This is a genomic window from Streptomyces sp. WI03-4A (assembly GCF_033792105.1).
In the GTDB taxonomy this organism is placed as follows: domain Bacteria; phylum Actinomycetota; class Actinomycetes; order Streptomycetales; family Streptomycetaceae; genus Streptomyces; species Streptomyces collinus_A.
In genome coordinates, this window is record NZ_JARAUO010000026.1 from 1 (window position 1) to 115,343 (window position 115,343).

General features: G+C 71.2%; 101 protein-coding genes, 2 tRNA genes, 2 pseudogenes and 1 riboswitch (1 of these 106 running past the window's edge). Of the genes and pseudogenes, 56 read left to right on the forward strand and 49 right to left on the reverse strand.

Features of this window, described 5'->3' with window-relative positions; translation table 11 throughout:
- Positions 1-1,330: pseudogene (locus PV343_RS24275) on the forward strand (hypothetical protein); the annotation flags it as partial.
- 89 nt (positions 1,331-1,419) lie between these two features.
- On the opposite strand, the gene PV343_RS24280 reads toward PV343_RS24275, so the two are convergent.
- Complete coding sequence (locus tag PV343_RS24280; protein WP_319149069.1) at positions 1,420-2,013, reverse strand: TetR family transcriptional regulator; 594 nt, start codon at positions 2,011-2,013, stop codon at positions 1,420-1,422.
- Positions 2,014-2,139: 126 nt separating this feature from the next.
- Here PV343_RS24280 and PV343_RS24285 point away from each other — a divergent pair, with 126 nt between their 5' ends.
- Positions 2,140-3,345 (forward strand): MFS transporter, encoded by a 1,206-nt coding sequence (locus PV343_RS24285; RefSeq protein ID WP_319149070.1) that lies wholly within the window; start codon positions 2,140-2,142, stop codon positions 3,343-3,345.
- Between the two features lie 47 nt (positions 3,346-3,392).
- On the opposite strand, the gene PV343_RS24290 is transcribed toward PV343_RS24285, so the two are convergent.
- From PV343_RS24290 to PV343_RS24315, 6 genes and pseudogenes are all read right to left on the reverse strand, one after another.
- On the reverse strand, positions 3,393-5,048 hold the full coding sequence (locus PV343_RS24290) for a long-chain fatty acid--CoA ligase (protein ID WP_319149071.1): 1,656 nt from the start codon (positions 5,046-5,048) through the stop codon (positions 3,393-3,395).
- Positions 5,049-5,194: 146 nt separating this feature from the next.
- Complete coding sequence (locus PV343_RS24295) at positions 5,195-5,779, reverse strand: SigE family RNA polymerase sigma factor (protein WP_319149072.1); 585 nt, start codon at positions 5,777-5,779, stop codon at positions 5,195-5,197.
- Positions 5,780-5,924: 145 nt separating this feature from the next.
- Positions 5,925-7,091, reverse strand: coding sequence for a lipid-transfer protein (locus tag PV343_RS24300; RefSeq protein ID WP_319149073.1), 1,167 nt, complete (start codon positions 7,089-7,091; stop codon positions 5,925-5,927).
- Between the two features lie 164 nt (positions 7,092-7,255).
- A pseudogene (locus PV343_RS24305) lies at positions 7,256-7,663 on the reverse strand (MaoC family dehydratase); the annotation flags it as partial.
- A 1-nt stretch (position 7,664) separates the two neighbouring features.
- Positions 7,665-8,633 (reverse strand): bifunctional MaoC family dehydratase N-terminal/OB-fold nucleic acid binding domain-containing protein, encoded by a 969-nt coding sequence (locus PV343_RS24310; protein WP_319149075.1) that lies wholly within the window; start codon positions 8,631-8,633, stop codon positions 7,665-7,667.
- 192 nt (positions 8,634-8,825) lie between these two features.
- Complete coding sequence (locus tag PV343_RS24315; protein ID WP_020941016.1) at positions 8,826-9,140, reverse strand: hypothetical protein; 315 nt, start codon at positions 9,138-9,140, stop codon at positions 8,826-8,828.
- Positions 9,141-9,511: 371 nt separating this feature from the next.
- Between PV343_RS24315 and PV343_RS24320 the strand changes: the two genes are divergently transcribed.
- Positions 9,512-10,378, forward strand: a complete 867-nt coding sequence (locus PV343_RS24320) for a bifunctional DNA primase/polymerase (RefSeq protein WP_319149076.1) — start codon at positions 9,512-9,514, stop codon at positions 10,376-10,378.
- A 285-nt stretch (positions 10,379-10,663) separates the two neighbouring features.
- Here the strand turns inward: PV343_RS24320 and PV343_RS24325 are convergent.
- Positions 10,664-10,748 (reverse strand) — tRNA-Ser (locus PV343_RS24325).
- A 137-nt stretch (positions 10,749-10,885) separates the two neighbouring features.
- Positions 10,886-12,394: a S1C family serine protease gene (locus tag PV343_RS24330; RefSeq protein WP_319149077.1), complete on the reverse strand. Its 1,509-nt coding sequence runs from the start codon at positions 12,392-12,394 to the stop codon at positions 10,886-10,888.
- A gap of 213 nt (positions 12,395-12,607) precedes the next feature.
- Between PV343_RS24330 and PV343_RS24335 the strand changes: the two genes are divergently transcribed.
- The 3 genes from PV343_RS24335 to PV343_RS24345 all read left to right on the forward strand — a co-directional run bounded on the left by PV343_RS24335 (position 12,608) and on the right by PV343_RS24345 (position 15,388).
- The gene (locus tag PV343_RS24335; RefSeq protein WP_319149078.1) at positions 12,608-13,435 is read left to right on the forward strand and encodes a glycerophosphodiester phosphodiesterase; all 828 of its coding nucleotides are present in this window, start codon (positions 12,608-12,610) and stop codon (positions 13,433-13,435) included.
- Positions 13,436-13,632: 197 nt separating this feature from the next.
- On the forward strand, positions 13,633-14,271 hold the full coding sequence (locus tag PV343_RS24340; protein ID WP_319149079.1) for an ATP-binding protein: 639 nt from the start codon (positions 13,633-13,635) through the stop codon (positions 14,269-14,271).
- Between the two features lie 151 nt (positions 14,272-14,422).
- A complete protein-coding gene (locus tag PV343_RS24345; RefSeq protein ID WP_319149080.1) occupies positions 14,423-15,388 on the forward strand; it encodes a DUF5926 family protein in 966 nt (321 codons plus the stop codon).
- Positions 15,389-15,632: 244 nt separating this feature from the next.
- On the opposite strand, the gene PV343_RS24350 is transcribed toward PV343_RS24345, so the two are convergent.
- Positions 15,633-16,244: a hypothetical protein gene (locus tag PV343_RS24350; protein ID WP_319149081.1), complete on the reverse strand. Its 612-nt coding sequence runs from the start codon at positions 16,242-16,244 to the stop codon at positions 15,633-15,635.
- Positions 16,245-16,299: 55 nt separating this feature from the next.
- The gene (locus PV343_RS24355; protein WP_319149082.1) at positions 16,300-16,965 is read right to left on the reverse strand and encodes a bifunctional DNA primase/polymerase; all 666 of its coding nucleotides are present in this window, start codon (positions 16,963-16,965) and stop codon (positions 16,300-16,302) included.
- 606 nt (positions 16,966-17,571) lie between these two features.
- On the opposite strand from PV343_RS24355, the gene PV343_RS24360 reads away from it, so the two are divergent.
- The 3 genes from PV343_RS24360 (at position 17,572) to PV343_RS24370 (ending at position 22,190) form a co-directional block, all read left to right on the forward strand.
- Positions 17,572-19,029 (forward strand): PP2C family protein-serine/threonine phosphatase, encoded by a 1,458-nt coding sequence (locus PV343_RS24360; protein ID WP_319149083.1) that lies wholly within the window; start codon positions 17,572-17,574, stop codon positions 19,027-19,029.
- 172 nt (positions 19,030-19,201) lie between these two features.
- Positions 19,202-20,707 carry an aminopeptidase P family protein gene (locus tag PV343_RS24365; protein WP_319149084.1) on the forward strand — a complete coding sequence of 502 codons (1,506 nt, stop codon included), beginning with the start codon at positions 19,202-19,204 and terminating at the stop codon, positions 20,705-20,707.
- Between the two features lie 118 nt (positions 20,708-20,825).
- Positions 20,826-22,190 carry a PLP-dependent aminotransferase family protein gene (locus PV343_RS24370; protein ID WP_319149085.1) on the forward strand — a complete coding sequence of 455 codons (1,365 nt, stop codon included), beginning with the start codon at positions 20,826-20,828 and terminating at the stop codon, positions 22,188-22,190.
- Positions 22,191-22,203: 13 nt separating this feature from the next.
- Here PV343_RS24370 and PV343_RS24375 read toward each other — a convergent pair whose 3' ends face one another.
- Together PV343_RS24375 and PV343_RS24380 are read right to left on the reverse strand one after the other, a co-directional pair.
- Positions 22,204-22,776, reverse strand: a complete 573-nt coding sequence (locus PV343_RS24375) for a GNAT family N-acetyltransferase (protein ID WP_319149086.1) — start codon at positions 22,774-22,776, stop codon at positions 22,204-22,206.
- 38 nt (positions 22,777-22,814) lie between these two features.
- Complete coding sequence (locus tag PV343_RS24380) at positions 22,815-23,258, reverse strand: ATP-binding protein (protein ID WP_317444323.1); 444 nt, start codon at positions 23,256-23,258, stop codon at positions 22,815-22,817.
- Positions 23,259-23,496: 238 nt separating this feature from the next.
- Here PV343_RS24380 and PV343_RS24385 point away from each other — a divergent pair, with 238 nt between their 5' ends.
- From PV343_RS24385 to PV343_RS24425, 9 genes are all read left to right on the forward strand, one after another.
- The gene (locus tag PV343_RS24385) at positions 23,497-24,342 is read left to right on the forward strand and encodes a hypothetical protein (RefSeq protein ID WP_319149087.1); all 846 of its coding nucleotides are present in this window, start codon (positions 23,497-23,499) and stop codon (positions 24,340-24,342) included.
- Between the two features lie 210 nt (positions 24,343-24,552).
- Positions 24,553-25,296 (forward strand): YcnI family protein, encoded by a 744-nt coding sequence (locus PV343_RS24390; protein ID WP_319149088.1) that lies wholly within the window; start codon positions 24,553-24,555, stop codon positions 25,294-25,296.
- A gap of 89 nt (positions 25,297-25,385) precedes the next feature.
- The gene (locus PV343_RS24395; protein WP_319149089.1) at positions 25,386-26,039 is read left to right on the forward strand and encodes an SCO family protein; all 654 of its coding nucleotides are present in this window, start codon (positions 25,386-25,388) and stop codon (positions 26,037-26,039) included.
- Positions 26,036-26,503 (forward strand): copper chaperone PCu(A)C, encoded by a 468-nt coding sequence (locus tag PV343_RS24400; protein ID WP_319149090.1) that lies wholly within the window; start codon positions 26,036-26,038, stop codon positions 26,501-26,503. The genes PV343_RS24395 and PV343_RS24400 overlap by 4 nt, the downstream gene beginning before the upstream one ends.
- 13 nt (positions 26,504-26,516) lie before the next feature.
- Positions 26,517-28,451, forward strand: a complete 1,935-nt coding sequence (locus PV343_RS24405; protein WP_319149091.1) for a copper resistance CopC/CopD family protein — start codon at positions 26,517-26,519, stop codon at positions 28,449-28,451.
- Between the two features lie 7 nt (positions 28,452-28,458).
- Positions 28,459-29,745, forward strand: a complete 1,287-nt coding sequence (gene efeB, locus PV343_RS24410; protein ID WP_319149092.1) for an iron uptake transporter deferrochelatase/peroxidase subunit — start codon at positions 28,459-28,461, stop codon at positions 29,743-29,745.
- 81 nt (positions 29,746-29,826) lie between these two features.
- Positions 29,827-30,759, forward strand: coding sequence for a prephenate dehydratase (pheA, locus tag PV343_RS24415; protein ID WP_319149093.1), 933 nt, complete (start codon positions 29,827-29,829; stop codon positions 30,757-30,759).
- A gap of 552 nt (positions 30,760-31,311) precedes the next feature.
- Positions 31,312-32,589, forward strand: a complete 1,278-nt coding sequence (serS, locus tag PV343_RS24420; protein ID WP_319149094.1) for a serine--tRNA ligase — start codon at positions 31,312-31,314, stop codon at positions 32,587-32,589.
- Positions 32,586-33,389, forward strand: a complete 804-nt coding sequence (locus PV343_RS24425; protein WP_319149095.1) for an HAD family hydrolase — start codon at positions 32,586-32,588, stop codon at positions 33,387-33,389. Before serS ends, PV343_RS24425 begins: the two co-directional genes overlap by 4 nt.
- Before the next feature lie 35 nt (positions 33,390-33,424).
- On the opposite strand, the gene PV343_RS24430 is transcribed toward PV343_RS24425, so the two are convergent.
- The 6 genes from PV343_RS24430 to PV343_RS24455 form a co-directional block, all read right to left on the reverse strand.
- Positions 33,425-33,509, reverse strand: a tRNA-Ser gene (locus PV343_RS24430).
- Between the two features lie 319 nt (positions 33,510-33,828).
- Positions 33,829-34,071, reverse strand: a complete 243-nt coding sequence (locus PV343_RS24435; protein ID WP_319149096.1) for a hypothetical protein — start codon at positions 34,069-34,071, stop codon at positions 33,829-33,831.
- A gap of 143 nt (positions 34,072-34,214) precedes the next feature.
- Positions 34,215-34,934: an ABC transporter permease gene (locus PV343_RS24440; RefSeq protein WP_319149097.1), complete on the reverse strand. Its 720-nt coding sequence runs from the start codon at positions 34,932-34,934 to the stop codon at positions 34,215-34,217.
- A gap of 10 nt (positions 34,935-34,944) precedes the next feature.
- Entirely contained in the window at positions 34,945-35,856 is a 912-nt protein-coding gene (locus PV343_RS24445; RefSeq protein WP_319149098.1) for an ABC transporter ATP-binding protein, read from the reverse strand.
- Positions 35,853-36,770 carry an ABC transporter permease gene (locus PV343_RS24450; RefSeq protein ID WP_133922525.1) on the reverse strand — a complete coding sequence of 306 codons (918 nt, stop codon included), beginning with the start codon at positions 36,768-36,770 and terminating at the stop codon, positions 35,853-35,855. Before PV343_RS24450 ends, PV343_RS24445 begins: the two co-directional genes overlap by 4 nt.
- A complete protein-coding gene (locus PV343_RS24455; RefSeq protein WP_319149159.1) occupies positions 36,760-37,722 on the reverse strand; it encodes an ABC transporter ATP-binding protein in 963 nt (320 codons plus the stop codon). Before PV343_RS24455 ends, PV343_RS24450 begins: the two co-directional genes overlap by 11 nt.
- A 230-nt stretch (positions 37,723-37,952) precedes the next feature.
- On the opposite strand from PV343_RS24455, the gene PV343_RS24460 reads away from it, so the two are divergent.
- The 6 genes from PV343_RS24460 (at position 37,953) to PV343_RS24485 (ending at position 44,127) form a co-directional block, all read left to right on the forward strand.
- Positions 37,953-38,795, forward strand: a complete 843-nt coding sequence (locus PV343_RS24460; protein WP_319149099.1) for a M24 family metallopeptidase — start codon at positions 37,953-37,955, stop codon at positions 38,793-38,795.
- A complete protein-coding gene (locus PV343_RS24465) occupies positions 38,792-40,546 on the forward strand; it encodes an SDR family oxidoreductase (protein ID WP_319149100.1) in 1,755 nt (584 codons plus the stop codon). The genes PV343_RS24460 and PV343_RS24465 overlap by 4 nt, the downstream gene beginning before the upstream one ends.
- Complete coding sequence (locus tag PV343_RS24470) at positions 40,543-41,523, forward strand: MerR family transcriptional regulator (RefSeq protein ID WP_319149101.1); 981 nt, start codon at positions 40,543-40,545, stop codon at positions 41,521-41,523. The genes PV343_RS24465 and PV343_RS24470 overlap by 4 nt, the downstream gene beginning before the upstream one ends.
- A gap of 110 nt (positions 41,524-41,633) precedes the next feature.
- A complete protein-coding gene (locus PV343_RS24475) occupies positions 41,634-42,182 on the forward strand; it encodes an RNA 2'-phosphotransferase (protein ID WP_319149102.1) in 549 nt (182 codons plus the stop codon).
- Positions 42,183-42,252: 70 nt separating this feature from the next.
- Positions 42,253-43,155 (forward strand): LLM class flavin-dependent oxidoreductase, encoded by a 903-nt coding sequence (locus tag PV343_RS24480; RefSeq protein WP_319149103.1) that lies wholly within the window; start codon positions 42,253-42,255, stop codon positions 43,153-43,155.
- Between the two features lie 84 nt (positions 43,156-43,239).
- Entirely contained in the window at positions 43,240-44,127 is an 888-nt protein-coding gene (locus PV343_RS24485; RefSeq protein ID WP_319149104.1) for a Cof-type HAD-IIB family hydrolase, read from the forward strand.
- Positions 44,128-44,160: 33 nt separating this feature from the next.
- Here the strand turns inward: PV343_RS24485 and cydD are convergent, their stop codons facing one another.
- Genes cydD through PV343_RS24500 form a run of 3 tightly spaced genes read right to left on the reverse strand, consistent with a single transcriptional unit; the run spans position 44,161 to position 50,360 of the window.
- Positions 44,161-47,757, reverse strand: coding sequence for a thiol reductant ABC exporter subunit CydD (gene cydD / locus PV343_RS24490; protein WP_319149105.1), 3,597 nt, complete (start codon positions 47,755-47,757; stop codon positions 44,161-44,163).
- A 59-nt stretch (positions 47,758-47,816) separates the two neighbouring features.
- Positions 47,817-48,836: a cytochrome d ubiquinol oxidase subunit II gene (gene cydB / locus PV343_RS24495; RefSeq protein WP_319149106.1), complete on the reverse strand. Its 1,020-nt coding sequence runs from the start codon at positions 48,834-48,836 to the stop codon at positions 47,817-47,819.
- 15 nt (positions 48,837-48,851) lie between these two features.
- Positions 48,852-50,360, reverse strand: coding sequence for a cytochrome ubiquinol oxidase subunit I (locus tag PV343_RS24500; RefSeq protein WP_319149107.1), 1,509 nt, complete (start codon positions 50,358-50,360; stop codon positions 48,852-48,854).
- Positions 50,361-50,528: 168 nt separating this feature from the next.
- Here PV343_RS24500 and PV343_RS24505 point away from each other — a divergent pair, with 168 nt between their 5' ends.
- On the forward strand, positions 50,529-50,903 hold the full coding sequence (locus PV343_RS24505) for a cyclophilin-like fold protein (protein ID WP_319149108.1): 375 nt from the start codon (positions 50,529-50,531) through the stop codon (positions 50,901-50,903).
- 69 nt (positions 50,904-50,972) lie between these two features.
- Here PV343_RS24505 and hisC read toward each other — a convergent pair whose 3' ends face one another.
- Positions 50,973-52,052 (reverse strand): histidinol-phosphate transaminase, encoded by a 1,080-nt coding sequence (gene hisC / locus PV343_RS24510; RefSeq protein WP_319149109.1) that lies wholly within the window; start codon positions 52,050-52,052, stop codon positions 50,973-50,975.
- Between the two features lie 428 nt (positions 52,053-52,480).
- On the opposite strand from hisC, the gene PV343_RS24515 reads away from it, so the two are divergent.
- From PV343_RS24515 to PV343_RS24525, 3 genes are all read left to right on the forward strand, one after another.
- Positions 52,481-53,593 (forward strand): LacI family DNA-binding transcriptional regulator, encoded by a 1,113-nt coding sequence (locus tag PV343_RS24515; protein ID WP_319149110.1) that lies wholly within the window; start codon positions 52,481-52,483, stop codon positions 53,591-53,593.
- A 296-nt stretch (positions 53,594-53,889) separates the two neighbouring features.
- Entirely contained in the window at positions 53,890-54,969 is a 1,080-nt protein-coding gene (locus tag PV343_RS24520) for a metallophosphoesterase (protein ID WP_319149111.1), read from the forward strand.
- A gap of 180 nt (positions 54,970-55,149) precedes the next feature.
- A complete protein-coding gene (locus tag PV343_RS24525) occupies positions 55,150-56,013 on the forward strand; it encodes a hypothetical protein (protein WP_319149112.1) in 864 nt (287 codons plus the stop codon).
- Positions 56,014-56,128: 115 nt separating this feature from the next.
- Here PV343_RS24525 and thiC read toward each other — a convergent pair whose 3' ends face one another.
- Positions 56,129-57,913 carry a phosphomethylpyrimidine synthase ThiC gene (thiC, locus tag PV343_RS24530; RefSeq protein ID WP_319149113.1) on the reverse strand — a complete coding sequence of 595 codons (1,785 nt, stop codon included), beginning with the start codon at positions 57,911-57,913 and terminating at the stop codon, positions 56,129-56,131.
- A riboswitch (TPP riboswitch) is annotated at positions 57,906-58,078 on the reverse strand. It overlaps the preceding gene by 8 nt.
- 71 nt (positions 58,079-58,149) lie before the next feature.
- Between thiC and PV343_RS24535 the strand changes: the two genes are divergently transcribed.
- Positions 58,150-59,736 (forward strand): YibE/F family protein, encoded by a 1,587-nt coding sequence (locus PV343_RS24535; RefSeq protein WP_319149114.1) that lies wholly within the window; start codon positions 58,150-58,152, stop codon positions 59,734-59,736.
- 107 nt (positions 59,737-59,843) lie between these two features.
- Here the strand turns inward: PV343_RS24535 and PV343_RS24540 are convergent, their stop codons facing one another.
- From PV343_RS24540 to PV343_RS24555, 4 genes are all read right to left on the reverse strand, one after another.
- Positions 59,844-60,281: an SsgA family sporulation/cell division regulator gene (locus tag PV343_RS24540; RefSeq protein WP_043475980.1), complete on the reverse strand. Its 438-nt coding sequence runs from the start codon at positions 60,279-60,281 to the stop codon at positions 59,844-59,846.
- Between the two features lie 98 nt (positions 60,282-60,379).
- Positions 60,380-61,294 (reverse strand): IclR family transcriptional regulator, encoded by a 915-nt coding sequence (locus PV343_RS24545; RefSeq protein ID WP_319149115.1) that lies wholly within the window; start codon positions 61,292-61,294, stop codon positions 60,380-60,382.
- A 201-nt stretch (positions 61,295-61,495) separates the two neighbouring features.
- The gene (locus PV343_RS24550; protein WP_073887226.1) at positions 61,496-61,708 is read right to left on the reverse strand and encodes a DUF5326 family protein; all 213 of its coding nucleotides are present in this window, start codon (positions 61,706-61,708) and stop codon (positions 61,496-61,498) included.
- Between the two features lie 166 nt (positions 61,709-61,874).
- Positions 61,875-62,192, reverse strand: coding sequence for a cupin domain-containing protein (locus tag PV343_RS24555; RefSeq protein ID WP_319149160.1), 318 nt, complete (start codon positions 62,190-62,192; stop codon positions 61,875-61,877).
- A 58-nt stretch (positions 62,193-62,250) separates the two neighbouring features.
- Between PV343_RS24555 and PV343_RS24560 the strand changes: the two genes are divergently transcribed.
- The 5 genes from PV343_RS24560 to PV343_RS24580 all read left to right on the forward strand — a co-directional run bounded on the left by PV343_RS24560 (position 62,251) and on the right by PV343_RS24580 (position 65,960).
- Positions 62,251-62,628, forward strand: a complete 378-nt coding sequence (locus tag PV343_RS24560) for a phage holin family protein (RefSeq protein ID WP_319149117.1) — start codon at positions 62,251-62,253, stop codon at positions 62,626-62,628.
- 7 nt (positions 62,629-62,635) lie between these two features.
- Entirely contained in the window at positions 62,636-63,127 is a 492-nt protein-coding gene (locus tag PV343_RS24565) for a low molecular weight protein-tyrosine-phosphatase (RefSeq protein WP_319149118.1), read from the forward strand.
- Complete coding sequence (locus PV343_RS24570) at positions 63,124-64,272, forward strand: cystathionine gamma-lyase (protein WP_319149119.1); 1,149 nt, start codon at positions 63,124-63,126, stop codon at positions 64,270-64,272. Before PV343_RS24565 ends, PV343_RS24570 begins: the two co-directional genes overlap by 4 nt.
- 212 nt (positions 64,273-64,484) lie before the next feature.
- Entirely contained in the window at positions 64,485-65,390 is a 906-nt protein-coding gene (locus tag PV343_RS24575) for a LysR family transcriptional regulator (RefSeq protein WP_319149120.1), read from the forward strand.
- 87 nt (positions 65,391-65,477) lie between these two features.
- The gene (locus PV343_RS24580; protein ID WP_133922544.1) at positions 65,478-65,960 is read left to right on the forward strand and encodes an NUDIX domain-containing protein; all 483 of its coding nucleotides are present in this window, start codon (positions 65,478-65,480) and stop codon (positions 65,958-65,960) included.
- An 8-nt stretch (positions 65,961-65,968) separates the two neighbouring features.
- Here PV343_RS24580 and PV343_RS24585 read toward each other — a convergent pair whose 3' ends face one another.
- Positions 65,969-67,195 carry a globin domain-containing protein gene (locus PV343_RS24585; RefSeq protein WP_319149121.1) on the reverse strand — a complete coding sequence of 409 codons (1,227 nt, stop codon included), beginning with the start codon at positions 67,193-67,195 and terminating at the stop codon, positions 65,969-65,971.
- Positions 67,196-67,635: 440 nt separating this feature from the next.
- On the opposite strand from PV343_RS24585, the gene PV343_RS24590 reads away from it, so the two are divergent.
- Positions 67,636-68,502, forward strand: coding sequence for a GNAT family N-acetyltransferase (locus PV343_RS24590; RefSeq protein ID WP_319149122.1), 867 nt, complete (start codon positions 67,636-67,638; stop codon positions 68,500-68,502).
- Positions 68,503-68,570: 68 nt separating this feature from the next.
- Here the strand turns inward: PV343_RS24590 and PV343_RS24595 are convergent, their stop codons facing one another.
- On the reverse strand, positions 68,571-68,990 hold the full coding sequence (locus PV343_RS24595; protein ID WP_319149123.1) for a GlcG/HbpS family heme-binding protein: 420 nt from the start codon (positions 68,988-68,990) through the stop codon (positions 68,571-68,573).
- A gap of 162 nt (positions 68,991-69,152) precedes the next feature.
- Entirely contained in the window at positions 69,153-70,361 is a 1,209-nt protein-coding gene (locus PV343_RS24600; RefSeq protein ID WP_319149124.1) for an MFS transporter, read from the reverse strand.
- A gap of 143 nt (positions 70,362-70,504) precedes the next feature.
- Here PV343_RS24600 and PV343_RS24605 point away from each other — a divergent pair, with 143 nt between their 5' ends.
- Entirely contained in the window at positions 70,505-70,963 is a 459-nt protein-coding gene (locus PV343_RS24605) for a MarR family winged helix-turn-helix transcriptional regulator (RefSeq protein ID WP_319149125.1), read from the forward strand.
- A gap of 9 nt (positions 70,964-70,972) precedes the next feature.
- Positions 70,973-71,425: a GNAT family N-acetyltransferase gene (locus tag PV343_RS24610; protein WP_319149126.1), complete on the forward strand. Its 453-nt coding sequence runs from the start codon at positions 70,973-70,975 to the stop codon at positions 71,423-71,425.
- Positions 71,426-71,549: 124 nt separating this feature from the next.
- Here PV343_RS24610 and PV343_RS24615 read toward each other — a convergent pair whose 3' ends face one another.
- On the reverse strand, positions 71,550-72,938 hold the full coding sequence (locus PV343_RS24615) for a serine hydrolase domain-containing protein (RefSeq protein ID WP_319149127.1): 1,389 nt from the start codon (positions 72,936-72,938) through the stop codon (positions 71,550-71,552).
- A 297-nt stretch (positions 72,939-73,235) separates the two neighbouring features.
- Here PV343_RS24615 and PV343_RS24620 point away from each other — a divergent pair, with 297 nt between their 5' ends.
- A complete protein-coding gene (locus PV343_RS24620; protein WP_415923512.1) occupies positions 73,236-74,537 on the forward strand; it encodes a phosphatase PAP2 family protein in 1,302 nt (433 codons plus the stop codon).
- A gap of 39 nt (positions 74,538-74,576) precedes the next feature.
- Here the strand turns inward: PV343_RS24620 and dnaB are convergent, their stop codons facing one another.
- Entirely contained in the window at positions 74,577-76,055 is a 1,479-nt protein-coding gene (gene dnaB / locus PV343_RS24625) for a replicative DNA helicase (protein WP_020941078.1), read from the reverse strand.
- 459 nt (positions 76,056-76,514) lie between these two features.
- Between dnaB and PV343_RS24630 the strand changes: the two genes are divergently transcribed.
- Positions 76,515-77,852 carry an MATE family efflux transporter gene (locus PV343_RS24630; RefSeq protein WP_319149128.1) on the forward strand — a complete coding sequence of 446 codons (1,338 nt, stop codon included), beginning with the start codon at positions 76,515-76,517 and terminating at the stop codon, positions 77,850-77,852.
- 144 nt (positions 77,853-77,996) lie between these two features.
- Here PV343_RS24630 and rplI read toward each other — a convergent pair whose 3' ends face one another.
- The 4 genes from rplI to rpsF all read right to left on the reverse strand — a co-directional run bounded on the left by rplI (position 77,997) and on the right by rpsF (position 79,703).
- The gene (gene rplI, locus PV343_RS24635; protein ID WP_020941080.1) at positions 77,997-78,443 is read right to left on the reverse strand and encodes a 50S ribosomal protein L9; all 447 of its coding nucleotides are present in this window, start codon (positions 78,441-78,443) and stop codon (positions 77,997-77,999) included.
- 18 nt (positions 78,444-78,461) lie between these two features.
- Positions 78,462-78,698 (reverse strand): 30S ribosomal protein S18, encoded by a 237-nt coding sequence (gene rpsR / locus PV343_RS24640; protein ID WP_003949403.1) that lies wholly within the window; start codon positions 78,696-78,698, stop codon positions 78,462-78,464.
- 42 nt (positions 78,699-78,740) lie between these two features.
- Positions 78,741-79,334: a single-stranded DNA-binding protein gene (locus PV343_RS24645; protein ID WP_319149130.1), complete on the reverse strand. Its 594-nt coding sequence runs from the start codon at positions 79,332-79,334 to the stop codon at positions 78,741-78,743.
- A 78-nt stretch (positions 79,335-79,412) separates the two neighbouring features.
- On the reverse strand, positions 79,413-79,703 hold the full coding sequence (gene rpsF, locus PV343_RS24650; protein WP_004950685.1) for a 30S ribosomal protein S6: 291 nt from the start codon (positions 79,701-79,703) through the stop codon (positions 79,413-79,415).
- A gap of 263 nt (positions 79,704-79,966) precedes the next feature.
- On the opposite strand from rpsF, the gene PV343_RS24655 reads away from it, so the two are divergent.
- The 3 genes from PV343_RS24655 to PV343_RS24665 all read left to right on the forward strand — a co-directional run bounded on the left by PV343_RS24655 (position 79,967) and on the right by PV343_RS24665 (position 82,695).
- Complete coding sequence (locus PV343_RS24655) at positions 79,967-80,284, forward strand: hypothetical protein (RefSeq protein ID WP_319149133.1); 318 nt, start codon at positions 79,967-79,969, stop codon at positions 80,282-80,284.
- 178 nt (positions 80,285-80,462) lie between these two features.
- A complete protein-coding gene (locus PV343_RS24660) occupies positions 80,463-81,581 on the forward strand; it encodes a lipid II:glycine glycyltransferase FemX (RefSeq protein WP_317444367.1) in 1,119 nt (372 codons plus the stop codon).
- A gap of 82 nt (positions 81,582-81,663) precedes the next feature.
- Positions 81,664-82,695, forward strand: a complete 1,032-nt coding sequence (locus tag PV343_RS24665; RefSeq protein WP_020941084.1) for an alanine racemase — start codon at positions 81,664-81,666, stop codon at positions 82,693-82,695.
- A 138-nt stretch (positions 82,696-82,833) separates the two neighbouring features.
- On the opposite strand, the gene PV343_RS24670 is transcribed toward PV343_RS24665, so the two are convergent.
- Together PV343_RS24670 and PV343_RS24675 are read right to left on the reverse strand one after the other, a co-directional pair.
- Positions 82,834-84,366: a glycosyltransferase family 87 protein gene (locus PV343_RS24670; RefSeq protein WP_319149134.1), complete on the reverse strand. Its 1,533-nt coding sequence runs from the start codon at positions 84,364-84,366 to the stop codon at positions 82,834-82,836.
- 129 nt (positions 84,367-84,495) lie between these two features.
- The gene (locus PV343_RS24675; RefSeq protein WP_319149135.1) at positions 84,496-87,171 is read right to left on the reverse strand and encodes a transglycosylase domain-containing protein; all 2,676 of its coding nucleotides are present in this window, start codon (positions 87,169-87,171) and stop codon (positions 84,496-84,498) included.
- Between the two features lie 362 nt (positions 87,172-87,533).
- Here PV343_RS24675 and PV343_RS24680 point away from each other — a divergent pair, with 362 nt between their 5' ends.
- From PV343_RS24680 to PV343_RS24690, 3 genes are all read left to right on the forward strand, one after another.
- Positions 87,534-88,217, forward strand: coding sequence for a PadR family transcriptional regulator (locus PV343_RS24680; RefSeq protein WP_020941087.1), 684 nt, complete (start codon positions 87,534-87,536; stop codon positions 88,215-88,217).
- 43 nt (positions 88,218-88,260) lie between these two features.
- Positions 88,261-89,343, forward strand: coding sequence for an inositol-3-phosphate synthase (locus PV343_RS24685; protein ID WP_319149136.1), 1,083 nt, complete (start codon positions 88,261-88,263; stop codon positions 89,341-89,343).
- An 87-nt stretch (positions 89,344-89,430) separates the two neighbouring features.
- Positions 89,431-90,741: an MFS transporter gene (locus PV343_RS24690; protein ID WP_319149137.1), complete on the forward strand. Its 1,311-nt coding sequence runs from the start codon at positions 89,431-89,433 to the stop codon at positions 90,739-90,741.
- Between the two features lie 44 nt (positions 90,742-90,785).
- On the opposite strand, the gene PV343_RS24695 is transcribed toward PV343_RS24690, so the two are convergent.
- Positions 90,786-92,228 (reverse strand): CCA tRNA nucleotidyltransferase, encoded by a 1,443-nt coding sequence (locus PV343_RS24695; protein WP_319149138.1) that lies wholly within the window; start codon positions 92,226-92,228, stop codon positions 90,786-90,788.
- 257 nt (positions 92,229-92,485) lie between these two features.
- Between PV343_RS24695 and PV343_RS24700 the strand changes: the two genes are divergently transcribed.
- From PV343_RS24700 to trxA, 7 genes are all read left to right on the forward strand, one after another.
- The gene (locus PV343_RS24700) at positions 92,486-94,852 is read left to right on the forward strand and encodes a DUF6049 family protein (protein ID WP_319149139.1); all 2,367 of its coding nucleotides are present in this window, start codon (positions 92,486-92,488) and stop codon (positions 94,850-94,852) included.
- Between the two features lie 46 nt (positions 94,853-94,898).
- Positions 94,899-97,253 (forward strand): murein biosynthesis integral membrane protein MurJ, encoded by a 2,355-nt coding sequence (murJ, locus tag PV343_RS24705; RefSeq protein ID WP_319149140.1) that lies wholly within the window; start codon positions 94,899-94,901, stop codon positions 97,251-97,253.
- 118 nt (positions 97,254-97,371) lie between these two features.
- Complete coding sequence (locus tag PV343_RS24710; RefSeq protein WP_319149141.1) at positions 97,372-99,069, forward strand: protein kinase family protein; 1,698 nt, start codon at positions 97,372-97,374, stop codon at positions 99,067-99,069.
- Positions 99,070-99,091: 22 nt separating this feature from the next.
- Positions 99,092-99,841 (forward strand): RNA polymerase sigma factor SigM, encoded by a 750-nt coding sequence (sigM, locus tag PV343_RS24715; protein WP_319149142.1) that lies wholly within the window; start codon positions 99,092-99,094, stop codon positions 99,839-99,841.
- Positions 99,838-100,764: an anti-sigma factor family protein gene (locus PV343_RS24720; RefSeq protein WP_319149143.1), complete on the forward strand. Its 927-nt coding sequence runs from the start codon at positions 99,838-99,840 to the stop codon at positions 100,762-100,764. The genes sigM and PV343_RS24720 overlap by 4 nt, the downstream gene beginning before the upstream one ends.
- 171 nt (positions 100,765-100,935) lie before the next feature.
- On the forward strand, positions 100,936-101,907 hold the full coding sequence (gene trxB, locus PV343_RS24725; protein ID WP_020941096.1) for a thioredoxin-disulfide reductase: 972 nt from the start codon (positions 100,936-100,938) through the stop codon (positions 101,905-101,907).
- A 49-nt stretch (positions 101,908-101,956) separates the two neighbouring features.
- Complete coding sequence (gene trxA / locus PV343_RS24730; RefSeq protein WP_319149144.1) at positions 101,957-102,286, forward strand: thioredoxin; 330 nt, start codon at positions 101,957-101,959, stop codon at positions 102,284-102,286.
- A gap of 102 nt (positions 102,287-102,388) precedes the next feature.
- Here trxA and PV343_RS24735 read toward each other — a convergent pair whose 3' ends face one another.
- The 9 genes from PV343_RS24735 to rpmH all read right to left on the reverse strand — a co-directional run bounded on the left by PV343_RS24735 (position 102,389) and on the right by rpmH (position 109,306).
- Complete coding sequence (locus PV343_RS24735; RefSeq protein WP_319149145.1) at positions 102,389-103,006, reverse strand: GNAT family N-acetyltransferase; 618 nt, start codon at positions 103,004-103,006, stop codon at positions 102,389-102,391.
- A 316-nt stretch (positions 103,007-103,322) separates the two neighbouring features.
- Positions 103,323-104,420, reverse strand: a complete 1,098-nt coding sequence (locus PV343_RS24740; protein ID WP_319149147.1) for a ParB/RepB/Spo0J family partition protein — start codon at positions 104,418-104,420, stop codon at positions 103,323-103,325.
- Entirely contained in the window at positions 104,417-105,490 is a 1,074-nt protein-coding gene (locus PV343_RS24745) for a ParA family protein (protein ID WP_319149162.1), read from the reverse strand. Before PV343_RS24745 ends, PV343_RS24740 begins: the two co-directional genes overlap by 4 nt.
- Positions 105,491-105,778: 288 nt before the next feature.
- Complete coding sequence (gene rsmG, locus PV343_RS24750; protein WP_319149148.1) at positions 105,779-106,495, reverse strand: 16S rRNA (guanine(527)-N(7))-methyltransferase RsmG; 717 nt, start codon at positions 106,493-106,495, stop codon at positions 105,779-105,781.
- Positions 106,496-106,613: 118 nt separating this feature from the next.
- Positions 106,614-107,126, reverse strand: a complete 513-nt coding sequence (locus tag PV343_RS24755; protein WP_020941102.1) for a protein jag — start codon at positions 107,124-107,126, stop codon at positions 106,614-106,616.
- A gap of 15 nt (positions 107,127-107,141) precedes the next feature.
- Positions 107,142-108,410 carry a membrane protein insertase YidC gene (gene yidC / locus PV343_RS24760; RefSeq protein ID WP_319149150.1) on the reverse strand — a complete coding sequence of 423 codons (1,269 nt, stop codon included), beginning with the start codon at positions 108,408-108,410 and terminating at the stop codon, positions 107,142-107,144.
- A gap of 3 nt (positions 108,411-108,413) precedes the next feature.
- Positions 108,414-108,779 carry a membrane protein insertion efficiency factor YidD gene (gene yidD, locus PV343_RS24765; protein ID WP_133922570.1) on the reverse strand — a complete coding sequence of 122 codons (366 nt, stop codon included), beginning with the start codon at positions 108,777-108,779 and terminating at the stop codon, positions 108,414-108,416.
- Positions 108,776-109,147 carry a ribonuclease P protein component gene (rnpA, locus tag PV343_RS24770; RefSeq protein WP_319149151.1) on the reverse strand — a complete coding sequence of 124 codons (372 nt, stop codon included), beginning with the start codon at positions 109,145-109,147 and terminating at the stop codon, positions 108,776-108,778. Before rnpA ends, yidD begins: the two co-directional genes overlap by 4 nt.
- A 21-nt stretch (positions 109,148-109,168) precedes the next feature.
- Complete coding sequence (gene rpmH, locus PV343_RS24775; protein WP_003975051.1) at positions 109,169-109,306, reverse strand: 50S ribosomal protein L34; 138 nt, start codon at positions 109,304-109,306, stop codon at positions 109,169-109,171.
- A 375-nt stretch (positions 109,307-109,681) separates the two neighbouring features.
- On the opposite strand from rpmH, the gene dnaA reads away from it, so the two are divergent.
- The 4 genes from dnaA to recF form a co-directional block, all read left to right on the forward strand.
- Positions 109,682-111,685: a chromosomal replication initiator protein DnaA gene (dnaA, locus tag PV343_RS24780; protein WP_319149152.1), complete on the forward strand. Its 2,004-nt coding sequence runs from the start codon at positions 109,682-109,684 to the stop codon at positions 111,683-111,685.
- Between the two features lie 1,046 nt (positions 111,686-112,731).
- Entirely contained in the window at positions 112,732-113,862 is a 1,131-nt protein-coding gene (gene dnaN / locus PV343_RS24785; protein WP_319149153.1) for a DNA polymerase III subunit beta, read from the forward strand.
- A 177-nt stretch (positions 113,863-114,039) separates the two neighbouring features.
- A complete protein-coding gene (gene gnd, locus PV343_RS24790; RefSeq protein WP_319149154.1) occupies positions 114,040-114,915 on the forward strand; it encodes a phosphogluconate dehydrogenase (NAD(+)-dependent, decarboxylating) in 876 nt (291 codons plus the stop codon).
- 52 nt (positions 114,916-114,967) lie between these two features.
- Positions 114,968-115,343, forward strand: the 5' portion of a protein-coding gene (recF, locus tag PV343_RS24795) for a DNA replication/repair protein RecF (protein ID WP_319149155.1). It continues 746 nt past the right edge of the window; 376 of the gene's 1,122 nt are visible here — the first part of the coding sequence; its start codon is at positions 114,968-114,970; its stop codon lies beyond the right edge, outside the window.

Consider the following 115,343-nt stretch of genomic DNA (forward strand, 5'->3'; position numbering starts at 1 on the left):
GCCCCAGCAGTGGTCCGGCGGCGACGACACCTCCGGCGTGGGCGTCCCGGCGCCCCAGCCGGGTGCCGCGCCGCAGGCCGCGCAGCCCGGCCCCGCCACCCCCGCGCCCGGCACCCCGCTCCCCCCGGAGCACACCGGTGCGCAGCGGGCGGCCCAGCCGCTGCCCGCCGAGGCGTCCGGACCCGCGGTCGACCCCAACTCCACGCAGGGGCGGGCCATCAGCGTGCGCACGCTGGGCCAGGGCGTGCCGTTCGCCCGGCAGGCGGCCCAGGTGCAGCTGCCGACGGCGACCCCGCCCCCGCACGCCCCGGGCGGTTCCGGCCGCCGGCGCAAGCTGGGCACGCGCCCCGACCCGGCCGCGCAGCAGGAGCAGCAGCCGGAGCAGGCGGCCCGTCCGCACCCGTCGGCCGAACAGCCGCCCGCGCAGCCCTCGCTCGCCGGGCAGTCCCGGCTCGCCCCGGCCACCGAGGGTGCCGGACGGTCGTACGCCATAGGCGCCCCGGACGCGAACGCGGCCGAGGGTCCCGAGCCGCTGGACGGTCCCGGTGGGGCGGTCGAGGTCGCGGACACCCCGCGCCCGCAGCCGCTGGACGACGAGCTCCCGCCGGAGCCGCTGGACAACCCGCGCCGGTTGCTGGTGTGGCCCGCGCCGGACGTGACGACCCAGCAGGCGCTGAGCGACCGCGGCTACCGGCCGGTGATCGTGCACTCGCGCGAGGAGGTCGACGCCCAGATCGCGGCCTTCCCCGCCGCGCTGTTCGTCGACCCGCTGACCGGTCCGATCACCCGTACCGCGCTGCAGTCACTGCGCCAGGCGGCGGTCGCGGCCGAGGTGCCGGTGCTGGTCACGGCCGGGCTCGGGCAGGCGACGCGCGAGGCGGCGTACGGCGCCGACCCCGCCGTGCTCCTGAAGGCGCTGGCGCCGCGGGACAGCGAGCAGCACCCGCCGCGCGTCCTGCTCATCGAGGAGCACGCGGAGATCGCGCTGGCGCTGACCGCGACCCTGGAGCGGCGCGGGATGCAGGTGGCGCGGGCCGCGAGCGACAACGACGCGGTGACGCTGGCGGGGCAGTTCCGGCCCAACCTCGTGGTGATGGACCTGATGCAGGTGCACCGCCGGCAGGCCGGGTTCAGCGGGATCATCGACTGGCTGCGCGCGAACGGGCAGCTCAACCGCACCCCGCTGGTCGTCTACACCGCCGCCGTCGACCAGGCCGACCTGCCGCGGCTGGCCTCGGGCGAGACGGTGCTGTTCCTCGCGGAGCGGTCCACCAGCGCCGAGGTGCAGACGCGGATCGTCGACCTGCTGGCCGGCATCGGCACGAACTAGGCCGTGTCAGCGAAGTCCCGCCTGCCCCACACCGCACTCGGCGGCCAACCACCGATCAGCCGCGTCAACAACGCTTCAGGTCAATACACCTAGGCCGTGCCCCCGGGGGCGACCAGCCGGCGTGCCGCCTCCTTGATCGAGGCGCGCAGCCGCTCGCGGTCGGGGGCGTCGCCGCCGGTGAGGATGCGCCCCATCTGCGGGACGACTGCGGTCCAGTTGGCGACGGCGACCAGGAGGAAGAGCAGGTCGCCCGGGGGGATGGCGTCGGTGATGACCCCGCGGTCCTGACCGTCCTCGATCGCGGCGACCTTGCGGGCGTAGTGGTCCTGGCGCTCGGTCTCGTCGGGCAGTTCGGCGCTGCCGTACTCGATGCCCTCCCAGAAGAGCAGGCGCAGCAGTTCGGGGTGGGCCGCGTGGTAGTCGAGGAGCCGGTCGACCCAGCCCTCGATGTCGTCGGGGTCGACGGGCACGGCCGCGGCCAGGTCGACCATGGACCGGCCCAGGACCTGGGTGAACAGCTCCGCCTTGTTGCCGAAGTAGGCGTAGATGAGCTGCTTGTTGGCCTTGGCCGCGGCGGCTATGCGGTCGATGCGGGCGCCCGCGATGCCGTGCCGGGCGAACTCGGCGACCGCCGCCTCGTAGATGCGGGCCCGGGTGGCCTCGGGGTCCCTGACTGCTCCCATGCGGTCAGCGTACCGCTCAAGTAACCAACCGTTTGGTTGACAGGGCATCGGAAAGAGGTGCAGTCTGCTGATGCAACCAACCAACCAGTTGGTTGTGAGAGTCGACTCCAAGGAGTGCCTCCGCTCATGCCGTCAGCGACCACCACCCACCAAGAACCCCGCACCCGGGGCACCGCTCCCGAGCGGGCCGCCTCCGGCCGGCTCTTCCTCCTGCTGATCGCCGTCTGCACCGCTGTCACGGCCGCCAACATCTACCTCGCGGCCCCGCTGCTGCCGCTCATCGCCCACGACTTCGGCACCGTCCCCTCCGCCGTCACCTGGATCGCCTCGGTCGCCCAGTTCGGCTACGCGGCCGGGCTCCTCTTCTTCGCCCCGCTCGGCGACCGGGTCGACCGGCGCCCCCTGGTCGCCCTGCTCTCCCTGGCCACCGCGGCCGCGCTGTGGCTCGGCGCGGCCGCGCCCGGCGCCGCCGCGCTCGCGGCCGCCGTCTTCGTGGCCGCGGCGGCCACCGTGATCCCGCAGCTACTGGTCCCGCTGGTCGCCGAACGCGCCCCGGCCCACCGCCGGGCCCGCCATGTCGCGGCCGTCATCGCCGGCCTGTTCACCGGGATCGTCGCGGCCCGGGTGGCTGGCGGCCTGGCCGGGCAGGCCTTCGGCTGGCGCTGGGTGTTCGCCGGATCCGGCGTGCTGACCCTCGTCCTGGGCCTGGCCACCGCCCTGGCCCTGCCGCGGGAGCGGCGCCGGCGGACGGGAGCGCTGTTCTCGGGCGTCGCCGAGCTGCCCGGACTGGTCCGCCGCTCCCCCGACCTGTGGCGGGCGTGCGTGCGGCAGGCCGGGATGTTCGGCGCCTGGAGCGCCCTGTGGACCTCGCTCGCCCTGCTGCTGACCGGCCCGGCCTACGGCCTGTCCACCGCGACCGCCGGCCTGTTCGGCCTGTTCGGGCTCACGGCCACCGCGGTGGCCCCGCTCGCGGGCGGCCTCGTCGACCGCTTCGGCGCCGCCAAGGTCGTGCGGTACGCCTATCTGCTGGCGGCCGTCTCCGTGCCGCTGTTCTGGCTCGGCGGTCAGGTCCTGGTCGCGCTGTTCGTGGCCGCCGTCGCCCTGCACGCCGCCCTGGTCGCCTCCCACGTGGCCAACCAGACGCTGGCCCTGACGACCACCTCGGCGCCGGCCACCGCCAACACCGCCTACGTGGTCGCCGGCTTCACCGGCGGCGCCCTCGCCTCCGTCCTGGCCGGTCTCGCCTACGCCCACTGGGGCTGGGACGGGGTCAGCGCGGTGGCGGGGACCTGGCTGGTGCTGGGCTGGGGGAGCACGGCGGCCCGCCGGTGACAGCGGCTCGCCGGTGACGGCGGCCGCGCTCCCCCGCCCGGTGCGGGTCAGAGCCGGGTGACGTCCAGATCGCCCTCGGCGTACCGCCTGCGCAGCACCTTCTTGTCGAACTTGCCGACGCTCGTCTTCGGCACCGCCTCGACGATCGTCCAGCGCTCGGGGAGCTGCCACCGCGCGATGTGGGCCTCCTCGGAGAGGAAGGCGCGCAGGATCTCGAAGTCGGCGGTGGCGCCCTCCCTGAGGACCACCGTGGCCAGCGGGCGCTCGCCCCACTTGTCGTCGGGCACGGCGACCACGGCGGCCTCGGCGACGTCCGGGTGGGACATCAGCGCGTTCTCCAGCTCGACCGAGGAGATCCACTCGCCGCCGGACTTGATGACGTCCTTGGCGCGGTCGGTGAGGGTGAGGAAGCCGTCGGGGGAGATGGTGCCGACGTCCCCGGTCTTCAGCCAGCCGTCCTCGCTGAACTTGTCGGCGGGGCGCAGCGGTTCGGCGTCGGGGCCGTTGTAGTAGGCGCCCGCGATCCAGGGGCCGCGCACCTCCAGCTCGCCCGCCGACTCGCCGTCCCAGGGCAGGCGTTCGCCGCCGGGTCCGGTGAGCCGGGCCTCGACGCCGGCCGGGAAGCGGCCCTGGGTGAGGCGGTAGGCGAACTCCTCGTCCGTGCCGACCGCGTGGGCCGGCGGGCGGGCCACCGTGCCGAGCGGGGAGGTCTCCGTCATGCCCCAGGCGTGGCAGACCCGCATGCCGAGCCCGTCGAAGGCGGCCATCAGCGAGGGCGGACAGGCCGATCCGCCGATGGTGACCTGGGTGAGGGTGGAGACGTCCCGGGGCCTCGCCGTCAGTTCGGCGAGCAGGCCCTGCCAGATGGTGGGGACGGCGGCCGCGTGCGTCGGCCGCTCCCGCTCGATCATCTCGGCGAGCGGGGCGGGCTGCAGGAACCGGTCCGGCATCAGCATGTTGACACCGGTCATGAACGTGGCGTGCGGCAGACCCCAGGCGTTGACGTGGAACTGCGGCACCACGACCAGGGAGGTGTCCTGGTCGGTGAGGCCCATCGACTGGGTCATGTTGACCTGCATGGAGTGCAGGTAGATGGAACGGTGGCTGTACACCACGCCCTTGGGGTCGCCGGTGGTGCCGGAGGTGTAGCACATCGCGGCGGCCTGGCGTTCGTCCAGCTCGGGCCAGTCGTAGCGGTCGGGCCGGCCGGCGATCAGCTCCTCGTACTCGTGCACGCGGACGGTGCCGCCGCCGAGCGGGGTGCGGTCGCCGGGGCCGGAGACGACGACGTGCTCCAGCGTGGGGAGCTTGGGCAGCAGCGGCGCGATCAGCGGGATCAGCGAGCCGTTGACGATGACCACACGGTCGGCGGCGTGGTTGACGATCCACACCAGCTGCTCGGCGGGCAGCCGCAGGTTGAGGGTGTGCAGCACCGCGCCCATGGAGGGGATCGCGAAGTACGCCTCGACGTGCTCGGCGTTGTTCCACATGAGGGTGGCGACCCGCTCGTCGTCCCGGACGCCCAGTTCGTCGCGCAGGGCGTGCGCCAGCCGGGCGGTGCGGGCGCCGATCTCGGCGAAGGTGCGCCGGTGGGGCTCGGCCTCACCGGTCCAGGTGGTCACCCGCGACGAGCCGTGGACCGCCGACCCGTGGGTCAGGATCCTCGAGATCAGCAGCGGTACGTCCTGCATGGTGCTCAGCACGGCGTCCTCCCGGGCGACATTGCCTACGCGGTGGTAGAGGTTGCGCTGATTCTGCGCACATACCGCGCGGTATGTCACTAGGGGGAGGCAAACTCGGGGCCCTTGAAGGCCGTTGAGCGGCCGAAATCCGGCGTCGGGGCCCGGTCCTAACGGACCAGGACCAGCTCCGGGTCCTCGCGCAGCTTGCCCAGGGCCCGCGAGACCGCCGACTTCACCGTGCCCACCGAGACGCCGAGCACCTCGGCCGTCTGCGCCTCGCTGAGGTCCTCGTAATACCGGAGGACGACCATGGCCCGCTGCCGCGCGGGCAGCTTCGTGATCGCCCGCCACATGGCGTCGTGCAGCGCCTGCCGTTCGGCCGGGTCGTCCGCGCCGGGCACCGGGTCCGGCTCGGGCAGCTCGTCGCAGACGTACTCGTCCACCCGGCGCTTGCGCCACTGCGAGGTCCGCGTGTTCAGCAGCGCCCGGCGCACGTAGCCGTCGAGCGCTCGGTGGTCCTCGATCCGCTCCCAGGCCACGTACGTCTTGGCGAGCGCGGTCTGCAGCAGGTCCTCGGCGTCGCTGGGGTTGGCGGTCAGCGAGCGGGCGGTGCGCAGCAGCACCGGCTGGCGGGCCCGCACGTACGACGAGAACGACGGGTACGTGGGGGTCCCCCCGGCCGCGCGGTGCCGGAGGGTCTGTCCCGCAGGATCGGCGGCGGCCGAGGCGCTGGTGCAGACGGGTGTGGTCATGGCTCCACGCTAGGAGCGGACCGCGCCCCGGGGATCGGCCCCAGGTCCCGAAGCCGCGTCCCCCTCAGGTTGTAGGGGTGGGGCTGCCTGCACCTCCTGAAGGTGGACTGCGGGTGTACCTCTCTACGGGTTCACCCCTGAGCCGTCACCCGTCGGCCGCCAGGACCAGCCCCGAGGTGGGTACCCCGGTGCCGGCCGTCACCAGGACCCGGGACGCCCCCGGCACTTGGTTGACGGACGTGCCCCGCACCTGGCGGACCGCCTCCGCCACGCCGTTCATCCCGTGCAGGTACGCCTCCCCGAGCTGGCCCCCGTGGGTGTTCAGCGGCAGCCGCTCCGCCGCCACGAAGTCCGGCGCCTCCCCTCTGCCGCAGAACCCGAACTCCTCCAGCTGCATCAGCACGAACGGGGTGAAGTGGTCGTAGAGGATGCCCACGTCGATGTCGGCCGGGCCGCACCCCGACGTCCGCCACAGCTGCCGGGCCACCACGCCCATCTCCGGCAGGCCGGTCAGGTCGTCCCGGTAGAAACTGGTCATCTGCTCCTGCGCCCGTCCGGAACCCTGGGCGGCCGCGGCGATCACGGCGGGCGGGCGGCGCAGCTCCCGGGCCCGTTCGAGCGACGTCACCACCAGGGCCTGGCCGCCGTCGGTCTCCTGGCAGCAGTCCAGCAGCCGGAGCGGCTCCGCGATCCAGCGGGAGGCGGCGTGGTCGGCGAGGGTGATGGGGCGGCCGTGGAACCAGGCGGCCGGATTCGTCGCCGCGTACTTGCGGTCCACCACGGCCACGTGCCCGAACGCCTCCGGGGTCAGGTTGTGGGCGTACAGGTAGCGCTGGGCCGCCATCGCCACCCAGGAGGCCGGGGTGAGCAGCCCGAACGGCAGCGCCCAGCCGAGCGCCACCCCTTCCGCCGACGGCTCCCGGTGCCGCACGCCCGCACCGAACCTGCGGCCCGACCGCTCGTTGAAGGCCCGGTAGCAGACCACCACCTCCGCCACGCCCGCCGCGACCGCGAGCGCCGCCTGCTGGACGGTCGCGCAGGCCGCCCCGCCCCCGTAGTGGACGCGGGAGAAGAAGGACAGCTCCCCCATCCCGCAGGCCTGGGCCACGGTGATCTCCGGGCTGGTGTCCATCGTGAACGTCACGAGGCCGTCCACGTCCGCCGGGGCGAGCCCCGCGTCCTCCAGGGCGGCCCGGACCGCCTCCACCGCCAGCCGCAGCTCGCTGCGCCCGGAGTCCTTGGAGAACTCGGTGGCCCCGATGCCGGCGATCGCGGCCCGGCCGCCGAGGGAGTCCCGGGCGCGGGCGCTCATGACGCGGCCTCCGGGCCGTGCGGGTCTGCGCGCGAGGCGGCGGCCGGATCGGTGGGCGCCTCGGCGGGTGGGTCGGCGGGTGGGTCGGCGGGCGCGTCGGCGGGTGGGTCGGCGGGCGCGTCGGCGGGTGGGTCGGCGGGCGCGTCGGCGGGCGCGTCGGCGGGCGCGTCGGCGGGCAGGGTGACGGTCACCGTGCCGGTCACGTGGCGGCCCAGGGCGTTGTCCCCCGCCACCCGGACCGTGGCCGTGTCCCCGTCGACCTGCTCGATCCGGCCGGTCAGCACCATCGTGTCCCCCGGGTAGTTGGGCGCCCCCAGCCTGATGGCGACCCCGCGGAGCACCGCGGCCGGGCCGAAGTGGTCCGTGATGTACCGGCCGACCAGCCCGTTGGTCGTCAGGATGTTCATGAAGACGTCGGGCGCCCCCTTGCACCGCGCCAGTTCGGGGTCGTGGTGCACGTCCTGGTAGTCCCGGGAGGCGATGGCCCCGGCCACGATCAGGGTGCGGGTGATCGGGATCTCGAGCGGCGGCAGCTCGGCGCCCGGCGCCGGTGTCCTCGGGGCGGGGCGCACGTCAGCCCTCACCTCCGACCACCCGGAAGACCGGCAGGACCCCCGCGTCCTCGTACGTGCGGAACTCCACCCGGACCGGCAGGCCGATGCGCACCTTGTCGGGCGGCACCCCCACCACGTTGCTCACCATCCTCACTCCTTCGGCGAGTTCGATCAGGCCGACGGCGTAGGGGCTCCCGGCGCCGGTGCCGCTGCCGCTGTCGCCGCCGTCACCGGGAACGGCTTCGTGTTCGGGTTCGGAGAAGGCGGTGGAGGGCGGGTGGTGCATCACCACGTACGAGTGGACCGTGCCCTCACCGCTCGCCTCGACCGTGTCCCAGTCCAGGCCGCCGCAGGCGTTGCAGCCCGGCAGCCACGGGTGGCGCAGGGTGCCGCAGTCCGCGCAGCGCTGGACGAGGAGCCGGTGCGCGGCCACGCCCTCCCAGAAGCCGGCGTTGTCCCGGTTGACCACCGGCCGGGGGCGCCGGGCCCGGGGCACGCGCGCGGCGGGGGCGTACTTGAGGATGCGGAAGCGGTGCGTGCCCACGAGGTCGCCGCCCACCCGGACGTCCATGCGGGTCGTGACGAAGTACCCGGTGCCGAGCTTGGTGGATTTGCGGCCCGAGACCGACTCGATCACCGCCTCGAAGGTGACCTGGTCGCCCGGGCGCAGGGGCCGCAGGTACTCCTGCTCGCAGTCGGTGGCCACCACCGAGGTACAGCCCGACTCGTCGAGCAGGGCCAGGAGCTCGTCGTACGCGCCGGTGCGGCCGTCGTGGCCGGAGAGGCCGCCCATCGTCCACACCTGGAGCATGGTGGGCGGGGCCGTGGCGTCCGGTCCGCGGTACGTCGCGCAGGTGTCGCCCATCGCCTCGCACCAGTGCCGGATCATGGGGGTGTTCACCGGGTCCTTGCCGACACCCCCGACAACGGCAGCGCGCCCCTCATACGCCCTGAGCCGCGCTCCCAGCGGGTCCGCCGCACCGCTCACCCCGGCCCCCTCGTCGTCCCGAGCCGCTTCTCCGCGACAATTTCTGACTGTCCGTCAGATAACAGAGCCTGTCAAGGCCGGCCGGCGCCGGGACACGCCTGCGCGGCGGCACCGAAGCACCGCCGCGCGGACGCCTTGCGACCCCGAAGCACACCCCTGAGGGCCCTCCCCACGAGGGACCTCAGCCTGGACTCACCACCACAGCGGCGTGAAGTGGACGGCCACGTTCCCGTTGCCCTGCTGGAGGGCCGTCCAGGCGGATCCGTTGACCTGCGCGGTGTTGCTCTGGTTCGTGGCCCCCGAGCCGACCGCGTTCTGCTGTGTGGTGGACGAGTTTCCGTTGTTGTCGTGGCCGACGCCGCTGCCGACGACGCTGGCCACTCCGGCGTTCGATCCGTCGCTCGCGAGGGCGCCGTTGTCCGCCGCGGCGACGCCGGCGAACAGGGCGGCGGCGAGCGGGAGCGCGGAGACTGCGGCGATGACGCGGGCGGTACGGATGCTTGCCATGTTGTTCCTCCAGAACAGGGCACTCATCGGTCCCAGGGACCGACAGCACGTGAACTACGGCTATCAGCAAGGCGGTTGGCCGACCGCCTCGACTTTCGTGCACGACGTCGCGAGACCAGAGTTGCCCACCGAATCCCCGGCGAACCACCCCGGAAGCCGTGATTCGCACGCAAGCGTGAGGACAAGTCGATAAACCCCTATCGCCACTTTTAGTCTTCTCTCGCCACAAGAGACCACAGAGCCGACCTTCAGTCACCAAGCACCACAAGGGGCGAATCGTTCCGGCGGCCTTTCCGGCCATTTCCCCTGGTCGGGCGCGTCGCCGCGGACCCCCACTTCCCTTTTTCGAACATGAGTACGAACATGGTGCCATGGCCACCACCGACCGGCAGGCCACGACGCTGGCCCTCGCACACGCCCTGTCAGCCGCCGAACGCGGACTGGCCGTCATCCCCCTGTCCCGGACGAAGCTCCCGGCCCTGCGCTCCCCGCACCGCGACGACCCCGGCCCCACGCCCTGCCACGGCCAGTGCGGCCGCTTCGGCCACGGCGTGTACGACGCCTCGACCGACCCGGCCCGCATCCGCGCCCTGTTCGCCGCCGCGCCCTGGGCCACCGGCTACGGCATCGCCTGCGGCCTGCCGCCGTACCACCTGATCGGCGTGGACCTCGACACCAAGTCCGGCACCGACTCCTCGACCGCCCTGCGCGAGCTGGCCCTGCGCCACCTGTTCACGATTCCGGAGACGGTCGTCGTCCTCACCCCCAGCGGCGGCCGCCACCTGTGGCTGACCGGCCCGCCGGACGTCGTCGTCCCCAACTCGGCCGGGCGGCTGGCCCCCGGCATCGACATCCGGGGCGCCGGCGGCTATCTGGTGGGCCCCGGCTCCCGCACCGACCACGGCGCCTACGCCACCGCGCCCGGCACCGCCCACCTGCCACCCGCCACCTGCCCGCCGGCCCTGCTCCGGCTGCTCCTGCCCCCGCCGCGCACCGCGCACCCGGCCGCCCCGCCCGCCGGCGACCACGGACGGGGCCTGGTCCAGTTCGTGCTGAGCGCCCACGAGGGCCAGCGCAACACCCGCCTGTTCTGGGCGGCCTGCCGCGCCTACGAGAACGGCATCGGACCCGCCCTCCTCACCCCCCTCCTCGAAGCGGCCCTCCACACCGGCCTCCACGAACACGAGGCCCGCGCGACGATCGCGTCGGCGGCCCGCATGACAGGCCACCAGCCCTGAGGCCCGCCGATCCCCGCCGCACACCACGGGTCTCCCGGCTCCGCTCGGGGCCCCGCTCCTGCCTCCGGCGGGGGATCGGCCGGCACCGGGACGGAGGGGGCGCCGTTCCCGAGGATCTCCACTCACCTGAAGCGCTACCGAGCGCTGAAGCGGTAGCCGTCGTCCGTTCGTGCCCCTCATGTGCCCGATCGACCGGGGAACCATGGGGAACGGTGGTCGCGGGCGGCCACCGGCCATGGCGAAGGCCCCCGACCGGTGTTGCTGGTCAGGGGCCGTTCACCTAGGCGGTGGGTGTGGGATTTGAACCCACGGTGACTCGCGCCACGACGGTTTTCAAGACCGTTCCCTTAGGCCGCTCGGGCAACCCACCTGCGCCGCCGCCCAGCTGGGGCGGAGCGGGGTACAGCGTACCGGGATCCTCCGGCCGCCGGGGCGGTGGTCCGCACCGGGCCGTCGCCGCGACGGGACGTGCCCCCGCGCCGGTGGGCACCTACACGCGCGTGCCGGTCAGCTGTCGCCCACGCGGGAGCCGAGGGTGAGGTCCACCGTGTGCTCGCCGCCGCCCCGCTTGTAGGTGACCGTCACCTTGTCGCCGGGCTTGTGGGTCCAGATCTCGCCGATCAGGGTCGGGCCGCTGTCGATCACGTGGTCGTCGAGCTTGGTGATGACGTCACCGGGCTTGAGGCCGGCCTTGTCGGCGGGACCGCCCGACTCGACCGCGGCGGAGCCGCCCGTGCCCTGATCGGTGATCTTCGCGCCGCCCGTGGAGTCCTCCAGGGAGACGGACGCGCCGATCTTGGCGTACACCGGCTTGCCGGTCTTGATCAGCTGCTGGGCGACGTACTTGGCCTGGTTGATCGGGATCGCGAAGCCGAGGCCGATCGAGCCGGACTGGCCGCCGGAGCCGAGGCCGCCGCTGCTGGAGGACTGGATCGCCGAGTTGATGCCGATCACCGCGCCGGAGGCGTCCAGCAGCGGGCCGCCCGAGTTGCCGGGGTTGATCGACGCGTCGGTCTGCAGGGCGCTCATGTAGGAGGCCTTGCTGGAGGAGCTGCCGTCGCTGGAGGCCACCGGGCGGTCCTTGGCGCTGATGATGCCCGTGGTGACCGTGTTGGACAGGCCGAAGGGGGCGCCGATGGCGATGGTCTCGTCGCCGACGGCCACCTTGTCGGAGTTGCCGAGGGCGAGCGGCTGAAGGTCGGAGGGGGCGTTCTTCAGCTTGATGACGGCGACGTCGTAGCCCTGCGCGTGGCCGACGATCTCCGCGTCGTACTTCTTGCCGTCCGGGAAGGTCGCCGTCAGCTTGCCGCCGTCCACCGCGTCGGCCACCACGTGGTTGTTGGTGACGATGTGGCCCTGCTTGTCGAAGACGAACCCGGTGCCGGTGCCGCCCTCGCCGCTGGTGCTCTCCGCCTCGATGGTGACCGTGCTGGGCAGCGCCCTGGCGGCCACGTTGGCGATGGTGCCGGGAGCCCGCTTGACCTGCGAGGCGCTGCTGTCCGAGGCGGAGACGGTGGTGGAACCGCTGGTGTCGTTGTCCTTGGCCAGGGTGTAGCCGAGGCCGCCGCCGAGGCCACCGGCGACCAGCGCGGCCACCAGGACGGCGGCGACGAGACCACCGCGTCCGCTGCGCGGCTTCGGGGCGGGCTGCTGGTACGACGAACCCCAGCCGCCGGCACCCGCGCCACCCGCGCCGTCGCCGTAGGACGGCGTGGCCGGCGGCGGGGGCGGCCAGGAGCCCTCGGGGCCGGGACCGCCGTAGGGCTGGTGGGCGTCGGCTCCGGGGCCGCCGTAGGGCTGCTGCTGGGCGTCGGGGCCGGGACCGGCGGCGTGCGCCGCGGGCGTCGTGCCCTGCTCAGCAGCGCCGGGGGTGCCCGGGGGGACCGGCGGCAGCTGTGCCGTCGGCGCGCCCGCGTCGGGCGCGGAGCCCTGCGGCGAAGCAGCGGGAGATGCCACCGGCACAGGAGGTGCGGACGGGGCCGGGGGTACCGCGTTGCCCTCGTTCTCGGTGCTCACAGCTCTTCTCCTCGATCCACGGCTGTTGTATGCAGTCAGCTTTTCCCACGGGCCGTCAGAGCACCATAAGCGGTGGCTGTGGGTCCAGGGGCACCCTTTACATAGGACATTTTCGGCAAGAGTTACATAAACCGGCAGAGTGGATGCCTCCGTTCGCCGCACGGCCCCCACCGCGCCGCCCCGTGCACCCCACGACGGTGGCACCATGACGCGGTGACCCACGCACCACAGCACGCGATCCAGGTCGTCGCCCACCGGGGCGCCTCCGAGGACGCGCCCGAGCACACCCTCGCCGCCTACAAGAAGGCGATCGAGGACGGGGCGGACGCCCTGGAGTGCGATGTCCGGCTGACCGCCGACGGCCACCTGGTCTGTGTCCACGACCGGCGGGTGAACCGTACCTCCAACGGCCGCGGCGCCGTCTCCGCCCTGGAGCTGGCCGATCTCGCGGCCCTGGACTTCGGCTCCTGGAAGTCCCGGGACGCCTGGCGCGGGCGGGACGAGGAGCCCGACTGGGAGCACCTCCCCGAGGACCCGGCGGAGACCGCGGTGCTCACCCTGGAGCGGCTGCTGGAGCTGGTCGCGGACTCCGGGCGGCGGGTGGAGCTGGCCATCGAGACCAAGCACCCCACGCGCTGGGCGGGGCAGGTGGAGGAGCGGCTGCTGCACCTGCTCAAGCGGTTCGGCCTGGACGCGCCCCGCACGGCCGCCGACTCACCGGTGCGGATCATGAGCTTCTCGGCCCGCTCCCTGCACCGCGTGCGTGCCGGGGCGCCGACACTGCCGACGGTCTACCTGATGCAGTTCGTCTCGCCCCGGCTGCGCGACGGGCGGCTGCCCGCGGGTGTGCGGATCGCGGGGCCCTCGATGCGCATCGTGCGCAGCCATCCCGCGTACGTGGAGCGGCTGAAACGCGCGGGCCACCAGGTCCACGTGTGGACCGTGAACGAGCCCGGGGACGTGGACCTCTGCGTCGAGCTGGGCGTGGACGCGATCATCACCAACCGCCCCGCCGCGGTGCTGGAGCGGCTGGGCCGCTGAGGCCGGCCGCCGCCGGGGCGGCGGCACCCGGACACGGTCCGGCAAAGGCCGGGCAAGGAGCGGTGCACACCCCTTGACCCCCGCACGCCGCTCCAGCATCCTCCGTTCTCGGCCACACCGAAGAAATTCAGCCACCCGAGGACAGGTCCGTCACCGGGAGTGCTCCGGCGCATCCGGTGCGTGTTCACGCGTACCGGATGCGTCACCGGAAGAGGATTGGCCGGTTTCCGGTACAGGCCAATGGGGCATCCACACCGTGGCGTGGGGCGAAGGAGGTCTCGGGGGTGGCGTTGGTGGTGGCACAGGAGGTGCCGACGTCGTCGAGCATGGCCGTACCCCACGGCCCTGCGGGCGTGGGCAAGGCGAGGCACCGGATGCGGGCGCAACTGCGCACCGGCGGTGTGTCGGAGACGGTCATCGACGACGCCGTACTGATCCTTTCCGAGCTCTTGAGCAATGCCTGCAAGCACGGCCGGCCGCTGGGCGACGCCCCGGCGGGTGACGGCGACGTGCGGGCGGCGTGGCGGGTGGACCCGTGCGGGCGGCTGATCGTGGAGGTCACCGACGGCGGTGGCCCGACCCGGCCGGCTCCGGCGACCCCCTCGGTCACCGCGCACGGTGGCCGTGGGCTCAACATCATCACGGCCCTCTCCGACGACTGGGGCGTGCGCGACGACATCCGGGGCGAGGTGACGGTCTGGGTGGTGGTCAACGACGACGTCCACGACCCGGACGCCGGGGCCCGGCACGGCGGTTTCGCTACGCGCGTCACCGCGCCGGCGGTCGCGGCCATGGCCGAGCTGGACTTCACGGACGTCTTCGACGAGCTGGACTGAGCCCCCGGCCGGGACCCGGTCCGGCCGCTGGTGTCGTCGGCTCGTGCCCTCGGCTCGCCCAGGTGTCCGTTGTCCACAGGTTCGCGTCCGCCCTGTCCCGAACGGCTAGGCTCCCGCCGTACCAGACGAGCCGTAACCGGGAGACCCCACGATGGCCAAGAAGCGACCCCAGACGAAGGCCGAGCGACCGCAGCTCAGCGACGCAGACATCCCGGTCGTCGGCGCCCGTGAGCCCTGCCCCTGCGGCAGCGGCCGGCGCTACAAGGCCTGTCACGGCCGGGCCGCGGCGCACGCCACGACCGAGCTGGTGCACCGCCCGTTCGAAGGCCTGCCGGGCGAGTGCGACTGGGTCGCGCTGCGCGAACTGGTCCCCGCCGCCACGGTGGAGCTGACCCTCGCCGAGGGCCTGCCCGAGGGCGTCCCGTCGGTCACGCTCGCCACCGTGCTGCCGATGGCCTGGCCCGCGCTGCGCCGCGACGACGGCTCGATCCTGCTCGGCCTGCAGAACGACACGCCCTCCGGCGACATCAGCCGCGACCTCGCCGACACCCTTCGGCGGGCCCTGGCGGCCGAGCCCGGCACCCCGGTCGAGGGCCGCCGCGCCCCGGCCGACGGCCCGCGGCTGCAGGACCTGCTCGCCCCGGAAGGCGCGTTCGAGCCAGTTGTGCACGACGGCTTCGAGTTCTGGGTGCCGGACGCGGAGAACGCCACCCCGGAGGTGACCGCGTCCCTGGAGCGGGCCAACGCCGCCGCCATCCCGACCGTGAAGCTGTCCGGCGTGGACGCCGCGTACTGGTGCGAGACCCCGGACAAGAACCACCTGCGCTGGGTCATGCCGCACCCGGAGGAGCAGCTTCTGGACGCTCTGGCCCGGCTGCACGCCGCCGGCCGGTCCAGCCTCGGCGAGGGCACCCGTCTGGTGGGCTCCTTCCGTGCTCACGGCCTCACCGTGCCGGTCTGGGACCTGCCGAGCGGGGTCTCGGCGGACGACGTGGAGAAGCCGGCCGCCGAGTTCGCCGAGCGGCTCGCCGCCGCCCTGTCCGCCACCGAACCGCTCACCTCCGAGGAGCGCCGGGCGCGCGGCGGACTCACGAGCCGCCAGGTCACCCTGAGCTGAGGCACCCCCTGGACGCGGACCGCGGCTGACCGACCGGTCAGCCGCGACGGGCGCACGGATACAGGTGACTCCTGTCACAACTCCCCGTCACGACAGGGAAATCCGTGTCCGAATAGCCGAGATCGAATTTGCGAACCGCCGATCTCTTGTTACCGTTCCAGTAGCCCGGTTGCTGGTGCATCCCCCGTCGCCAGCAACCGGGCCTTTCCATGCCCGGAGCCGGTGTACAGCGCTTCGCTGGGCGTCAACTCCCCTCCGCAACACCCGAGTTGCTCGCGGAACGCAGCAGCAGCGGCCCGTCGGCCCGTGACCCGGAGAACTCGGTGACCGCGGTGTAGGCGTCCAGCGCGCCCCGGGTGCGGTCCCGGGGTGTCTCACAGGTGGCGGGCTCGTCGTCGGCGCCCGCGGCGCAGTGCGTCTGCACGGTCCGGCCGTCCGGGCCCAGCAGGCTCAGCACGGAGTCCACGGCCTCGCCGGTGACGTTGCGGTAGTAGGTGCGCGCCCAGGTGTCCCCGCCCTGTGTCAGCACACAGGTCTGCGCCTCGATCCCGTCGGGGGAGGAGAGTTCGGGTCCGCACCGGGCGGCGGTGGCCAGGCCGAGCCCGAGCAGCAGGGGGGAGCGCGTCGGAGCGGGCGCGGACGGCCCGGCGGCGCGGGAGCGCGGCGGCGCGGCGGCCCGTCCGTTCTTCGCCGCGGGCCGGCCGGCCTCGCCCACCTGCCCCGCGGACGCCACGGCCAGCGGCAGTGCGGCCGCGGCCGTCACGACGCCCGCGAGGGCGAGCAGACGGAGCCTTCGGGGGTCCGGACCGCCCCGGTGCGACGGCCGGCCGCCGGGTCCCCCAGAGATGCGCAGCATGTAGCGGAAGATAACGACCCCGGGCGGCCGCCGGGCGCGCCCGCGCCCGACACCCCTACAACTCGGGCGCGCTCACACCCGTACGAGTGAGGGCGTCGACCACGGCGTCCACCACGGCCTCCACGCCGGGCACCCAGGGCGAGGCCGAGCCGGGCAGCGGGGCGCGCTCCCACCGGACGGCGCCCTGACCGGTCTCGGACGGGGGCAGGGCGAGGTAGCCGCCCTCCCCGTGGAAGCGCAGGGAGCCGGGCACGAAGTCCTTGGCGTAGAGCAGTTCGCCGAGCTGCTCCATGGAGTAGGGCTGGACGAGCAGCGACCAGCGGGTCGGCGAGGCGACCACGGGGCCGAGGCGCATGCCGCGCTTGTCGAGCAGCGCGAGCGCGCGGGCCGCCGCGAGCGCCGGCAGGCTGACCGCGCAGGGCGCCTTGCCGCCGGTGGCCATGACGATCGGCGCGCCCGGGCGGTTGGTCCACCACCAGCGCACCATGCGCGGATCGGTGGTGGCCGCGAGCAGGCCGGGGTCGAAGGGGTGGGCACCGGGGACCGTGCACTCCGGGTCGGGGCAGCCGCAGCGGGCCCGTCCCTGCGGGTCCGGGGCCACACCCGGGAGTACGGGCCACTGCCATTCGGCCGCGAAGGTCAGGGCCGCGCCGAGCAGCTCAGGCCTCCCGCCGTTCCGCCTGGACAGGAGCCTGCGTCGCCTTCCGAGGATCTCGCGCATGAGCGCTCGTTCCTTTCCGTTGCACCGCTGGCAACACCGAGGACCACATCACAACATGTGTCGATCTCTTCACTGTGCGTACCTGTTGGCGCATCACACCCCTGCGCATGGCAGGGGGAACCCCACGGGGTCGAGCGTTGACCGCTTCCTTAGTGCGTCCATCGAGAGCACGGGTGCGGCGTAGGGGTGGCGAAGCATGGCGTTTTGCGGTCGCGCGTGTTTCTCTTCGCCTCCGCCACGGGAGGATGGGGCTCGGTCGTCGGTGGTTATGACGCCCGGGTCCGTCGCCAGGTTCCGGGTGGTCCCCAACCACCCCTGGCCTTCTCCGAGTACGTACCCATCACGACCGATGTGACGCTCCGTGGAGCAGGGCCAGTCGACCGCAATGAACCGATACCTGAGGCAGTTTCAAGCCAACTTGGCAGTAAGGCAAGGGTTTCGGAGGAAACCCACTTCAGACCCATGGACACCAGGAATCCCCGCAGGACAATGCTGGACATCCCCTCACGAGTGCGTGTACATGTGGTTACACCGCCGGCGGCGCAGAATGACATGGGGGTTTGCGATGCTTCTGAGCAATACGCACCGGTCTGAAGGCCGGACGCCATGAACGCCCCGCACCCTCCGAAAGTGGCCGGAATCGATCCAACGGTTCCCACGCCCGCCCACACTGCCGTACCCACACCTTCCGCCCCCGGCTCCGGCCCCTCCCCGGACGCCGCGCTCCCCGTCCCGAACGCCCCGGTCCCCGGCGGCCCCCCGCCCGGCGCCCTGCTCCAGGACCGGCTGGCCGGCTGGGTCTCCGACCTCACAACCCTGCACGAACTGACCGAGCGTCTGGCCCGCACCGACGCGCTGGAGCCGGCCCTCCACGAACTGCTGCACGCCGGGTCCGCCCTCGTCGGCGCCCGCCGTGGCCTGGTCGTCCTGGAGCCCGCCGACGGGCTCGCCCCCCGCACCACCCTCGGCCTCGGCCTCGGCCGCGCCGACCTCGGCCACATCGAGACCGTGCCGCGCGGCGCCCTGCCCTACGGCAGCCTGCTTCAGACCGGCGCCGACACCGAGATCGTGCACGCCGACCTGCTCGCCGAGGACGGCCTCGACCCCCGCCACCGCGAGGTGGCCGCCCGCCTCGGCTACGCGGCGAGCTACGCGCTCCCGCTGGCCGCCGAGTCGGCGGGCCGCCTCGGCGCCGTCGTGTGGCTCTACGACGAGCCCGCGGAGCCGGACGAGCGCCGCCGCCACCTGGTCGGCCTCTACGTACGGCACGCGGCCGAGCACCTGGCCCGGCTGGTGGAGGTGGAGCGCACCCGCGCGTGCATGGCCACCATCGCCGAGGAGCTGCTCCCCTCCCGGCTGCCCCGGGTGGCCGGCGTCCAGCTCGCCGCCCGGCACCGCACCGGACCGCGCGGCGGCGGCGACTGGTACGACGCGCTGCCGCTGCCCGACGCCGCCCTCGGTCTCTCCGTCGGCTCGGTCACCGGCTCCGGGCCCAGCGCGGTGGCCGCCATGGGCCGGCTGCGCGCCTCCCTGCGGGCCTACGCCGTGATGGAGGGCGAGGACCCGGTCGCCGTCCTGTCCGACCTGGAGCTGCTGCTGCGGCTGACCGAGCCCGCCCGCTCGGCCACCGCCCTCTTCGCCTACTGCGAACCGGCCCTGCGCAAGATCACCCTGGCCGGCGCAGGGCACAGCCCGCCCCTGCTGATCGGCGAGCGGCGCACCGAGTTCGCCGAGACGTCCGTCTCCGCGCCGCTCGGGATGCTCGCCTGCTGGGAGGCGCCCAGCGTGGAGATCCAGGCCGGGGCCGGGGAGACCGTGCTGCTCTACACCGACGGGCTGCTGCACCGCACCGGCGACCCCACGGACCGCGCCTTCGCCCGGCTGCGCGCGGCGGCCGCGAGCGTCCCGCGCGCGCTGCGCCGCGACCCCGGGGCCATCGCCGACCACGTGCTGCGCACCGTCCTGCCGGACGGCCCGGACGCGGCGTCTCCCGGCCCGGCGCACCACGGGGCGGGGGACAACGCCGAGGAGGACGTGGTCCTGCTCGCGGCCCGCTTCGACTGAGGGGTTCCGCCGCGGGATTCCGCCGCCTGGTCCCTGGCCGTCCGCGCCCGCCGGTCGGCATGGCCAGGCATAACAGGTCTTCCGGCCCGGTCCGCTCCCGGTGCGACCGTACGATGATGGAGGTCCCCGCTCGGCCACAAGCAGGAGCGTCGCGGGCCCGGGGGGAGATCACATGCGTACCGAGGAGGATCACGTGTCCGACGAGCTCAACCCGGCTGTACCCGATTCCGCCACCGCGGAGGGCCCGGAGACCGAGTCCGAGGAGACCGTCAAGCAGCGGAAGAACGGCCTGTACCCGGGCGTCTCCGACGAGCTTGCCGAGAACATGAAGTCGGGCTGGGCCGACACGGAGCAGCGTGACCTGAAGCCGATCGCGCAGGCCGCCGAGACCGCGCGCCGCCGCGCCGCGCTCTCCGCGCGCTTCCCGGGCGAGCGCCTGGTGATCCCCGCCGGCAACCTGAAGACCCGCTCCAACGACACGGAGTACGCCTTCCGCGCCTCCGTCGAGTACGCCTACCTCACCGGCAACCAGACCGAGGACGGCGTCCTGGTCCTGGAGCCCACCGCCGAGGGTCACCGGGAGACGATCTACCTGCTGCCGCGCTCCGACCGCGAGAACGGCGAGTTCTGGCTGTCCGGCCAGGGCGAGCTGTGGGTCGGCCGTCGCCACTCCCTCACCGAGTCCGAGGCGCTGTACGGCATCCCGGCCGCCGACGTGCGCGAGCTGGCCGACCGGCTGCGCGAGGCCACCGGCCCGGTGCGGGTCGTGCGCGGCCACGACGCCGGCGTCGAGGCGGCCCTGACCGACAAGGTCACCGCCGAGCGCGACGAGGAGCTGCGCGTCTTCCTCTCCGAGGCCCGCCTGCTGAAGGACGAGTTCGAGATCGGCGAACTGCAGAAGGCCGTCGACTCCACCGTCCGCGGCTTCGAGGACGTCGTGAAGGTCCTGGACAGGGCCGAGGCGACCAGCGAGCGCTACATCGAGGGCACCTTCTTCCTCCGCGCGCGCGTGGAGGGCAACGACGTCGGCTACGGCTCCATCTGCGCGTCCGGCCCGCACGCCTGCACCCTGCACTGGGTGCGCAACGACGGCCCGGTCCGCTCCGGCGACCTGCTCCTGCTGGACGCGGGCGTGGAGACGCACACGCTGTACACCGCGGACGTCACCCGCACGCTGCCGGTCAACGGCACGTACAGCGAGCTCCAGAAGAAGATCTACGACGCCGTGTACGACGCCCAGGAGGCCGGCATCGCGGCCGTGAAGCCCGGTGCCAAGTACCGCGACTTCCACGACGCCGCCCAGCGGGTGCTCGCCGAGCGGCTCGTCGAGTGGGGCCTTGTCGAGGGCCCGGTCGAGCGCGTCCTCGAGCTCGGCCTGCAGCGCCGCTGGACCCTGCACGGCACCGGCCACATGCTCGGCATGGACGTCCACGACTGCGCGGCCGCCCGCGTGGAGACGTACGTGGACGGCACGCTGGAGGCCGGCATGGTGCTCACCGTCGAGCCCGGCCTGTACTTCCAGGCCGACGACCTGACGGTGCCCGAGGAGTACCGGGGCATCGGCGTGCGCATCGAGGACGACATCCTCGTCACGGAGGACGGCAACCGGAACCTCTCGGCGGGCCTGCCGCGCCGCTCCGACGAGGTCGAGGCGTGGATGGCGTCCCTGAAGGGCTGACCGGTCCGACAGGGCTGATCGGTCTGATAAGACACTGAATGGCCGGGCACCCGGGTGGTGCCCGGCCATCGGCGTGTCCGTGCGCGCCGGCTTTCACGTGCCTAGGGGGAGGGTTCTCGTGGACGACTTCTGGTCCGGTGTCGGAGTGGATCTGCATCTCGAACCCGACGCGGCGGACGGCCGCCGGGTCGGTCTGGAACGGGCGCTCAGGGACGCCGTGCGGGACGGGCGGCTCACGCCCGGCACCCGGCTGCCGGCCACCCGGCGGCTCGCGACGGAGCTGGGCATCTCGCGCGGCACCGCGAAGGCCGCGTACGACCAGCTCGTCGCCGAGGGCTACCTGACGGCCCGGCAGGGCTCGGGCACCCAGGTCGCCGAACTGCCGGCCGTGGAGGCGCAGGAGCCGGGGGCGGCGGCACACGCGCGTGCCCCGCGACTCGACCTGCGGCCCGGCAGCCCCGACGTCGGCGCGTTCCCGGCCGCGGCCTGGCTGCGCGCACTGCGCCGCGCCATCGCGACGGCGCCCTCCCTGGCGTACGACTACGGCGACCCGCGCGGCCGGATCGAACTGCGCACCGCGCTCTCCGGCTATCTGGGGCGGGCGCGCGGGGTGCTCGCGCCGCCGGAGCGGATCGTGATCACCTCCGGGTACGTCCAGGGGCTCGCGCTCCTGACCCGTGTGCTGGACGGCGCCACGGTCGCCATGGAGGACCCGGGGCTGCCGTTCCACCGGGAGGTGGTGCGGCGCAACGGCGGCACCGTCAAGCCGGTGCGGGTGGACGAGCGCGGGGTGCGGCCGGCGGAACTGGGCGACGCGGCCGCCGTGGTGGTCACCCCGGCCCACCAGTACCCGACCGGGGTGACGCTGCACCCCGAGCGGCGCCGCGCGCTCACGGACTGGGCACGCGCGCGGGGCGGGCTCATCGTCGAGGACGACTACGACGGCGAGTTCCGTTACGACCGCCAGCCGGTGGGCGCGTTGCAGGGCATGGCCCCGGGCCGGGTCGTCTATCTGGGCACCGCGTCCAAGACGCTCGGTCCGGCGCTGCGGCTCGGCTGGATGGTGCTGCCGCCGCGGCTGGCCGACGCGGTCGCCGACGCCAAGCTGCACAGCGACCACCACACCGAGACCATCGGCCAGCTCGCGCTCGCCGAGCTGATCGGCAGCCACGCCTACGACCGGCACGTACGCGCGTGCCGGCTGCGCTACCGGCGCCGCCGGGACCAGCTCCTCGACCGGCTGGGGCCCCGGCGGGAGGTGCGGGGCATCGCGGCCGGACTGCACGCGCTGATCGACGTCCCCGACGAGGAGGGGGCCCTGGCCCGCGCCGAGGCCGTGGGGCTCGCCGTCGGCCGTCTGGGCACCCACTGGCACGCCCCCGGCGAGGACCGGCCGCAGGGCCTGGTCGTCGGCTACGGCACCCCCCGGGAGCGGGTGTACCCGGAGGCGCTGGAGGCGCTGGCCAAGGTCCTCGGCGCCTGAGCGCGCGAGGGTCTCAGGGCGCGGGCGGGCCGTCGTGCAGCACGCGCTGGAAGAGCCGGCAGTCCCGCCATTCGCCGTCGATGTGCAGGTACTTCGGGGCGAGTCCGATCGGTTCGAACCCGCATTTGCCGAGCACCCGCTGGGACGCGGTGTTCTCGGTCAGCGTGGACGCCTCGATCCGGTGCAGTCCCAGGGTGTCCCGGGCGATCCGGCAGACCTGCGCCAACGCCGCGCTGGCCAGCCCCTTGTTCTGCTGGTCGGCCGCGACCCAGTACCCGACGTAGGAGCTGCAGAACGGGCCCCGGGAGATCCCGGACAGGGTGACCGCCCCGACGATCCGGCCGTCCGGCGCCTCGAACACCCACGGCATCACCGCGCCGTCGGCGCACTGCCCGAGCAGCCCGTCGATGCGCTCCGCCTGGCCCTCGGCGGTGAAGAAGGACTCCGGTCTGACCGGTTCCCACGGCTCCAGATGCGCACGGTTCTCCGTGTACGCGCAGACGAGTGCGAGAGCGTCGGCCGCGGCGAGCGGACGCAGCACCACGCCACCGGCCAATTCCCTGTTCTCCATGGCTTCGACAAGCATGCGCGCACCCTAGCGGCGGGGTGTCCCTGCGGCGTCCCTCATGCCGTGAGCAGGGAAGGATCTTTCTTCCACTTGAGAATCTTGTCGAAGCTCACCACCGTCCCGCTCCGCCCCGGCCGGGCGCCGATGTGCACGTGGTCGGCGAGTTCCCGGATCAGGCACAGCCCCCGGCCGTGCTCGGCGTCCGGGCGGGCCGGCCGGACGTCCTGGGCGCGGACCGCTCCGGGCCCCGAGTCGGTCACCTCGATCCGGCACTTCTCACCGTCGAGGTAGGCGGTCACCCGGTAGGCCTCCGAGCAGCCGCGGGCGGCGTCCCCGCCGTGCTCCACCGCGTTGGCGCAGGCCTCGCTGAGGGCGACGGACAGGTCGTAGGAGATGTCCGGGTCGACGCCCGCCGTCTCCATCGTGCCGATCAGCAGCCGCCGGGCGAGCGGCACGCTCGCGGCCTCGCGACGCAGTTGGAGAGACCACCAGATGCTCATGCTCCAGCCTCCAGGCCGCGGCTCGACATACCGTTACGTATTGCCGCCCGTGTGCGGCCGTAAGCACACCGTGGACGTGACAGTGCCCATAAGGTCGATGTGTCGCGGGAGGAATCGGTGTATGAGGGACGACTTCCGGCGGAGGACGATCTTCCGGTCCCGGCGGCCGTCCCGCGGTGGCGTGATCCGGTGACCTGCCGCCGGTCCCGGGCGCGGCCAGTGCGATGATGGGGCCGCCATGACTGCCCCCCACCCGCGCACGGCGCGTCCCGGAGCCGGGCTCCGGATCCTGCGGGCCGCGGTGTTCGCCGCGGTCTGTGTCGTGCTGGCCGCGGCCGGGCACACCATGGCCTCCTGCGCGCGCGTTCCGCTGTGGACGCTCGGCGCGGGATTCGCGGGCTCGACGCTGCTCGTGGCACCGCTCGCCGGACGCGCCCGCTCACTGCCGGGCATCGCCGTGGTCCTGGCGCTCGGACAGACTGTGCTGCACACGCTGTTCGGACTCGGGCAGCACACCGCGGCCGGCGCGATGACGATGAGCCCACCGGACACTTCCCTGAGCGACACCGCCCTCGTCGAGCGGGCCGCCCGGCTCCTGTGCGGGTCCGCCCCCTCGGCGCTGACCCCCGGGCACGCCTACCGGCTGCTGCTCGACGCCCACCTCATCGACCCCTCGGGCCGGGCCGTCGGGGCGATGCCGGCCATGTCGCACATGACCGGCGCGACCGGCACGGCCGGTGCCGCCGGCTCCTGGACGGCGCTGCTGCCCTCCCTGCCGATGCTGCTCGGTCACGTCCTCGCGGCCGTCGTCGCCGGCTGGCTGCTGCGCCGGGGCGACCTGGCCCTGCTGCGGCTGATCGAGCTGTCGGCGCACGGAGTCGCGGAGGCCGCGCTCGTGCGTTCCCTGCGCGGGGCGCTCGCCCTGGTCCGCGCCCTGTGCGCCGGGCTGCTGCCCACGACCGGGCCCGGCCCGCGCGCCCCTCGGACCGCCCGGGACGAGGCGCCCGCCCCGCACACCACCGCGCTCCAGCACACGGTGATCCGGCGCGGCCCGCCCGGCGCCACGTTCCTCCTCGCCGCCTGACGCGACCACACTCCACCGGAACCGGAGACGGAAGACCCGGACGGGAGGGGCCGCAGTCGTGCGGCACGCGCGCGTGCGCTCTGTCGAGCGGTACGGCCACGAGGCCGGCCACGCCCGCGCGTATCCCCCTCCGGATTCCCACCGGACCTCGCACCGGCCGTCCCCACCGGGACCCGAGCCGGACTCACTCAGAGTGGAGTGCTCCCTGTCATGAGGGCTTCTCGTATCGCCGCCGCCACCGCCGTCGCGGGCACCGCCGTGCTCGCCCTGTCGGGCCCCGCCTTCGCGCACGTCACCGTGCAGCCCGAAGGCACGGCCGCCAAGGGCGGCTACGCGGTCGTCGACTTCAAGGTCCCCAACGAGCGCGACGACGCCGCGACCACCAAGGTCGAGGTCAACTTCCCGGCGGACCACCCCATCGCCTCCGTGATGCCGCAGCCGCTGCCGGGCTGGAAGATCGACGTCACCCGGTCCAAGCTCGCCAAGCCGCTGACCATGCACGGCAAGAAGATCGACGAGGCCGTCACCAAGGTCACCTGGACCGCCGACGGCAAGGGCGTCGAGCCGGGCTACTTCCAGAAGTTCCCGCTCTCCGTCGGCACCCTGCCCGAGGACACCGACCAGCTCGTGTTCAAGGCGATCCAGACGTACTCGAACAAGGAGGTCGTGCGCTGGATCGAGGTGGCCCAGGACGGCCAGGAGGAGCCCGAGAACCCGGCCCCGGTGCTGGAGCTGTCCGCCGCCACCGGTGACCACCACGGCACCTCCACCGCCGACGACGCCTCCGACAGGAGCGACGGCAAGGCGGACGGCAGGACCGAGGCGGCCGCCGCCGGCACCGACACGAAGGGCGGCAGCGACACCACCGCGCGCGTGCTCGGCGTGATCGGCATCGTCATCGGGATCGCGGGCGTCGGCTACGGCGTCCTCGCGGGCCGCCGCCGGACCGCCTGACCACCGTTCCGCACGCGCGCCCGGGGTCGTGCGACGCTGTCGTACGACCCCGGTGCGCGCCGGAGTTCTGACATCTGGGACATTTTTCTATGCGCAAGAAGACGTTCGCCGCGGCGGCGCTGCTCGCCGCCGCCACCCTGCCCCTCTCCGCCTGCGGCAGCGGTGGCGACGGCAAGTCGCCCGTCGCCGTGGTCTCCGAGGAGTCCGGCTCGGGCAAGGCCGCCACCGTCCTCGACCAGCCGTTCGAGAAGCCCGACCTGGTCCTCACCGACACGCACGGCAAGAAGTTCGACCTGCGGGCCGAGACCAAGGGCCACCCCACCCTGCTCTACTTCGGCTACACGCACTGCCCGGACATCTGCCCGACGACGATGAGCAACATCGCCGTCGCCGAGAAGGCGCTGCCCAAGGCCCAGCGGGACAAGCTCAGGGTGGTCTTCGTCACCACCGACCCCGGCCGGGACACCCCCGCAGAGCTCGGCAGGTGGCTCAAGGGCATCGACCCCGGGTTCATCGGCCTGACCGGCGACTTCTCCACCATCCAGGCCGGCGCCCGGTCCGTGGGGATCTCCGTCGAGCCGACCTCCGAGGACAAGAACGGCAAGCTCGTCTCGGTGCACGGCACCCAGGTCATCGCCTTCTCCCCGAAGACCGACGGCGGTTACGTCCTCTACGGCGAGGACGCCACGGTGGACGACTACACCAAGGACCTGCCCAAGCTCGTCGAGGGAGCGAAGCCGTGAGGCGTGCGCTCCTGCCCGCGGCCGCGCTCGCCGGCGCCCTGGCCCTCACCGGCTGCGGTTCCGGCACCGGGTCCGGGTCCGGCTCCTCGAAGGCCGAGCTGTCCGTGAGCGGGCCGTACATGCCCCAGCCGGTCTCCGCCGACATGGCCGCCGGCTTCCTGACGATCAGCAACGAGGGCGGCGCCAAGGACGAGCTGACCTCGGTGACCAGCGACGCCGCCGGGCAGGTCACCATGCACAGCACCGTCGGCGGGGCCATGGAGGAGAAGACCTCCTTCGCCATACCCGCCCATGGTCAACTCGTGTTCAAAAGCGGTGGCAACCATCTGATGTTCGAGAAGCTGAAGCGCAAGCCGGAACAGGGCCAGAAGGTCACCCTGCACCTCACCTTCGCCAAGTCCGGTGCCCTCACCGTCGAGATGCCGGTGAAGTCCGCCACGTACAACCCGTCGACCGGCCACTGAGGGAGGGACCACCTTGACGCGGACCATCGCCCCCCGCCTGCGCACCCTGGTGCTGCTGCTTCTCACCGTCACCGGCGCGCTGCTCGCGGGCGCCGCACCGGCCTCCGCGCACGCCGCGCTGACCGGCAGCGACCCCGCACAGGGGGTGGTGGTCGACAAGGCACCCACCCAGGTGTCGCTCACCTTCTCCGAGAAGGTGGCGATGAACGACGACTCGCTCCAGGTCCTCGACCCCAAGGGGAAGAACGTCGAGACGGGCGCGCCCGTGAACCCGGGCGGCACGACATACGCCGTGAAACTCAAGGGCAACCTGCCCAAGGGCACCTACACGGTCGCCTACCAGGTCGTCTCCGAGGACAGCCACCCCGTCTCCGGCGCCTACACCTTCTCCATCGGAGCCCCCTCGCAGACCGTGGTCTCCGGTGTCGGAACGGCGGCGGGCGGCGGTGTCGTCGGCGCGCTGTACGCGGTCGGACGGTACGTGTCGTACGCCGGGTTCATCGTGCTGGCCGGCGGCGCCGCCTTCGTGCTGGCCTGCTGGCAGCGCGGCTCGGGGGTACGGGCCGTGCAGCGGCTCGTCGTCGGCGGCTGGCTCGCGCTCACCGCGGCCACCCTGTGGCTGCTGCTCCTGCGCGGCTCCTACACCTCCTCCGGGAAGTTCGGCGACGTCTTCGACCTGAACCTGCTGGGCCAGGTGCTGCAGACCAAGACCGGCGCGGCGCTGGTCTCCCGGCTGCTGCTGCTCGCCGCCGCCGCGCTGTTCATCGCCGTGCTGTTCGGCGCCTACAACCGGCGCGAGGAGCCCGCGGAGAAGCGGGACCTGACCTTCGGGCTCGCGGTCGGCGGGGTGGTCGTGGCCGCCGGGCTCGCGGCGAGCTGGGCGATGGCCGAGCACGCCTCCACCGGACTCCAGCCGGGCATCGCCATGCCCGTGGACGTGCTCCACCTGCTGGCCGTCGCCGCCTGGCTCGGCGGCCTCACCGCCCTGCTGGTCGCCCTGTACCGGGCACCCGCCGAGACCCCGGTCGACTCGGCCGCCGTGCACCGCTTCTCCCGGGTCGCCTTCGGCTCCGTCGTCGTCCTCGTCGCCACCGGCACCTACCAGTCCTGGCGCCAGCTCGGCTCCTGGTCGGCGTTCACCGAGACCAGGTACGGGCAGCTGCTGCTGGTGAAGATCGCGCTCGTGGCCCTGCTGGTGGGCATCGCGTGGATCTCACGGGGCTGGACGGGACGGCTGCTGGAGACGGCCGGCGCCAGGACCGCCGAGAAGGCGCGGCGCGAGAAGGAGCGCGAGAAGGAACAGGTCGGCTCCGCGGCCGGCAAGCCGGCCGGGCGCAAGTCCGCCTCCGGTGACGACACGCGTGCCGCCCAGCTCGCCCGGCAGCGGGCCGCGATGGACGCGGCCCGGCAGAAGCGGCTGCGCGACGCCGACCCGAACCGCTTCGGCCTGCGCCGCTCGGTGCTCGCCGAGGCGGGCGTCGCGGTCGTGCTGCTCGCGGTCACCACCTGGCTGACCCAGACCGAGCCCGGCCGCACCGAACTGGACGCCAAGGCGTCCACCTCGTCGTCGAGCTCGTCCTCGTCGTCCTCCCCGGCGAACTCCTCCGGTGCGCTGACCCTGGACATGCCCTTCGACACCGGCGGCACCGACGGCAAGGGCCTCGTCCGGATCGACCTCGACCCCGCCCGCGTCGGCGGCAACGAGATGCACGTCTACGTCCAGCGGCCCAACGGGCGCGCCTTCGACGTCCCCGAGGTGAAGGTCGCCTTCACCCTGGAGGCGAAGAAGCTCGGCCCGCTCCCGGTGACCCCCGACCACGTCACCACCGGCCACTGGTCGGCCAGCGGGGTGCAGATCCCGATGGCCGGCGACTGGGAGATCGCCGTGACCGTGCGGACCTCCGACATCGACCAGGTGACCGTCTCCAAGAACGCGCAGATCGGCTGACCCACCCATGCCCGACCAGTCCCTCCCCGAGGCCCGCACGCCCGCCGCGCCCGCGGTGCCGGAACCCGCCGGCGCCCCCGGCCGGGGCGTCTCCCGGCGCGCCCTGCTCGGCACCGCCGGCGCCACCGGACTCGTGCTCGGCGCGGCCGGCGGGGCCGTGGGCTACACGGCGGCGCCCGCCCAGGCCACCCCGCTCACCTCGGTGGGGTCCGGCCGGGCGATGTTTCACGGGAAACATCAGCCCGGCATCACCGAGGGGCTGCAGGCCCGCGGCCACCTCGTCGCGTTCGACCTGACGCCGGGCGCGGGCCGCAAGGAGGCGGCGGCCCTGCTGCGCCGCTGGTCGGCCACGGCCGAGCGGCTGATGGCCGGCGAGACGACCGGGCACGACGACACCGGCGTGGCCCGGGACGCGGGACCGTCCTCGCTGACCGTCACCTTCGGCTTCGGGCACAGCTTCTTCGGCCGCACCGGCCTGGACAAGCAGCGGCCGGGCGCCCTCGACCCGCTGCCCGACTTCTCCTCCGACCGGCTCGACAAGCGGCGCAGCGACGGGGACCTGTGGGTGCAGATCGGCGCCGACGACGCCCTGGTCGCCTTCCACGCGCTGCGCGCGATCCAGAAGGACGCCGGCAGCGCGGCCCGGGTCCGCTGGCAGATGAACGGCTTCAACCGCACCCCGGGGGCGACCGCCCACCCGATGACGGCCCGCAACCTCATGGGCCAGGTCGACGGCACCCGCAACCCCAAGCCCTCCGACTCCGACTTCGACCGGCGGATCTTCGTGCCCGCCTCGGGCGAGCCCGCCTGGATGGCGAACGGCTCCTACGCCGTCGTACGCCGTATCCGCATGCTCCTCGACGACTGGGAGAAGTTGTCGCTGCCGGCCCAGGAGGCGGTCATCGGGCGCCGCAAGGCCGACGGGGCGCCCCTGTCAGGGGGCGGTGAGACGACCCCGATGGACCTGGAGAAGGCCGACGCCAAGGGCGAGTACGTCGTGCCGCTCAACGCGCACGCCCGGATCACCCGGCCCGACCGGAACGGCGGCGCGGCCATGCTGCGGCGCCCGTTCTCCTACCACGACGGCATCGACGCGGACGGCGCGCCGGACGCCGGGCTGCTCTTCGTCTGCTGGCAGGCGGACCCGCTGCGCGGCTTCGTGCCGGTGCAGCGCAAGCTGGACCGCGGGGACGCCCTGTCGACGTACATCCGGCACGAGGCGAGCGGTCTGTTCGCGGTGCCCGGCGGGGCGGCCGACGGGGAGTATGTGGGCCAGCGGCTGCTGGAGGGGTGAATAGGGGTTTCAAACCACCCGGTCGAGTGGCTTCCCTGAGACAAGGGAGTCCCGTCCACCGACGGCCATTAGGGTGAGGACATGCCAGCGAGCTATGCGTATCTCGGTCCCGAAGGCACCTTCACCGAAGTGGCCCTGCGCACGCTTCCGGAGGCGGCCACCCGGGAGCTGATCCCGTACGTGTCGGTGCAGTCCGCGCTGGACGCGGTGCGCGTCGGCGAGGCCGAGGCCGCGTTCGTGCCGATCGAGAACTCCGTCGAGGGCGGGATCACCACCACGCTGGACGAGCTGGTGGCGGGCGAGCCGCTGATGATCTACCGCGAGGTGCTGCTGTCGATCACCTTCGCGCTGCTGGTCCGTCCGGGCACGAAGCTGACGGACATCAAGACGGTCTCCGCCCACCCGGCCGCCCAGCCGCAGGTGCGCAACTGGCTGCGCAAGAACCTCCCGGAGGTGCACTGGGAGTCGGCCGCCTCGAACGCGGACGCGGCCCGGCTGGTCCAGGAGGGCCGGTACGACGCGGCCTTCGCCGGTGAGTTCGCCGCCGCCCGGTACGGCCTGGAGGCCCTGGAGACGGGCATCCACGACGCGGAGAACGCCCAGACCCGGTTCGTGCTGGTCGGCCGCCCGGCCCGGCCCGCGGCGCCGACCGGTGCCGACAAGACCTCGGTGGTGCTGTGGCAGCGGGACGACCACCCCGGTGCCCTGCGCGACCTGCTCGGCGAGTTCGCCACCCGGGGCATCAACCTGATGCTGCTGCAGTCCCGGCCCACCGGCGCCGGCATCGGAAACTACTGCTTCTGCATCGACGCCGAGGGGCACATCTCCGACCGCCGGGTGGCGGAGGCGTTGATGGGCCTGAAGCGCATCTGTCTGCAGGTGCGTTTCCTCGGTTCCTATCCCCGCGCGGACATCCGTCCGGGCGAGGCGCGGCCCCGGCTGCCCGGAACCTCGGACGAGGAGTTCGTGGCAGCGGCCGACTGGGTGGCGCGCTGCCAGGACGGCCGGTTCTGAAGGCGCCCCCAGCGCGCTTCCGGCCGGTCGTACCTGCACATCATCGTTATCCACAGAAGTTATCCACAGGCCCGCTTCTCGACCTGGGGACAAGTCGACACGGCAAGGCGATTCGGTCGACAAATCGTCCTGGACGCCCCAGATGCGGCCACCATCCCGCACGTCACCCTTCGTCCACCCGTTTCCTTTGGTTCATCTTTCGGGGCGACCCCTTTCCACCCGAAAGTGGGTGTCACCCCTGTTTGGGCCGGGAATTCATCAGTCCGGCCATAACTTCCGGAGTGATCAATTCCGAAATCCACAGAGTTTCCGCACAGCCTGTGGATAACTCTCGGGAGTCCACGGATCCCTGTGGACAACGGGCCCACCAAGTGCCCCTCTCCACAAGGAAATCAGGTCAACCGGGAGCCCACCGGCTGCTTCGTCCCAGGGAATGGGACGGCTCGGCTTGACCACACCGACACTCTGTGCAATTGCCCCATAACGGCACGCACGGCGCAGGACGCAATAGTGAGTCGTGGCCCGCGAGCCCGCACCGGTAGCCTTGGCCCCGTGATTGACCTTCGCCTGCTCCGTGAGGACCCCGACCGTGTGCGCGCGTCCCAGCGCGCCCGTGGAGAGGACGTCGCGCTCGTCGACTCCCTCCTGTCTGCCGACGAGCGGCGCAGGTCCTCCGGCGTCCGCTTCGACGAGCTGCGTGCCGAGCAGAAGCAGCTCGGCAAGCTGATCCCCAAGGCCACCGCCGACGAGAAGGCCGAACTGCTCAAGCGTGCCGAGCAGCTGAAGGCCGACGTCAAGGCCGCCGACGCCGAGCGCGACGCGGCCGACGCCGAGACCCAGCAGCTCCTGCTCCGGCTCGGCAACCTCGTCCACCCCGATGTGCCCGTCGGCGGCGAGGAGGACTTCGTCACGCTGGAGACGCACGGCACCATCCGCGACTTCGGCGCCGAGGGCTTCGAGCCCAAGGACCACCTGGAGCTGGGCCAGATCCTCGGCGCGATCGACGTCGAGCGCGGCGCCAAGGTCTCCGGCTCCCGCTTCTACTTCCTCACCGGTGTCGGCGCCCTGCTGGAGCTGGCCCTGGTGAACGCGGCGATCGCGCAGGCCACGGCGGCCGGCTTCACGCCGATGCTGACCCCGGCGCTGGTCCGCCCGCAGTCCATGGCCGGCACCGGCTTCCTCGGCCAGGCGGCCCAGGACGTCTACCACCTCGACAAGGACGACCTGTACCTGGTCGGCACCTCCGAGGTCCCGCTCGCGGCGTACCACATGGACGAGATCATCGACGCCGACCGGCTGCCGCTGCGGTACGCGGGCTTCTCCCCGTGCTTCCGCCGCGAGGCCGGCTCGCACGGCAAGGACACGCGCGGCATCTTCCGCGTGCACCAGTTCGACAAGGTCGAGATGTTCTCCTACGTCACTCCCGAGGACTCGCAGGAGGAGCACAAGCGCCTCCTGGAGTGGGAGAAGCAGTGGCTGACCTCGCTGGAGCTGCCGTTCCGCGTCATCGACGTCGCCTCCGCCGACCTCGGCGCCTCGGCCTCGCGCAAGTACGACTGCGAGGCGTGGGTCCCGACCCAGGGCAAGTACCGCGAGCTGACCTCGACCTCGGACTGCACCGAGTTCCAGTCCCGCCGCCTGTCGATCCGGCTCCGCGACGGCAAGCAGGTCAGGCCGCTGGCGACGCTCAACGGCACGCTCTGCGCCGTACCGCGCACGATCGTGGCGATCCTGGAGAACCACCAGCAGGCCGACGGTTCCGTCCGGGTCCCCGAGGTGCTGCGCCCGTACCTGGGCGGCCGGGAGGTCCTGGAGCCGGTCGCCAAGTGAGCGCCGGATTCCCGTACCGCCTGATCGCCACCGACCTCGACGGAACGCTGCTGCGCTCCGACGAGTCGATCTCGCAGCGCACCCGTGAGGCGCTCGCCGCGGCCACCGCGGCGGGCGCGGCGCACATCGTCGTCACCGGACGCGCGGTCCCCTGGACCCGGCACATCCTGGACGACCTGGGCTACGACGGGCTCGCCGTCTGCGGCCAGGGCGCCCAGGTGTACGACGCCGGAGCGCACCGCCTGCTGACCTCCGTCACCCTGGACCGGCAGCTGGCGGGCGTGGCCCTGGCCAAGATCGAGGCCGAGGTGGGCCCGCTGTACCTGGCGGCGAGCCGGGACGGCCTGGACGGCGAGGTGCTGGTGGGGCCCGGCTACGCGGTCACCGGCCGGCTTCCGGCGACGCCGTTCACGGACGCCTCGGACCTGTGGACCGCCCCGCTGAACAAGATCTACATACAGCATCCGGAGCTGAGCGACGACGAGCTGGCGGCTGCGGCCCGCCGCGCGGCCGGCGGTTTCGTCACGGTCGCCATGGCGGGCGAGGGCATCGTGGAGCTGCTGCCGCTCGGGCTGTCCAAGGCCACGGGCCTGTCCCTTGCGGCCCGTCGGCTGGGCCTGAAGGCGGCCGACACGATCGCCTTCGGCGACATGCCCAACGACATCCCGATGTTCGCCTGGGCCGCCCGGGGCGTGGCGATGGCCAACGCCCACGAGGAGCTGCGCGCGGTGGCCGACGAGGTGACGGCCTCCCACGAGGAGGACGGCATCGCGCTGGTGCTGGAGCGGTTGCTGGGCTGAGCGCCGCCCGGCGCCCGTACGGTGGTCATATCGCGCGGAGGATGCACGGATCGAACGTGCGCGGGGTCGCCCCCGACCATGGCTTAGCAAGCCAGTGCCTTACCACTCGGCCAATCCTCCGGGTGGGCGGCCCACGCGAGAGACACGTCGCGTGCTCGAAGCGGCCGCCCCGGGCTGTCCCCTGAGCTCTACGGAGGAGTGAGGATCACTCCGGAGCCCGCCTCGGACCGCCCTGTCGGGAGCTGGGCGTACTGCCGTGCATGGACATCGCCCCGCTCCTCTCCCGGTTCACGGCGCCGGGACATTCCCGGCGGACGGTGTGCGACCACTGTGCCCCCGCCCCCCGGTCCGGCGCCACCGAATTAACCGGGGGCGGACCACGGTGCAGGGGTGGCAGGGGCAGCGGGCGCGGCGAGACGGGCGAGCGGGAGGCCGGCGGTCACCGGCGGCGCCGTCCGCGCCGCCGTGCCCTGCTGAAGAACCACCCCGCCGGCGGCTCGTCGGACCGCCACGGCCGCGGCTCGGGCGCCTCGGCCCGCCAGCGGGCGGCGAGCATCCGGGCCCGGGCCGACGGCTCGGTGGTCCCGGCGGCGCGCACGAAGTCCTCGTCCAGGACCAGCCCGTCCCAGACCTCGTCCCCGTCCCTGCCGGCGTCCTCCTGCCGCGGGGTGTGCTGCGCCATCTGCGACCTCCTGGCCGTTCGGCCGGGCGTTCGCCCGCCGGCGGTTCATCCGTTTCGCCCAGTCTGCCCGGACCAGGGTGAAGCCCCCGTCAGTACTGGTCCGTCCCCGGTCAGGAGCGATCAGGGACGAACCAGGGGCTGTCTCACTCCTCGCCGGCGAGCGTGAGCGTCCGCAGCTTCTGCCCGGCGTACCAGGTGGCGAGCACCGTGACCACGACCAGCAGCACCGTCGCCGTCGTCAGCCCGACGTCCGAGGTGACCAGGTTCCCGCCGGCCACCTTGTGGGCGACGGCGAGCGACCACTGCTGGACGCTCAGCGTGCGCGCGCCGGACACCAGGGAGCCGAACAGGGCCTCCCAGACCAGGGCGTAGACGAGACCGAACACCACCGCGTGCCGGGAGACCGTGCCGAGCAGCAGGAACATCGCCGCGTAGGCGATCGAGGCGACCAGGGCGGCCACCGTGTAGGCGACGGCGATCTGCTGCCCGTTGCCGTTGAGGATGAAGCCCGCGACGAGCGTCGGCAGCGCCGAGAACACCATCGTCACGGCGATCGCCACGATCAGCTTGGTGAAGATGATCGTCGACCGCTTCACCGGCTTGGCCAGCAGGTACACCACCGAGCCGTCGTCGATCTCCGGCCCGATCGCACCCGTGCCCGCGATGACGCCGATGATCGGCACCATCGTGGCGAGCGCGAGCCCGCCCAGCAGGTCGGCGGCCGTCTGGTCGTCGGCGCCCGCGAGGCCCCGGACGACGACGGAGATCGCGATCAGCAACACGGGCAGCGCGCCCAGGATGAGGGCCCGGCGACGGCCGAGCAGGGCCCGGTAGGTGAGCCGGGCGACTGTGGGGTCGTACATCGTGGGCCTCCTACGCCGCGACCAGATACGAGAACACGGACTCGAGGGACTCGTCGGACGGCGAGACCGTGAGCAGCCGGATGCCGTGGTCGCGGGCGACCTTGGGCAGCAGGGCGGTGAAGCGGCCGAAGTCCACGGCCTGGACGCGCAGCGCCCCCTCGGTGACGTCGACCTCGATGCCGGACGTCGAGGGGTCGGCGATCAGGGCGGCCGCGAGCGCGCGGTCGTCGCTGGAGCGCACCAGGTAGCGGTGCGGACGGTCGGTCATCAGACGGCGGATCTTGCGGAAGTCGCCGCTGGCCGCGTGCCGTCCGGCGACGACGACCTCGATGTGCCAGGCGAGCTGCTCGACCTCTTCGAGGATGTGGGAGGAGAACAGCACGGTGCGGCCCTCGTCGCCCATGCGCCGCAGCAGGTCCATGAGCTGCATCCGCTGGCGCGGGTCCATGCCGTTGAAGGGCTCGTCCAGCAGGAGCAGCGACGGGTCGTGCACCAGGGCGCTCGCCATCTTCACGCGCTGGCGCATGCCCTTGGAGTACGTCTGGATCTTGCGGTCCTGGGCGTACTCCATCTCGACCGTGGCGAGTGCCCGCTGGGCGGCCTTCGCGCCCAGGCCGTGCAGCTCGGCGTTGGCGACGACGAACTCGCGGCCGGTGAGGAAGTCGTACATCGCCTCGCGCTCGGGGACGATGCCGATGTGCTTGTAGATCGACTCGTTGCGCCACACCTGCTGCCCGTCGAGGGTGACGGTGCCGGTGGAGGGGGCCAGGAAGCCGCCCATCATGTTGATGAGGGTGGACTTCCCGGCGCCGTTGGGACCGAGCAGGCCGGTGACGCCGGGGCCGATGGTCATGGTGACGTCGTTGACGGCGACCACGTTGCCGAACCAGCGGGAGACGTGGTCGATGGAGAGCGTGGTCACAGGCCCACCTTCCGGTAGCGGCGCAGCAGGAGGCCGTAGGCGGCGGCGATCAGGCCCAGGACGACGAGGACGTAGACGACGCCCTGCGCGTCCGAGGGTCCGGCCGCGCCGGGGGACGCCGAGGTCGCGCCGAGGAACGCGGACTGGACCCCGTCGATGAGCGTGACCGGCGAGAACAGGCCGATCCACGGGATGGCGCCGGCGTTGTCCTGGTTCTCGGCGATGGCCTGGAGCGTGGAGACCGCCCCGTAGGAGATCGTCATCACGGCGATCACGGCGGCGATGCCGAAGCCGCGCCGCGGGGTCACCGAGGCGATGACCAGGCCGATGCCGGCGAAGAGCAGCGAGAGCAGAGCCACGGACACCAGCCCCTGTGCGAATCCCTCGGTCTGGTCGGCGAAGTCGAGCTTGGCCAGCAGTGCGCCGATGTACAGCACCAGCAGCGGGGCCGCGGTGAGCACGAACAGGGCCGAGGCCAGCGCCGCGTACTTGGCGCGCACGTAGTCGGCGGTCTCGATCGGCCGCGAGAAGTACAGCGGCACGGTCTTGAAGCGCAGGTCCCGGGAGACCGACTGGGGCGCCTGCGAGGCGACGTAGAGGCTGATGACGGCCTGCATGAGGATCGCGTAGCGGGTGTAGTCGACGGGCAGGTCCTTGGCCTTCGTGGCGACCGCGACGGCGACCATGATGGCCGCGGGCACGCACATCACCACGAACAGCAGCATCGGCAGCACCTTGGACTTGACCGAGCGGCCGAGGCCGTAGGAGCCGCGCAGGGACTGCGAGTAGAGCGAACGGGTGGCGTAGGACCGGCCGAGGCGGGGGCCGTCGTAGTTGCGGTACCCGATGTTGTGGATGCGGGTCTGGTCGCCCGGCGGTGTGCCAGGGGCCCGGGTGGGCTGCTCAACGGCCATGTCCGACCGCCTCCTCGCGGTGCTCGTCCTCGCTCGTGAAGACCTCGGAGATGTGGTGCCTGCGCTGCTCCATGCGCACCAGGCCGAGCCCCAGGTCGGCGACGACGTCGCGCACCAGGTCGTACGTCTCCTCGCCCCGCGCGGTCAGCAGCAGGACGTGGCCGGCGCCGGGCAGACCGCTGCCGGCCTCGACGCTCACCCCGCGCGCGTGCAGCGCCTCGCGGACCGCGCGGGTGCCGTCGGGGTGCTCGTCGGTGTCGGTGACCTCGATCGCGAGCGTCGTCGTGGTCTGCGTGAAGTCCGTGGTGGAGCTGGAGCGCAGCAGCTTGCCGCCGTCCACGACGACGACGTGGTCGCAGGTGCGCTCCAGTTCGCCCAGCAGGTGGGAGGTGACCAGGACCGAGATGCCGAAGTCGGTGTGGATCCGGCGGATCAGCCCGAGCATGTCGTCGCGGCCCACGGGGTCGAGGCCGTTGGTCGGCTCGTCCAGGAAGACCAGCTGGGGGTCGTGCACCAGGGCCTGCGCGAGCTTCACCCGCTGCTTCATGCCGGTGGAGTAGCCGCCGATGGGCCGGTAGCGCTCCTCGTACAGGCCCACGTGGCGCAGCGTGTCCGCGGTGCGCTCGCGCGCGGCGGTGGGCGGCAGGCCGGACATGCGCGCCATGTGGAAGACGAACTCGGTGGCCGAGACGTCGGGCGGCAGGCAGTCGTGCTCCGGCATGTAGCCCACGCGCTCACGGATGGCGGCGCCCTGGGTGGCGACGTCGAGGCCGAGCACCGCGGCGCGGCCCTCGGTGGCGGGGGACAGACCCAGCAGGATCTTGATCAGGGTGGACTTGCCGGCGCCGTTGGCACCGACGAGCCCGGTCACACCGGGTCCGATGTCCACGGACAGCCGGTCGAGCGCGGTCACCCGGGGGAACCGCTTGCTCAGGCTTTCGGTCGCGATCACAGTCACGTCCACGACGGTAGTGACGCGGACCACCCCGGGCGTCAGACCACAGAGCCGTCTTGACGTCAGCCCCAGGTATTACCCGGCCCTAAGGGATGCCCTGCCTGAGACCCACCGCCGGTCGTCCACAGCCCACGACCCTCCTATTGACGCCGACTCTAACAACTGTCACATTCACCAGTGTCAAGTTACGGACGCGTAGCGCAGCCGACACGACGGGACGGGGCGGCATGACCACGGCAGTGAGCGGCGGGCTCTCCACGGAGCTCGCCGGGTTCAGACGGGTGCAGCGCCTCGCCTACGAGTGCGCCGAGGCGGTCGCGGCACGCCTGGAGCCGGGGGTGACCGAGCGCGAGGCGGCCCGGATGCAGCGCGCGTGGCTGCGCGAGCGGGGGGTGCGGGACTGGTTCCACCTGCCGTTCGCCTGGTTCGGCGACCGCACGGCGTTCGCGGGCTTCCGCGTCCCGCTGCAGTTCTTCCCGACCGACCGCGCCCTGGAGCCCGGGATGCCGTTCATCCTGGACATGGCGCCGGTGTACGAGGGGTTCACCGCCGACATCGGCTACTCCGGCTCGCTCGGCGTGAACCCGGTGCAGGACCGGCTGACGGCCGACCTGGAGGCGCACCGCGAGCTTACTCTGCGCGAGGTGCGCGAGCGGCGGCCGCTGCGCGCGATCTACGAGGACGTGGACCGGCTCATGGTCCGCCAGGGCTACGCCAACCGGCACCGCGCGTACCCCTTCGGCGTGATCGCCCACAAGGTGGACCGGGTCAAGCAGCGCCGCTGGTCACCTCATCTGTTCGGGTTCGGCACCCAGTCCCTCAAGGGCCTGGCCGCCGACGCCCTGCACGGCCACCGCGAGGGCTGGTCGCCCCTGTGGTCGCCGTACCGCTTCTCCGACCACCCGCCGCGGCCGGGCCTGTGGGCGGTCGAACCCCATCTGGGGTTCAGGGGCACCGGCGCGAAGTTCGAGGAGATCCTGGTGGTCACCGACTCCCGGGACCCCGCGCAGAGCGCCTTCTGGCTGGACGACGATCTGCCGCACGTGCGGCGCTGGGCGGAGGCGAAGTGACACTGAAGGGTGCGAAGGAGCGCCGCGTGCGCACCGGCGGGGTCGACCTGTGCGTGGCCGAACTGGGTGATCCCGGGCAGCCGACCGTGATGCTGGTGCACGGCTACCCGGACAGCAAGGAGGTGTGGTCGGAGGTCGCCGCGCGCCTGGCCGAACGCTTCCACGTCGTCCTCTACGACGTCCGGGGCCACGGCCGGTCCACGGCGCCGCGCCCGCTGCGCGGCGGCTTCACCCTGGCGAAGCTCACGGACGACTTCCTCGCCGTGGCGGACGCGGTGAGCCCGGACCACCCGGTGCACCTGGTCGGCCACGACTGGGGCTCGGTGCAGTCCTGGGAGTTCGTCACGGTGGGCCGCACGGAGGGCCGCATCGCCTCCTTCACGTCGATGTCCGGGCCGTCCCTCGACCACTTCGGGCACTGGATCAACGCGCGCGTGAAGCGCCCCACGCCCGGCCGGGTGGGCCAGCTCCTCGGCCAGGGCGCCAGGTCCTGGTACGTCTACCTGCTGCACACCCCCGCCCTGCCGGAGCTGGCCTGGCGCGGCCCGCTCGGCAGGCGCTGGCCGAAGATCCTCCAGCGCTCCGAGAAGGTGCCCGCGGGCGACTACCCGACCTCGTCCCTGCCCTCCGACGCGGCCCACGGCGCCTGGCTGTACCGGGACAATGTCCGCGCCCGACTGCGCAGGCCGCGCCCGGACGCGTACGCGCACGCGCCCGTGCAGCTCATCACGCCCCTGGACGACGCGTTCCTGTCCGAGCGGCTTTACGACGACCTGGAGCAGTGGGTGCCGCGGCTGACCCGCAGCACGCTCCCCGCCCGGCACTGGATCCCGCGCACCCGCCCCGACCAGGTGTCCGCCTGGATCGAGGAGTTCGTGACGTCCGTGGAGGGCGGCCGCCCCGCCCCGGCCGCCGGCGGCCGCCACGGCGACCGGTTCGGCGGACAGCTCGTCCTGGTCACCGGCGCGGGCAGCGGCATCGGTCGGGCCACGGCGTTCGCGTTCGCGGAGGCCGGCGCGCGGGTGGTGGCCGTCGACCGCGACGCCGAGGCCGCCGCCCGCACCGCCGAGCTGTCCCGGCTGATCGGCGCCGCCGACGCCTGGGCGGAGACGGCGGACGTCTCCGACGAGCACGCCATGGAGAAGCTCGCCGAGCGGGTGCACCGCGACCACGGCGTGCTCGACGTCCTGGTCAACAACGCGGGGATCGGCCTGTCGGGCTCCTTCTTCACCACGACCACCGAGGACTGGCGCAGGGTCCTGGACGTCAACCTGTGGGGTGTGATCCACGGCTGCCGTCTCTTCGGCGCGCGGATGGCCGAGCGCGGCCAGGGCGGCCACATCGTCAACATCGCCTCGGCGGCGGCCTACCAGCCCTCACGGGCGCTGCCCGCCTACAGCACCTCCAAGGCCGCCGTCCTGATGCTCTCCGAGTGCCTGCGCGCCGAACTCGCCGGGCGGGACATCGGGGTCACGGCGATCTGCCCGGGCATCGTCAACACCAACATCACCGCGACGGCCCGCTTCACCGGCGTCGACGAGGCCGAGGAGAGCCGCCGCCGGCAGCGCTCGGCCCGCCTGTACGGCCTGCGCAACTATCCGCCGGAGAAGGTCGCGAAGGCCGTCCTGGAGGCGGTGACGCACAACAGGGCGGTCGTCCCGGTGACTCCCGAGGCGCACGGCGCTCACCTCATGTCGCGTTTCCTGCCGGGGGTGTTGCGCCGGGTGGCCCGGGTGGAGCCTCGGTTGTGAACGGCGAACCGGCCCGCCCCGCAAGCCCGTCGGCGCGGCGGGCCTACCGCATCGAGGACCTCGCGCACCGCACCGGCACCACCGTCCGGACCATCCGTGCCTACCAGGACAAGGGGCTCCTTCCCCGGCCGGAGCGGCAGGGCCGCGCCAACCTGTACTCCGACGTCCACGCCACCCGGCTCCAGCAGATCGGCCACCTCCTGGACCGCGGCTACACCCTGGCCTCCATCAGGGAACTCCTGGACGCCTGGGACACCGGCCGGGGCCTCGGCGGTGTGCTCGGACTGGTCACCGAGGTGGAGGGCCCCTGGACCGACGAGGAACCGGTCCGGCTCACCCGCGCGGAGCTGGACGCCCGCTTCGGCGGCACCCCCGACGAGGACGCCGTGGCCGAGGCGGTCGACCTCGGCGTGCTGGAACCGGTCGACGGCGACCCCGACACCTTCCTCGTGCCGAGCCCCCAAGAACTCGCCGTCGCGGCGGAGTTGCACGCGGCGGGCGTTCCGCTGTCCGCGATCTCCGCCCACCTGCGGGAGTTGAGGGGGCAGGTGGAGCACATCGCCGCCCGTTTCCTGGAGTTCACCACCGAGCACGTCTTCGCGCGCTACCTCGACGATCCGGCCCGTCGTACCGACGCGCACGCGGCCGAGGCGGCCGGCCTGGTGCGCCGGCTGAGGCCCCTGGCGCGGCAGACCGTCGACGCCGAACTGGCCCGTGCGATGCGTGTGTTCGCGGTACGGCACCTGCGCACCCGCCTCGTCACCGAGGCGGTGCCCGAGCCGCTCCCCGAGACGCGGGCCGTCGACCTTCCCGCCGAGACGATCAGCGCTGTGGAGCGCCTGGTTGGCGGCGCGCACATCGCCTCGTTCGTAGCGTTGGCCGCCGAACGCGAAGTCCGGGCACGTGCGTTGGACGCATTGATGTCATGTCAATTGCCGGGCGGGGAACTTGACGAACCAGGCTGTCATGACGAGTAGTTGTCCACAGCTCACCCAATGGGCCTGTGGATAACAGCACTTGCTTGTGGACCAAACCTGCCCGCGAAAAATGACCTGCGTGATCCGCGTCTCTCCCGCACGCTGGAGAGATGGACGAAAGACGCACCGTGAAGGTGTCGAAGTACCTCTCCAAACACCTGCGCCACCAGCCGGAGCGCATCGGCCTCACACTGGACGAGGGCGGCTGGACGGAGATCGACACGCTGATCGCGGCGGCCGCCGCGCACGGATTCCGGTTCACCCGCGAGGAACTCGACCACGTGGTGGCCGCCAACGACAAGCAGCGCTTCGCGATCGAGGGCACGAGGATCCGTGCCAGCCAGGGGCACAGCGTCGAGGTCGACCTCGGCCTGCCCCCGGCGACCCCGCCGCCGTACCTGTACCACGGCACCGTGGCCCGCAGCCTGGACGCCATCCGCGCCGAGGGCCTCAGGCCCATGAGCAGGCACGACGTTCACCTCTCGGCCGACCGCGAGACCGCGACCCGGGTCGGCGCGCGCCGTGGCCGCCCCGTCGTGCTCGCCGTCGACGCCGGCGCCATGCACCGCGACGGCCACGTCTTCCACGTCAGCGCGAACGGGGTGTGGCTCACCGCGGCCGTCCCGGCGCGCTATCTGCGGTTCCCCGGATCGCACTGACGGTGTCCCCACGGGTGCGCGATGTGACCGTTTTCGGCCAAAGCCGACGGCTCCCCGTACCCTCGTCCGCATGAGTCTGCGTCTGAGCACCGTGATCCTGCCGTACCGCCGCTGGAACGAGGGCGGCCGTTCGGCCTGGGTGCGGGCCGAGCAGCTCGGCTTCCACACCGCCTACACCTACGACCACCTGTCCTGGCGCAGCTTCCGCGACGGCCCGTGGTTCGGCGCCGTGCCGACGCTGACCGCCGCCGCGACCGCCACCGAGCGGCTCCGCCTCGGCACGCTGGTCACCTCCCCGAACTTCCGGCACCCGGTGACCCTCGCCAAGGAACTGATCTCGCTGGACGACATCTCCGGCGGCCGCGTCACCCTGGGCATCGGCGCCGGCGGCACCGGCTTCGACGCCACGGCCCTGGGCCAGGAGCCCTGGACGCCCCGCGAGCGCGCGGACCGCTTCGCCGAGTTCGTGCCGCTGCTCGACCGCCTGCTCACCGAGGACTCGGTGACCGACGAGGGCCGGTTCTACTCGGCGCACGAGGCGCGCAACATCCCCGGCTGTGTGCAGCGGCCCCGGCTGCCCTTCGCCGTGGCGGCCACCGGCCCGCGCGGTCTGCGGCTCGCCGCGCGCCACGGCCAGGCCTGGGTGACCACGGGCGACCCGAAGCTGTACGAGAACGGCACCCCCGAGCAGTCCGTCGAGGCCCTGCGGGGACAGCTGGAGAAGCTGTCCGACGCCTGCGGCACGGCCGGCCGGGACGTGTCCGAGCTGGACAAGGTCCTGCTCACCGGCTTCACCCCGGACCGCGGCCGGCCGCTCGAGTCCCTGGACGCCTTCGTGGACTTCGCCGGCCGCCACCGGGAGCTGGGCTTCACCGAGATCGTCGTCCACTGGCCCATCCCGGACTCCGACTTCGCCGCGGACGAGAAGATCTTCGAGCGGATCGCCATGGACGCGCTCGCCCAGCTGACCTGATCCGGCGGCGGACGTCGTCCGTCGGCCATCCGCGGTGTGTCCGTGGACTCATCTGTGCGGACTTCCGCACGGCCGTGCGGGCATATGCGCGAGAATGGGCCGGTGACCTCAGCGACCAGACAGCCCGGGACCCCGGCCGCCGCCCTCAGGCCGCGGCTGATCGCCACCGACCTCGACGGCACTCTGCTGCGCGACGACAAGTCGGTCTCCCCCAGGACGGTCGCCGCGCTGGCCGCCGCCGAGGACGCGGGCATCGAGGTCTTCTTCGTCACCGGCCGCCCGGCCCGCTGGATGGACGTGGTGAGCGACCACGTCCACGGTCACGGCCTGGCGATCTGCGGCAACGGCGCCGCCGTGGTCGACCTGCACGGCGGTCCGGGCACCCACCGGTTCGTGAAGGTGCGCGAACTGGCCCGCGAGAACGCGCTGGACGCCGTACGGCTGCTCCGCGGCGCGGCCCCCGGCACGGTGTTCGCCGTCGAGCAGACCTACGGCTTCCACCAGGAGCCCGCGTATCCCAAGCTGCACATGGAGATACCGGACAACCTGCGGCCCGCCGAGGCCCTGCTCGCCGCCGACGGCCCGGACGCCGACCAGCCCGTCCTCAAGATCCTCGCCTACCACCCCGACCTCGACCCGGACGTCTTCCTCACCCTCGCCCGCAAGGCGATCGGCGACCGTGCCAACGTCACCCGCTCCAGCCCCAGCGCCCTGCTGGAGATCAGCGGACCCGGCGTCTCCAAGGCCAGCACGCTCGCCCTGTGCTGCGCCGAGCGCGGCATCTCGCGGGAGGACGTCGTCGCGTTCGGGGACATGCCCAACGACGTCGAGATGCTGACCTGGGCCGGCCGGTCCTACGCGATGGGCAACGCCCACCCGGACGTCATCGCCGCCGCCTCGGGCCGCACGGTCGCCAACAACGACGACGGCGTCGCGGTCGTCATCGAGCGGCTGCTCTCCGAACACGACTGACCGCGCGCCGGGGACCGCCGGTGACCGCCGCCGTCACCGCGCCCCCACCAGCGACTCCGCCGCCCGCTCCCGGCGGGCCATGGTCCGCAGCGGCCCCTTCACTACGGCCAGTTCCGCGTAGGGACCCCGCTGCACCACCCGGCCCGCGTCGAGCACGACCACCTCGTCCACCGCTTCGAGACCCGCCAGCCGGTGGGTGATCAGCAGCGTCGTACGGCCCTCGGTGGCGGCCAGCAGATCCGCGGTGAGCGCGTCCGCCGTCGGCAGGTCCAGGTGCTCGGCGGGCTCGTCCAGGACGAGCACCGGGAAGTCGGCGAGCAACGCGCGGGCCAGCGCGAGCCGCTGCCGCTGCCCGCCGGACAGCCGGGCCCCGTGCTCCCCGACCAGCGTGTCCAGGCCGTCCGGCAGCCCGTCCACCCACTCCAGCAACCGGGCCCGGTCCAGCGCGTCCCGCAGATCGGCCTCGTCGGCGTCCTTCCGGGCGAGCAGCAGGTTCTCGCGCACGCTGCTGTCGAAGAGGTGCGCGTCCTGGGCGCACAGCCCGACCAGCCGCCGTACGTCGTCACCGTCGAGCGCGCACGCGTCCACGCCGGCGAGCGTGTACGAGCCCGCCCCGGGGTCGAGGAACCGCAGGAGCACCTGGGCCAGGGTCGTCTTCCCCGAGCCGGACGGACCGACGACGGCGATCCGGCGCCCCTCCTCCAGCGTGAGGTCCACCCCGGCGAGCGCGTCCCGGTGCTGTCCCGCGTAACGGGCGGTCAGCCCGCCGAGGACGATCGGGAACGGCACCGAGGGTGCCTGCCGGGGCCGTTCGGGCTCGCGCACCGGCTCCGGGGCGTCCAGCACCTCGTACACGCGCTCGGCGCTGCGCCGCACCCGCTGCCGATGGCGCACGGCGAGCGGCAGCCCCAGCACGGCCTCGAAGGCGGCCAGCGGAGTGAGGACCACGACGGCCGTCGCGACACCGGTGAGCCGGCCGGCGGCCACCGCCTGGGCGGCGAGCAGCGCCGCCGCGGTCACGGTCAGACCGGACAGCAGCGCGGTCAGGCCGTCGCCGAGCGCGGTGACGGCGGCGGCCCGCGAGGCGATCCGGGTGAGCGTGCCGTCGGCACGGCGGGCCGCGGCGGTACGCGCGGGCAGCGCACCGGCCACGGTCAGCTCGGCGGTTCCGGTGAGCAGGTCGGTCACCTGGGTCGCGAGCACGCCCCGGGCGGGCGCGAGGCGCCGCTCGGTGCGCCGGGCCGCGGCCGCGGTGATCAGCGGGACGCCCACACCGGCCGCGAGCAGCCCCGCCGCGAGCGCGGCCCCGGCCTCGGGCAGCAGCCATGCCGTGAAGGCGACGGAGCCGGTGGAGACGACGACCGCGACACCGGCGGGCAGCAGCCAGCGCAGCCAGTAGTCCTGGAGCGCGTCCACGTCGGCGACCAGCCGGGACAGCAGATCGCCGCGGCGTGCCGTGCGCAGCCCCGCGGGCGCCAGCCGCTCCAGGCGCCGGTGGACGGCGACCCGGGTGTCGGCCAGCATCCGCAGCACCGCCTCGTGCGACACCAGCCGCTCGGCGTACCGGAAGACGGCCCGGCCGATCCCGAAGGCCCGCGTCGCCGTCACCGCCACCATCAGGTACAGCACCGGCGGCTGCTGCGAGGCCCTCGAGATGAGCCATCCGGAGGTGGCCATCAGCCCGACCGCGCTGCCGAGCGCCAGGCTGCCGAGCAGCAGGGCGAGGAGCAGCCGGCCACGCCGGGGACCGGCCATCGCCCGGACCCGGGCCAGGACCCGGCGCCGGGATGCGGTGACGCCGGGGTACGGCCCGTCCCCGGTGGGTCCGTCCGCCGTGCTCGCTTCGAGGGCGGGGGTTGCGGTGCCGTCGTGCGGGACGGCCACGGCGGCGGAGAACCGCGGGCCGCCCGGCGCGCCGCCGGCCGGCTCGGTGGTGACGGGCGCGGTGGCGGCCGACGCGGCGGCCGGCTCGGAGCCGGTCAGCCCGGTGGCCGGGCCTTCGGGGAGGGGCAGCCGCACCACGCGGTCCGCCACGTCCAGCAGGGCCGGCCGGTGCACCACGAGCAGCACCGTGCGGCCCACGGCGAGGCGCCGCACCGCCGCCACGACCTCGGCCTCCGTCGCCCCGTCCAGCGCCGCCGTCGGCTCGTCCAGGACCAGCACGGGCCGGTCGGCGAGGAACGCCCGGGCCAGCGCGAGCCGCTGCCGCTGACCGGCGGACAGTCCGGCCCCGTCCTCCCCGAGCACCGTGTCGGCGCCCTCGGGCAGGCCGTCCACGAATTCCAGCGCTCCCGCGTCCGCGAGGGCCCGGCGTACGGCGGCGTCGTCCGCCCCGGGCCGGGCCAGCCGTACGTTCTCCGCGATCGTCCCGGCGTACAGGTGCGGTCGCTGCGGCACCCAGGCGATGCGGGACCGCCATGCGTCGAGGTCGAGCTCCGCGAGGTCGGTCCCCCCGATCCGCACCCGGCCCGCTGTGGGCCGCACGAACCCGAGCAGGGTGTTCACCAGGGTCGACTTGCCCGCGCCGCTCGGTCCGACCAGCGCCACGGTCTCACCGGGCTCGACGGTGAACGACACCCCGGTCACGGCATCCGCCGACCGTCCCGGGTAGCGCACCGTCATCCCGTCGAAGGCCACCGGGCCCGCGGGGACCGCCCCGGTGCCGGACGCCGGAACCGGCGTCTCCAGGACGGCGAAGATCTCCTCGGCCGCGGCCAGGCCCTCGGCCGCGGCGTGGTATTGCGCGCCCACCTGGCGCAACGGCAGATACGCCTCCGGCGCCAGGATCAGGATGACCAGGCCGATGGAGAGGTCCATGTCGCCGTGCACCAGGCGCATGCCGATGGTCACGGCGACCAGTGCGACCGACAGGGTGGCCAGCAGCTCCAGGGCGAAGGAGGAGAGGAAGGCGATCCGCAGGGTCCGCATGGTGGCCTGGCGGTACTCGCCGGTGATCCGGCGGATGGACTCGGCCTGCGCCTTGGCCCGGCCGAACACCTTCAAAGTGGGCAGTCCGGCGACCACGTCCAGGAAGTGGCCCGACAGCCGGGAGAGCAGCCGCCACTGACGGTCCATCCGGGACTGGGTGGCCCAGCCGATCAGCATCATGAAGACGGGGATCAGCGGCAGGGTGCCCACGATGATGGCCGCCGAGACCCAGTCCTCGGTGACGATCCGCGCCAGCACGGCCACCGGGACGACCACCGCGAGTCCCAACTGCGGCAGATAGCGAGCGAAGTAGTCGTCCAGGGCGTCGACGCCCCGGGTGGCCAGGTTCACCAGCGAGCCGGTCCGCTGCCCGCTCAGCCATCCAGGGCCCAGCCGGGCGGCGCGGTCCAGCAGCCGGCCCCGCAACTCCGACTTCACGGCCGCGCTCGCCCGGTGCGCCGCCAGTTCGGTGAGCCACGCGACCACCGCCCGGCCCACCGCCACGGCCACGAGCAGCAGCAGGGGAGTACGCAGACCGGAGACCGACTGCCCGTGCTGGAAGGCTCCGACCACCACCTCGGCGATGAGCATCGCCTGGGCGATGACCAGCACGGCACCGAGGGCTCCCAGAGCGACGACCGCCACCAGGAAGAGGCGGGTGGCCCGGGCGTATCGCAGGAGGCGGGGATCGATCGGTTTCACGTGAAACAGGCCCTTCGGTCCAGAGGGTGTGTTTCACGTGAAACACACCCTCGGCGGACTCAGTGTGCGGCGCCGGCGGCAGCCTCGGGAGCGATGTGCTGCGTGCCGATCCGCTTGCGGAACACCCAGTAGGTCCAGCCCTGGTAGAGCAGGACGAGCGGAGTGGCGATCGCCGCGCACCAGGTCATGATCTTCAGCGTGTACGGGCTCGACGAGGCGTTGGTGACCGTCAGGCTCCAGTCGCCGTTGAGCGTGGACGGCATGACGTTCGGGAAGAGCGACAGGAAGAGCATCGCCACGGAGGCCACGATGGTCACGCCGGACAGGGCGAACGACCAGCCCTCGCGCCCCAGCTGATTGGCCACCAGAGCGGTCACCAGGGCGGCGACCGCCACGATCAGGGCCACCAGGCTCTTGCTGTCACCGCTGTCCGCCTGGGTCCAGAGCAGGAACCCGAGCGCCAGCACCGCCGTGACGAGACCGACCCGCAGCGCCAGCTTCCGGGCTCGCAGCCGGATGTCCCCGACCGTCTTGAGCGCCGTGAACACCGCGCCGTGGAAGGTGAACAGCGTGAGCGTCACCAGGCCGCCGAGCAGCGCGTAGGGGTTGAGCAGGTCCCCGACGGTGCCGACGTACTCGAAGTTCCGGTCGATCTTGACGCCCCCCACGATGTTCCCGAAGGCCACGCCCCACAAGAACGCCGGGATGAGCGAGGTCCAGAAGATGGCCGTCTCCCAGTTGCGCTGCCAGTTCTCCTCGGGCCGCTTCGCCCGGTACTCGAAGGCCACGCCCCGGACGATCAGGCAGACCAGGATGACCAGCAGCGGCAGGTAGAAGCCTGAGAAGAGGGTGGCGTACCACTCCGGGAAGGCGGCGAAGGTGGCGCCGCCCGCGGTGAGCAGCCAGACCTCGTTGCCGTCCCAGACGGGTCCGATGGTGTTGATCAGCACCCGGCGCTCGGGCCGGTTGCGGGCGAGCAGCTTGGTGAGGATGCCGACCCCGAAGTCGAAACCCTCCAGGAAGAAGTAGCCGGTCCACAGGACGGCGATCAGGACGAACCAGACGTCGTGAAGTTCCATGACTGTCCCCTCGGCCTAGTACGAGAAGGCCATCGGCTTGTCGGCGTCACGTGTGTCGCCGCCGATCTTCGTGGGCGGATTGAGGTCGGCTTCGGTCAGCTCGGGCGGGCCCGCCTTGACGTACTTCACGAGGAGCTTGACCTCGACGACCGCGAGGATGGCGTACAGCGAGGTCAGGACGATCATCGAGGTGAGGACCTCGCCCTGGGAGACGCCGGGGGAGACCGCCTGCCGGGTCTGCAGCACGCCGTAGACGGCCCACGGCTGGCGGCCCATCTCGGTGAAGATCCAGCCCCAGGAGTTGGCGATCAGCGGGAAGGCCAGGGTCCAGATCGCGATGCGCCAGTACCAGGTGGTGAGCGTCGGGCCGAGCGCCTTGCTCCTGAACAGGACCAGGTGCGGCACCTCGTCGTCGGCGACCCTCAGGTGCTGCGGCAGCAGGAACTTCTTGCGGGTCAGCCAGAGGCCGGCCAGGCCGATCCCGAAGGAGGCCATGCCGAAGCCGATCATCCAGCGGAAGCCCCAGAAGGCGACCGGGATGTTGGGCCGGTAGTCGCCGGGCCCGAACTTCTGCTGTTCGGCCTTGTTGACGTCGTTGATGCCGGGGACGTACGAGTTGAAGTTGTCGTCGGCGAGGAAGGACAGCAGGCCCGGGATCTCGATGGCCACGCTGTTGTGGCCCTTGTCGACGTCGCCGTAGGCGAAGATCGAGAACGGCGCGGGCTTCTGGCCGTCCCACAGCGCCTCGGCGGCCGCCATCTTCATCGGCTGCTGCTTGAACATCACCTTGCCGAGCACGTCACCGCTGACCGCGGTGAGCAGACCGGCGATGACGACGGTGATCAGACCCAGCCGCAGCGAGGTCTTCATCTCTCGGACGTGCCGCTTGCGGGCCAGGTGGTAGGCCGAGACGCCCACCATGAAGGCACCGCCGGTCAGGAAGGCCGCGGAGAGGGTGTGGAAGGCCTGGCTGAGCGCGGTGTTCTGGGTCAGCACAGCCCAGAAGTCGGTGAGCTCGGCACGCCCCTTCACCTTGTCGATCTTGTAGCCGACGGGGTGCTGCATCCAGGAGTTGGCCGCCAGGATGAAGTACGCCGACAGGACCGTGCCGATCGAGACCATCCAGATGCAGGCGAGGTGGATCCTCTTCGGCAGCTTGTCCCAGCCGAAGATCCACAGCCCGATGAAGGTGGACTCGAAGAAGAACGCGATCAGGGCCTCGAAGGCGAGCGGGGCACCGAAGATGTCGCCGACGAAGCGCGAGTAGTCCGACCAGTTCATACCGAACTGGAACTCCTGGACGATGCCGGTGACCACGCCCATGGCGATGTTGATCAGGAAGAGCTTGCCCCAGAACTTGGTCGCCCTGAGGTACTTCTCCTTCTCCGTGCGGACCCAGGCTGTCTGCAGCCCGGCCGTGAGAGCGGCCAGGGAGATCGTCAGGGGGACGAACAGGAAGTGGTAGACGGTGGTGATGCCGAACTGCCAGCGCGCCAGTGTCTCCGGCGCCAGTGCCAATTCCACGTCGTCAGCTCCTTACCTCGCCATGGTGACAGGCCCACGCTTGTGAATGCGTTCACATTCACAAGCCATTATGACCTACTGATTTTCGGTCCGGAAGGGCGGGGGGGTCCTAGCGCCACAACGTCAAGACCTTGGCAACGACTTCAACATCTTGTTGAATTGCGCGCCATGCAGATACGGATCTCCTGGCCCTCGGGGCACCTCACCGCGCCCCTGGACGACACACCGACCACGCAGGCCCTCGCCAAGGCGCTGCCGCTCTCCTCCACCGCTCACACCTGGGGCATGGAGGTCTATTTCGACACATGTGTCGCTGTTTCACGTGAAACGGACGCCCGGGAGGTCGTAGAGCCGGGCACCGTGGCGTTCTGGACGGATGGCGACGCCCTCGCGCTCCCCTATGGGCCCACGCCCATCTCACGGGGCGACGAGTGCCGGCTGGCGAGCCCGTGCAACGTCCTGGGACGGGTGGACGGGGACGCCCAGATCCTGGCGAGCGTGCGCGAGGGTGACCCCGTGCGCGTCGAGTCGGTGGACGAGTAAGGCCCCGCACCAGGCGGGGCCCTCCTCCGAACCGGTTTGGGAACGTCTTACGGCACCCGTCAGCTCTTCTCAGATCTCCTTGCGGAACGCTTCCGCCACCTTCAGGAAGATGTCGTTCGCCTCGGTCTCCCCGACCGTCACCCGCACACCCTCACCCGGGAACGGCCGCACGACCACGCCGTGCTCCTCACAGGCAGCCGCGAAGGCGACCGTGCGCTCCCCCAGCCGCAGCCACACGAAGTTGGCCTGGGTCTCGGGCACCGTCCAGCCCTGAGCGCGCAGCGCGTCGACCACGCGCGTGCGCTCGCACACCAGCGAGCCGACCCGGCCCAGCAACTCGTCCTCGGCCCGCAGGGAGGCGATGGCCGCCTCCTGCGCAAGCTGGCTGACACCGAACGGCACCGCCGTCTTGCGCAGCGCCGCCGCAACCGGCTCGTGCGCGATGGCGAAACCGACCCGCAGGCCGGCGAGGCCGTACGCCTTGGAGAACGTGCGCAGGACACAGACGTTGGGACGCTCCCGGTACAGCTGCACGCCGTCGGGCACCTCGGGGTCGCGGATGAACTCCCGGTAGGCCTCGTCCAGCACCACCAGCACATCACTGGGCACCCGGTCGAGGAACCGCTCCAGCTCGGCCCTACGCACCACCGTCCCGGTCGGGTTGTTGGGGTTGCAGACGAAGATCAGACGCGTCCGGTCAGTGATCGCTTCCGCCATCGCGTCCAGGTCGTGCACATCGCCCGGCGTCAACGGGACCTGCACCGAGCGGGCACCACTGACCTGCGTGATGATCGGGTACGCCTCGAAGGACCTCCAGGCGTACATCACCTCGTCGCCCGGGCCGCTGGTCGCCTGGATCAGCTGCTGGGCCACTCCCACCGAGCCGGTTCCGGTGGCCAGGTGGGAAAGCGGGACGCCGAAGCGGTCCGACAGCTCGTTCATCAGCCCGGTGCAGGCCATGTCCGGGTAGCGGTTGAAGTCGCAGGCGGCCGTCGTGACGCTCTCCAGGACCCCGGGCAGCGGCGGATAGGGGTTCTCGTTGGAGGACAGCTTGTAGGCGACCGGCCCGCCGGCCGCGGCGGGCTTGCCCGGCTTGTAGGTGGGGATCCCCTCCAGCTCGGCGCGCAGCTTCGGGCTCGTCTCGCTCACCGCAGTCCTCCTCGCGACCACCGGCGGACCGTCAACGCCGCCGGCTTCCAATACTGCTCACCTTATGAGGATTCGGCGCCCGTGCGAACAGGTGCGGGACAGCAAGAGGCGAACCTCATGCGCCCCACCGGCATCACGGGCATCACCGCCCGAAGATGTACGTATCGGGGGCGCGCTCTACATATATCTACGCGCCGGTGGCTCGCGCCGTAGCGCGCATCACCCGTGAAGGTGAGTTGAGACCTCTTCGAGACATCCGGCACTTGGCAGGCCCATGCGCGTCGACACAACACGTCCTCGCATGAAAGCGCTCAAGTGCCTTGTTTTCTCAGGTAGTTGACCCGGTATGGCCATGCAGAAACGTGCCTGTCAACGCCTGCATATGCGTCCGCCCTACCCCACCGCATGAGCCCTACTATCGGCTCGCCATGACAGCAGCAGGGAAGCACCAGGTGAGCCGCGCGGAAACCTCACGTCGAGGCAGTCGGCCGGGCCGGGCAGGCATCAGAGACGTCGCCGCCGCCGCCGGGGTCTCCATCACGACCGTCTCCGACGCCCTCAACGGCAAGGGCCGGCTCCCGGACGCCACCCGGCGCCATGTCCGCGAGGTGGCCGACCGGCTGGGGTACCGCCCCTCGGCCGCCGCCCGCACCCTCCGTACCGGCAAGTCCGGGCTGATCGGCCTGACCGTGACGACGTACGGGGATGAACCTTTCACCTTCACCGAGTTCGCCTACTTCGCCGAGATGGCCCGGGCCGCCACCTCCGCCGCGCTGGCCCGCGGCTACGCCCTGGTCATCCTGCCCGCTACCTCCCGGCACGACGTGTGGTCGAACGTGGCACTGGACGGCACGGTCGTCATCGACCCCTCCGACCAGGATCCGGTGGTCAGCGAGCTGGTCCGGCAGGGGCTTCCGGTCGTCTCCGACGGCCGCCCGGCCGGCAGCCTGCCGGTCACCGCCTGGGTCGACAACGACCACGAGGCCGCCGTCCTCGGCATCCTGGACCACCTCGCCGCCGCAGGCGCCCGCAGGATCGGCCTGCTCACCGGCACGACGACGGACACCTACACCCATCTGTCGACCACCGCCTACCTGCACTGGTGCGAGCGCGTCGGCCAGGACCCGGTCTACGAGGCCTACCCGGCCCACGACCCGTGCGCGGGCGCCGTCGCCGCCGACCGGCTGCTCGCCCGCCCCGACCGGCCCGACGCCGTCTACGGCCTGTTCGACCCCAACGGCACCGACCTGCTCGCCGCCGCCCGCCGCTACGGCCTGCGCGTCCCGGAGGACCTGCTGTTGGTCTGCTGCAGCGAGTCCACCGTGTACGCCAACACCGAGCCGCCCATCACCACCCTCTCCCTGAAGCCGCGCCGGATCGGCACGGCGGTCGTGCAGCTCCTCATCGACGCCATCGAGGGCGTCGAATCGGACCACACCGTCGAGCAGGTGATACCGACGGAGCTGATCGTGCGCACCTCGTCCCAGCGACGCCCCCCGCGCACGACGGTCAGCCCGCCGCGGGCCCCGGAGAAGGGCTAGCGGGGTCTCCCGGCGCCGGACGGGGCGCCCGGTCCGCACACCGCGCGCCCCCCTGTGCGCCCTCGCACCACGTGCCGGGCGCCGCACCGCCCGGCCGACACGTCCCGGGCAGCCGGTAGAACCCCGGCCCAAACGGGGCGAAAGCCGCGGCGAACCGGAGTCCTGTTCCGATTCACCACCCCTGGGTCATCACACGGCGCTACGCGCATTCCTATGATGGGCGCACGACACCGCGGGGCCGCTGCGACCAGGCAGTCCGGAGCGGTGCAGCTGCGGCGCGATGGTGGAGGGGTCTGATGACTCAGGGGGCCGGTCAGGGACCCGAGGTGGAGCGGACGGCGACGTTGCGCGACTTCCGGGTACCCGCGTACGTCCACGAGACCGGTCCGTACGTCCACGACCTGCCCGGCGACACCGTCCCCGTCGTGGACGAGGCGTACCCCGAGGGCTACACGCCCACCCAGCGCGACCTGCCCGTCATCAACCGCGGCGACACCCTCCAGGTGCCCGTGGAGCCGGCCGCCGCGGCTCCCGCCCCGGTGGCCGCGACCGGCCCCGGCCCGCTCTACGTCGTCGGTGACGTCCACGGCTACCTGGACGAACTGACGGCCGCCCTGCGGGAGAAGGGCCTGATCGACGCCGCCGGCCAGTGGTGCGCGGGCACCGCCCGGCTGTGGTTCCTCGGCGACTTCACCGACCGCGGCCCCGACGGCATCGGCGTCATCGACCTGGTGATGCGGCTGTCCGCCGAGGCGGCCGCGGCCGGCGGCTACTGCAAGGCCCTCATGGGCAACCACGAGCTGCTGCTGCTCGGCGCCAAGCGGTTCGGCGACACGCCCGTCAACTCCGGTGCGGGCACCGCCACCTTCCAGGCGGCCTGGCTGCTCAACGGCGGCCAGAAGACCGACATGGACCGCCTCCAGGACCACCACCTGCAGTGGATGGCCCGTCTCGACGCCGTCGAGGAGGTGGACGGCTACCTGCTCGTCCACTCCGACACCACCGCCTACCTCGACTACGGCGACTCGATCGAGGCGGTCAACGACACCGTCCGCGAGACCCTGACCCGCAACGACGCCGACGAGGTCTGGGACCTGTTCCGCAAGTTCACCAAGCGCTTCTCCTTCCGCGACGAGGGCGGAGCCGACGCCGTGCGCTCCCTGCTCGACATGTACGGCGGCACCCGCGTCGTTCACGGCCACAGCCCCATTCCGTACCTGCTCGGCGAGGTGGGCTCCGAGGACGACACGGAGGAGGGGGGCGACCCCGTCGTCGTGGGTCCGCACGTCTATGCCGAGGGACTCGCCATCGCCATGGACGGCGGCGTCACCATGGCCGGGAAACTGCTGGTCCAGCAACTTCCCCTGGACGCCTGACGGTTCACCGGGCCGACGGGCCCGGACGCATGCCCGCAGGTGGGCATGGTTTTTCCGCAAACCCCCTGTCACCGTGTGCCGTCACGGCTCTACCATCGGACTATCCGTAGCAGGCTCCCCTCCGTTTCTGCCCGACGGCTCGCCGGCGTGCGAGCCCCCAGCCCTACGGAGCATCGGGGGATGCACATGAACAGCGTTCCGCAGCACCTGCTGAGCGAGGACCGCCAGGAATTCGAGCGGATCCTCGATGAGGCGCTGCGCTCCGCCCCACACCGACCGGAACTCGCCGCTGTCGGACAGCGGCTCAACCCCGAACAACTACGCACCATGGCGCTCAACGCCACCGCGCTGATAGCGGCCGCCGCGGCGACCGAGTACCAGCACTACGTGAAGGCCCGGGAGGAACTGCGCCAGCCGGCGCCGGCCACCGCTCCCGCCGACCGCGACTCCGTCTCCGCAGGTCCGGGTCCGGACGCGCTCGGCCTGGCCGCCGGCCTCGGTGAGGCGGCCGAGACGACCGGAGCCGGGGCCATCGCCGTGATCGCGGTGCTGGCACCCGTCCTCGCCGGCACCGCCGCGGCGATCTTCCTGCTCGTCGGCTACATCCTGAAGATGCTGGACCCCGGCCAGGCCTTCGCCCGGACCATGCTCACCGCGGGCTGGACGTTCGGCGCCATGGCCGCGGCCGCCATCCTCGTCGCCGCGGTCGCCCTGGTGCTCACCGCCCTGCGCAACAACGCCTCGGACGAGGCCGGGGCGCCCGGCGCGGTGAGCGAGGAAGTCGCCAGGGCCAGAGACGCCTGGCGCGAGGCGCTGCTGGAGCGCGGCATCCTGCCGTTCCTGCGGGACGCGCTCGCCCAGCCCGACACGGCCGCCCTGCACCGCGCCGCTCCCCAGCCCCCGACCGGCCGCATGCCGCGCCTGGGCTACGACCGGCCCGGCTTCAGCAGTCCCGACGACGGCTCCGCCTCCGGCCGTCCGAGCTTCACCAGTCCCGACTACACGAGCCCCGACTTCGGCGGCCCGGACCACCAGCCGGAATAGCCCGCGGCTCGTGCCCCCGCCCAGGGGCGCGGGCCGAACGGGGTTCCCCCGTAGCGCCCCGCGGCGGCGCCGCGTCCGGGGAGGCCCCGGAAGCAGCGCCCGCCCCAGGGCCTCGTCAGTCCGCCAGCGGCAGGTACACCCGGTTGCCCGCGGCCGCGAACTCCTTCGACTTCTGAGCCATGCCCTCCTCGATCTCGGCCTGACTGCCGCCGTGCTCACGGCGGATGTCCTGCGAGATCTTCATGCTGCAGAATTTCGGCCCGCACATCGAGCAGAAGTGGGCCGTCTTGGCGGGCTCGGCCGGCAGCGTCTCGTCGTGGAACTCCCGCGCCGTGTCCGGGTCCAGCGCGAGATTGAACTGGTCCTCCCAGCGGAACTCGAAGCGGGCGTCGGAGAGCGCGTCGTCCCACTCCTGGGCGCCGGGGTGCCCCTTGGCGAGATCGGCCGCGTGCGCGGCGATCTTGTAGGTGATGACGCCCGTCTTGACGTCGTCGCGGTTGGGCAGGCCCAGGTGCTCCTTGGGCGTCACGTAGCAGAGCATCGCGGTGCCCCACCAGGCGATCATCGCGGCGCCGATGCCGGAGGTGATGTGGTCGTACGCCGGCGCGACGTCCGTGGTCAGCGGGCCGAGCGTATAGAACGGAGCTTCATCGCAGATCTCCTGCTGAAGGTCGATGTTCTCCTTGATCTTGTGCATCGGGACGTGCCCCGGGCCCTCGATCATCGTCTGTACGTCAAAACGCCTGGCGATCCGGTTGAGTTCCCCGAGCGTGCGCAACTCCGCGAACTGGGCTTCGTCATTGGCGTCGGCGATCGATCCCGGCCGCAGGCCGTCGCCCAGCGAGTACGTGACGTCGTAGGCGGCGAGGATCTCGCAGAGCTCCTCGAAGTTCTCGTACAGGAACGATTCCTTGTGGTGCGCCAGGCACCACGCGGCCATGATGGAGCCGCCGCGCGAGACGATGCCGGTCTTGCGGCGGGCGGTGAGCGGCACGTACGGCAGGCGGACGCCCGCGTGGACGGTCATGTAGTCCACGCCCTGCTCGGCCTGCTCGATGACGGTGTCCTTGTAGATCTCCCAGGTCAGTTCCTCGGCCTTGCCGTCGACCTTCTCCAGTGCCTGGTAGAGCGGCACCGTGCCGATGGGGACGGGGGAGTTGCGCAGCACCCACTCGCGGGTGGTGTGGATGTTGCGGCCGGTGGAGAGGTCCATGACGGTGTCGGCGCCCCAGCGGGTCGCCCAGGTCATCTTCTCGACCTCCTCCTCGATGGAGGAGGTGACCGCGGAGTTGCCGATGTTGGCGTTGACCTTCACCAGGAACCGCTTGCCGATGATCATCGGCTCGATCTCCGGGTGGTTGACGTTGGCCGGCAGCACCGCGCGCCCTGCCGCGATCTCCTCGCGGACCACGTCGGGATCGACGTTCTCCCGGAGCGCGACGAACTCCATCTCCGGCGTGATCTCGCCCCGGCGTGCGTAGGCGAGCTGGGTGACCGCCTCGCCCGCGCGGCCCCGGCGCGGCTGGCGGGGACGGCCGGGGAAGACCGCGTCCAGGTTGCGCAGTCCGCCGCGCGGTGCGGTGTGCTTGATGCCGTCGTCCTCGGGCCGGACGGGACGGCCCGCGTACTCCTCGGTGTCGCCGCGGGCGATGATCCAGTTCTCCCGCAGAGGTGCCAGCCCCCGGCGGACGTCGGTGTCGACGAGTGGATCGGTGTACGGGCCCGACGTGTCGTACAAGGTGACCGACTGCCCGTTGGTGAGGTGCACCTGACGGACCGGCACGCGCAGGTCGGAGCGGGTGCCCTCGACGTACGCCTTGTGCCAGCCGATGGACTTCCCGGCCTCCTGGGACATGTCGTCCTGGACGGAGGCAGGCGTGCGTGCGTCCTTGTTGGTCATGAGACCTACTCCCTACGCCGGCATTACCCGGTAACAGGTTCGGCGGTCGACGCAGCGGCTTCCGTCCATCGATGCTCCCCGTGAAACACGTTCCACGTGAAACATCGCGTATACGGAGGTCAGCGCCCTCTCAGCCCGGTGCTCCGAGCTCCCGCGTGTGCAAAGGTGCCTCCACGCTAGCGTCAACTCGGGCGCGGTGAACAGAGGGCCTCTCTCGTTCTTGCGATGATCGGGCGGTGACCACCATGGACCAGTACCCCTATCCGCCGTCCGAGCCACCGCGCGAGGGCGGCTCCGGGCAGGGCGACGGACACGGCCATGACGGCCACGTACCGCGTGGTGGGCCGGTGCGGGCCCATCCCGACGACCGGGGCGCCGTACATCACCAGAGACCCGCACACCCCGTCCCAGGGCCTGTCCCGGGCCCCGGTCGTGACCCCGGGCACGGCCCGGCGCACGGTCATGCCCCGGAACCCGGTCACGGACATCCACACGACCAGGGCCCCGGTCAGGGCCACAGCCACGGTCACAGTCACAGTCATGGGCCGGCCGCCCCGGTCTCGAAGCACCTGCGCAAGGTCATCGCGGCCGTCCTGATCCCGTTCACCGCGGCGGTCGTGGTCGGCCTGGTGGTGCTGTGGCCCGGGGGAGCGCCATCGCACGAGCGCACCGGCGTCGGCTTCGACCGCCAGACGCAGCAGGCCACCGTCGCCCAGGTGGTGGAGGTCAGCTGCAGCGCGGTCAACGCCTCGGGGGGCGGCGGCGCCGCGACCGGCGGCACCGCCGGGACCACGGGCGGTACCACTCCGCAGAAGGAGAAGGGCACCTGCAAGAAGGCCACGGTCCGGGTCGACACCGGCAAGGACAAGGGCCGTACGTTCACCGAGATCGTGCAGCCCGACCAGACACGGCAGTTGCACCAGGGCGAGAAGGTCGTGGTCGCCTACGAGCCCTCGGCCCCCAGGGAACTGCAGTACTCCGTCACCGACGTGAGCCGGAAGGTCCCGATGGCCCTGCTCGCGGGGATCTTCGCGCTCGCCGTCGTGGTCGTGGGCCGCCTGCGGGGCGTCATGGCGCTGGTCGCACTCGCCGTGAGCTTCCTGGTGCTCACCCTGTTCATCCTGCCGGCGATCCTCCAGGGATCGAACCCGCTGCTGGTGGCCGTGGTCGGGTCGAGCGCGATCATGCTCATCGCCCTCTACATGTGCCATGGCCTGTCCGCCCGTACGTCGGTCGCGGTGCTCGGCACGCTCGTCTCCCTTCTGCTGATCGGCGTCCTCGGCTCGGAGTTCATCGACTGGGCCGCGCTCACCGGCAACACGGACGACAGCACCGGTCTGATCCACGGCCTGTACCCGTCGATCGACATGAGCGGTCTGCTGCTGGCCGGCGTCATCATCGGATCGCTGGGCGTCCTGGACGATGTGACGGTGACCCAGACCTCGGCGGTCTGGGAGCTGCACGAGGCCAATCCGGCGATGGGCCGGCGCGGACTGTACCGGGCGGGCATCCGGATCGGCCGCGACCACATCGCCTCGGTCGTCAACACCCTGGTCCTCGCCTACGCCGGTGCCGCGCTCCCGCTGCTGCTGCTGTTCTCGATCGCGCAGAGCAGCGTGGGCACGGTGGCCAACAGTGAGCTGGTGGCCGAGGAGATCGTGCGCACGCTGGTGGGGTCGATCGGCCTGGTCGCGTCCGTCCCGCTCACCACCGTGCTGGCCGCCGTGGTGGTGTCGGCCGACCGGCCGGGACCCGCGAAGGCGGCCCCGGGGACGGAGGCCGCTCCCGTGCGCGCCGGCCGGGGCCGTCGCCGGAAGCGGTGAGCCGGGGGGCGCCCCCCTGAAGAAGCGTTCCTGCACGGCGTCACGCGCTCCCGCGCAGGCCCGGACGCGGCTCGGCGGACACCGCCGCACCCCGCTCCGCAGGCGCCTCAGCCCGCGCTCTGCTCCTCGGCCAGGATGCGGTCCAGCGCCTCGTCGAGGTGGGCGTCGAAGTCCGCCAGCGCGCCCTCCTGGCCGAGCGGGACCAGCTTGTCCGTGCGGTCGAGGAAGGCCACCAGCGGCGGCGTCGAGGAGCGGAACAAGGCGTGGTCGCAGCCGACCTGAAGCCGGATCAGCACCTCGCCCAGCACCTCGGCGTCGGCGGGAGCGATGTGCACGTCGCCCTCCCCGCACGGCCGCCCCACTCCGTCGATCAGCAGCTCACGGCCGAAGGCCCAGGTCACCGGGGCGTCACCGGGGAGGTGGAAGGTGAGCCGCACGGCATAGGGATCACAGGTCTCGTAGCGCAACTCCACCGGAATGCGGAAGGAGAGCTCCTCGGACACGAGAAAGCTCATCATGACTTCTGCCTGTACGGATTCGCGCATCGCCTACCCCGTCATATGACATCGACTGGCCGGGATTGATCCCTCGACCGTGGTCAAATCTTGCTGAAAGTACACGGGAGATCACAAGGAGTGAGTTTTCAGATACTGATAGAGAGGGTAAGGGCACCCAGATGGCGCCCGATCTCTCCCTGCAGCCGGCGGGCGGCGGGCAGCAGCCGCTCCGCCTGACGGGCGGGGAGCGAGAGGGCCATCGTGGCCGCCGTGGTGCCGACCGTGATCGGGATCGCCGCGCAGACCGTCCCGAGCGCGTACTCCTGGCGCTCCACGACCGGGCCCATCCGCGGTGTCCTGGCCAGACGGCGCATCAGGGCATGGTTGTCACGCACCGTGTAGGGCGTCAGCGACCGCACCGGATAGCGGGCGAGGTGGTCCCGGCGGGCGTCCTCGTCGAGCTGGGAGAGCAGGCACTGGCCGATCGCGTGGGCGTGCCCGGTCTCGCGGAAGTCGGCCCACTCCTCGACCGCCGGCGCCTCCCGTGAGCCGGAGACGCACATGACCTCGATCTCGCCGTCCCGGTACATCGCGTAGTACATCGGGACACCGATCGAATCACGCCAGTGTGCGAGGGTGTCGGCCACCGTGGTGCGACGTTTCTCCTTCGCTCCGCTGCTGCCGAGCCGTTCGGCCGCGTCGCCGAGGAAGAACAGCCCCTTCTCCCGGCGCAGATAGCCCTCGTGTACGAGAGTGCGCAGCAGGTGGTAGGCCGTGGGCAGGGCGAGGCCGGTCTCGCGGGCGAGCTGTTTGGCCGGGGCGCCGTACTCGTGGTCCGCGACGGTCTCCAGCAGGCGCAGCGCGCGCTGGACGGATCCGATGAGGGTCGCGGCAGGCGAGTGCCCGGGGCCGTCGGCGGCGTGCGCGGACGCGGCGACGGTCGCGGCGCGCGGCTGTCCCGGGACGGCCGCGCCGGGGGGCCGCTGCACCGGGGGGGCGCAGGAGCGGGGCGGGGCGGGGGGTGCGTGGGGTTCTGCCGGTGCGGTGTCAACCGTGGCCAAGGGTCACTCCGGAAGCGCGAGGTGGGGGCAGCCCGTGCGCGTGGAACACGGGTGGGGGTGTGTGCCTCCCGCGGGGCCCGGCCCCGCGTAAGGTTCCGGACTCTAACCGCCCGCCACCGCCTGCGGACGGTCCGCCGGGGAAACTTCCCTCCCCCGAGGGAACCGGTGGATCCCGTTACCGGTCACCGGCTCCCGCGAGCCTCACCAGTCGCTGCGCGACGAGGAGTTCGACATGAACTTGCGCACGATGTAGATCAGTCCGCCGACCAGGGCGACGAAGACCAGCGCCTTGAAGAGCAGACCGATCACGAAGCCCACGACGGTCGCTATCAGGCCACCGAACACGACCAGGGCGATGACCGGCACCGCGACCCACTTCACCCACCACGGCAGCCCAGCGAAGATCTCTCGCATTGCCCTCGTCCTTTGCGTTCGGGAGCGTCCGCGGCGCGGTGTGCGCTGCCGCCGGGACGCGGTTCTCGATGTCTGCTTCGATGCTAGGGCGCCGTAGGGTCCCGCGGGCGCCCCGCGCCCCTTGTCCTCCCCTGACCCGCCCCCTAGGGAACCCCGAGGGCCGGGCTCACGCCTCAGGCGGAGAGAAGACGACCAGGACCCGCAGGTCCTCGCTGATGTGGTGGAACTTGTGGGCGACGCCGGCCGGCACGTACACCACGCTGCCGCGCGCCACCTGCGTGGTCTCCAGACCCACGGTGATCGAGGCGCGGCCGCTGACGACGACGTAGACCTCGTCCTGCTGGTGCGGCTTCTGCGGGTCGTGCTCGCCCGCGTCGAGCGCGTACAGGCCGACCGACACGTTCCGCTCCCGCAGGAACTGCAGGTAGGCCCCGTCGTTGGCGGCGCGCTCCGCCTCCAGTTCGTCCAGCCGGAATGCCTTCATCGAGTTGCCACCCTCGCCCCACTGCTCGCCGTCGATCCCGTCTGCCACGATCAGACACATGAAGAATTTCGTAGTCAAGACGATCGCCAACGCGGGCGCCCTGGCGGTCGCCGTGTGGCTGCTCGACAAGATCACCCTCACCGGTGACAGCACCGGGAAGAAGATCGGCACGCTGATCGTGGTCGCGCTGATCTTCGGCCTGGTCAACTTCCTGGTCAAGCCGATCATGAAAGTGCTGACCTTCCCCCTGTTCATTCTGACCCTGGGGCTGATCACCCTGGTCGTCAACGCGCTGATGCTGCTGCTGACGTCGTGGGTGTGCGGCAAGCTCGATCTGAGCTTCCACGTGGACGGCTTCTGGACGGCCGTGCTCGGCGGCCTGATCATCTCCGTCGTCTCGTGGGCGCTGAACCTCGTGCTGCCCGACGAGGACTGAGTACGCCATGACCTACCGCGTCTGTTTCGTGTGCACCGGCAACATCTGCCGCTCCCCCATGGCCGAGTCCGTCTTCCGCGCGCGCGTGGAGGAAGCCGGTCTCGCGGAGCTGGTGGAGATCGACAGCGCCGGCACCGGCGGCTGGCACGAGGGGGAGGGCGCCGACCCGCGCACCGTCGCGGTCCTCGACGAGCACGGCTACGGCACCGCGCACACCGCGCGCCGCTTCCAGCCGTCCTGGTTCGCCGACCGCGACCTGGTGATCGCCCTGGACACCGGACACCTCAAGGCCCTGCGCCGGCTCGCGCCCGGCGAGGAGGACGCCCGCAAGGTGCGTCTGCTGCGCTCGTACGATCCCTCGGCCGGTGACGACCTCGACGTGCCGGACCCCTACTACGGGGGCCTCGACGGCTTCGAGGAGTGTCTTGAGATGGTGGAGGAGGCGAGCACCGGCCTGCTCGCCGCTGTGCGGGAACGACTGGAGGGACGGGCCGCATGAGCGACGCCACCAAGGACGCGGACCACATCGGCGACGGCACACGCACGGTACGGGCCGGGCTGCCCGAGCCGGTCAAGCACGAGCCGACCCTGCCCGGGCCGGTCTTCGCCGCCCACTTCCACCTGCCCGGCGACGTGACGGGACCGTACTCCTACGGCCGGGACGACAACCCCACCTGGACGCTGCTGGAGCGTGCCATCGGTGAGCTGGAGGCGCCCGGACAGGACGACGTCGAGACGCTGGTGTTCGCCTCCGGCATGGCGGCGATCTCGTCGGTGCTGTTCTCTCAGCTGGGCGCCGGCGACGCGGTCGTGCTGCCCTCCGACGGCTACCAGGTGCTTCCGCTGGTCCGCGCCCAGCTGGAGGCGTACGGCATCGAGGTGCGCACCGCTCCCACGGGCGGCGACGCCCAGCTGGAGGTCCTCGACGGCGCGCGCCTGCTGTGGATCGAGTCGCCGTCGAACCCGGGGCTCGACGTGTGCGACATCCGGCGGCTGGCGGAGGCGGCGCACGCGCGCGGCGTCCTGGTGGCCGTGGACAACACCCTCGCCACCCCGCTCGGACAGCGCCCGCTGGAGCTGGGCGCCGACTTCTCGGTGGCCAGCGGCACCAAGCAGCTGACCGGGCACGGCGACGTGCTGCTGGGCTACGTGGCCGGGCGGGACGCGGAGGCGATGGCCGCCGTACGCCGCTGGCGCAAGATCGTCGGGGCGATCGCCGGGCCCATGGAGGCCTGGCTCGCGCATCGCTCCATCGCCACCCTCACGCTGCGGGTCGAGCGGCAGAACGCGACCGCCCTCGCTCTCGCCGAGGCGCTGCGGCAGCGGCCCGAGGTGGCCGGGCTGCGCTATCCGGGACTGCCCGACGACCCCGCGCACAAGGTCGCCTCGCAGCAGATGCGCCGCTACGGGTGCGTGGTCTCCTTCACGCTCCCCACGCGCGCGCGTGCCGAGCGTTTCCTGGAGGCATTGCACCTGGTGGAGGACGCGACGAGCTTCGGCGGTGTGCGTTCCACGGCCGAGCGCCGCGCCCGCTGGGGCGGGGACCCGGTCCCGGAGGGCTTCATCCGCCTGTCCGTCGGTGCCGAGGACCACGAGGACCTGGTGGCGGACGTGCTGCGGGCACTGGACGAGTCGGCACAGTGACCGCCCCGGACCGCCCGCCGGTGCTGCGGGCGGTCCGAACCTCCCCCCTCGTGGCTCGGACCGCCCCGGTTCCGCGCGCGAAGAACCGCGCGAACAAGGCTAGTTGACTGTATGTCAGTGTCCAATCACGCTAGCGACAGAGACCTATCGACTTATTTATAGTTGGGGGCCTGCCCGGGGCCGGAGGAGGCAGGGAAAGGGGAGGGCGTGCCATGGACGTGGCCTTGTTGCGCACCTTCGTCACCGTGCACCGGGCTGGTTCCTTCACCCGCGCCGCCGCCCTGCTGGGACTCTCCCAGCCGGCCGTCACCTCCCAGATCCGCACGCTGGAGCGCCAGCTCGGCCGCCCGCTGTTCCTGCGGCAGGCCCGTGGGGTGACGCCGACGACCATCGGCGACGAACTGGCCCACAAGGCCGCCCCCCACCTCGACGCCCTGGTCGAGATAGCCGAGCGGGGGCTGGACGACGAGTCCTCGTTACGCACCCTGCATCTCGCCGGACCGCCGGAGTTCACCGCCGAGCGCGCCCTTCCCGTCCTGACCGAACTCACCGGCGACGACGGCCAGGGCTTCGCGCTGCGCGCCTCCTTCGGCACCGCGGAGGAGACGCTGGAGGGGCTGGCGGCCGGCCACCACGACCTGGCCATCAGCACCGTCAGGCCCCGCGGCGCCCTGCTCACCGCCACCGCGCTGTGCGACGAGGAGCACACGCTGGTCGCCGCCCCGCGCTGGGCCGAGCGGATCGGCCCGGGAGCCCTGCGCCTCAAGGGGGCGGCCGCCCTGGAGAACCTGCCCGTCGTGGAGGTCCACGAGTCGCTGCCCCTCGTCTCGCGCTACTGGGCCTCCGTCTTCGACTCGCGCCCAGCCGCCTCGGGCACGGTCATCGTCCCCGACCTGCGCGCGGTGCTCGCCTGCGCCGTCGCGGGCGCCGGGCTGACGGTGCTGCCCCGCTATCTGTGCACCCCGGCGCTGGAGCGCGGCGACATCGTGACCCTGCACGATCCGGCGGTCCCGCCGCTGCGCACGTACTTCCTGGCGGTGCGCACCGGGACGCTCGCCATGCCCCACATCGCCCGGGCCCACGAATGGCTCCAGCGGGCCGCGACGGGCTGGAGCTGAGGCGACCACCCGGCGCTTCACGCACTGCGCTCGCCCAGTGGCGCTTCGCGATGTTTCACGTGGAACCAGCCGGGCCACATTTCTCCCATGACCGTCCGACCCGTGGTCAAGCGCACCGCCCGTGCCGTTCTGCTGGACGGTGACGACCTGATCCTGATCAAGCGCACCAAGCCCGGCGTCGATCCCTACTGGGTCACTCCCGGTGGCGGGGTCGAGCCCGAGGACCCGACCGTCGTCGACGCCCTGCACCGCGAGGTGTACGAGGAACTCGGCGCCAAGATCACCGACGTCGTGCCCTGCTTCGTGGACACCGTGGAGCACATCGGCGACGACGGCGGCGCGACCGGCGTGAAGGTCCAGCACTTCTTCGTCTGCCGGCTGGAGTCCATGGACCCCGCCTTGCGCCACGGCCCCGAAGTGGAGGAGCCGGCGGGCGAGTACGAGATCGTCCGGGTCCCGTTCACCCGGGTCGGGATCGCCTCCGTCCACCTCGTCCCGCTCTCGCTACGGCACTACCTGGACGGCAACATCGAGGGCGTACGGGCGATGCACGCGCCTGACCTGGGATAGCCGGCCGGTCAGTGCCCGGCGCCGAGCAGGTCCTCGACCGCGTCGTGCCGGATGCGCTCCCGCGGGATGCCGATGTCCCGCAGGACGTGGACCCCGCTGCGGATCATCCCGGGCGGTCCCGAGAGGTAGGCGTCGTACTCGCGCCAGGGGCCGTACTGCCGTACCGCGTCCGGCAGCCGCAGCGGCGCCTGCCGGTCGGTGACGGACCGGACCGAGAGCCACGGATGGATCTCGCGGAGACCGAGCAGGGTGTCGATGTCGTACAGGTCGTGGTCGGTGCGCGCGCCGTAGAAGACCTCGACCGGCCGGCGGCGGCCGTGCTCCGCCACGTCCTCGACGAGGGCCTTGATGGGCGCTATGCCGGTGCCGCCGCCCAGACAGAGCAGCCCGTCGGCGGTGGTGTGGTCGACGGTCATCGAACCGGTCGGCGGGCCCAGCCGGATGACGTCTCCCGGCCGTGCGCGGCGCACCAGGGCGTGGGAGACCCAGCCGGCCGGGACGGCCTTCACGTGGAATGACAGCAGCCCGTCCGGACGCGGCGCCGACGCGAAGGAGTAGTGCCGCCAGACCCTCGGCCACCACGAGGTCTCCACACCGGCGTATTGCCCGGCGAGGAAGGGGTACGGCCGGTCCGGGCGGACGGTGAGGACCGCGACGTCGGGGGTCCTGAGGTCGTGCGCGACGACCTCGGCCTGCCACCAGGCCGGCGCCCGCAGCTCGTCCGCCGCCGCGGCGTCGATCATCACCTGGGACATCGTCGTGTAGGCCCGCACCCAGGCCGCCTCGGTGTCCGCGTTCCAGATCCGGGTGGCGTACTGGCTCAGCGCCCCGATGAGGCATTCCCCCACGGCCGGATAGTGCTCGGCGAGGGTGCCGTACTTCCGGTGGCCGCGGCCGAGGTTGCGCAGGTACCCGACGAGGACGGGTGTGTCGTCGAGGTGTTCGGCGGTGGTGAGCAGCGCCTTCAGCAGCCGGTCGCGCTGCACGTCCATCGCGGCCGGGAACAGCGGCCGCAGTTCGGGGTGACGGACGAAGAGGAGCGCGTAGAAGTAGGAGGTGACCTCGTCGGCCATCGGGGCGATCTCGGCCATCGTGCGGCGGATGACGAGCGCGTCCGGCGACGCCCCTTCCCGGTCACCGTCCCGCGGCCGGGGCGGAGACGTCCTGTGCGGGGCGAACCAGCCCTCGCCGTCCGGTATGCCGTTTCCCCCCGACGTGGTGGTCGGAGCGTCCATGTGCCCTCGCCTCGAACGTCTTGCGGTCGGTCTGCGCACCTGTGTCCGAAGGCACGCGCTTTTCCCCGTCGAGCGACCGGCCCGGGATGCGCCCCATCCCGTTCCGGACGTGAACCGGAGTCGACCCTACCGGCCGCCGTCCGGCGCACGAGTCATGTCTCTCCTCCCGGGGCGGCGGGCCCGGATACGGACCGTGGGTGCCGCTCAACTGCCGGACGGGGTCAGCCTTTTCACGGCTCCGCACCGCATGCGTTGCGGTGCGGGAGCAGGTGGCCCGCCGGGACGGGCGGACGCCCGGCCGGCCACGGCGTGAACCGGTACGGCAGCAAACGGATTCCTGCCCCCGATCCGGGCCGGGATGCCATGGCGTGGCCAAAAGCCTCCGCGTCCCCGGCGAAACAGGTGGACGCCGGGGGTGCCGGTCGGACAGCCTGACCTGCGTGCCGACTCCTTCACCCGCCGCTCTTCCCGTCCGCCGTCTGACGCTCCGCGATCTCCACGCCTGCGCCGACCTGTCCGAGGACCGGGGGTGGCCACGCGAGGAGCACAAGTGGGGTCTCCTCCTCACCGCGGGCAAGGGCCACGGCATCGACGACCCGGACGGCGGGCTCGTCGCCGCGTGCGTCGTCACGGAGTACGGCACCTGGGAACGGACGGACCTCGGGGCCATCGGCATGGTCCTGGTGGCCGGGCGCCACGCCCGCCAGGGCATCGGACGCTCGCTGATGCGGCACGTCCTGGCCGCCATGGGCACCACCCCGCTGACCCTGCACGCCACCCCGAACGGACAGCCCCTCTACGAGGAGCTGGGCTTCAAGGTCACGGGCCGGGCGGAGATGCTGCGGGGGCACTTCGTCCCCGGCGGGCGGGACGCGGAGGTGGCGACGCGAGCCGCCACGGCGGAGGACCTGCCCGCGATCCTGCGGCTCGACGAGGAGGTGTTCGGCGCCGACCGCACCCCTCTGATCACCCGCCTGCCCGCGTTCGCCGACCAGTTGCGCGTGGCCGAGGACGGCGGCCGGATCATCGGCTACGCGGCCGCCTGGCCCAACGAGGACACCCATGTCGTCGGCCCGCTGATCGCCCGGGACACCGAGACGGCCAAGGCGCTCGTCGCCTCGCTCGCGGCCCACTCGGACCGCCCGCTGCGCACCGACGTCGACGTACGCCACGAGGAGCTGCTGGCCTGGGCCAAGGAGCGGGGGCTGGCCTCCGTGGCCTTCAACGCCGTGATGACCTACGGCATCACGGAACTGCCGGGGGACTGGACGCGCAGGTTCGCGCCGCTCACGGTCGCCGCGGGCTGAACCCGTGTGATGCCGATGCCGGTCACCGCGCCCGAGCGGTGACCGGCATCGGCCTTGTACCGGCCTGGTCAGACGAGCGCCCGGACGGCGGCGGTCGCGAAGCCGTGGTCCTGGTCGGGCGCGCCGCCGCCGACGCCGATCGCGCCGATCAGCCGGCCGTCACGGTGCACGGGGAGGCCGCCGGCGATGAACAGCAGGGGCCGGTCGAGAGCCGTGGGCAGCGTGTGGAAGAGGCCGCCGGGCTGGACGGCGTCGACGAGGTCGGCGGTGGCCGCGTCGAGCTGGAGCGCCGTGTAGGCCTTGCGGGTGCTGGTCTCACCGGAGATCAGCACGGCCCGGTCGTCCCGCCGGAACGCGAGCAGGTGGCCGCCCGCGTCCAGGACGGTGACGCTGACGGTGACTCCGGCCTCGTCGGCCGCGCGGCGGGCCGTCGCGACGAGCAGCTCGGCGTCCACGGTGGTCAGCGGGGCGACGGTGGTGGTGCTCATGGGGCGTTCTCCTTGGTGCGCTGGTGCGGTGGTGCGTTGCGGTGGTGCCTGGGGGCAGGGGCAGGGGCGGGGTCGCGGTGCCGGGGCCGGGTGCGGGCTGTGCCGCGGCGGTCCGGTCGAGAGCCGGTGTGCGGGGCCGGACGTGCGTGGTCCGGGGCGGAATCAGTGGTGGACGGGGGTGCGCTGTCCCGCGGGGGCTCCGGACGCCACCACGGCGCTCCGTGCCCCGTCGCGGCGCTCCAGGGCGGCCGAGAGGACGGCGAGGACCAGGGCGGACGCGGCGAGTGCGGCGCCGACCCAGTTCGGGGAGGTGTAGCCGAAGCCGGCCGCGATCACCATGCCGCCGAGCCAGGCGGACAGGGCGTTGCCGAGGTTGAAGGCACCGATGTTCACGGCCGACGCGAGCGTCGGGGCGCCGTGCGCCTGGTCGAGGACGCGCTTCTGCAGGGGCGGCACCGTCGCGAAGCCGAGAGCGCCGATCAGGGCGATGGTCACGGCGGCCGCGATCTTGTTGTGGGCGGTGAGGGTGAACAGCGCGAGGACGACGGCCAGGGCGCCCAGGGAGACGTAGAGCATGGGCATCAGCGCGCGGTCGGCGAACCTGCCGCCGACGAGGTTGCCGCCGACCATGCCGAGGCCGAACAGGACCAGCAGCCAGGTGACCGAGCCGTCGGCGAAGCCGGCGGTGTGGGTCATCATCGGGGCGATGTAGGTGATGGCCGCGAAGACGCCGCCGAAGCCGAGCACGGTCATCGCCATGGCGAGCAGGACCTGCGCGTTCTTGAAGGCGGCCAGTTCGTGGCGCAGGTGGACGCCCTCGGGCCGGGGCAGGTCGGGCACCAGCCGGGCGATGCCGGCCAGGCCGACCAGGCCGAGACCCGCGACGACCGCGAAGGTGACGCGCCAGCCGACGTGCTGACCGACGAGCGTGCCGAGCGGGACGCCGATGACGTTGGCGACGGTCAGGCCGGTGAACATCATGGCGATGGCCCCGGCCTTCTTGTGGGGAGCCACCAGCTCGGCCGCGACGACCGAGCCGATGCCGAAGAAGGCACCGTGCGCGAGGGAGGCGACCACCCGTCCGATGAGCATGACCGAGAAGGCGGGCGCCACGGCGGAGAGCAGGTTCCCGGCGATGAACAGGCCCATGAGCAGCATCAGCATGCGCTTGCGCGGGACCTTGGTGCCGAGGACGGTCATCAGCGGGGCGCCGATGACCACGCCGAGGGCGTAGCCGGTGACGAGCAGGCCCGCCGTGGGGATGGAGACCCCGAAGTCGCCCGCGACCTCGGGCAGCAAGCCCATGATCACGAACTCCGTGGTGCCGATTCCGAAGGCCCCGATCGCGAGGGCCAGAAGCGCGAGAGGCATGGGTGGGTACACCTTCCCAGACGATTGCAGGAGCGCTTTGCGTGCGTTCACAATAGTTGCAGACGCGGGCTAACTGCAAGCGCAGGATATTGCGCATGTGCTCTACCCTTGACTCAGCCGCTCCGGGACGGAGGAGAACGCCCATGACAGCGACGGAACCCGCGCTCACCGCACTGGCCCAGGGCTGGTGCGCCCTCTCCCTGCTGCACGGGAGGATCGAGGCGCACATCGAGCGCGCCCTGCAGGGCGGGCACGACCTGAGCGTGCGCGAGTACTCCCTGCTGGATGTGCTCAGCCGGCAGCACGACGGCGAGGGCGGCCATCTGCAGATGAAGCAGGTCGCCGACGCGGTCGTCCTGAGCCAGAGCGCCACCACCCGCCTGGTGACCCGCCTGGAGGACCGCGGGCTGCTGGAGCGCTATCTGTGCCCCACCGACCGGCGCGGCATCTACACCAACGTCACCGAGGCCGGCCTGCGGCTGCTCGAGGAGGCGCGGCCGACCAACGACGCCGCCCTGCGCGAGGCTCTGGACGAAGCGGCGAAGGACGCCGAACTCGCCCCGCTGGTACGCGTCGTGGAGTCCCTGAACGTGCCCGCATAGGGTGCGGGCATGGGAGATCTTGAGATACGCCGTGCGACCGCGGCCGACGTCCCCGTGATCGTCGGCATGCTCGCCGACGACCCGCTGGGCGCTCAGCGCGAGTCGCTCGACGACATGACGCCGTACCTGGCAGCGCTGGAACGACTGGACGCTGACCCCAACCAACACGTGGTCGTGGCCGTCCGTGAGGGCCGTGTCGTGGGCACCCTCCAACTGACGGTCATCCCCGGACTCTCCCGCAAGGGAGCGACCCGCTCGATCATCGAGGGCGTGCGTATCCACGCCGACGAGCGCGGCAGCGGGCTGGGCACCCAGCTCATCGAGTGGGCGGTCGAGGAGTCCCGGCGTCAGGAGTGCCGGCTGGTGCAGCTGACCTCCGACAGCAGCCGCACCGACGCCCACCGCTTCTACGAGCGGCTCGGCTTCACCGCTTCGCATGTGGGCTTCAAGCTTCCGCTCTGACCGAGCGGACCGGGCTGGGGCCGGTACTCGCGGGCGAACCCGAGTCCGGCGGGAGGCGCAGGCGGGGGTGCGGGTGTTTCACGTGAAACACCCGCGCTCGTGGACCAGCCGATCCTGACGACCCTCAGTACGCGATCCCTCGCCAGCCCTCGGGGTCCACGCCACCGGGCACCTCTGCCCCCTCCTCGTACGGCTGTCGGGTGAACACGAACGATCCGAGGTCCAGGTGGCTCACGGACCCGTCCGGCCGCCGTACGGCCCGGAGACGCTCGCCGGCGTAGTAACCCTCCAGCCCGGTCCAGGCGCCGTCCCCCTCCGCGCGGAAACGCGCACGGCGGCCGGCGCCGGAGACGGGCCCCAGGGAGACCAGCCCGTCGGCCGTCATCCGCAGGACGAAGGCCTGTGTCCCCCAGTACCACGGGCCGGTCAACTCGAGTACTCCCGCGTCGACTTCCCGCAGCGGCCGCCACGGCGCGGGAATGCGGGGCTCGGCCTCGGCGACGATACGGACGAGATCGGCCGCCACCGCCGAGAGCAGGGGCCCCGAGGTGCAGTTGGCCAGCACCACGGCCGCCACGTCGTCCTCGATGCTGATGCTGAGGTTGGCCAGGAATCCCGGCAGCGAGCCGGAGTGCCCCACGATCAGCCGGCCACCGCGGTTCTGGATCTGCATGCCCAGGCCGTACGTCGCGCCGTCCACGACGTCGACGGCCTCGGCGGGAGCCGCCGGCGTGCGCATCTCCCGCACCGACTCCGCGCTCAGTACCCGGTCGTCCCCCCGGGCCAGGAAGACGGCGAACCGGGCGAGGTCGGCGGTGGTGGACCACAGCTGTCCGGCCGGGGCCATCCGGCCGAGGTCCTCGACCGGTTCGGGCAGCAGGGCGTCGGCCCACGGGTGCACCGCCCAGCCACCCGCGGAGGGCGCCTGCGGCTGACCGCTGGTGCGCTCCAGCTCCAGGGGCCGCAGCACCTCCCTCCCCAGCACCTCCTCCCAGGGCGCGCCGCGCAACTCCTCCACCAGGGCGCCGAGCAGCGTGTAGCCGGGGTTCGAGTAGTGGTGCCGCCTGCCGACGGGATGGAGCAGGGGACGCTCACCGAGCACATCGTCCAGTCCGGGCCGCAACGAGCCCGGAGTGCGCTCCCACCACGGCCCCGGCGTCTCCGCGGCCAGGCCTCCTGTGTGCGCGAGCAGTTCGGCGATCGTCGCCTCCCCCGCGCCGGTGCCCGGCAGGTACTTCTCCAGCGGATCACCGAGGTCGAGCACGCCCTCGTCGCGCAGTCGCAGCACCAGGACAGCGGTGAAGGTCTTGGTGATCGACCCGATCCGGTACTGCACGTTCTCGTCCGGCGCGTGACCGTCCACCGAACTCCGCGCCCCGTGCCACACGGCCCGCCCGTCCCGCACGACCGCCGCGACCAGTGAGGGCGCACGCCCTTCGGCCTGCGCGACGGCGATCCGGTGCAGCAGCGCCCGCCGCGTGCCGGGCAGCAACTCTTCCTGGTATGTCGTCATGCCCCTAGTCCACCGGGCGGCCCGACTCACGTCGAGTTCATTTCCTCCACCCGAATCGGGGCCGAGCGGGCAGCCGGCCGAATCCCGGAGCCCCTCCCGACCGTTATGAGGACCCGTAGGCCCCCGTGCCGCACTCCGTTAACATGTTCGACTCATGGCGATCACCTCATCGCCCGTCCCGCACGGGAAGGCCACGCCATTCAGCACGATGAGCAAATTATCTGACCAGGGTAGAGAAAACCGGCCGAAGAATTGACATCGATAACATCACGGACCTTTTCGCGAATAAACGGGGCAATCACATCCTCGGCATGGCGCCGACCACAGGTGATTCTGTGGGCCGTCGCCGGGGTGACGACTCTCGCGTTCCTCATCGCGCTGGAGATCGCGGCACGGCACTACGGCCTGCCGGGGCCGATCACCAACCAGGCGAAGGAAGTGCTCCTCGCCCCCAAGTCGGGGCCGCTGCTGTACGCCAGCATGGCGTTGATGATGGTGGTCCTGCCGCGCCGGCAACGGTGGATCGCGGCCGCCGCCGCGGTCGGCATCGACCTCGTCTTCTTCCTGGTGCGCTGGGCGGTCGACGCCAAGATGATGTTCGGCAACGGCGCGCTGTGGGTCGTCCTGGCCTACGCCGTCATCGCCGTCACCCGCCGCACCGGCCCGGAGCGCGTCCTGCTGCTGAAGGGCGTCGGGCTGGCCCTGCTGCTGGTCACGGGCCGCAAGACCGGTGACGCCTGGCTGCTCATCACCTCCAAGACCCGCCCGACGGTGCTCGACCCCTATGTGGCGACCGCCGACCACGCGCTGGGCGACCCGTCGTGGCTCGCGGGCCGGATCGTCCGGGCCACCGGCACGGTCGGCTCCCACGTCCTCGACTACGTCTACATCCAGCTCGCGGTGGCCGCGGTCGTCGTCGCGCTGTACCAGCTCCGCAACGTGGCGGCGGAGGGCCGGTTCCCGCGCCACCACCTGGTGCGCACGTTCCTGGTGATCGGCCTGCTCGGGCCGGGCATCTACATGATCTTCCCCGTGGTGGGCCCGGTCTTCGCCTACGGCCCCGACGGGGGGCACTGGGCGGTCGCCGACCTGTGGCCGAACACCCCGACGATGCACGCGCCCTACCCCATGCCGTTCGACGAAATCACCCCACGCAACTGCATGCCCAGCCTCCACACGGCATGGGCGACCACGATTTTCGTCCATTCCCGCAAGGGCCCGCGCGCACTGCGATTCGCCGGCACCTTCTGGCTGATCGCCACCCTCGGTGCGACGCTCGGCTTCGGTTACCACTACGGCGCCGACATCATCGCGGGTGTGGTGTTCGCGCTCACCATCGAGGCGGCATTGCGCGCGCAGGCACGCGGCTGGGACCGGTCCGCAATTCAACTGGCCGGTCACGGCACGGCGGTGTTCGTCGCGCTTCTGCTGTCGTACCGGTATCTCCCGGAGAAGATGGCCGCGCACCCGTGGCTGTTCGGACCGCTTCTCCTGCTGGCGATGGTCTCGGTCGTGCACGGCTACATCAGGACCACCAGGCTGTGGGAACCGGCGATCGCGCCGGCGCCCCGGCCGGAACCGCAGCCCGAACCCGCCTGAGGCACCCGTCGCCAGGCTCCCGGTGCCCCGCGCACCGGATCAGGTCTGGGCCATGTCCACGAAGCGGGAGTAGTGGCCCTGGAAGGCGACGGTGATCGTCGCCGTGGGTCCGTTTCGGTGCTTGGCGACGATCAGGTCGGCCTCGCCCGCCCGGGGGGACTCCTTCTCGTAGGCGTCCTCGCGGTGCAGCAGGATGACCATGTCGGCGTCCTGCTCGATGGAGCCCGACTCACGCAGGTCCGAGACCATCGGCTTCTTGTCGGTGCGCTGCTCGGGGCCACGGTTCAGCTGGGACAGCGCGATGACCGGGATCTCCAGCTCCTTGGCGAGCAGCTTGAGGTTACGGGACATGTCCGAGACCTCCTGCTGACGGCTCTCGGCGCGCTTGGAGCCACCGGACTGCATCAGCTGGAGGTAGTCGATGACGACCAGCTTCAGGTCGTTGCGCTGCTTGAGCCGGCGGCACTTGGCGCGGATCTCCATCATCGACAGGTTCGGCGAGTCGTCGATGTACAGCGGGGCGGCCGAGACGTCCGGCATACGGCGGGCGAGCCGGGTCCAGTCCTCGTCCGTCATCGTGCCGGACCGCATGTGGTGCAGGGCGACACGGGCCTCGGCGGACAGCAGACGCATGGCGATCTCGTTGCGGCCCATTTCCAGCGAGAAGATGACGCTGGGAAGGTTGTGCTTGATCGAGCAGGCCCGCGCGAAGTCCAGCGCGAGCGTCGACTTACCCATGGCGGGACGGGCCGCGATGACGATCATCTGGCCCGGGTGGAGGCCGTTCGTCAGCGAGTCGAAGTCCGTGAACCCGGTGGGCACACCCGTCATCTCGCCGCTGCGCGAGCCGATCGCCTCGATCTCGTCGAGGGCGCCCTCCATGATGTCGCCGAGCGGCAGGTAGTCCTCGCTGGTGCGCTGCTCGGTGACGGCGTAGATCTCGGCCTGGGCGCGGTTGACGATCTCGTCCACATCGTCGTCGGCCGCGTATCCCATCTGCGTGATCCGGGTGCCGGCCTCGACCAGCCGGCGCAGGACCGCGCGCTCGTGGACGATCTCCGCGTAGTACTCGGCGTTCGCCGCCGTCGGCACGGTCTGCACCAGGGTGTGCAGGTACGACGCCCCACCCACCTTGTTGATCTCGCCGCGCTTGGTGAGCTCGGCGGCGATGGTGATGGGGTCGGCCGGCTCGCCCTTGGCGTAGATGTCGAGGATGGCCTGGTAGATCGTCTCGTGGGCCGGCTTGTAGAAGTCGTGGCCCTTGAGGATCTCGACGACGTCGGCGATGGCGTCCTTGGACAGCAGCATGCCGCCCAGCACGGACTGCTCGGCGTCCAGGTCCTGGGGCGGCACCCGCTCGAAGGAGGAGCCCCCGCCGTCCCAGCCGCCGCTCTCCCGGCCCCGGTCGTGCTGCTCGTCACGACCCCGTCCACCGTCGCTGCGCCGGCGGGAGGCGGGCAGACGATCGCTGGGCCCGCTGTCGGCCCACGGATCGTCCAAGGGCTCGGAAATGCTCACCGAGCCACCTCCTCCCGTCCGCGCGGCGGACCTCGCCGTGCCCTCTGTTCTACGGCACGACACTGACAAATGAGAGCGCCCAACTCCGGTTCTGACGCGTCGGTTTTGTGGGCTTTCCCAGGTCGACACGAGGAGCGGGCGCCGGACCACGGTAGGCCCCTCGGCACCGTCAGCCAATCTGGTTATCCACAGGCCATGTGGACGACGGCCCCGATGCTGTGGAGAACCTGCCGAAACCTGTGCACGACCCGGTGGACAGCCCTGTGAACAAGCCCTCCATCACTCCTACCAAAAGCCTCTGACCTGCGCTTTCATCCTCCACCGCCTGTGCAGAAGAAAAACTTCCCCAGTCGGGCCAAGATCGGCTCGAACGGTGTGCGCATGCACACGTGCCGGAACGCGAAGTAAGGGCCACTAAGGCTTTGCATCTCTTACCTGTGGACGATTAGATTAGTGGCCATGACACAGGCTCCAGCGATCCCCCAGGCCAGACGCCGTCGGCACGACCGAGAGATCATCGCGCTGGCCGTTCCGGCCTTCGGCGCACTCGTCGCAGAGCCCCTGTTCGTCATGGCGGACAGTGCCATCGTCGGCCACCTCGGCACCGCCCAGCTCGCCGGCCTCGGGGTCGCCTCGGCCCTTCTCACCACCGCCGTGAGCGTGTTCGTCTTCCTCGCCTACGCCACCACGGCCGCCGTGGCCCGGCGCGTCGGCGCGGGCGATCTCCCGGCGGCCATCCGCCAGGGCATGGACGGCATCTGGCTCGCACTGCTGCTGGGCCTGGCGGTCATCGCGCTCGTCCTCCCGCTGGCCCCGGGGATCGTGGACCTCTTCGGCGCCTCCAGCACCGCAGCCCCCCACGCCACCACCTATCTGCGCATCTCCTCGCTCGGCATCCCGGCCATGCTGATCGTCCTCGCGGCCACCGGCGTGCTCCGCGGTCTGCAGGACACCAGGACCCCGCTGTACGTCGCCGTCGGCGGCTTCGTCGCCAACGCCGGCCTCAACGCGGGACTGGTCTACGGCGCCGGCCTCGGCATCGCCGGTTCCGCCTGGGGCACCGTCGTCGCGCAGTGCGGGATGGCGGCCGTCTACCTCGTCGTCGTCGTCCGGGGCGCCCGACGGCACGGGGCCTCCCTGCGCCCGGACGCCTCGGGCATCCGGGCCTCGGCCCAGGCCGGTGTGCCGCTGCTCGTCCGCACCCTGTCGCTGCGCGCGATCCTCATGATCGCCACCGCCGTCGCGGCACGCCTCGGCGACGCCGACATCGCGGCGCACCAGATCGTCCTGTCCCTGTGGAGCCTGCTGGCCTTCGCCCTCGACGCCATCGCGATCGCCGGCCAGGCCATCATCGGCCGCTACCTCGGCGCGAGCGACACCCAGGGCGCCCACGAGGCGTGCCGCCGCATGGTGCAGTGGGGCATCGCCACCGGCATCGTCCTCGGAGTGCTCGTGGTGGCCGCCAGGCCGCTGTTCCTGCCGCTGTTCACGGGCGACTCCGTGGTCAAGGACACCGCACTGCCGGCCTTGCTGATGGTGGCGCTCTCCCAGCCCGTCTGCGGCATCGTCTTCGTCCTGGACGGCGTTCTGATGGGCGCCGGGGACGGGCCGTACCTGGCCTGGGCCATGGTCGTCACCCTGGCCGTCTTCGCACCGGTGGCGCTGCTCGTCCCCGCCCTGGGCGGGGGCCTGACGGCACTCTGGGCGGCCATGACCCTGATGATGACGGTCCGGATGCTCACCCTGTGGCTGCGGTCCCGTTCCGGGCGGTGGATCGTCACCGGCGCGACCCGCTGAGCGGACCGCCCGGGCAGGTACCGCCCGGTTTCACGTGAAACACGCGCCGTGCGTACGGTCCCTCCCGGTACCGGACGCGGAGAGGGGCCGCTCCCGTGGGGAGCGGCCCCTCTCTCAGCTGCTAGACAAGCCGAGCGTGCGGCGTCAGGCGGCGACGACCTCGATGTTGACCTTGGCGGCAACCTCGGGGTGCAGACGCACGGACGTCTCGTGGGCGCCCAGGGTCTTGATCGGCGCACCGAGCTCGATGCGACGCTTGTCGACCTCGGGGCCACCGGAAGCCTTGATCGCGGAAGCGACGTCGGCCGGGGTGACGGAGCCGAAGAGACGGCCGGCGTCGCCGGAGCGGACGGCCAGACGGACCTTCACGCCCTCGAGCTGGGCCTTGATCTGGTTGGCCTGCTCGATGGTCTGGATCTCGTGGATCTTGCGAGCGCGGCGGATCTGCTCGACGTCCTTCTCGCCACCCTTGGTCCAGCGGATCGCGAACTTCCGCGGGATCAGGTAGTTGCGAGCGTAGCCGTCCTTGACGTCGACGACTTCGCCGGCGGCACCGAGGCCGGAAACCTCGTGGGTGAGGATGATCTTCATTTTTCGGTCACCCTTCCCTTAGCGCGCGGTGGACGTGTAGGGCAGCAGCGCCATCTCACGGCTGTTCTTGACGGCCGTGGCGACGTCACGCTGGTGCTGCGTGCAGTTGCCGGTCACGCGGCGGGCACGGATCTTGCCGCGGTCGGAAATGAACTTCCGCAGCATGTTCGTGTCCTTGTAGTCCACGTACGTGACCTTGTCCTTGCAGAAAGCGCAGACCTTCTTCTTCGGCTTGCGCACAGGCGGCTTCGCCATTGGTGTTTCTCCTGTGTGATCAAGAAGTGGGGTTGCGAGCCCTTAGAAGGGGGGCTCGTCCGAGTAGCCGCCACCGGAGCCGCCGGAGCCGCCGGAGCCTCCGCCCCAGCCGCCGCCCTGGTTGCCACCGGCGGGAGCGCCGGTCGCCCAGGGGTCGTCGGCCGGAGCGCCGCCGCCCTGCTGGCCGCCACCGGGGCCTCCGCCCCAGCCGCCGCCCTGCTGGCCGCCGCCACCGCCGCCGCCGTAACCGCCCTGGCCACCGCGAGCGCCACCGGCGGTCTTGGTGACCTTGGCCGTGGCGTTGCGCAGGCTGGCGCCGACTTCCTCGACGTCCAGTTCGTAGACCGTGCGCTTGACGCCCTCACGGTCCTCGTAGGACCGCTGCTTCAGCCGGCCCTGCACGATGACGCGCATGCCTCGCTGGAGCGACTCGGCGACGTTCTCCGCCGCCTGACGCCAGACCGAGCAGGTCAGGAAGAGGCTCTCGCCGTCCTTCCACTCGTTGGTCTGGCGGTCGAAGGTGCGGGGGGTGGACGCGACACGGAACTTCGCGACCGCCGCACCGGACGGGGTGAAGCGCAGCTCGGGGTCGTCGACAAGATTGCCGACGACCGTGATGACGGTCTCGCCTGCCATGGGGGAACCTCTCGGCGGGTTTGCTCTGGCTGCTTGGTTGCTGCTACTCGAATCCCGAGATCAGCTGAGCGGGGAAGCTCAGTGGGTCTCGGGGCGGAGGACCTTGGTCCGGAGGACCGACTCGTTCAGGTTCATCTGGCGGTCGAGCTCCTTCACGACCGCAGGCTCGGCCTGCAGGTCGATGACCGAGTAGATGCCCTCGGGCTTCTTCTTGATCTCGTACGCGAGACGACGACGGCCCCAGGTGTCGACCTTCTCCACCTTGCCGTTGCCCTCACGGACGACGGAGAGGAAGTTCTCGATCAGGGGGGAGACAGCGCGCTCCTCCAGATCGGGGTCGAGGATGACCATCACCTCGTAGTGACGCATGTGAAACCCACCTCCTTTGGTCTCAGCGGCCACGGTCGTTCCGTGGCAGGAGGGTTGTGATGCGTACGCAACGGTATCCGCCACCACTGACAATCGGGGGTTCCCGCCGGGATCCCCGCAGCGGCCTGGGCAGACACCGGTGCAGACGGTACAGACTACCTGCACACACGCTTCCGGTTGAAATCCGGCGGTGAGGACCGTCAGTCTGTACACATCGGGTGTGTATGGCGCTACAGTGCGCCGCGATCCGCAGGAGGTGCCTCATGGCACAGCAGGCATTGCGACCCAACACCGCCGGATCCCTTCTCGCCACCGACGGCAAACCCCATCCGCTCCAGGACACCCTGATGGCGGTGACGCTGGTACTCGGCGTGCTGGCCCTCGTGACCGGCTTCTTCTCCGGCCTCCACCTGCTCAGCTCCTGGGCCGGCCTGGTGGGCCTGTTCGTGGGCGCGTACGGGCAGTGGGTCTCCGTGACCACCCGTCAGCGCTTCGGCATGGTCCTGGGTCTCGGCGCCTCCGGTGTCGGCTTCATGCTCGGCATGGCCAACGGCGGACTGTTCGGCGGCCTCATCGGCTGACCCCGCACAGCACCTGACGACGACTTCCCCCACACCTCACGGACGCCTCGCCGGCCACCGGCCGTGGTGCAGGTGCCGCACGCCCCAGTCGGGGCGCTCGCAAGGCGCAGTAGGCTTCGGCGCGAGAGCCGGAGCCCCTGAACCCATGGGGACACACCAGCCCGAGGAGCGCCCCGACATGAGCCTGACCCTGAGGACCATCAGCCGCGAGCAGCATCTGGCGTACATCCAGAGCCTGCCGTCGGCTAGCCACATGCAGGTCCCTGCCTGGTCCGACGTGAAGGCCGAGTGGCGTTCGGAGAACCTCGGCTGGTTCGACAAGACCGGCCAGCTGGTCGGCGTGGGTCTGGTCCTCTACCGCCAGCTCCCCAAGATCAAGCGTTACCTGGCGTACCTGCCCGAGGGCCCGGTCATCAACTGGTACGCGCCGAACCTGGACGACTGGCTCCAGCCGATGCTGGCGCACCTGAAGCAGCAGGGCGCCTTCTCCGTGAAGATGGGCCCGCCGGTGATCATCCGCCGCTGGAACGCGGACACCATCAAGAAGGGCATCCAGGACCCGGACGTGAAGCGGCTGCGCGACCTGGAGGCCGACTACATCGAGCCGCGCGCCTTCGAGGTGTCCGACAAGCTGCGCCGCATGGGCTGGCAGCAGGGCGAGGACGGCGGCGCGGGCTTCGGCGACGTACAGCCTCGGTACGTCTACCAGGTGCCGCTGGCGAACCGTTCCCTGGAAGAGGTCCACAAGAACTTCAACCAGCTCTGGCGCCGCAACATCAAGAAGGCCGAGAAGGCCGGCGTCGAGGTCGTCCAGGGCGGCTACCAGGACCTGGCCGAGTGGCAGCGGCTGTACGAGATCACGGCGGTGCGCGACCACTTCCGGCCCCGCCCGCTGTCGTACTTCCAGCGCATGTGGACGGCCCTCAACACCGAGGACCCCAACCGGATGCGGCTGTACTTCGCCCGGCACAACGGCGTGAACCTGTCCGCGGCCACCATGCTGATCGTCGGCGGCCACGTCTGGTACTCCTACGGCGCCTCCGACAACATCGGCCGTGAGGTCCGGCCCTCGAACGCGATGCAGTGGCGGATGCTCCGCGACGCCTACGCGCTCGGCGCCACCGTCTACGACCTGCGCGGCATCTCCGACTCGCTGGACGAGACGGATCACCTGTTCGGCCTGATCCAGTTCAAGGTCGGCACCGGTGGCCAGGCCGCCGAGTACCTCGGCGAGTGGGACTTCCCGCTGAACAAGCTGCTCCACAAGGCGCTCGACATCTACATGTCGCGCCGCTGAGCCCAGGCGTTTGATTCCATAGCCTTCACAGCTTTCACCCCTGCGATCCACCGCAGCCACGAGAAAGGTTCCGGGTCCGGCCATGGCGCTCACGCTCTACGTCGACACCGCGCGCTGGCGGGCGCACCACAAGCACGTGCAGGAGCAGTTCCCGGGCCTCGTCCCGGTCTGCAAGGGCAACGGCTACGGCTTCGGACACGAACGGCTGGCGGAGGAGGCCACGCGGCTCGGCTCGGACATGCTCGCCGTCGGCACCACGTACGAGGCCGCCCGCATCAAGGACTTCTTCAGCGGTGACCTGCTGGTGCTGACGCCCTACCGGCGGGGCGAGGAGCCGGTGCCGCTGCCGGACCGGGTGGTCCGGTCGGTCTCGTCGATCGACGGCGTGTACGGCCTCGTGGGCGCCCGTGTGGTCATCGAGGTGATGTCCTCGATGAAGCGGCACGGCATCAGCGAGCAGGACCTGCCGCAGCTGCACCAGGCCATCGAGAACGTCCGGCTGGAGGGCTTCGCCATCCACCTGCCGCTGGACCGCACCGACGGCTCGGACGCCGTCGAGGAGGTCATCGGCTGGATGGACCGGCTGCGCGCGGCCCGGCTCCCGCTGCACACCATGTTCGTCAGCCACCTCAAGGCCGAGGAACTCGCCCGGCTGCAGCAGCAGTTCCCGCAGACGCGGTTCCGCGCCCGGATCGGCACGCGGCTGTGGCTGGGGGACCACGAGGCCACCGAGTACCGCGGTGCGGTCCTGGACGTCACGCGCGTGACGAAGGGCGACCGCTTCGGCTACCGGCAGCAGAAGGCGGCCTCGGACGGCTTCCTGGTGGTCGTGGCGGGCGGCACGTCGCACGGGGTGGGCCTGGAGGCCCCGAAGGCCCTGCACGGCGTCATGCCGCGCGCCAAGGGCGTCGCGCGGGCCGGTCTGGCGACGGTGAACCGGAACCTTTCGCCGTTCGTCTGGGGCGGCAAGCAGCGCTGGTTCGCCGAGCCGCCGCACATGCAGGTGTCCATCCTGTTCGTCCCGTCGGACGCCCCGGAGCCGACGGTCGGTGACGAGCTGGTGGCCCATCTGCGGCACACCACCACGCAGTTCGACCGGATCGTCGACCGCTGACGGTCCGGCCACCGGACAGAACCTGGGCAGTCCCCGGACAGGATCCGCGCAGCGGGAAGGCCGTGCACGAAGCGCTCGTGCACGGCCTTTCACATGTCCGGGGAACCCGCCGGGGCATAGCCCGCAGCGGGCGTTCGCTCAGAGCGAACGGTCCTCGTGGGGGCGCTGTTCCGGCCGCCCCCAGGCCACCTGGGGCGCCTCGAAGGGCGCGGCGTGCCGGGCGGGGCGGGCCGCGGTGCCGAGCACGAAGACGTCCTCGGCACCGTCGAGCACCCCGCCCGAAGGATCGTCGTCCCCGGCCCTGCGCACCACATCCCGCTCGGGCATGAGGATGTCCCGGACGACGACGGCGCACAGGTACAGGGTGCCGAGCAGATGGATCGCGATCGCCCAGTGGTAGCCCTGCGTCGGCAGTCCCTTGTGGGCGTCTCCGCTGGTCGTGTAGGCGAGGTACATCCAGATGCCCAGGAAGTACGCCACCTCGCACGCCTGCCAGACAAGGAAGTCGCGCCACTTGGGCCGGGCGAGGACCGCGAGCGGCACCAGCCACAGGACGTACTGCGGGGAGTAGACCTTGTTGGTGAGGATGAAGGCCGCGACCATCAGGAAGGCGAGCTGGGCGAAGCGCGGCCTGCGCGGGGCGGTGAAGGTCAGCGCCGCGATGCCGAGGAAGCACAGGACGACCAGCACGGTGGCCGCGGTGTTGACGAAGTCGGTGGTCGGCGGGTTGCTGGAGTTCTGCGCCCAGATCAGCCAGAAGGAGCCGAAGTCGATGCCCCGGTCGTGGCTGAACGTGTAGAACTTCGACCAGCCCTGGAAGGCGAACAGCATCACGGGCAGGTTCACGACCAGCCAGGCGACGACGGCCCCGCCCGCGGCCTGGAAGTACTCACGCCACCGGCCGGCCCGCCAGCACAGGACGAGCAGCGGGCCGAGCAGCACGACGGGATAGAGCTTGGCGGCCGTGGCGAGCCCCAGGAGGACCCCGAAGGCCAGGGCCCGGCCCCGGGACCACATCAGCATCGCGGCGGCCGTCAGAGCCACCGCGAGAAGGTCCCAGTTGATGGTGGCGGTGAGGGCGAAGGCCGGTGCGAGAGCGACGAGCAGACCGTCCCAGGGACGCCGGCGCTGGGTGCGGGTCACACAGACGGCGATGACGGCCGTGCACACCATCAGCATCCCGGCGTTGGCGAACCAGTACCACTGCTCCTGGTGCTGGATGGAACCGCTGCCCGGAGTGAGCCAGGCCGCGACCTCCATGAAGACACCGGTCAGCACCGGGTATTCGAGGTAATCCATGTCGCCCGGGAGCTTGTCGAAGTACGGCACCAGACCGTCGGCGAAGCCGCGCCCCTGATACAGGTGCGGGATGTCCGAGTAGCAGGCATGCGTGTACTGCGAGCTGGCGCCGAAGAACCAGGCACTGTGGTAGCAGGGCGCTTTCTGGACGAGGCCGAGCGCGAACATGCCGATCGCGACGAGCGCGATGACGCGAACGGGAGTCCACCAGGTCGTCCCGAGCAAGGCACGCCGGCCGATGGGACCGCCGATCAGCTCGCTCCCGGCCGCGGCGACCTCGTCCTCCCTGGTCGGCCGGACCGGTTCCGCGTCGGAGGGCCGCACAGGCTCGGGCTCGTGCACGCCGGCGGGCGTCATCTCTGCACTGGGCATGGGGCACATCCTGCCGTACCTGTCCAGGAAAACACCGTGGGCCGCCGCACCTGGTGGGTGCGGCGGCCCATGTTTCACGTGAAACACCCTTGCCGGGCGGTATGACCGGTCTGGGATCAGATGACCCTGCTAGCCATTCTGACCTGCGAAGAGACCACCGTTGCCGTTTCCTCTGTTGTTCCCGGTCCCGGTGGTGTCCGTGACAGTCGGCGAGGGTGTCGTCCCTCCGTCCGTGCCGCCGTTTCCGTTCCCGTTGCCGCCGCCATTGGCGGTGTCGCAGTTGTCTCCCCAGCCGAACTGGCAGGAATCGCTGGGGGACGGGGACGGGGAGGTGGACGTCACGCTCGGCGTCGGGGTCGGCGAGTCGCTCGGCGACTGGCTCGGCGTGATGGTGACCGACGGGGTCGGGGACGGCGCACCGACCTCGTCCTGCACGTCACCGATCTTCACCGCGTCCGGGAAGCCGGGGTCGTTCGCGTTCTTCAGTGCGGCCTTCATGTACTCGGTCCACACCGCGGTCGGGATGTCACCACCGTGGATGGAGTCCACCCCCGCGGTGCCGTTCATGGACAGCAGTTTGTGGTCCTTGGGATTCTCGCGGAACATCGCCACCGACGTCGACAGCTGCTGGGTGTAGCCCACGAACCAGGCCGACTTGTTCTTGTCGGTGGTACCGGTCTTACCCGCCGCGGAACGGCCCAGGGCCTTGGCGTTCTGACCCGTACCGTTCTGGATGACGTTCTGCAGCACGTCGGTGACGTTGTTGGCGATGTTCGCTTCCATCGCCTGCTTGATCTTGGGCCTCTTGGTGAAGCTCGGCACGTCCGTGCCGTCCTTCTTGACGGCGGTCACCGAGTACGGGTCCGCCTGCTTCCCGGAGGCCGCGAAGGTCGCGTAGGCGTCGGCCATGCGGATCGCGCTGGGGGTGGAGGTACCGATGGCGAACGACGGGTTGAGGTCCTGCGACATGCTCGCGTCGAGTATGCCGGTGGACCGGGCCACGTCGCGGACCTTGGACATGCCCACATCGACACCCAGCTGCACGAAGGGCGTGTTGATGGACTGCTCCATCGCCTTGCGCAGAGTGATGTATCCCCACTTGCGAGGACTCTCGTTCTTCTGGAAGAAGAACGAGTTGTCCTTATTGAGGTAGTACGACCCGTCCGGCCGTCTCACCTTCAGGTGGTCGTCGCCGTTGTACTTGCTCAGCGGCGAGACGCCCACGCCGTCGGACTTGTACGTGCCGTACTCCATCGCCGCGGCCAGCACGAACGGCTTCCACGTCGAACCGACGGGGACGCCGGAGGTGTCGGCGTTGTTGGTGAAGTGGCCGTTCTCGTAGCCGTCACCGCCGTAGAGGGCGACGATCGCTCCGTCCTTGGGGACCACCGACGCCGCACCGAACTGGACGTACTTGTCCAGGCTGCGGTGCTTGGGGTCGAGCCGGTCCTTCTGGATCTTCTTCACGGCTGCGCTCAGGTCGTTGACCTTGTCCTTGTTGAAGGTCGTGTAGATCTGGTAGCCGCCCTTGTCGAACTCCGCCTCCGTGATGTTGGAGTGGTTCAGGACGTACTTCTTCGCCGTGTCGGCCAGGTAGCTGATCTGGCCGGTCATGCCCTTGGTCGCCTTGCGGCCCTGGACCGGGGGGTACTTCGCGATGGCCTTCTGGTAGTCGGCGTCGCTGATGCGCTTGTCCTTGTGCATCTCGCCGAGGATCCAGCGCCAGCGCTCCGTGGAGCGCTTGAGGTTGGACTTGGGGTCCGCCGACTTGTCGAGATCGACGTTGCCGGCCGGGTCGTAGTACGTCGGGCCCTTCAGCAGCGCCGCGAGGAAGGCGCACTGGCTCGGGTTGAGCTTGACCGCGTCCTTGCCGAAGTAGGTATGGGCGGCCGCCTGGATGCCGTACGCGCCACGGCCGAAGTACGAGGTGTTCAGATACCCCTGGAGGATCTGCGGCTTCTTGAGCCTCGTGCCCACCTTGATGGAGATGAACATCTCCTTGAACTTACGGGTGACCGTCTGGTCCTGGCTGAGGTAGGTGTTCTTGACGAACTGCTGGGTGATCGTCGAACCACCCTGCGTCTGACCGCCTCGCGCCATGTTGGCCAGCGCTCGGGCGATACCCATGGGGTCCACGCCCGAGTCCTGATAGAAGCTCTTGTTCTCCGCCGAGATCACGGCCCACTGCATGGCCTCGGGGATCTTGTCGATGGTGACGTTCTGGCGGTTCACACCGGTGCCGGTGGCGACCATCTGGCTGCCGTCCGCCCAGTAGTAGACGTTGTTCTGGGACTTGGCGGCGATGTTCTCGCTGGGGATCTCCACCATCGCGAAGCCGATGCCCACCATGGCGACCAGGCAGCCGAGGAAGCCGACGAACAGACCCGACACGAGCTTCCAGGACGGCACCCAGCGGTGCCAGCCGTACTTGCCCGACCGCGGGTAGTCGATGAACCTCTTCTTGCCCGGTGCGGTCGTGGCACGGCCTCTGCCGCGGCCGGGGCCGGTCGGTCCGCCCGGGCCGCCGCGCCGGGCGCCAGGACCCGCGTTGTCGGCGGCCCTGCGCCGGCCGCCGCCTCTCTGGGTCGCGCGGCGCGCCTCGGCACGGCTGCCGTAGGCGCGCTCCTCACCCCCCGAGCCGTAGGCGTCCGACCCGTAGGAACCGGACTCATGGGAGTCGGAAGAAGACCCGGTGGCGCCTCGCGGTGCCGCACGGCGGCCGGAGGCGGGGCCGGACTGTCCGCGTCGGGCCGCGGCACGTCCGCCTCCCTGCGGCTGCGGCGGTTTGCGACGGTGCTCGCTCATCGAACGATTACTCCTCGGGCAGGCGCACCCGTGCGCGCCTGGAAACGGCGGTGGTTTCCGGTCCCCCCGAAGTACGGATGTGGTCGGTCCCGCATTCACCCGTACTGCACCGGGGACGAGGACGCCCCCCAGGCATCACTTGGTTCCCGGTGGTGTGCATGCCGCACAGACTACGCACCGTCAAAACCAGCCGAGCCCCGAAGTTCACCCCAAAACAGGCAACTCGCCTCCTACGAATCGGTGATGTGATCCCGTTCACCGTCCTCCCTCTTGTCGCATGCGGAAGGCCGTTCTATCGTCGTGATGTATCGAGTCGATACATCAGGGCGAGATAAAGACGCGGTGGACCGAAGGAGGCGATCATGAGCCGGCGATCCGGCATCCTCGAGTTCGCCGTACTCGGGCTGCTGCGCGAGTCCCCTATGCACGGCTATGAGCTGCGCAAACGACTCAATACGTCTCTGGGTGTATTCCGGGCGTTCAGCTACGGGACCCTGTACCCCTGCCTCAAGACGCTGGTCACCAACGGCTGGTTGATCGAGGAACCGGGCAGCACCCATGAGGACGCCCTCGCCGCTCCTCTCGCCGGACGCCGCGCGAAGATCGTGTACCGATTGACGGCAGAAGGTAAGGAGCACTTCGAGGAGCTGCTCTCGCAGACCGGCCCCGACGCGTACGAGGACGAGCACTTCGCCGCACGGTTCGCCTTCTTCGGGCAGACGTCGCGGGATGTGCGCATGCGCGTGCTGGAGGGCCGGCGCAGCCGCCTGGAGGAGCGCCTGGAGAAGATGCGCGCCTCCCTGGCACGCACGCGAGAACGCCTCGACGACTACACGCTTGAGCTCCAGCGCCACGGTATGGAGTCCGTGGAGCGCGAAGTGCGCTGGCTGAACGAGCTCATCGAGAGCGAGCGGGCCGGTCGGGACCTGAAGGGTTCCGCATCCGGGGGGTCCGCTCAGCAGGACACCACATCTGGATCGACGGGCGGCCTGCCCCGTCCCGGGGGCACCCCCGGGACGGATACGCCCGGCGACACCGCCACGTGAGACCCACTCAGGGCCTCACTCGTACACACAGGGAGCAACCGGAATGGGTTCGGTTCGCGTAGCCATCGTCGGCGTGGGCAACTGCGCCGCGTCGCTGGTGCAGGGAGTCGAGTACTACAAGGACGCCGACGCGGCCTCCAAGGTCCCCGGCCTGATGCACGTGCAGTTCGGTGACTACCACGTGCGCGACGTCGAGTTCGTCGCCGCGTTCGACGTGGACGCCAAGAAGGTCGGCCTCGACCTCGCGGACGCGATCGGCGCGTCCGAGAACAACACCATCAAGATCTGCGACGTGCCCAACTCCGGTGTCACCGTCCAGCGCGGCCACACCCTCGACGGTCTTGGCAAGTACTACCGCCAGACCATCGAGGAGTCCGAGGCCGAGCCGGTCGACGTCGTCCAGATCCTGAAGGACAAGCAGGTCGACGTTCTGGTCTGCTACCTGCCCGTCGGCTCCGAGGACGCGGCGAAGTTCTACGCCCAGTGCGCCATCGACGCCAAGGTCGCCTTCGTCAACGCCCTCCCGGTCTTCATCGCCGGCACCAAGGAGTGGGCGGACAAGTTCACCGAGGCCGGTGTGCCGATCGTCGGTGACGACATCAAGTCCCAGGTCGGCGCGACCATCACGCACCGCGTGATGGCCAAGCTGTTCGAGGACCGCGGTGTCATCCTGGACCGCACGATGCAGCTGAACGTCGGCGGCAACATGGACTTCAAGAACATGCTCGAGCGCGAGCGCCTCGAGTCCAAGAAGATCTCCAAGACGCAGGCCGTCACCTCCCAGATCCCCGACCGGGACCTCGGCGAGAAGAACGTCCACATCGGCCCGTCCGACTACGTCGCCTGGCTGGACGACCGCAAGTGGGCCTACGTCCGCCTCGAGGGCCGCGCCTTCGGTGACGTCCCGCTGAACCTGGAGTACAAGCTCGAGGTCTGGGACTCCCCGAACTCCGCGGGTGTCATCATCGACGCCCTGCGCGCCGCGAAGATCGCCAAGGACCGCGGCATCGGTGGCCCGATCCTGTCCGCCTCCTCGTACTTCATGAAGTCCCCGCCGGTCCAGTACTTCGACGACGTGGCCCGGGAGAACGTGGAGAAGTTCATCCGCGGCGACGTCGAGCGCTGAAGCGCCGACAGAACGCTCCTGCCAGGGCTGTGAGGGTCCCCGGGCTTCCTGGCCCGGGGACCTTCCGCATGTGTGAGGCTGTTCGCCATGTCCGTCGTCCGTGACCTGCGCGTCCTGCTGAGTCTGCGGGACTTCCGGCACCTGCTGTCCGTACGTCTCCTCTCCCAGGGAGCCGATGGCGTCTACCAGGTCGCGCTCGCCGCGTACGTCGTCTTCTCCCCGGAGAAGCAGACCTCCGCCGCGTCGATCGCGTCGGCGATGGCGGTCCTGCTGCTCCCTTACTCCCTGGTCGGCCCCTTCGCAGGTGTCCTGCTGGACCGCTGGCGGCGCCGCCAGGTGTTCCTGTACGGCAATCTGCTGCGGGCCCTGCTGGCGGCGGTGACCGCGGTCCTGATGGTGAGCCACGTCCCGGACTGGCTGTTCTACGCCTCGGCGCTCTGCGTGACGGCCGTCAACCGCTTCGTCCTCGCCGGACTCTCCGCCGCCCTGCCGCGGGTGGTCGACACCGAGCGCCTGGTCCTCGCGAACTCCCTGTCCCCCACGGCCGGCACGCTGGCCGCGACCGTCGGCGGCGGCCTGGCCTTCGCCGTACGGCTCGTGGCGTCGGGCTCCGACGCCGCCGTGGTGCTGCTCGGCGCCTTCCTGTACCTGTGCGCGGCTCTGACCGCCCTGAGCATGGCTCCCGCGCTCCTGGGACCCGACCGGGTACCGGAACAGCCGCAGCTCAGGTCCGCGCTCGCCGACACCGCGCGGGCACTGCTCGCGGCCGTCCGCCACCTGGCCGAGCCCCGGCGCCGGGAGGCGGCCTGGGCGCTGGCCGCGATGACGCTGATGCGCTTCTGCTACGGCGCGCTGCTCGTTCTGCTGCTCATGCTGTGCCGCTACGCCCTCTCCGCGTCCCCCGACGAGGGCCTGCGGCTGCTCGGGCTCGCGCTGACGGTGTCCGGCGCGGGTTTCTTCGCGGCTGCCCTGGTGACACCGTGGGTGGTGGGACGGATCGGTCCCGTCCGCTGGATCGTGGTCTGCGCCGGCACGGCAGCGCTGCTGGAACCCGCACTCGGCCTACCGTTCGCCGCCGGCCCCCTGCTGGTCGCGGTCTTCGTCCTGGGGCTCATCACCCAGGGCGCCAAGATCGCCACGGACACGATCGTCCAGGCATCCGTCGACGACGGCTTCCGGGGCCGGATCTTCTCCCTGTACGACGTCCTCTTCAACACGGCCTTCGTCGGTGCCGCCAGCCTGGCGGCTCTGATGCTGCCACCGGACGGCCGGTCGGCGGCCCTGGTGGTGCTTGTCGCCTTCTTCTACGGACTGACCGCGGTGGCCATGGCCCGCTTCGAGACCCACCGGAACGACAAGAAGGGCGATGTTTCACGTGAAACATCGCCCCCTCTGTAGGCCGCGGCGTGTGTTTCACGTGAAACACATGCCACCCCCACGGCTCAGCCCTGCTGGGCCCACCACTCCTTGAGCGCCGCCACCGCGGCGTCATGCTCCATCGGGCCGTTCTCCAGCCGCAGCTCCAGCATGTGCTTGTACGCCTGGCCGATGACCGGACCCGGGCTGATGCCCAGGATCTCCATGATCTGGTTGCCGTCGAGGTCCGGACGGATCGCGTCCAGCTCCTCCCGCTCCTGGAGCTGACCGATGCGCTCCTCCAGACCGTCGTAGGCGCGGGACAGTGCCGCCGCCTTCCGCTTGTTCCGCGTCGTGCAGTCGGAACGGGTCAGCTTGTGCAGACGGTCCAGAAGCGGTCCGGCGTCCCGCACGTAACGGCGCACGGCCGAGTCGGTCCATTCGCCCGTGCCGTAGCCATGGAAGCGCAGATGAAGCTCGACCAGCCGGGAGACGTCCTTCACCAGCTCGTTGGAGTACTTCAGGGCCGTCATACGCTTCTTCGTCATCTTCGCGCCCACCACCTCGTGGTGGTGGAAGGAGACCCGCCCGTCCCCCTCGAAACGGCGCGTGCGCGGCTTGCCGATGTCGTGCAGCAGCGCGGACAGGCGCAACGCCAGATCGGGGCCGTTCTCCTCCAGCGCGATCGCCTGCTCCAGCACGATCAGCGTGTGCTCGTACACGTCCTTGTGCCGGTGGTGCTCGTCACTCTCCAGCCGCAGGGCCGGCAGCTCAGGCAGGACGTGGCCGGCGAGCCCGGTGTCGACCAGCAGGGTCAGTCCCTTGCGCGGGTGCGCGGAGAGGATCAGCTTGTTCAATTCGTCCCGGACCCGCTCGGCCGAGACGATCTCGATCCGCCCCGCCATCTCGGTCATCGCGGTGACGACCTCGGGCGCCACCTCGAAGTCCAGCTGGGCGGCGAACCGGGCGGCTCGCATCATCCGCAGCGGGTCGTCCGAGAACGATTCCTCGGGCGTGCCAGGGGTGCGCAGCACCCGGGCCGCGAGGTCCTCCAGGCCGCCGTGCGGGTCGATGAACTCCTTCTCCGGCAGCACCACGGCCATCGCGTTGACCGAGAAGTCACGACGGACCAGGTCCTCCTCGATGGAGTCGCCGTACGACACCTCCGGCTTGCGCGAGGTGCGGTCGTACGCCTCGGACCGGTAGGTGGTGATCTCGATCTGGTAGCCACCCTTGTGCGCGCCGACGGTACCGAAGGCGATCCCGACCTCCCAGACGGAGTCCGCCCAGGGACGCACGATCTTCAGGACGTCCTCGGGGCGCGCGTCGGTGGTGAAGTCCAGGTCGTTACCGAGCCGGCCGAGCAGCGCGTCACGGACCGAGCCCCCGACCAGGGCGAGCGAGAACCCGGCCTCCTGGAAGCGGCGGGCGAGATCGTCCGCGACGGGAGCCACCCGCAGCAGCTCGCTCACGGCGCGGTGCTGCGCCTGGTTCAGGGCAGAGGGAGTGTCATCGTTGGCGTTCGGCACAACAGAAGAGGGTACGTGGCCGGGAGCCCCGGGGGCGCCCCCATAAGCGGGGTACGCCCACCACCCGCCATACCCGCTCAAGGCCGGTGCTTACGGCGTACTACCGCCATCTCCTCGATACTGGACGGAGAGGACAGGTCGCCGCTCTCTTCCGATCTTGTGAAGCAGACCACGGCACTTCCCCTCGGCGCACATCGTTACCATGCGTGGACGCACATTCCGACGACCACTGACGACGACGAGGGACGGGCGAGCGCGTGGCCGAGGCGGCTGACTTCCAGGGGACCAGTGCCTCACCTGCCCGCCGGTGGCTGCGGCGTACCGGAGCTCTGCTCGCCGGGGCGCCCCTGCTGGCCGGGCTCCTCCAGCTGCCCGCCGCAGGACCGGTCCAGGCCGCCTCCTCGGACCCGGTGTCCGTCTCGGTGGACTCGCTCACCCCCAGCGCCCCCACGGACGGGGACACGCTGACCGTGTCGGGCACCGTGACCAACACCGGCAAGCAGGCCGTCACCGCCGCCCACGTGGGCCTGCGGGTGGGACGCCAGCTGAACACGCGCGCGGCGATCGACGCCATAAGCCGGCACTCCGACTCCCTCCAGAGCCTCAACGGCTCCGAGGTCGGCGGCAAGTACGAGGAGAAGTTCGCCAAGCTCGCCCCCGGCGTCGCCGAGCACTTCAGCATCTCCGTCCCGGTGGACAAGCTGGACCTCGGCAGCGACGGCGTCTACGAGTTCGGCGTCGCCCTGTCCGGACAGACCGCCGCCCAGCCCTGGGAGCAGGTGCTCGGCGCGAAGCGGACGTTCCTGCCGTGGCAGGCGTCCGACGCCGACACGAAGACCAGGACCACGTTCCTGTGGCCGCTGGTGTCCTCCGTCCACATGACGGCCAGGACGGGCGCCGGGGAGCTGCAGACCCCGGTCTTCCTCAATGACGACCTGGCCAAGGAGATCGCCCCGGGCGGCCGGCTGGCCCAGATGCTGGAGCTGGGCAAGGATCTGGACGTCACGTGGGTGATCGATCCGGACCTGCTGGCATCGGTGGACGCCATGGCGAGCAGTTACCGGCTGCAGGGCCGCGACGGCACCACCACGGCCGGAACGCACCAGGCGGTCGCCAAGCAGTGGCTGGCCGGCCTGCAGAAGGCCGTGGCGGGCAAGGAGGTCGTCGCGCTGCCCTTCGCCGACCCCGACCTGGCCTCCCTCGCTCACCGGGGCACCAGCGTCACCGGCTCGCTCAGTCATCTCAAGGACGCCACCGACGTCGCCGCCCTCACGGTGAAGTCCGTGCTGCACGTCACACCGAGCACGGACTTCGCCTGGCCGGTGGACGGCGCCGTGGACCCGTCGATCATGAAGGTCGCCACCTCCGCCGGTGCCGACCGGGTGATCGCCCGCAGCGACAGCCTCCAGGACACCGCCGGGCTGACCTACACCCCGTCCGCCGCCCGCCCGGTCGGCGGGGGCACCACGGCGGTGGTGTCCGACGCACGGCTGTCCACGGCCTTCGAGGACGATCTGACCCAGGCCGGCTCGGCCACCCTGGCCGTGCAGAACTTCCTGGCCCAGAGCCTGGAGGTGAACGAGCAGACGGACCAGCAGCGGAGCATCGTCGTCGCCCCGCAGCGCATGCCGTCGGCGAGCCAGGCCCAGGCGATGGCGGCGGCAGCGAAGGCGCTCCAGGGCGGAACCTGGTCCCAGTCGCAGAACCTCACGGCGGCCGCCAAGGACAAGCCCGACCCGAACGCCACGACGCGCATCCCGTCCACGTCCGCCTACCCCTCCTCACTGCGCAGGCAGGAGCTGCCGCGGACGGCCTTCGAGCAGATCGCCAGCACCCAGGACAAGCTCGACAACTTCAAGGTCGTCCTCAGCGACCCGTCGCGCGTGGTCACCCCGTTCGGGCTGGCCATAAACCGCGAGATGTCCACCTCGTGGCGTGGCCGCGGCAGCCAGGCGGAGAGCTTCCGGGACGACGTCGAGAACTGGCTGGACGACCTCACTCAGCAGGTCAAGCTGATCGACAAGTCCGAGACCAAGCTCTCCGGGCGCAGCGCCACCATCCCGGTGACCGTCCAGAACAACCTCGTCCAGCCGGTGAGCCACCTCGTCCTGCGGCTGACGTCCACGATGCCGACCCGACTGAAGATCGGCGGCAAGGCCTACTACGAGCAGCGCGTGGACGTCTCCGGCGGCCACAGCCAGTCGGTGAAGTTCACCACCTCGGCCAACGCCAACGGCCGGGTCACGGTCTATGCCCAGCTCTACACCGAGGACGGCCAGCAGTACGGCGACCCCGTCAGCTTCGACGTGAAGGTCACCGAGGTCACGCCCACGGTCATGCTGGTCATCGGCGGTGGCGTGCTGCTCCTCGTCCTGGCCGGTTTCCGGATGTACACCCAGCGCAAGCGCGCGGCCGCACGGCAGGCCGAGGACGGCGGTCCCGACGCCGCCGGGGACGACTCCGGTGACGAGCCAGGGAACCCCGAAGGCCCCGGGGGCCGTCTCCCCGAGGAGTCCGACGTACCCTCTGGGGCAGCCGACCCGGAGCAGCCGAGTGACCCTGCGCCGGACACCGCACCGGAAAGCGCCGACCCGTCCGGGACGGGTGAGAGAGTGGACCGTTGAGCGATGTCGTGGCCGGTGTGGCCCGGGACGATGAGGTGGGGTAACCATGAACGCGCCGTACGACGGTGATCGCGGCCAGGGCGCGGCCGGCTCGGGCTACCCCGAGCCGCCGCCGGAGCCCGGCCAGGTGCCGCCGCAGCACGCGGCTGACATGTACCTCCAGGACGCCTACGACCAGGACCCCTACCGGGGGCAGGACCTGACCGCCCAGGACCCGGTCGCCGAGGCGCTCTACGACCGTGCCGCACACCCGCCGCCGGCGCCCGGCAGTTACGAGCCGCAGCAGCCGCTGTACGCGCCGCCGGCGCAGTCGCCGTACGCGCCCGACCCCCGTGTGTGGGCGCAGACCCCGGCGCCCGAGCCGGACGGTGGCGCCACCCAGTACCTGCCGCACGGCGACGACCCCCGGACCACCCAGTTCGTGGGCGTGGACGACCTGGTCTCGCACTCCGGCGAGGAGTACCACGAGCCGGACGCCTTCGCGCACCTCTTCAGGGACCAGCAGCAGGGCGGCGGCCCCGTTCCGGCGGACCCGGCCGTGCCGGGCCCTGCCGCCGCACCGGGCGCCGGATACGGCCCGGCGGGCCACCAGCCGGCGTACGGCCAGGGACCGCAGCAGGGCAACCCCTACGCGGCCTCCTACCCGGGCGTGCCGGGCACCCCGGGGCAGTCCCCGGTGCCGGCTCCGGCGGCCGCCCCGGACCCCGGCGGAGCCACGCTGTCCGCCGAGCCTGAGACCGCGGAGGCCCCCGCGGCCCCCGCGAAGAAGGGCGGCAAGGCCGCCGGGCTGCTGAAGTCCAGTGCCGTCATGGCGGCGGGCACGATGGTCTCCCGCCTCACCGGTTTCGTCCGCTCGGCACTGATCGCGGCGGCCCTCGGCCTCGGCTTCCTCGCCGACTCCTTCCAGGTCGCCTACCAGCTGCCGACGATGATCTACATCCTCACCGTCGGCGGTGGCCTGAACTCCGTCTTCGTGCCGCAGCTCGTGCGGTCCATGAAGGAGGACGAGGACGGCGGCGAGGCCTTCGCCAACCGTCTGCTGACCCTCGTCATGGTCGCGCTGGCCGCGCTCACCGGCCTCGCGATGTTCGCCGCCCCGTACCTGGTGCGGGCGCTGTCGCCCACCATCGCCGCCGACTCGGCGGCCAACAGTGTCGCGGTGACCTTCACCCGCTACTTCCTGCCCTCGATCTTCTTCATGGGCATCCACGTGGTGATGGGTCAGATCCTCAACGCGCGCGGCAAGTTCGGCGCGATGATGTGGACCCCGGTCCTCAACAACATCGTCATCATCGTCTCGCTCGGCGCGTTCATCTGGGTGTACGGCACCGCGGCCGACTCCCACCTGGCCGTCGAGAACATCCCGCCGCAGGGTCAGCGCCTGCTCGGTGTCGGTGTGCTGCTCGGCCTGGTCGTGCAGGCCCTGGCGATGATCCCCTACCTGCGCGAGACCGGCTTCCGGATCCGGCTGCGGTTCGACTGGAGGGGCCACGGCCTGGGCAAGGCCGCCATGCTGGCCAAGTGGACGGTCCTGTTCGTCCTCGCCAACCAGGCGGGCGCCATGGTCGTCACCCAGCTGTCCACCGCCGCCGGCAAGGGTTCCGGCGTCAAGGGCACCGGCTTCGCCGCCTACGCCAACGCCCAGCTCATCTGGGGTCTGCCGCAGGCCATCATCACCGTGTCCCTGATGGCCGCCCTGCTGCCGCGCATCTCGCGCTCGGCCGCCGAGGGCGACGCGGGCGCGGTGCGGGACGACATCTCGCAGGGCCTGCGCACCACCGCGGTCGCGATCGTGCCCATCGCCTTCGGCTTCGTCGCGCTCGGCATCCCGATGTGCACCCTGATCTTCGGCTCGGCCGGTACGACGTCCGCCGTCAACATGGGCTACATGCTGATGGCCTTCGCCCTCGGCCTGATTCCGTACTCGGTGCAGTACGTCGTCCTGCGCGCCTTCTACGCCTACGAGGACACCCGCACCCCCTTCTACAACACGGTGATCGTGGCGGCGTTCAACGCGGGCGCCGCCGGGCTCTGCTACCTGCTGCTCCCGGCCCGCTGGGCGGTGGCCGGCATGGCCGCCTCCTACGGCCTGGCCTACGCGATCGGCGTGGGTGTGGCCTGGCGGCGGCTGCGCAAGCGGCTCGGCGGTGACCTGGACGGAGCACGGGTCATGCGGACCTACGCCCGGCTCGCCATCGCCTCGGTACCGGCGGCCCTGCTCAGTGGCGCGGCCTGCTACGGCATCGGGAGCACCCTCGGCCAGGGCGTCCTCGGCTCCCTCGCCGCGCTGATCGTCGGCGGGGCGGTGCTGCTGGGCGTCTTCTTCGTGGCCGCCCGCAGGATGCGGATCGAGGAACTCAACTCGCTCGTGGGTATGGTGCGCGGGCGTCTGGGGCGCTGAGGCGGGGGTAGGCGCACAACCATCGTCCGCCGCTGTGTGTCGTGCATAGCGGCCGACTGTGGGCACAATTGGATTCGGCGTCGGACAGCGTGCAACGGATGGGGAGGCAGGGACGACGGTGGCGGAACGCAGCACGGCTGCCGTCGACGTGGCAGACAACAGCGGTGACAAGCCGCTGACCGCCAAGGCGGAGTCCACGGCCGACGGGGTGGCCCAGAACCCGGAGCGGGGCACGGACAGCGACGAGGGGCAGGGGAGCGAGGGGACGGAGAGCCCCGGTAAGAAGGCCTCACCGCCTGAACTGCACAGCGGTCACAAACTCGCCAGACGCTACCGTCTCGAGGAGTGCGTCACCCGTCTGGACGGATTCAGCAGCTGGCGTGCGGTCGACGAGAAACTGCGTCGTGCCGTCGGTGTCCACATCCTGCCCGCCGACCATGCGCGGGCCCGTTCCGTACTGGCCGCCGCCCGGTCCTCCGCGCTGCTCGGCGATCCACGCTTCGTCCAGGTCCTGGACGCCGTCGAGGAGAACGACCTCGTCTACGTCGTGCACGAATGGCTGCCCGACGCCACCGAGATGGGCACCCTGCTGGCCGCAGGACCGCTGGAGCCGCACGACGCCTACCAGATGGTCAGTCAGGTCGCCTCCGCCATGGCGGCCGCGCACCGCGAGGGCCTCGCCCATCTGCGGCTGAACCCGAACGCCGTCCTGCGTGCCTCGACCGGCCAGTGGCGCATCCGCGGCCTCGCCGTCAACGCGGCCCTGCGCGGCATCAGCTCCGACACCCCGCAACGCACCGACACCGAGTCCATCGGCGCCCTCCTGTACGCGGCGCTCACCCAGCGCTGGCCGTACGAGAACGACGCCTACGGCCTGTCCGGCCTCCCCAAGGACATCGGCCTGATCGCACCGGACCAGGTGCGCGCCGGTGTCCACCGCGGCCTGTCCGAACTCGCCATGCGCGCCCTGGTCAACGACGGCGCCACCGCCTCGCGGCACGAGGCCCCGTGCACCACACCGGAGGAACTGGTCAAGGCGATCGGCGAGATGCCCCGCATCCGCCCGCCGGAGCCCACGTTCACGGCCCCGCCGGACTACCAGCGCACCACCTACCAGCAGGGCACGTACGGCCGTCCCGCGCCGCGTCCCGGTGCCACCCAGCCGATCACGCCCCCGCCGCCCCCGCTGCAGAGCCGCACCGGCAAGGTCCTGAAGTGGGCGGTCTCCGCCCTCCTCATCGCCGCCCTCGGTCTCGGCAGCTGGCAGCTGGCGGACGCCCTCATGGACCACAGCGGCAAGTCGGAGGACACCGACAAGACGCAGACGCAGGACGGTGGCGACAAGAGTCCGCGGAAGCCGCTCGCTGGCAAGCCCATCGCCATCAAGGGCGCCCGGGACTTCGACCCGTTCGGAAAAGACAGTTCCGAGAAGCCGGAAGGCATAGGGAACGCCTACGACAGCAGCGCCTCGACCTACTGGCAGACGGACTTCTACCTGAGCCCGCAGTTCGGCAACCTGAAGTCGGGCGTCGGTGTCATTCTCGACCTGGGCAAGGCCCAGCAGGTCGGCAAGGTGACGGTCTCCTTCGTGGGAGAGACGTCCGTCGAGCTGCGCGCCGCGAGCGCGGACGCGGGATCGGAGCCGACGTCGTTCGACGCGTACACCAAGGCCGCCGGCGGCTCGGGCACCACCGTGGTGCTGAAGCCGAGCAAGTCCCTCAAGAGCCAGTACCTGCTGGTGTGGTTGACCAAGCTGCCCGCGGACGGTCAGGGGCACTGGCGGGGCAGAGTAGCGGACATCAAGGTGACCAGCTGAGGTCTGCACTCGGGAGGGGTACATGGCAGAGGGCGCCGGATACGACGGCGTGAGCGACAAGGACCTGCTCGCCCGCCACGTGGAAGGCGATCCCGATGCCTTCGGGGAGATCGTGCGGCGGCATCGGGACCGGCTCTGGGCGGTGGCGTTGCGAACCCTGGGGGACCGGGAGGAAGCCGCTGACGCCGTTCAGGACGCCCTGGTGTCGGCCTACCGGGCCGCTCACACCTTCCGGGGACAGTCGGCCGTCACGACCTGGCTGCACCGGATCACCGTGAACGCCTGCCTGGACCGCGCGCGTAAGGCCGCCACCCGGAAGACCGCTCCGGTCGACGACACCGAGCGTCTCGAACAGCTGCTGGAGCCGCACGAGTCCGCTTCCGCCCCGGCCGAGCGCAACGACGTGCACCGGCAGCTCCTGGAGGCGCTCGGCACGTTGCCGTACGAGCAGCGCGCCGCCCTCGTGCTGGTGGACATGCAGGGCTACCCCGTGGCCGAGGCCGCCCGGATGCTCGACGTCCCCACAGGCACCGTCAAGAGCCGGTGCGCCCGGGGCCGGGCCAGGCTCCTCCCGCTGCTCACCCATCTGCGGCCAGGAGCCGCCGAGGACCTCGGCGAGGACGTGAGCGGGGACCGAAAAGAAACCGGGCCGGGACGGAACCGGGTGCAGGGGACATCCGTCCCACCGTCAACGGGGTCCCCGTACGGGAACTCCCCGAATACAGGGCCAAGCGATTCAGCCGTTGCGAAGGGCGGAGGTGGGCGAGCGTGACTTCGACAGACACGGCCGGGCACCCGGATGTCGCCGAGATCTCCGACCTCACCGAAGGCATCCTTCCTTCGGCACGGAGCACGGAGGTACGGCGCCACCTCGACGCATGCGAGCTGTGTGCGGACGTGCACGCCTCGCTGGAGGAGATCCGCGGGCTGCTGGGCGCCGTGCCGGGCCCGCCCCGCATGCCGGCCGACGTCGCCGGCCGTATCGACGCCGCGCTCGCCGCGGAAGCGCTGCTGGCTTCCACCGCGCCCAAGGCTCTGGACTCGCCTGTGCTGGTCTCCGAGACCGGAAAGACCGGAGACCACACCGGTGGGGGCCCCGGTGTGGCTGTTTCACGTGAAACATCGGTACCGGCGGACCGCCCGGCCGGCCGGCCACACACGGCGACCGGGCCAGGACGGAAGGGGCGCGATCGCGGCCGGCGCCGGAGGACCGTCGCCCTGGGTGCCGTGCTCACCGCCGCCGTTCTCGGCGCCGGAACGCTCGTCCTGCAGTCCCTCCACGGCGGCGGCTCCGACACCACGGCACACGGTACGCCGACGTCGTCCGCAGGCGCCTTCTCCGGCGACAGCGTGCAGAGCCAGGTGAACGATCTGCTCGGGCCGCAGACGGGCAAGCAGCCACGCTCGGGTGTCGGGACGGAACAGGTCACCCCGACGCCGGCCCAGAGCGCGAACACCCTGCTCCAGACCCAGCCCTCGGTCCCGGACTGCGTGCGGCAGGCGATCCACCGCGACGGCAGCGTCCTCGGCGCCAAGACGGGCACCTACGCCGGCAAGAGCGCCTACCTCGTCGTGGTCCCCGACGCCCATGACACCGCCAAGGTGACGGCCTACGTCATCGACGCGGCCTGCGTCGGCGGGAAGCCCGCCACCGCCGGCACGGTGCTGCTCCAGCAGTCCTTCCCGCGTTCCTGAACCCGCACGGGGATTCGCCTGAGACCCTGCGGCCATCCGTACTGTGTGCGTTCCCCGTGTGCGCGGACACACCGGGAATGCGCGCCCCTTAGGATCCGTTGGGTGGGGTGAGAGTTCCGAAAGGAGCTCTCACCGGTCGACAGACGCAGACCAGAGACGAGGAATCAAGCCGTGAGCGACGTCCGTAACGTGATCATCATCGGCTCCGGGCCCGCAGGCTACACGGCGGCGCTCTACACCGCGCGCGCGTCGCTGAAGCCCCTGGTGTTCGAAGGCGCAGTCACCGCCGGTGGTGCGCTGATGAACACCACCGAGGTGGAGAACTTCCCCGGCTTCCGTGACGGCATCATGGGTCCCGACCTCATGGACAACATGCGGGCGCAGGCCGAGCGCTTCGGCGCCGAGCTGGTTCCGGACGACATCGTCTCCGTCGACCTGACCGGTGAGATCAAGACCGTCACCGACACCGCGGGCACGGTCCACCGGGCGAAGGCCGTCATCGTCACCACGGGCTCCCAGCACCGCAAGCTCGGCCTGCCGAACGAGGACGCTCTCTCCGGTCGTGGCGTCTCCTGGTGTGCCACCTGTGACGGGTTCTTCTTCAAGGACCAGGACATCGCCGTGATCGGCGGCGGCGACACCGCGATGGAGGAAGCGACCTTCCTCTCCCGGTTCGCCAAGTCCGTGACCATCGTCCACCGCCGTGACACCCTGCGCGCCTCCAAGGCGATGCAGGAGCGCGCCTTCGGTGACCCGAAGATCAAGTTCGTCTGGGACAGCGAGGTCGCCGAGGTCCAGGGCGACCAGAAGCTCTCCGGCCTCAAGCTGCGCAACGTCAAGACCGGCGAGCTCTCGGACCTGCCCGTGACGGGTCTGTTCATCGCGATCGGCCACGACCCGCGCACCGAGCTGTTCAAGGGCCAGCTTGACCTGGACGAGGAGGGCTACCTGAAGGTCGCCGCTCCGTCCACCCGCACCAATGTGACCGGTGTCTTCGGCGCCGGTGACGTGGTCGACCACACCTACCGACAGGCGATCACCGCGGCCGGCACCGGCTGCTCGGCCGCCCTCGACGCCGAGCGCTTCCTCGCCGCTCTCGCCGACGAGGACAAGGCCGAGCCCGAGAAGACCGCCGCCGTCTGACCTCTCCCTCGCCCCGCCCCACCGCACGAACCAAGTTAAGGAGCCCGCCGTGGCCGGCACCCTGAAGAATGTGACCGACGACTCCTTCGAGCAGGACGTCCTCAAGAGCGAGAAGCCCGTCCTGGTGGACTTCTGGGCCGCCTGGTGCGGCCCGTGCCGCCAGATCGCCCCGTCGCTCGAGGCGATCGCCGCCGAGTACGGCGACAAGATCGAGATCGTCAAGCTCAACATCGACGAGAACCCGGGTACCGCCGCCAAGTACGGCGTCATGTCGATCCCGACCCTGAACGTCTACCAGGGTGGCGAGGTCGCCAAGACCATCGTCGGCGCCAAGCCGAAGGCCGCCATCGTGCGTGACCTCGAAGACTTCATCGCCTAGTAGTCGGGCGGTGCCGCCGAGCGGCGGCGCATGTTTCACGTGAAACACGAATGGGCCAACCCCAACGGGTTGGCCCATTCGTATGTGGTCCAGATGCCGGCTCTAGAGCGGCCGCAGCGCGGGCTCCTTCTGAACGGCTCCCAGGAGCCGGTCCAGGGCCAGCTCCACGTCTTCCCTCCAGGAGAGCGTGGAACGCAGCTCCAGGCGTAGACGGGGGTGCGCAGGGTGCTGCCTGACCGTCTTGAACCCCACCGCCAGGAGGTGGTCGGCGGGAAGCAGACACGCGGGCTCCTTCCAGCGGGAGTCCCCGAACGCCTCGATCGCCTTGAAGCCCCGACGCAGCAGATCCTTGGCGACCGTCTGCACCATCACGCGGCCCAGCCCCTGCCCCTGGTAGCCGGGCATGATGAACGCCGTGATGAGCTGGACGGCATCCGGTGACACCGGACTCGTCGGGAACGCCGAGGATCGTGGCACATAGGCCGGCGGGGCGTAGAGCACGAAGCCCACGGGGACGTCGTCGACGTAGACCACCCGGCCGCACGATCCCCAGTCCAGCAGGACGGCGGAGATCCAGGCCTCCTTCTCCGGAGCGGCGGTACCCGCCTTCAGCGCGGCTTCGCCACTGACGGGATCCAGTTCCCAGAAGACACACGAGCGACAGCGCTGGGGAAGGTCCTCAAGGTTGTCCAGCGTGAGCGGTACGAGCCGGCGCCCCATGAAGACTGATCCTCGCTTCCTTCGCCCGCGATGTCGCGAGCGGCTGTCAGAGCGCTCCGTTCCCTGAGCAGGGCGCCGACGAATCCGCCGACCGCCCCGAGGCTCAGTCCCGCGCCCACCAGTCCGGTGCGGCTCATCGATCGCGTCTCCCCACTCAGAGATCTGCCAGGTGGATGCGCCATACCTTTCGCATCGTAGCCACGATGCGATTCCCTCGATACTGCCTCAAAGCAAAGAGCGGACCGCGTACCGGTACCCACCGGACACGATCCGCTTCTCGGCGCTTCGAGTGTGATCACTCGTGATCACTTGGAGCTCAGTCGTCCTGCTCCTGGGATTCGTCCTCGTGCACACCCTTGAGAACCGGCCCCTCGCCCGGGGCGAGCGTGCCGAGGATCCGCTCCAGGTCCTCCATGGAGGCGAACTCGACGGTGATCTTGCCCTTCTTCTGCCCGAGGTCGACCTTCACCCGGGTCTCGAAGCGGTCCGAGAGACGGGTGGCGAGCTCGCTCAGGGCGGGCGAGACACGGCCACCGGCGCGCGGGCCCTTGGACCGCTGAGTGGCCTGCGGCCGCGAGCCCATCAGGGTCACGATCTCCTCGACAGCCCGCACGGAGAGGCCCTCGGCCACGATCCGATGGGCCAGCCGGTCCTGCTCCTCGGAGTCCTCGACGGAGAGCAGTGCGCGGGCGTGTCCGGCGGAGAGGACTCCGGCGGCGACCCGGCGCTGGACCGCCGGTGACAGCTTCAGCAGCCGCAGGGTGTTGGAGACCTGCGGACGGGAACGCCCGATGCGATCGGCCAGCTGGTCGTGCGTGCAGTTGAAGTCCTTCAGCAGCTGGTCGTAGGCGGCTGCCTCTTCCAGCGGGTTCAGCTGAGCCCGGTGCAGGTTCTCCAGCAGGGCGTCCAGAAGGAGCTTCTCGTCGTCGGTGGCCCGGACGATCGCCGGGATGGCCTCGAGACCGGCCTCACGGCAGGCCCGCCAGCGGCGCTCACCCATAATCAGCTCGTAGCGGGCGGGCCCGAGCTGCCGTACGACGACGGGCTGGAGGAGACCGACCTCCTGGATGGAGGTGACCAGCTCGTGCAGCGCGTCCTCGTCGAAGACCTCACGCGGCTGGCGCGGGTTCGGCGTGATGGAGTCGAGGGGGATCTCCGCGAAGTGGGCACCCACCGGAGCTGCGGGCGCCTCCGCGACGGGGCTAGCCGGCGGCTCCTCGGGTTCCTGCGCGACGGGCGGCAGGGTGGCCACCTTCGCCGCGGCGACCCCTCGGTCGCTCGTCAGCACCGGGGCGGCTGCCGCGGGTACGGACGGGCCACTGCCGATCGCGGCCGGAGCCGGGTTCTTCTCGGTCGGGGCAGCCGGGATCAGGGCGCCGAGTCCACGGCCCAGCCCCCTCCGTCGCTCGCTCACTGGATCCCCTCCACCATGTTCGGGTCGTTCTGGGCGCCGATGTGGGCCTGGCTCGCGTCGTAGCTGATGCCGACGCCCCTCAGCGCGATTTCTCGGGCCGCCTCGAGGTACGAGAGGGCACCGCTCGATCCAGGATCGTAAGTCAGCACCGTCTGCCCGTAGCTCGGCGCCTCGGAGATACGGACCGAGCGGGGAATGCTCGTCCGCAGCACCTCGTCGCCGAAGTGGGTGCGCACCTCGTCCGCGACCTGCGAGGCGAGACGCGTCCGGCCGTCGTACATGGTGAGCAGGATGGTCGATACATGCAGCGTGGGGTTGAGATGCCCACGCACCAGGTCCACGTTGCGCAGCAGTTGGCCGAGCCCTTCCAGCGCGTAGTACTCGCACTGGATGGGAATGAGGACCTCCTGGCCCGCGACGAGCGCGTTGACCGTCAGCAGACCGAGCGACGGCGGACAGTCGATGAGGACATAGTCCAGCGGCTGCTCGTACGCCTGGATCGCCCGCTGGAGCCGGCTCTCACGCGCCACCAGGGACACCAGCTCGATCTCGGCACCGGCGAGATCGATGGTGGCCGGGGCACAAAAAAGTCCCTCGACGTCCGGAACGGGCTGGACCACCTCGGCAAGCGGCCTGCTCTCCACCAGCACGTCATAGATGGACGGGACGTCGGCGTGGTGGTCGATCCCCAGCGCCGTGGACGCGTTGCCCTGCGGGTCGAGGTCGATCACGAGGACGCGGCCGCCGTGCAGAGCCAGCGAAGCGGCCAGATTGACGGTGGTCGTCGTCTTCCCCACGCCGCCCTTCTGGTTGGCGACCACGATGACCCGGGTCTGCTCGGGGCGCGGCAGACCTTCGCCGGCGCGGCCCAGAGCTTCCACCGCCAGCTGGGCAGCACGACCGATGGGAGTGTCGTCCATCGGGGACGGTGTTTCACGTGAAACATCCGTCCCCATCGACTCGGTACGGGGACCGGGGACCGGATCGGTCATCGGTCCCGCGATGTTGGCGTCGGACCGCAAGGATTCACTCTCCTCGACTTCAGGCTCGCAATGAACAGAGCCTCCCATGTCTTCGGGGTCATGAACCAGTGAGGCCTGTTGTTCTGTGGAGAAATCCACCTCTGTGGACAACTCCGAGGCCCCTCCGAGTGAACCGAGGGGCTTTCGGTCGCGAGGTTCGGCCGCGGCTCGACCGCGAGTGATGATGCCGTGCAGCAGTGAGCGACGTTTCACGTGAAACACGATGCACAGCATCGGCGACCGGATCTCTGCGACACTCCGGCTTGCGTGGGTTCGGCAGCTTGTGTGGAGTACGTCTCGTCGCCGGTACGGATCAGGAACGGTGACGTCGCCGGGTCAGCGACGACGCCGAGCCCGGCCCGTACGGGCCGCCTTGGCCCGCTTGGCGGCGAAGCGCACACCACCCGGGCTCTCACCCACCTCGACGCGCACCACCGTGGACGGGGGATCCACCACGCCGTCGCCCACATGCAGGATCGAGGTCGATACCGCGCCAAGCTTGCTGAGGGCGGTGGCCGCAGCCTTCAGCTCCTCCTCGGCGGTGTCCCCCTTCAGTGCCAGCATCTCGCCGTAGGGACGCAGCAGCGGGATGCCCCAGGTGGCCAGGCGGTCCAGCGGCGCCACGGCACGGGCGGTCACCACATGGACCGGCGGCAGCTTGCCCATGACCTCCTCGGCCCGGCCCCGCACCACGGTGACGTGGTCCAGACCCAGCAGCTCGACGACCTCCGTAAGGAAGGTGGTCCGCCGCAGCAGGGGCTCCAGCAGGGTGATGTTCAGGTCTTCGCGGACCAGGGCCAGCGGAATACCCGGCAGGCCGGCGCCCGAGCCGACGTCGCACACCGTCACCCCCTCGGGAACCACCTCCGAGAGGACCGCGCAGTTCAGCAGGTGCCGCTCCCACAGCCGGGGGACTTCGCGCGGGCCGATCAGCCCACGCTGCACGCCCGCCTCGGCCAGCAGCTCCGCATAGCGGACCGCATCGGCGAAGCGCTCACCGAACACTTCCCGCGCCTGCTCGGGCGCGGGGGGAAGCTCCGCTGCCTCCGTCACGGGGACCGTCCTTCCGTACAGCGCCGGCGCTTCGCGCGCCGACCACCAGAACTACCAGGCTGACAAAATTCGGCCCCGCCTGCTCAACAGACGGGGCCGGTGAAGCGGGGGGAGCCGATCAGGCGGGAAGCACGACGACGAAGCGCTGCGGCTCCTCGCCCTCGGACTCGCTGCGCAGTCCGGCCGCCTTGATCGCGTCGTGCACGACCTTGCGCTCGAACGGGGACATGGGCTTGAGCTTCATGGGCTCGCCCGAGCTCTTGACCTCGGCAGCGGCCTTGGCGCCCAGCTCGGACAGCTCGGCGCGCTTCTTGGCCCGGTAACCCGCGATGTCCAGCATGAGCCGGCTGCGGTCCCCGGTCTCCCGGTGCACGGCCAGGCGCGTCAGCTCCTGGAGTGCCTCCAGCACCTCGCCGTCCCGGCCGACCAGCTTCTGCAGGTCACGGCCGCCGGTGTCGCTGATGATCGACACGGAGGCACGATCGGCCTCGACGTCCATGTCGATGTCGCCGTCGAGGTCGGCGATGTCCAGCAGACCCTCCAGGTAGTCCGCCGCGATCTCACCCTCCTGCTCGAGGCGGGTGAGGGTGTCTGCACCCTCGGCAGCGGCGGAGGTGGTGCCTTCCGTCACGGGATGGACTCCTTCTTACTTCTTGGACGGGGACTTGGGCCGCTGCGGGCCACCCTTGCGCTGGCCGGACTGGGCCTTGCTGCGGGTGCCGGAGCCGGGCTTCTGGGGCTGCTTGGGAGCGGCGGGTGTGTTGTCCTGCGGGTCGTCGGCCTTCTCCAGCGAGGTGGTCGCGGGGGCGTCGCCGGGCTGCTTCGGCCCGGACTGGCGCTGGGCCTTGCTCTGCCGCTTGGGCTGCTGGCGCCGCGCCGCCACGGTGGTGGTCGTGCCGTCCTCGGCCTGCACCACGGTCTGGCTCTCGCTCTTCGCCACGGTGCCGTCGGCGGCGGCGGCGAGGCCGGCCTTGGTCAGCGCGTTGATGAACTTGCGCTCGGACTCGTTGCGGTCGCGGCCCTTGGCGACGATCGCCTTGACGATGGTCTTCTCGCTGCGGCGGCGGACCTTGCCGTGGGTCGTCACGTGCTTGGTCAGGCGCTCCAGGTAGGCGGCCTGGGCCTTGGAACCCGGGGTCGGGTTGTTGTGGATCACGTACATCTGCTGGCCCATGGTCCACACGTTGGTGGTCAGCCAGTAGACGAGGACACCGACCGGGAAGTTGATACCGAAGACGGCGAACATGATCGGGAAGACGTACATCAGCATCTTCTGCTGCTGCATGAACGGCGTCTTCACCGTGGTGTCGACGTTCTTCGTCATCAGCTGGCGCTGCGTGTAGAACTGCGACGCCGACATCAGGACGATCATGATCACGGTCACGACGCGGACGTCGGCGACCGAGGCGCCCAGGGCGTGGATGGTGTCGGCGCTGTCCTTGAACTTCGCGGCCAGCGGGGCCCCGAAGATGTGCGCCTTACGCGCGCTCTCCAGCAGCTGGTCGTTGATGACGCCGATGGTCTGGCCCGAGGCGATGCCGTTGAGCACGTGGTACAGGGCGAAGAAGAACGGGGACTGCGCCAGGATGGGAAGGCACGAGGAGAGCGGGTTGGTGCCCGACTCCTTGTACAGCTTCATCATCTCTTCGGACTGACGCTGCTTGTCGTTCTTGTAGCGCTCCTGGATCTTCTTCATCTCGGGCTGGAGCGTCTGCATCGCCCGGGTCGCCTTGATCTGCTTCACGAAGAGCGGGATCAGACAGATGCGGATCAGGATCACCAGGGACACGATGGACAGGCCCCAGGCCCATCCGGTGTCGGGGCCGAAGATGGCGCCGTACACCGCGTGGAACTGGACGATGACCCAGGAGACTGGTGTCGTGATGAAGCTGAAGAGGCTGGCAATCGTGTCCACTAATCATGCTCCTTGGGCATGGGACGAGGTCTCTGCGGCCGGGCTCGAAGGGTGATCGGAGATCGGCTTGTCCTCGAGGGCCGGTTCGGCGGCGGAGGTCCCGCCCTTGCGTGCGCGCCATGCGTCGCGCAGCAGTTCGTGCCACCGCGGGCGCTTGCGCGGCGGGACATGGTCCACACCGCCGAGCGACCACGGGTTGCACCGGAGGATGCGCCAGGCGGTGAGTGCCGTTCCCTTGATCGCACCGTGCCGGTCGATGGCCGTGTAGCCGTAATGGGAGCACGACGGGTAGTACTTGCACACCGGCCCCAGCAGGGGACTGATCGTCCACTGGTACAGCTTGATCAGGGCCAGTAGCGGGTACTTCATCGCGCGCCCCCTCCCAGCAGCCGCTGAACGGCGGCGTCCAGGTCTCGGGCCAGCTGTGCGTGGTCTGCGTCGCCCGCTCCGGGCAGCGCTCGTACGACTACCAGGCTACCGGGGGGAAACAGGGCGACTCGGTCACGCATCAGATGGCGAAGTCTGCGCTTCACTTGGTTGCGCACGACCGCGCCACCCACGGCCTTGCTCACGACGAAACCCGCACGCGTCGGGGGAGCGCTCTCCCCAGGCGCGTGCGGGTCCGTGGCACCGCTTCGAAGGTGGACGACGAGTGTCGGGCGACCAGCCCGGCGACCTCGTCGTACAGCGGTCGCGAAGTCCTCGCGCCGCCTCAGCCGGTTCTCGGTGGGCAGCACGATGTCATGACCTGATCGGGATCAGGCGGACAGGCGGGCGCGACCCTTGCTACGGCGGGTCGCGAGAATCGCGCGGCCGGCACGGGTCCGCATACGCAGCCGGAAGCCGTGGGTCTTCGCGCGACGACGGTTGTTCGGCTGGAAGGTGCGCTTGCTCACTCGGGGGCTCCAGAAAAGAATCGGTGGTGGCGGGGTGCCGTCCTGGCTGTCACCGTGCGCCCACGAGTAGCTCGCGTCACGCCCGAGTGCACCGCTTCCCGATCACCTGAAGTGATCTGTGCCCATCGGAGGCAGGCGGCAGCAGCCATCGACAACTCGACCTGGTTACGGTACGCGCGGCTACGCCATCCGGTCAAACCGAGGGCGGCGGAGGGACACTGTCCACAGGCTGGGGACAACAACTTGAACCGTAGCGGCCGCGCTGACTACCGTGGCTGAACTCCGATTCGTTCCTTTATCCCCGGCCGAACCGATTTACATCCCGACCCGTCCGCGAACCACACGTTCGTGGGACCTGCTGAGAGAGCGTGCCCTGTGGCTGACGTACCTGCCGATCTTGCCGCAGTGTGGCCACGCGTACTGGACCAGCTCCTCGGCGAGGGCCGCGGGCAGGGTGTGGAGGCGAAGGACGAGCACTGGATCCGGCGCTGCCAGCCGCTGGCGCTGGTCGCGGACACCGCTCTGCTCGCCGTGCCGAACGAATTTGCGAAGAACGTACTGGAGGGCCGTCTCGCGCCGGTCGTGAGCGAGACCCTGAGCCGCGAGTGCGGCCGCCCCATCCGTATCGCGATCACCGTGGACGACTCCGCGGGCGAGCCACCGGCCTCGCAGTCGCCCCCCGCCCAGCCGCAGCGCCACGAGGAGCCGGAGCCCCCCTCCGCGTACGAGGGCTACGGCCGGCACCGCGCCGCCGAGCCGCTGCCGGGCGGCGAGCCGGGACCCCGCGGCGAGCAGATGCCGACCGCCCGCCCCGCCTATCCGTCCGAGTACCAGCGCCCCGAGCCCGGTGCCTGGCCGCGGTCCGGGCGGGACGACTACGGCTGGCAGCAGCAGCGTCTCGGCTTCCCCGAGCGCGACCCCTACGCGTCGCCGTCGCAGGACTCCTACGGCACGCCGTCCCAGGACTACCGCCCGCAGAGCGTGGACCGTCCGTCGTACGAGCCGAAGCGCGGCGAGTACGACGCCCCGCGCCCCGACTACGACCGTCCGGAGCGCTCCGAATACAAGCGCCAGGACCGGCCCGAGTACGACCGCCAGGACCGGCCGGACTACGAGCGCCAGGACCGGCCGGACTACGACCGTCCCGACCGGTCCGACTACCACGCTCCGCGCGCCGAGTACGACCAGCGCGACCCGGTCCGCCGTGAGCTGCCCGAGTCACCGGCCGGCGCCGGACCCGCACACCGGGGCGGTCCCGGCCGTCCCGACCTGCCGTCGGCAGGCGGCAGCGGTGCGCCCGGTCCGCCGGCGGCGAAGCCCGCGCCGGCGAGCGGCCCCGGGGAGCCGACCGCCCGGCTGAACCCGAAGTACCTCTTCGACACCTTCGTCATCGGTGCCTCCAACCGGTTCGCGCACGCGGCCGCGGTGGCGGTCGCCGAGGCGCCCGCGAAGGCGTACAACCCCCTGTTCATCTACGGGGAGTCGGGGCTCGGCAAGACCCACCTGCTGCACGCGATCGGGCACTACGCGCGCAGCCTCTACCCGGGCACGCGGGTGCGGTACGTCAGCTCGGAGGAGTTCACCAACGAGTTCATCAACTCCATCCGCGACGGCAAGGGCGACAGCTTCCGCAAGCGCTACCGCGAGATGGACATCCTGCTGGTCGACGACATCCAGTTCCTCGCGGACAAGGAGTCGACGCAGGAGGAGTTCTTCCACACCTTCAACACGCTCCACAACGCCAACAAGCAGATCGTGCTGTCCTCCGACCGGCCGCCCAAGCAACTGGTGACGCTGGAGGACCGGCTGCGCAACCGCTTCGAGTGGGGCCTGATCACGGACGTCCAGCCGCCCGAGCTGGAGACGCGTATCGCGATCCTGCGCAAGAAGGCGGTGCAGGAGCAGCTCAACGCCCCGCCGGAGGTACTGGAGTTCATCGCCTCGCGGATCTCGCGGAACATCCGTGAGCTGGAGGGCGCGCTGATCCGGGTGACGGCGTTCGCGTCGCTCAACCGGCAGCCGGTGGACCTGGGCCTGACGGAGATCGTGCTGAAGGACCTGATCCCGGGCGGCGAGGACTCGGCGCCGGAGATCACGGCGACGGCCATCATGGGGGCGACCGCCGACTACTTCGGGCTCACGGTCGAGGACCTGTGCGGAACCTCGCGCGGCCGGGCGCTGGTGACGGCGCGCCAGATCGCCATGTACCTGTGCCGTGAGCTGACGGACCTCTCGCTGCCCAAGATCGGGGCGCAGTTCGGCGGCCGCGACCACACGACGGTGATGCACGCGGACCGCAAGATCCGCGCGCTGATGGCCGAGCGGCGCTCGATCTACAACCAGGTCACCGAGCTCACGAACCGCATCAAGAACGGCTGACGGGCGGTACGACAGCGCCTGAGGGCGCCCCGGGGATCTCCTCCCGGGGCGCCCTCGGGCGTTTCCGCGGGGACGCCCTCAGGCGCTTCCGCCACGGCTACCGAGGCCCTGGGGCGCCGTTGGACGCCGCTGGACACCTCCGGACGCCTCCTGCGCATACCCGGAACGCCTCCTGCGGGCGCCGCGACGCCGCCGATGGACGCCCCGACGCCGCCGACCGAGGGGCCGCAGGTGCCCTCACACCCCCTCACACACCCTGTGGACCGTCTCCGGCCCGACATCTTGTGTTCGATTAGCCGCCGGGTTACGGCCTCCCTCCACAGATTCGGTGACTTTCTCGCGTCCACATCCTGGGGACCGCCAAGTTGTCCCGAGCTGCGTCCACAGGCAGCCTGGGGAGACGACGTCCACGCAGGTCAGCACCCTGTGGAATCGTGGACGAATGATCTCCACAGGCTGTGGACGAAGCGGAGATCCACAGGCTGTGCACGAAGTTGTCCACGGGTAGCCCACAGGCTGGGGCCGGTTGTCCCCAGCGATCGGCCGCTTCTCCACATGGCTGTCCACTGTTCGGCAACCCGAAGCCCCCGGTCACCGCGTCGAGTGAAAGCCGTCACACGAAGGTGCCGGATTGGGGTGTGGGAAACGTGGGTAAACCTGGGGACACAGCTGGGGAGAACTGCCCCCTGGCTGTGGGCGGTGTGTGCAGAACTTTCTGTTCTCCACAGAGACCCCTGGTTTTCCACCGCCTCCGCCCACAGGGCCAGTGGACAAAATTGTGGGTGTGACCTGGGAAAACGAGGTTATCCACGGTATCCACAGGCCCTACTACTACTCCCGACTAGAGAGAGCTGGGAATCCGTTTCGAAGCGGGGCCTGTGCACAACTCGCCCTCTCGAGCCCGGCTGCCCCTCGGAGCGACTTGACCCCGACAGGCACCTACTGTCAGTGCGGTGCGTCAGACTGGTCCCCGGCGTCCTTCCCGTCGTGGTGGGCCGTGACGCCGAGTCGGAGGACTCAGTAGCAACAGCAGGAGGCGGCTTACGGTGAAGATCCGGGTGGAACGCGACGTACTCGCGGAGGCAGTGGCCTGGGCGGCACGCAGCCTCCCGGCCCGTCCGCCGGCGCCTGTCCTCGCCGGCCTGCTGCTGAAGGCCGAGGACGGCCAGCTGAGCCTGTCGAGCTTCGACTACGAGGTGTCCGCCCGGGTCAGCGTCGAGGCGGAGGTCGAGGAGGACGGCACCGTGCTCGTCTCCGGCCGGCTGCTCGCCGACATCTCCCGCGCCCTCCCCAACCGCCCGGTGGAGATTTCCACAGACGGTGTACGGGCGACCGTGGTCTGCGGCTCCTCGCGCTTCACCCTCCACACCCTGCCGGTGGAGGAGTACCCGTCCCTGCCGCAGATGCCGAACGCCACGGGCACCGTCCCCGGCGAGGTCTTCGCGGCCGCCGTCTCCCAGGTGGCCATCGCCGCCGGCCGTGACGACACGCTGCCCGTGCTGACCGGTGTGCGCATCGAGATCGAGGGCGACACGGTCACCCTGGCCTCCACCGACCGTTACCGCTTCGCGGTCCGCGAGTTCCTGTGGAAGCCGGAGAACCCGGACGTCTCCGCGGTCGCCCTGGTGCCCGCCAAGACGCTCCAGGACACCGCCAAGGCCCTGACGAGCGGCGACAGCGTGATCCTGGCGCTGTCCGGGTCGGGCGCCGGCGAGGGCCTGATCGGTTTCGAGGGCGCGGGCCGCCGTACGACCACGCGTCTGCTCGAGGGCGACCTGCCGAAGTACCGCACGCTGTTCCCGACCGAGTTCAACTCCATCGCCGTGATCGAGACCGCCCCCTTCGTGGAGGCCGTCAAGCGCGTGGCCCTGGTCGCCGAGCGCAACACCCCGGTGCGGCTGAGCTTCGAGCAGGGCGTGCTGATCCTGGAGGCCGGCTCCAGCGACGACGCACAGGCTGTGGAAAGGGTCGACGCCCAGCTCGACGGCGACGACATCTCGATCGCCTTCAACCCGACCTTCCTGCTGGACGGTCTGAGCGCGATCGACTCCCCCGTGGCCCAGCTCTCGTTCACCACGTCCACCAAGCCCGCGCTGCTCAGCGGCAAGCCGGCCCTGGACGCGGAGGCGGACGAGGCCTACAAGTACCTGATCATGCCGGTGCGGCTGAGCGGCTGAGCCGCCGACGGCCGTCCACAGGCCGGTGGAGAAGTTCCCCGGCCTGTGGAAGAACCCGCAGGTGAGGGGCTACGCATGAGCGCGTATGCCCACAGCTGTGCATGAGCGTCCGGGTTTAGGCTCGGCACGGCACGAAGGTGCCTCTCACGCCACACAGCGACCTAAGGAAAACAACTGATGGAGCTCGGTCTCGTCGGCCTCGGCAAGATGGGCGGCAACATGCGCGAGCGGATCCGCCGCGCGGGCCACACCGTCATCGGGTACGACCGCAACGCGGACGTCGCGGATGTCCACAGCCTGGAAGAGCTTGTGGGCAAGCTCAGCGGCCCGCGCGTCGTCTGGGTGATGGTCCCGGCCGGCGAGCCCACCCAGTCGACCGTCGACAAGCTGGCCGAGCTGCTGGAACCGGGCGACGTGGTCGTGGACGGCGGCAACTCCCGCTGGACGGACGACGAGCGGCACGCCGAGGAGCTGGCGGCCAAGGGCATAGGCTTCGTCGACTGCGGCGTCTCCGGCGGCGTCTGGGGCCTGGAGAACGGGTACGCGCTGATGTACGGCGGCGACGCGGAGAACGTCGCCAAGGTGCAGCCGGTCTTCGACGCGCTCAAGCCGGAGGGCGACTTCGGCGCCGTGCACGCCGGCAAGGTCGGCGCGGGCCACTTCGCGAAGATGGTCCACAACGGCATCGAGTACGCGATGATGCAGGCCTACGCCGAGGGCTGGGAACTGCTGGAGAAGGTCGACTCCGTGGAGAACGTCCGCGAGGTCTTCCGCTCCTGGCAGGAGGGCACCGTCATCCGCTCCTGGCTGCTCGACCTCGCGGTCAACGCGCTCGACGACGACGAGCACCTGGAGAGCCTGCGCGGTTACGCACAGGACTCCGGTGAGGGACGCTGGACGGTGGAGGCCGCCATCGACAACGCGGTGCCGCTCCCCGCGATCACCGCGTCGCTGTTCGCGCGGTTCGCCTCCCGCCAGGAGGACTCGCCGCAGATGAAGATGATCGCCGCGCTGCGCAACCAGTTCGGCGGCCACGCCGTAGAGAAGAAGTAATCCACAGGGTCGCACCGCGATCCACAACCCTGGGGGAGGTCGGCGAACGACCATGCACGTCACGCATCTTTCGCTGGCCGACTTCCGCTCGTACGCCCGGGTCGAGGTGCCGCTCGACCCGGGCGTCACCGCCTTCGTCGGACCCAACGGCCAGGGCAAGACCAACCTGGTCGAGGCGGTGGGCTACCTCGCCACCCTCGGCAGCCACCGCGTCGCCTCCGACGCCCCCCTGGTGCGCATGGGAGCCGAGCGGGCCGTCATCCGGGCCCAGGTCAGACAGGGCGAGCGGCAGCAGCTCGTCGAGCTGGAGCTGAACCCCGGCCGGGCCAACCGTGCCCGCATCAACCGGTCCTCGCAGGTCAGGCCGCGGGACGTGCTGGGGATCGTGCGGACCGTGCTGTTCGCTCCCGAGGACCTCGCGCTGGTCA

Excerpts from the sequence above, each read along its gene's own strand:
- PV343_RS24460 (WP_319149099.1), top strand. The coding sequence starts at position 37,953 with ATGACCACGGCAGTGAGCGGCGGGCTCTCCACGGAGCTCGCCGGGTTC.
- PV343_RS24630 (WP_319149128.1), top strand. The coding sequence starts at position 76,515 with ATGACACAGGCTCCAGCGATCCCCCAGGCCAGACGCCGTCGGCACGAC.
- PV343_RS24280 (WP_319149069.1), bottom strand. The coding sequence starts at position 2,013 with ATGGGAGCAGTCAGGGACCCCGAGGCCACCCGGGCCCGCATCTACGAG.
- PV343_RS24555 (WP_319149160.1), bottom strand. The coding sequence starts at position 62,192 with ATGAAGGCATTCCGGCTGGACGAACTGGAGGCGGAGCGCGCCGCCAAC.
- PV343_RS24295 (WP_319149072.1), bottom strand. The coding sequence starts at position 5,779 with ATGACCACACCCGTCTGCACCAGCGCCTCGGCCGCCGCCGATCCTGCG.
- PV343_RS24655 (WP_319149133.1), top strand. The coding sequence starts at position 79,967 with ATGGCACAGCAGGCATTGCGACCCAACACCGCCGGATCCCTTCTCGCC.
- PV343_RS24375 (WP_319149086.1), bottom strand. The coding sequence starts at position 22,776 with ATGCTTGTCGAAGCCATGGAGAACAGGGAATTGGCCGGTGGCGTGGTG.
- PV343_RS24580 (WP_133922544.1), top strand. The coding sequence starts at position 65,478 with ATGACCGTCCGACCCGTGGTCAAGCGCACCGCCCGTGCCGTTCTGCTG.
- murJ (WP_319149140.1), top strand. The coding sequence starts at position 94,899 with ATGAACGCGCCGTACGACGGTGATCGCGGCCAGGGCGCGGCCGGCTCG.
- PV343_RS24340 (WP_319149079.1), top strand. The coding sequence starts at position 13,633 with ATGCGTCACCGGAAGAGGATTGGCCGGTTTCCGGTACAGGCCAATGGG.
- PV343_RS24540 (WP_043475980.1), bottom strand. The coding sequence starts at position 60,281 with ATGCGCGAATCCGTACAGGCAGAAGTCATGATGAGCTTTCTCGTGTCC.
- sigM (WP_319149142.1), top strand. The coding sequence starts at position 99,092 with ATGGCAGAGGGCGCCGGATACGACGGCGTGAGCGACAAGGACCTGCTC.
- PV343_RS24480 (WP_319149103.1), top strand. The coding sequence starts at position 42,253 with ATGAGTCTGCGTCTGAGCACCGTGATCCTGCCGTACCGCCGCTGGAAC.
- yidD (WP_133922570.1), bottom strand. The coding sequence starts at position 108,779 with ATGAAGTACCCGCTACTGGCCCTGATCAAGCTGTACCAGTGGACGATC.
- PV343_RS24365 (WP_319149084.1), top strand. The coding sequence starts at position 19,202 with ATGCGTACCGAGGAGGATCACGTGTCCGACGAGCTCAACCCGGCTGTA.
- PV343_RS24560 (WP_319149117.1), top strand. The coding sequence starts at position 62,251 with ATGAAGAATTTCGTAGTCAAGACGATCGCCAACGCGGGCGCCCTGGCG.
- PV343_RS24395 (WP_319149089.1), top strand. The coding sequence starts at position 25,386 with ATGCGCAAGAAGACGTTCGCCGCGGCGGCGCTGCTCGCCGCCGCCACC.
- PV343_RS24380 (WP_317444323.1), bottom strand. The coding sequence starts at position 23,258 with ATGAGCATCTGGTGGTCTCTCCAACTGCGTCGCGAGGCCGCGAGCGTG.
- PV343_RS24600 (WP_319149124.1), bottom strand. The coding sequence starts at position 70,361 with ATGCCTCTCGCGCTTCTGGCCCTCGCGATCGGGGCCTTCGGAATCGGC.
- PV343_RS24605 (WP_319149125.1), top strand. The coding sequence starts at position 70,505 with ATGACAGCGACGGAACCCGCGCTCACCGCACTGGCCCAGGGCTGGTGC.
- PV343_RS24440 (WP_319149097.1), bottom strand. The coding sequence starts at position 34,934 with ATGTACGACCCCACAGTCGCCCGGCTCACCTACCGGGCCCTGCTCGGC.
- PV343_RS24345 (WP_319149080.1), top strand. The coding sequence starts at position 14,423 with ATGGCCAAGAAGCGACCCCAGACGAAGGCCGAGCGACCGCAGCTCAGC.
- rpsR (WP_003949403.1), bottom strand. The coding sequence starts at position 78,698 with ATGGCGAAGCCGCCTGTGCGCAAGCCGAAGAAGAAGGTCTGCGCTTTC.
- PV343_RS24515 (WP_319149110.1), top strand. The coding sequence starts at position 52,481 with ATGACAGCAGCAGGGAAGCACCAGGTGAGCCGCGCGGAAACCTCACGT.
- PV343_RS24615 (WP_319149127.1), bottom strand. The coding sequence starts at position 72,938 with ATGACGACATACCAGGAAGAGTTGCTGCCCGGCACGCGGCGGGCGCTG.
- PV343_RS24570 (WP_319149119.1), top strand. The coding sequence starts at position 63,124 with ATGAGCGACGCCACCAAGGACGCGGACCACATCGGCGACGGCACACGC.
- PV343_RS24575 (WP_319149120.1), top strand. The coding sequence starts at position 64,485 with ATGGACGTGGCCTTGTTGCGCACCTTCGTCACCGTGCACCGGGCTGGT.
- rpsF (WP_004950685.1), bottom strand. The coding sequence starts at position 79,703 with ATGCGTCACTACGAGGTGATGGTCATCCTCGACCCCGATCTGGAGGAG.
- PV343_RS24660 (WP_317444367.1), top strand. The coding sequence starts at position 80,463 with ATGAGCCTGACCCTGAGGACCATCAGCCGCGAGCAGCATCTGGCGTAC.
- PV343_RS24505 (WP_319149108.1), top strand. The coding sequence starts at position 50,529 with ATGCAGATACGGATCTCCTGGCCCTCGGGGCACCTCACCGCGCCCCTG.
- PV343_RS24350 (WP_319149081.1), bottom strand. The coding sequence starts at position 16,244 with ATGCTGCGCATCTCTGGGGGACCCGGCGGCCGGCCGTCGCACCGGGGC.
- PV343_RS24520 (WP_319149111.1), top strand. The coding sequence starts at position 53,890 with ATGACTCAGGGGGCCGGTCAGGGACCCGAGGTGGAGCGGACGGCGACG.
- PV343_RS24550 (WP_073887226.1), bottom strand. The coding sequence starts at position 61,708 with ATGCGAGAGATCTTCGCTGGGCTGCCGTGGTGGGTGAAGTGGGTCGCG.
- thiC (WP_319149113.1), bottom strand. The coding sequence starts at position 57,913 with ATGACCAACAAGGACGCACGCACGCCTGCCTCCGTCCAGGACGACATG.
- PV343_RS24610 (WP_319149126.1), top strand. The coding sequence starts at position 70,973 with ATGGGAGATCTTGAGATACGCCGTGCGACCGCGGCCGACGTCCCCGTG.
- PV343_RS24665 (WP_020941084.1), top strand. The coding sequence starts at position 81,664 with ATGGCGCTCACGCTCTACGTCGACACCGCGCGCTGGCGGGCGCACCAC.
- PV343_RS24565 (WP_319149118.1), top strand. The coding sequence starts at position 62,636 with ATGACCTACCGCGTCTGTTTCGTGTGCACCGGCAACATCTGCCGCTCC.
- rplI (WP_020941080.1), bottom strand. The coding sequence starts at position 78,443 with ATGAAGATCATCCTCACCCACGAGGTTTCCGGCCTCGGTGCCGCCGGC.
- PV343_RS24745 (WP_319149162.1), bottom strand. The coding sequence starts at position 105,490 with ATGGGAGGCTCTGTTCATTGCGAGCCTGAAGTCGAGGAGAGTGAATCC.
- pheA (WP_319149093.1), top strand. The coding sequence starts at position 29,827 with ATGCCAGCGAGCTATGCGTATCTCGGTCCCGAAGGCACCTTCACCGAA.
- efeB (WP_319149092.1), top strand. The coding sequence starts at position 28,459 with ATGCCCGACCAGTCCCTCCCCGAGGCCCGCACGCCCGCCGCGCCCGCG.
- PV343_RS24645 (WP_319149130.1), bottom strand. The coding sequence starts at position 79,334 with ATGGCAGGCGAGACCGTCATCACGGTCGTCGGCAATCTTGTCGACGAC.
- PV343_RS24670 (WP_319149134.1), bottom strand. The coding sequence starts at position 84,366 with ATGCCCAGTGCAGAGATGACGCCCGCCGGCGTGCACGAGCCCGAGCCT.
- PV343_RS24485 (WP_319149104.1), top strand. The coding sequence starts at position 43,240 with ATGCGCGAGAATGGGCCGGTGACCTCAGCGACCAGACAGCCCGGGACC.
- PV343_RS24450 (WP_133922525.1), bottom strand. The coding sequence starts at position 36,770 with ATGGCCGTTGAGCAGCCCACCCGGGCCCCTGGCACACCGCCGGGCGAC.
- PV343_RS24685 (WP_319149136.1), top strand. The coding sequence starts at position 88,261 with ATGGGTTCGGTTCGCGTAGCCATCGTCGGCGTGGGCAACTGCGCCGCG.
- PV343_RS24680 (WP_020941087.1), top strand. The coding sequence starts at position 87,534 with ATGAGCCGGCGATCCGGCATCCTCGAGTTCGCCGTACTCGGGCTGCTG.
- PV343_RS24360 (WP_319149083.1), top strand. The coding sequence starts at position 17,572 with ATGAACGCCCCGCACCCTCCGAAAGTGGCCGGAATCGATCCAACGGTT.
- PV343_RS24315 (WP_020941016.1), bottom strand. The coding sequence starts at position 9,140 with ATGGCAAGCATCCGTACCGCCCGCGTCATCGCCGCAGTCTCCGCGCTC.
- PV343_RS24320 (WP_319149076.1), top strand. The coding sequence starts at position 9,512 with ATGGCCACCACCGACCGGCAGGCCACGACGCTGGCCCTCGCACACGCC.
- PV343_RS24675 (WP_319149135.1), bottom strand. The coding sequence starts at position 87,171 with ATGAGCGAGCACCGTCGCAAACCGCCGCAGCCGCAGGGAGGCGGACGT.
- gnd (WP_319149154.1), top strand. The coding sequence starts at position 114,040 with ATGGAGCTCGGTCTCGTCGGCCTCGGCAAGATGGGCGGCAACATGCGC.
- PV343_RS24595 (WP_319149123.1), bottom strand. The coding sequence starts at position 68,990 with ATGAGCACCACCACCGTCGCCCCGCTGACCACCGTGGACGCCGAGCTG.
- PV343_RS24690 (WP_319149137.1), top strand. The coding sequence starts at position 89,431 with ATGTCCGTCGTCCGTGACCTGCGCGTCCTGCTGAGTCTGCGGGACTTC.
- PV343_RS24525 (WP_319149112.1), top strand. The coding sequence starts at position 55,150 with ATGCACATGAACAGCGTTCCGCAGCACCTGCTGAGCGAGGACCGCCAG.
- PV343_RS24435 (WP_319149096.1), bottom strand. The coding sequence starts at position 34,071 with ATGGCGCAGCACACCCCGCGGCAGGAGGACGCCGGCAGGGACGGGGAC.
- PV343_RS24300 (WP_319149073.1), bottom strand. The coding sequence starts at position 7,091 with ATGAGCGCCCGCGCCCGGGACTCCCTCGGCGGCCGGGCCGCGATCGCC.
- PV343_RS24355 (WP_319149082.1), bottom strand. The coding sequence starts at position 16,965 with ATGCGCGAGATCCTCGGAAGGCGACGCAGGCTCCTGTCCAGGCGGAAC.
- PV343_RS24285 (WP_319149070.1), top strand. The coding sequence starts at position 2,140 with ATGCCGTCAGCGACCACCACCCACCAAGAACCCCGCACCCGGGGCACC.
- PV343_RS24385 (WP_319149087.1), top strand. The coding sequence starts at position 23,497 with ATGACTGCCCCCCACCCGCGCACGGCGCGTCCCGGAGCCGGGCTCCGG.
- PV343_RS24585 (WP_319149121.1), bottom strand. The coding sequence starts at position 67,195 with ATGGACGCTCCGACCACCACGTCGGGGGGAAACGGCATACCGGACGGC.
- cydB (WP_319149106.1), bottom strand. The coding sequence starts at position 48,836 with ATGGAACTTCACGACGTCTGGTTCGTCCTGATCGCCGTCCTGTGGACC.
- PV343_RS24475 (WP_319149102.1), top strand. The coding sequence starts at position 41,634 with ATGGACGAAAGACGCACCGTGAAGGTGTCGAAGTACCTCTCCAAACAC.
- PV343_RS24735 (WP_319149145.1), bottom strand. The coding sequence starts at position 103,006 with ATGGGGCGCCGGCTCGTACCGCTCACGCTGGACAACCTTGAGGACCTT.
- PV343_RS24390 (WP_319149088.1), top strand. The coding sequence starts at position 24,553 with ATGAGGGCTTCTCGTATCGCCGCCGCCACCGCCGTCGCGGGCACCGCC.